Below are 111545 nucleotides of genomic sequence, written 5' to 3'. Positions count from 1 at the left end.
GGTCAGGGTGCCGGAACGGGAAACGATACCGACTTTACCTGGCAAGTGAATGTGACCTGGCATGATGCCGATCTTGCATTCGCCTGGAGTGATCACGCCTGGGCAGTTAGGGCCGATCAGGACTACGCCCAGCTCGTCGCACTTAACTTTAGCGTCCAGCATGTCCAGGGTAGGAATGCCTTCGGTGATGCACACGATCAGCTTGATGCCGCCGAATGCCGCTTCCAGGATCGAGTCCTTGCAGAAAGGAGCTGGAACGTAGATCACGCTGGCGGTGGCGCCAGTGGCAGCTACAGCGTCTTTCACGGTGTTGAACACTGGCAGGCCCAGGTGCTCGGTGCCGCCTTTGCCCGGGGTTACGCCGCCAACCATCTTGGTGCCGTATTCGATGGCTTGCTGGGTGTGGAAACTACCTTGCGAACCGGTAATACCCTGGCAGATAACTTTGGTGTCTTTATTGATCAGGACGCTCATTATTTGCCCTCCGCAGCTTTGACAACTTGTTGAGCAGCGTCGGTCAGGCTGGTAGCCGCGATGATGTTCAAACCGCTTTCTGCCAGTACTTTAGCGCCCAGTTCAGCGTTGTTGCCTTCAAGGCGAACAACAACCGGGATTTTAACGCCGACTTCTTTCACTGCGCCGATGATGCCTTCGGCAATCATGTCGCAACGAACGATGCCGCCGAAGATGTTGACCAGTACTGCAGCGACGTTGGAGTCGGACAGGATGATCTTGAAGGCTTCGGTTACGCGTTCCTTGGTAGCACCACCGCCCACGTCGAGGAAGTTGGCTGGTTTGCCGCCATGCAGGTTGACGATGTCCATGGTACCCATGGCCAGGCCGGCACCGTTGACCATGCAACCGATGTTACCTTCCAGGGCTACGTAGTTCAGTTCGAACTTGGCAGCGTGCGCTTCGCGCGGATCGTCTTGCGACGGATCGTGGAAAGTCTTCAGCTTAGGCTGACGGTACATGGCGTTGGCGTCGATGTTGATCTTGGCGTCGAGGCAGTGCAGATCGCCGTCAGCCTTGATCACCAGCGGGTTCACTTCCAGCAGGGCCAGATCGTGATCCTGGAACAGTTTGGCCAGACCTACGAAGATCTTGGCGAACTGGGCAACTTGCTTGCCTTCCAGGCCCAGCTGGAAAGCCAGCTCGCGACCCTGGAATGGCTGGGCGCCAACCAGTGGGTCGATAGTGGCTTTCAGAATTTTTTCTGGGGTTTCGTGAGCGATCTTCTCGATGTCCACGCCACCTTCGGTGGAAGCCATGAACACGATGCGACGGCTCGAACGGTCAACGACAGCGCCCAGGTACAGCTCTTTAGCGATATCAGTGCACGATTCAACCAGGATCTTGGTGACTGGCTGGCCATTGGCATCAGTCTGGTAAGTCACCAGACGCTTGCCCAGCCACTGCTGTGCGAAGGCCTTGGCGTCTTCTTTGCTGCGAACCAGCTTAACGCCGCCCGCTTTACCGCGACCACCAGCGTGGACCTGGGCTTTGACAACCCACTCGGTGCCGCCGATTTTGTCGCAAGCTTCTGCTGCTGCTTCCGGGGTGTCTACTGCGTAGCCCTTGGAAACTGGCAGGCCGTATTCAGCGAACAGCTGCTTACCCTGATACTCGTGAAGATTCATGCTTTTTACCGTCTTCGTTAGGTACTGCGCATTCGGCGCTGCGCTCATTATGAGTGCCGCGCCACCTGTGACTGCTGCTTGCGCAACTTGCGGGGCTCAAGGCCCGTAAAGCTGCGCAAGACTGCGTCCAGCGGATATTCCGCGGTGAGTCTTGCGCGCAAGGCTCACGACGGGCAACTCCGCCGTGGTTTCTTATTATCTCGCTTAGCGCTTCTTCTTGTTGGCGATGTGGATGGCATGGCCATTCACTGCCAACGCGGCTTCGTGCAGCGCTTCGGACAGGGTCGGATGGGAGAAGACCATCATGCCGATGTCCTCGGCACTGGTGCCGAATTCCATACCGATCGCGCCCTGCTGAACCAGTTCTGCTGCGCCTGGGCCAATCACGTGGACGCCCAATACGCGGTCAGTCTTGGCATCAGCGATGACTTTGACAAAACCACCGGTGTCGTTGGCTGCCATGGCACGGCCAGAAGCGGCGAACGGGAAGGTGCCGACGTTAACTTCAACGCCTTCAGCTTTCAACTGCTGTTCGTTCTTGCCGACCCATGCAATTTCCGGGTGGGTGTAGATAACCGATGGGATCAGGTCGTAGTTCATCTGGGTCTTGTGACCCTTGATGCGCTCGACAACCATGATGCCTTCTTCGGAAGCCTTGTGCGCGAGCATCATGCCGCGAACCACGTCGCCAATGGCGTAGACGCCCGGAACGGTGGTAGCGCAGTGATCGTCAACGTGGATGAAGCCACGCTCGTCGATGTTCACGCCGCTGTCGGAAGCCAGCAGGTCGGTGGTCACTGGACGGCGACCAACGGCCACGATCAGCTTGTCGAAAGTGATGGTCTGTTCGCCATCCTTGTCGGTGTAGGTCACGACGACTTCTTCGCCATTGACCTTAGAGCCGGTCACGCGAGCGCCCAGCTTGATGTCCAGACCTTGTTTGGTCAGGGTTTTCAGCGCTTCCTTGGACACTGCGGTGTCGGCAGCCAGCAGGAACGTGTCCAGGGCTTCCAGCACGGTCACTTCGGAACCCAGGCGGGACCAGACCGAACCCAGTTCCAGGCCGATGACGCCAGCGCCGATCACGCCCAGGCGCTTAGGCACGGCCTGGAATTCCAGGGCGCCGGTCGAATCAACGATCACGTTCTGGTCAACCGGAGCCGGTGGAATGTCGATTGGACGCGAACCTGGGGCCAGGATCACGTTCTCGGCTTCGATGATTTCTACCGAGCCGTCCGGCTTGGTGATTTCAACTTTCTTGCCGGCCAGCAGTTTGCCGTGGCCTTGCAGGGAAGTCACGCCGTTGGCCTTGAACAAGGTCGCAACGCCGGAAGTCAGGCCTTTAACGATGTTGGCTTTACGGCCGACCATTGCTGGCACGTCCATGGTCACGCCGGCATGGTTGATGCCGTGGATCGCGAAGCCGTCCTGGGCTTCGTGGAATTTCCAGGAGCTGTCCAGCAGCGCCTTGGAAGGAATGCAACCGACGTTCAGGCAAGTACCGCCCAGTGCCAGTTTGCCTTCCTTGTCGGTGTATTTTTCAATGCAAGCAGTCGAGAGGCCCAGTTGTGCGGCCTTGATGGCGGCGACGTAGCCGCCAGGACCCGCACCAATCACTACAACGTCAAATTTCTGCGACATGAAAATAGTTCCTCTATTTAGCAGCAAGCTTTCAAGCCGCAAGCCCCAAGCCCAACTGCCTTATCCGGCAATCTGTCACTTGAGACCTGCAGCTGCTTCTATCAGATATCCAGCAGCAGACGAGCCGGGTCTTCCAGCAGGTTCTTGATGGTCACCAGGAAAGTCACGGCTTCTTTACCATCGATCAGGCGGTGATCGTAAGACAGCGCCAGGTACATCATTGGGCGGATCACGACTTGGCCGTTGATGGCCATCGGACGCTGGATGATGTTGTGCATGCCCAGGATCGCGGCTTGTGGCGGGTTAACGATCGGCGTCGACATCATCGAACCGAAGGTACCACCGTTGGTGATGGTGAAGGTACCACCGGTCATCTCGTCGATGGTCAGCTTGCCGTCACGGGCTTTCTTGCCGAAGCCGGCGATGCCGCCTTCGATTTCGGCCAGGCTCATCAGTTCGGCGTTACGCAGGACCGGAACCACCAGGCCACGGTCGCTGGACACGGCAACGCCGACGTCTGCATAACCGTGGTAAACGATGTCGCCGCCGTCGATGGAAGCGTTGACTGCCGGGAAGCGTTTCAGCGCTTCGGTGGCCGCTTTCACGAAGAACGACATGAAGCCCAGGCGTACGCCGTTGTGGGACTTCTCGAACAGATCCTTGTACTTCGAACGCAGGGCCATGACTTCGGTCATGTCGACTTCGTTGAAAGTGGTCAGCATCGCCATGTTCGACTGTGCTTCAACCAGGCGCTTGGCCACGGTGGCACGCACGCGGGTCATCGGTACACGCTTCTCGGTGCGGTCGCCGGCAGCGAACACAGGCGCAGCGGCAGCCGGGGCAGCAGCCTTGGCAGGCGCGGCAGCCGGAGCGTTTTTCTTGGCTTCAACAGCAGCGACCACATCTTCCTTGGTCACACGGCCGTCTTTGCCGGTGCCTTTGATGGAAGCCAGGTTGATGCCGTTTTCTTCGGCCAACTGGCGAGCAGCCGGTGCAGCGATTGGATCTTCGCCACCCGCAGCCGGAGCGGCAGCAGGTGCCGAGGCAGCGGCCGGTGCAGCAGCGGCAGCAGGAGCAGCGGCAGCGCTGCCCTCTTCGATCGAGCCGAGTACCTGGTTCGACAGAACGGTAGCGCCCTCTTCGGCAACGATTGCGCCCAGCACGCCGTCAGCTTCGGCCAACACTTCCAGCACGACTTTGTCGGTCTCGATGTCGACGATCAGGTCGTCACGCTTGACGGCCTCACCTGGTTTCTTGTGCCAGGTGGCAACGGTGCCATCGGCAACCGATTCCGGGAATGACGGGGCTTTGATTTCGATAGCCATTATCTGTGGGTCCTTAAAATTCGGTTTCAGTCAGCGCGAAGGCGTTAAACAGTGAAAGCATCTTGCAGCAGTTTTTCCTGCTGCTCGGCGTGCATCGACGCATAACCACACGCAGGTGCAGCGGAAGCATCACGGCCGGCGTATTCCAGGCCCAGGGCCTTGTTGTGGTTACCGATGCTGCGGCGCAGGTGATGCTGGCTGCTGTACCAAGCGCCCTGGTTCATCGGTTCTTCCTGACACCACACCACATTGGTGAGGTTGGTGTAAGGCGCGATGATCTCCATGAGGTCATCTTCCGGGAACGGGTAAAGCTGCTCGATACGCACGATGGCGATGTCTTCGCGGCCTTCGGCACGGCGTTTTTCCAGCAGGTCGTAGTAGACCTTGCCGCTGCACAGGATCAGGCGAGTGACCTTGGCCGCGTCCAGCGTATCGATCTCTGGAATCACGGTCTGGAACGAACCATCCGCCAGATCTTCCAGGGTCGAGATGGCCAATTTGTGACGCAGCAGCGATTTCGGGGTCAGCACTACCAGCGGCTTGCGCAGCGGGCGGATCACCTGGCGACGCAGCAAGTGGTAGATCTGCGCCGGGGTGGTCGGCACGCACACCTGGATGTTGTGCTCGGCGCACAGCTGCAGGTAACGCTCCAGACGGGCCGAGGAGTGCTCCGGCCCCTGACCTTCATAACCGTGTGGCAGCAGCATGGTCAGACCGCACAGACGGCCCCACTTGTGCTCGCCGCTGGTGATGAACTGGTCGATAACCACCTGGGCACCGTTGGCGAAGTCGCCGAACTGGGCTTCCCAGATCACCAGCGCCTGCGGCGTGGTGGTCGAGTAACCGTATTCGAACGCCAGTACGGCTTCTTCGGACAGGAACGAATCGTACAGGTCGAAACGCGGCTGGCCTTCGTACAGGTTCTGCAACGGGATGTAGGTGCCCGCGTCTTTCTGGTTGTGCAGTACCGCGTGACGGTGCGAGAACGTACCACGGCCGATGTCCTGGCCGGTCATGCGGATCGGGTGACCTTCGAACGCCAGGGTCGCGTACGCCATGGTTTCGGCATAACCCCAGTTGATCGGCAGGCCGCCGGCTTGCATCTTCTGACGGTCTTCGTAGATCTTCGCAACCTGGCGCTGCACCACGAAGCCATCCGGGATTTCCAGCAGCTTGGCGGACAGTTCCTGCAGGGTCTTCAGATCGAACGAGGTGTCGTGACGCGCCGTCCAGGTGTGACCCAGGTACGGACGCCAGTCAACGAACAGCTCTTTGTTCGGCTCCTTGACCAGGCTTTTTACGACATGCAGACCATTGTCCAGCGCGTTGCGGTATTCATCGATCTTCGCCTGAACCCGTTCATCGTCAACGATACCGGCCTTGGTCAGGCTTTCGGCATACAGCTCACGGGTGGTGCGCTGCTTGGTGATCTGCTGGTACATCAACGGCTGGGTGCCGCTTGGCTCGTCGGCTTCGTTGTGACCGCGACGGCGGTAGCAAACCAGGTCGATCACCACGTCACGCTTGAACTGCATGCGGTAGTCGACAGCCAGTTGGGTCACGAACAGCACGGCTTCCGGATCATCGCCATTCACATGGAGGATCGGCGCCTGGATCATCTTGGCAACGTCGGTGGCGTACTCGGTGGAACGCGCATCCAACGGGTTGCTGATGGTGAAGCCAACCTGGTTGTTGATGACGATGTGAACGGTACCGCCGGTCTTGAAGCCGCGGGTCTGCGACATCTGGAACGTTTCCAGGACCACGCCTTGACCGGCGAATGCCGCGTCACCGTGGATGGAAATCGGCAGGACCTTTTCACCGGTAGTGTCGTTACGACGATCCTGGCGAGCACGGACCGAACCCTCGACCACTGGAGAAACGATTTCCAGGTGGGATGGGTTGAACGCCATGGCCAGGTGAACTTCACCGCCGGTGGTCATCACGTTGGACGAGAAGCCCTGGTGGTATTTAACGTCACCGGAACCCAGCTCGACCTTCTTCTTGCCTTCGAACTCGTCGAACAGCTCACGCGGGTTCTTGCCGAAGGTGTTGACCAACACGTTCAGGCGACCACGGTGGGCCATGCCGATCACGATTTCCTTGGTGCCGTAGGAACCGGAACGCTGGATCAGCTCGTCGAGCATCGGAATCAGGCTCTCGCCGCCTTCCAGGCCGAAACGCTTGGTGCCCGGGTATTTGGTACCCAGGTATTTTTCCAGGCCCTCGGCTGCGGTCACGCGCTCAAGCAGGTGGCTGCGCACGTCGGCGGACAATACCGGACGGCCACGCACGCCTTCCAGGCGATGCTGGAACCAGTGGCGTTGCTCGGAATCGGTGATGTGCGTGAACTCGGCGCCGATGGTGCGGCAATATGTCTGCTGCAACGCTTCGTGAATTTCGCGTAGGCTCGCTTCCTCTTTGCCGATGAACAGGTCGCCGGCACGGAAGGTCGTATCAAGATCGGCATTGGTCAAGCCGTAATGATTGATCGACAGGTCTGCAGGTGCAGGACGCTGCCAGAGCCCCAGCGGGTCAAGCTGGGCCGCCTGGTGGCCACGCATCCGGTAGGCCTGGATCAGTCGCAGTACTTCAACTTGCTTCTTCTCGTGCTCACTGCTCACGCTGCCGGCGGAAACCGGCTGGGCGCGGCGCTGGTTCTTTGCCAGCAGCACGAACTGATCGCGAATTGTTGCGTGCGATACATCGGTGGCAGCGTTGCCGTCTGAAGACAACGTCTGAAATTTGGTGCGCCATTCTTCTGGCACAGCGTTAGGGTCGTGCAGGTAGAGCTCATAAAGCTCTTCCACATAGGCAGCGTTACCACCTGAAAGATAGCCGCTGTTCCACATGCGCTGCATCACGCTTTCTTGCATGCTTGGTCACCCTCGATTTGGGGACACCACCGGCGAAAACACCGAGTTTGCTTGCAAAAGGCCAAGTGCAGCGACCAAAACAAGCCACTTAGGATCACGCTGATAGTTCGGGTACCAACCCGAATGCCCCTGCTTGTCTCATTTCTTCAAAATAAGAGCCGCGGCTTTGTAAGTCGCTGCTCAAGTTAAAACTACGGCGCCGGTTGAAGCCTGCGCCGTAGCATTTACGGGCACAACGGTCCTGCCTTGTTACAACGTCAGTTACACGCCGCTTTGCAGCAGCATGTTACGGATGTGACCAATGGCCTTAGTCGGGTTCAGGCCTTTGGGACATACGTTGACGCAGTTCATGATCCCGCGGCAGCGGAATACGCTGAACGGGTCATCCAGCGAAGCCAGGCGCTCGGACGTCTTGGTGTCACGGCTGTCTGCCAGGAAGCGATACGCTTGCAGCAGGGCAGCTGGACCCAGGAACTTGTCCGGGTTCCACCAGAAGGACGGGCACGAGGTCGAGCAGCAGGCGCACAGGATGCACTCGTACAGACCGTCGAGCTTTTCACGCTCTTCTGGGGACTGCAGACGCTCGATGGCCGGAGCCGGCGTGTCGTTCTGCAGGAACGGCTTAACTTTCTCGTATTGCTTGTAGAAGATGCTCATATCGACGACCAGGTCACGGATAACCGGCAAACCTGGCAGAGGACGAACGATCAGCTTGTTGCCTTTGACAACAGCGGACAGCGGCGTGATGCACGCCAGGCCGTTTTTGCCGTTGATGTTCATGCCGTCGGAACCGCAAACACCTTCACGGCAAGAGCGACGATAGGAGAAACCCTCGTCCTGCTCTTTGATCAGTGCCAATACATCCAGCACCATCAGGTCTTTACCACCGGTATCGACCTGGAACTCCTGCATGAACGGCGCAGCGTCCTGATCAGGGTTGTAGCGATAAACACTGACTTTCAACATGGCAGCCACCCTTAGTAAGTCCGAATCTTCGGTTCAAACGTCGGAACCGTCTTCGGCGAGAAGTTCACGGCACGCTTGGTTACGCGCTTGTCACCCGGGAAGTACAGGGTGTGGCACAACCAGTTTTCGTCATCGCGATCTTCAAAGTCTTCACGAGCGTGGGCACCACGGGATTCCTTACGAACCTCGGCGGCGATCGCAGTCGCTTCAGCCACTTCCAGCAGGTTTTGCAGTTCAAGGGCTTCGATACGAGCGGTGTTGAACGCCTGGCTCTTATCGTTGATCTTGACGTTGGCGATGCGCTTGCGCAGATCGGCCAGCTGGGCAATACCCTTCTGCATGTATTCGCCGGTACGGAATACACCGAAGTAGTTCTGCATGCAGCTTTGCAGCTCGCGACGCAGGGTTGCCACGTCTTCGCCATCAGTGCGCTCGTTCAGAGCGTTCAGGCGCGACAGGGCGGCCTCGATGTTGGCGTCGGTGGCGTCATCGTATTCGATGCCGTCGGTCAGGGCTTTTTCCAGGTGCAGGCCAGCCGCGCGGCCGAATACCACCAGGTCGAGCAGCGAGTTGCCGCCCAGACGGTTGGCACCGTGTACCGATACGCAGGCCACTTCGCCTACCGCGAACAGACCGTGGATGATCTCGTCCACGCCTTCGGCGTTCTGGGTGATCGCCTGGCCATGAATGTTGGTCGGAACACCGCCCATCATGTAGTGGCAGGTTGGGACAACCGGAACCGGAGCAACAACCGGGTCAACGTGGGCAAAGGTCTTGGACAGCTCACAGATACCCGGCAGGCGGCTGTGCAGCACTTCTTCACCCAGGTGATCGAGCTTCAGCAGTACGTGGTCGCCATTCGGGCCACAGCCGTTACCGGCGATGATTTCCTTGACCATCGAACGGGCAACGACGTCACGACCCGCCAGGTCTTTCGCGTTCGGAGCATAACGCTCCATGAAACGCTCGCCGTGCTTGTTGATCAGGTAACCACCTTCACCACGGCAACCTTCGGTGACCAGTACACCGGCGCCGGCGATGCCGGTCGGGTGGAACTGCCACATTTCGATGTCCTGCACCGGCACGCCGGCACGCAGTGCCATGCCGACGCCGTCACCGGTGTTGATCAGGGCATTGGTGGTGGAAGCGTAGATACGACCTGCACCGCCGGTCGCCAGAACGGTAGCCTTGGCGCGGATGTAGGTGGTTTCACCGGTTTCGATGCAGATGGCGATCACGCCAACGAATGCACCGTCGGCGTTCTTCACCAGATCCACTGCGTAGTATTCGTTCAGGAACGTGGTGCCGGCTTTCAGGTTGCCCTGATAAAGGGTGTGCAGCAGCGCGTGACCGGTACGGTCGGACGCAGCGCAGGTACGGGCAGCCTGGCCGCCTTTACCGTAGTCCTTCGACTGGCCGCCGAATGGACGCTGGTAGATACGACCTTGTTCGGTACGGGAGAACGGCAGGCCCATGTGGTCCAGCTCGAACACCGCGGCCGGGCCTTCCTGACACATGTATTCGATAGCGTCCTGGTCACCGATGTAGTCGGAACCCTTGACGGTATCGTACATGTGCCAGCGCCAGTCATCGTTCGGGTCGGCGGACGCGATGGCGCAGGTGATGCCACCCTGGGCCGACACGGTGTGGGAGCGCGTCGGGAATACCTTGGTGATCACGGCAGTCTTGTGACCGCCCTGGGCCAGCTGCAGCGCTGCGCGCATGCCGGCACCGCCGCCACCAATGATGATGGCGTCGAAGGAAATAGTTGGAATGTTAGCCATGAATCAGATACCCCAAAGAATCTGCACACCCCAGACGAAGTAAGCGAACATCGCGACGCCGCATACTGCCTGGAAGAGGAAACGGACTGCGGTCGCGGACTTGCCCAGCGCCATCGGCGTCAGGTAGTCGGTCGCGATGGTCCACATGCCGACCCAGGCGTGAGCGCCCAGGGCTACAAGGGCCAGCAGGCTGAAGATTCGCATCGCATTGTGGGAAAACAGCCCGTGCCATTGCTCGTAGCCGATGCCCGGGTTTGCGACGAGGTATCCGATCAGGAAAATGAAATAAGCCGCGAGAACGACCGCAGACACACGCTGCGCCATCCAGTCATAGAGGCCCGAACGCGATAGGTTCGTAACGCTGGTTACCATATCCAAACTCCTGCCAGAACGATCAGCACCACGGAAATGGCGATGATGATTTTCGAGCCCAGGCGGCCGCCTTCCAGCGTCTCACCGATGCCCATGTCCATGATCAAGTGGCGCACACCGGCTACCAGGTGATACAGCAGAGCGGACAGGAGGCCCCATGCTACGAACTTGGCCAGCGGGCTGGTCAAGCATGCCTTCACCTCGGCGTATCCTTCCTCGGAACCCAGGGATTTGCTCAATGCATAAAGCATGATGCCCAAGCCCAGGAACAGGATGATGCCGGAAACACGGTGCAGGAACGACGTAACGCCGGTGATGGGGAGTTTGATGGTCCTTAGGTCTAGGTTTACAGGTCGTTGGCTATTCACGGCTTTTTTTCACACTGAAGAGCCCCTAACAATCAGGGCAAAGTTGTTGGGGAGTGCGACTGGTCAGGTAAGCACCACCCAGGGAGTGCGACCCCCAATGAAAGCAAGCCCAAAAGCCCTTGGCGGTCGGTGGCCGAGTATAGACAGTTAGGTTACTAATGACAACGCGCGCACCTCACCCTAATAGCGGATTGCGCTGGCGGGATAAAAGGCGTAAATGGCGGGCAATTTCGAGGAAAAAGTACGGTTAAAGCCTTCTGGGGCAAGACTTTAGGCAAATTGACATCTGAATTTATCTCACTATAGTGGTGCGGGCCCTGCGTGGGGGGTCTGTCTGATGATTTGAAGCATAAATAGGAGGCCACATGGCTGACAAAAAAGCGCAGTTGATCATCGAGGGCGCAGCCCCCGTCGAGCTGCCCATTTTAACCGGCACCGTTGGTCCCGATGTTATCGACGTACGGGGCCTGACGGCCACGGGCCGTTTCACTTTCGACCCAGGCTTCATGTCGACCGCCTCTTGCGAGTCGAAGATCACCTATATCGACGGCGACAATGGCATCCTGCTGCACCGGGGCTACCCGATCGAGCAACTGGCGGAAAAATCGGACTACCTGGAAACCTGCTACCTGCTGCTAAATGGCGAATTGCCAACAGCCGAGCAAAAAGCCCAGTTCGTCAGCACCGTGAAGAACCACACCATGGTTCACGAGCAGTTGAAGACCTTCTTCAACGGCTTCCGTCGCGACGCCCACCCGATGGCCGTCATGTGCGGCGTGGTCGGCGCCCTGTCGGCCTTCTATCACGACTCCCTCGACATCAATAACCCGCAGCATCGCGAAATTTCCGCGATCCGCCTGGTTGCCAAGATGCCGACCCTGGCCGCAATGGTTTACAAGTACTCCATGGGCCAACCCATGATGTACCCGCGCAACGACCTGACGTACGCGGAAAACTTCCTGCACATGATGTTCAACACCCCGTGCGAGATCAAACCGATCAGCCCGGTGCTGGCCAAGGCAATGGACCGGATCTTCATCCTCCACGCCGACCACGAGCAAAACGCCTCCACCTCCACCGTGCGCCTGGCAGGCTCTTCGGGTGCCAACCCGTTCGCCTGTATCGCCGCCGGCATCGCCGCGCTGTGGGGCCCTGCCCACGGCGGTGCGAACGAAGCCGTATTGACCATGCTCGATGAAATCGGCGATGTGTCCAACATCGACAAGTTCATTGCCAAGGCCAAGGACAAGAACGATCCGTTCAAGTTGATGGGCTTCGGTCACCGGGTCTACAAGAACCGCGACCCACGCGCCACCGTCATGAAGCAGACCTGCGACGAAGTGCTGAAGGAACTGGGCATCAACAACGATCCGCAACTCGAACTGGCCATGCGCCTGGAAGAGATCGCCCTGACCGACCCGTACTTCATCGAACGCTCGCTGTACCCGAACGTCGACTTCTACTCGGGGATCATCCTCAAGGCGATCGGCATTCCAACCAGCATGTTCACCGTGATCTTCGCCCTGGCACGGACCGTGGGCTGGATCTCCCACTGGAAAGAAATGCTCTCCAGCCCGTACAAGATTGGCCGCCCGCGCCAGCTGTACACCGGCTACGAGTCGCGTGACATTACCAAGCTGGAAGATCGCAAGTAAGCACCTTTCAGCAGCACCGAAAACGGCCTCCCTCAGTGGAGGCCGTTTTTATTTGTGTCGACTGATCTACCACCATCGGGGGCTTGCCCCCGATGAGGCCAGTAGCAGCCCCCCATAAACCCCAGGCAAAAAAATACCCCAGCCTTTCGACCGGGGCATTTCTTTATCCAGCTACAACCTTAGTGATTAACCGCCCCACTCGCCCCCAGGCCAGTCTGCGAACGCACAAACTGCGGGAAGTACAGCGCACGCTCTTTCTCTGCCGCCGCCGACTTGTCGGTGATGGAGAAGAACCAGATACCGATGAACGCAATGATCATCGAGAACAGCGCCGGGTATTCGTACGGGAAGATGGCTTTTTCATGATGCAGGATCGAGACCCAGATGGTCGGACCCAGGATCATCAGGCCAACGGCACTGATCAGGCCCAGCCAGCCGCCAATCATCGCGCCACGGGTGGTGAGGTTTTTCCAGTACATGGAAAGCAGCAGTACCGGGAAGTTACAGCTGGCGGCAATCGAGAACGCCAGGCCGACCATGAACGCGATGTTCTGGCTTTCGAACAGGATGCCCAGGCCAATCGCCAGCACTGCCAGGGCGATAGTGGTGATCTTCGATACGCGAATCTCATCCTTTTCGTTGGCCTTGCCTTTCTTGATCACGCTGGCGTACAGGTCATGGGACACCGCCGAAGCACCGGCCAGGGTCAAGCCGGCAACCACTGCCAGGATGGTGGCGAAGGCCACAGCCGAGATGAAGCCCAGGAAGATGCTGCCGCCCACCGCGTTGGCCAGGTGCACCGCCGCCATGTTGTTACCGCCCAGCAAGGCGCCTGCAGCATCCTTGAACGCCGGGTTGGTGCTGACCAGCAGGATCGCGCCGAAGCCGATGATAAAGGTCAGGATATAGAAGTAGCCGATGAAGCCAGTGGCATACAGCACGCTCTTACGCGCTTCCTTGGCGTCACTTACAGTGAAGAAGCGCATCAGGATGTGCGGCAGGCCGGCGGTACCGAACATCAGTGCCAGGCCCAGGGAGAACGCGGAGATCGGGTCTTTCACCAGGCCGCCGGGGCTCATGATCGCTTCACCTTTAGGGTGAACCTTGATCGCCTCGGAGAACAGCATGTTGAAGTCGAAGTTGACGTGCTTCATCACCATCAGCGCCATGAACGAGGCACCGGACAGCAACAGCACCGCCTTGATGATCTGCACCCAAGTGGTCGCCAGCATGCCGCCGAACAGCACGTACAGGCACATCAGGATCCCGACCAGGATGACCGCCACGTGGTAGTCGAGGCCGAACAGTAGCTGGATCAGCTTGCCCGCCCCCACCATTTGCGCGATCAGGTAGAACGCCACCACGACCAGGGAACCACAGGCCGACAGGCTGCGGATCTGGGTTTGCCCGAGGCGATAGGACGCCACGTCGGCAAAGGTGTACTTGCCCAGGTTACGCAGGCGCTCGGCGATCAGGAACAGAATGATCGGCCAGCCCACCAGGAAGCCGATCGAGTAGATCAGGCCGTCGTAGCCGGAGGTGAACACCAGTGCGGAAATACCCAGGAAGGACGCGGCCGACATGTAGTCGCCGGCAATCGCCAGGCCGTTCTGGAAACCGGTGATCTTGCCGCCGGCCGCATAGTAGTCGGCCGCCGACTTGTTGCGCTTGGACGCCCAGTAGGTGATGCACAACGTCGCGCCGACAAAGGCCACGAACATCAGGATCGCTGCGATATTCAGCGGTTGTTTGTGCACTTCACCGGTCAATGCATCCGCCGCCCAAACAGCGGGTGCAAAGACCGAAGCGCCGAATACAGCCAATAGACGACGGATCATTGCGCAGCCTCCTTGAGAATCGCATTGTTCAGGTCGTCGAATTCGCCGTTGGCGCGTCGCACATAGATGCCGGTGAGGACAAAGGCCGAGACAATCAGCCCGACACCGATGGGGATGCCCCAGGTGATGGATGAGCCGGGGCTGAGTTTGGCCCCCAGTATTTGTGGCCCGTAGGCGATCAACAGGATGAAGCCGGAGTACAGCCCTAGCATGATCGCCGAGAGAATCCAGGCGAACCTTTCCCTTTTTCTTACCAGCTCCTTGAAACGCGGGCTGTTTTGAATCGAGAGGTAAATGCTGTCGTTCATTGTTTTTATCCTCGCAGCACAGCTTTTTTATTATTGGTACGTATCCACTGTATGCGGCTACGGAACAGGTTCCAGACGACCTTAGTATTAGACGGAGTGTAGCGAGGGATTGAGAGGGCGCAGAAACATTTGCGGGTGACGAAAATAATGTGGGAGGGGGCTTGCTCTCGATAGCGGTGAACCAGTCAGATCATTGACGACTGACACACCGCAATCGCGAGCAAGCCCCCTCCCACAGGGGTTGTATCAAGGCATTGGGGGGTTATTTACCGGTCCACTCGGCTACGCGCTCAGGGTGCTTGGCCACCCAGTCCTTGGCCGCTGCATCAGGCTTGGCGCCTTCCTGGATAGCGAGCATGACTTCGCCGATCTCATCCTTGGAGGCCCACTGGAATTTCTTCAGGAACGCCGCGACTTCCGGCGCTTTCTTCTCCAGGCCCTTGCTGCCGATGCTGTTGACGGTTTCAGCAGCACCATAAATCCCTTTTGGATCATCCAGGAAACGCAGTTTCCACTTGGCGAACATCCAGTGTGGCACCCAGCCGGTGACCGCAATGGATTCCTGTTTGTCTTCGGCACGGGTCAGCTCGGCGATCATCGCCGCACCCGAACTGGCTTGCAGTTTGTAGTCGAGGCCGTACTGCTTGATGGCTTCGTCGGTCTTGAGCATCACGCCTGAACCGGCGTCGATGCCGACGATCTTGTTCTTGAAGGTGGTGTCGGTCTTGAGGTCTTCGATGGACTTGGCCTTGACGTACTCCGGCACGATCAAGCCGATCTTCGCATCCTTGAAGTTGGGGCCGTAGTCGACCACCTTGTCCTTGTTCTTGGTCCAATACTCGCCATGGGTTACCGGCAGCCAGGCGGAGAGCATGGCATCGAGCTTGCCGGTGGCCACGCCCTGCCACATGATCCCGGTGGCGACCGCTTGCAGTTTGACGTCATAACCGAGCTTTTCCCTGATCACCTCTGCCGCCACATGCGTGGTGGCAACGCTGTCGGACCAACCATCTACATAACCGATGCTCAGGGTTTTGCTGTCGGCGCTGGCCAGTGTGGAGCTCATCGCAACTACCAGAGTGGCAGCTGCGCCCAAGAGTCGTCGCATCTTCATCGTACTTCCCCGAAAGTGCTGCGCCCGACGGATGTCGAGCGACGTCAACCTGTTGTTATGTGGTGCGCCGCGCCCCCTTCACGCGCATCGATCCGGCTGCTGCGACATCAGTGGAGTGCTGACACGTCGATCATCAACCTGCCACAGCCTTCGACCTGCTCTGTCAGCGACCTCATGCAAGCAAGAAACGACATCACATCGCCAGTAGGACTTTTTGTAGGACTTAACCCCACGATCCCGCCTGAACTTTGCATGTCAAAATTATGCAGCCCCACTGGGATAGCGCAAATCCGGGTAAGATGCGCGCCTTTGCTCCCCCAGATAAGCCGACCATGCCCGCCACTGCCCGCTTCCCTGCCCTGCCCTATTGCTTCGCTTTGATCCTCGGCCTGCTGGCCCTTGTCGGCTACTGGTATGGCCTCGGCCGGCCGGTGGTGCTGCCAGATGTGGCCAGTGCCAGTCACAAGCTGCAATGCGCGTCGTACACACCGTTCGACAAGGACCAATCGCCCTTCGACCAACCGTTCACACTGCGCCCCGCGCGCATGGACGCCGACCTGGCCCTGCTGGCCACCCGCTTCGAATGCATCCGCACCTACTCCATGACCGGCCTGGAAGCCTTGCCGGACTTGGCGCGCAAGCATGGGTTAAAGGTGATGGCGGGCGCCTGGGTCAGCAGCGACCCGGTCGCGACCGAAAAAGAAGTCGACCAACTGATCGCCTCGGCTAACGCCAACCCCGATGTGGTCACCTCGGTGATCGTCGGCAACGAAGCGCTGCTGCGCAAGGAAGTCACCGCCAAACAGCTGGTGACGCTGATCCATAAAGTCAAAAGCCAGATCAAGCAGCCGGTCACCTACGCCGACGTCTGGGAGTTTTGGCTGCAGCACCCGGAAATCGCTCCGGCGGTGGACTTCCTGACCATCCACCTGCTGCCCTACTGGGAAGATGACCCCTCCGGCATCGACCAGGCCCTCAAGCATGTGGGCGATGTACGCCAGACCTTTGGCAACAAATTCGCGCCCAAGGACATATTGATCGGCGAGACCGGCTGGCCCAGCGAAGGTCGCCAGCGCGAAACCGCAGTGCCAAGCCGGGTCAATGAAGCCAGGTTCATGCGCGGTTTCGTGGCCATGGCCGAAGCCAATGGCTGGCACTACAACCTGATCGAAGCGTTTGACCAGCCGTGGAAGCGCGCCAGTGAAGGTGCCGTGGGCGGCTACTGGGGCCTGTTCGATGCCGACCGCCAGGACAAGGGCGTCCTCGCCGGACCGGTGACCAACGTGCCGTACTGGCCGCTGTGGCTCGGGGTGGGCGGGATTATCCTGCTGGGCACGCTGGTGCTCGGTGGCCGCGTTCGCAGCACTCGTGCCGCGATGGCCCTGCCGCTGCTGGGTGCAGTGGCGGCCTGTTCCATCGGCACCTGGGCTGAACTGACCCGCGTGACTGCGCGCTTCAACGATGAATGGGCATGGGCCGGTTTGCTCGTGGCGCTGAACGTGCTGGTGCTGGCCCACGCTGCACTGGCCTTGAGTGCCCGTGAAGGCTGGCGCGAACGCCTGTTCAACTGGCTGGAACACCGTGCCGGCTGGCTGGTGGCAATCGCCGGGTTCGCGGGCGCCGTGATGATGCTGGCACTGGTGTTTGACCCACGCTACCGCAGCTTCCCGAGTGCGGCGCTGCTGCTGCCGGCGTTGGTGTACCTGGTTCGTCCGGTGACCGGGCCACGCCGGGAGATTGCCTTGCTGACCTTTATCATCGGGGCCGGCATCGCGCCACAGCTTTACCGTGAAGGTCTGCTGAACCAGCAGGCATGGGGTTGGGCATTGGTAAGCGGGTTGATGGTTGCGGCTTTGTGGCGGTGCTTGCGGATGCGCAAGGCTTAAAAGCGCCATCGGGGGCAAGCCCCCGATTGGCCTTATCAGGCGCGCCGCGACTGCCTGACCAACCGCAACCCCGCAATCACCACCGCAAACACCGCAAACGAGGTGTTGTACAACGCCAGGGCCGGCAGCCCGAACACCAGCCCCAGTACCGCCAAGCCCCATCCCGCACGGCCCGGCACGAAAAACGCCAGCACCGAGGTCACCAGCGCGGCCCAGCCCAGCACTTTGAAGTGAATCATCAAACCCAGGTTCGAACGTACCTGGCATTCCCAGCGGCTGGCCTCGTCGGCACAGATGCCGACCCACTGGCCATCTTCCATAAAGCCGTAACGCGCGCCATAACTGGCAGCCAGCCATAACGGCAGGGCAATAAGCAGCAAAATCAACGGCAAGCGGCGGGACATGGAGCACTCCGATAGGCAAAAACGGCGCTCAGCTTAATGCGCCGGCGGCCGTTAGCAAGGTGCGTACACACAATTAGTGTTCACTAATGCATGGCAAAGTGTATCGTCTCGCTACTATTACCCCGATTCCGACGTTATTTTCCGACTTTTCGTGCCGAGAGCTGGCACTTCGGTGGCAACGCGGTGGTCATAGCCTGCGAACTTCATTAAGCACGTTTCCTCTTAGGGATTAAGTCATGCTCCGTTCCTTGCGCTGTGCTGCCTTACTGGGCAGCCTTTTTTTGAGTGCGTCAGCACTGGCCGTCGATATCGACCAAGCCAGCTATGGCTACCCTTTGACCAATCCGTTCGAAGCGACCATCGCCACCACACCGCCTGACCTTCGGCCTACATTGCCGACCGATGACGAGATCAACCAGTCCGACTACACCCTGAATATGCGCCCCGAGCGCGAGTTCAGCCTGCCGGACAACTTCTGGGCAGTGAAGAAACTCACTTACCGCATCGCCAAGCAGGATCGCGCCGCGCCGCTGATCTTCCTGATCGCAGGCACCGGTGCGCGGTTTGACAGCAGCATCAACGAATACCTGAAAAAACTGTATTACCAGGCCGGCTACCACGTGGTGCAACTGTCGTCGCCCACCAGCTTCGACTTCATCGCCTCTGCGTCGCGCTTCGCCACCCCCGGCATCAGCCAGGAAGATGCCGAAGACATGTACCGCGTGATGCAAGCCGTGCGCGCCCAGAACGCTTCGCTGCCGGTGACCGACTTCTACCTCACCGGCTACAGCCTCGGTGCGCTGGATGCGGCGTTTGTCAGCAAGCTCGACGAGACCCGCCGCAGCTTCAACTTCAAGAAAGTGCTGCTGCTCAACCCGCCGGTCAACCTCTACACCTCGATCACCAACCTCGACAAGCTGGTACAGACCGAGGTCAAGGGCATCAACAACACCACCACCTTCTATGAACTGGTGTTGAACAAGCTGACCCGTTACTTCCAGCAAAAGGGCTACATCGACCTCAACGACGCCCTGCTCTACGACTTCCAGCAATCCAAGCAGCACCTGACCAACGAACAGATGGCCATGCTGATCGGCACCTCGTTCCGCTTCTCGGCGGCCGACATCGCCTTTACTTCGGACCTGATCAACCGCCGTGGCCTGATCATCCCGCCGAAGTACCCGATCAGCGAAGGCACCAGCCTCACGCCGTTTCTCAAGCGTGCACTGCAATGCGACTTCGATTGCTACCTCACCGAACAGGTAATCCCGATGTGGCGCGCCCGCTCCGACGGCGGCAGCCTGTTGCAACTGGTTGACCAGGTCAGCCTGTACGCCCTCAAGGACTACCTGCACGCCAGCCCGAAAATCGCCGTCATGCACAACGCCGACGACGTGATCCTCGGCCCGGGCGACCTCGGCTTCCTGCGCAAGACCTTCGGCGATCGCTTGACCGTCTACCCCTTGGGCGGCCACTGCGGCAACCTCAATTACCGCGTCAACGCCGACGCCATGCTGGAGTTCTTCCGTGGCTAAATATCTTCTGCTGCTCGCCGCCCTGATGTGCGCAGGCGTTGCCAATGCCGACAACAGCAAGGCTCACGCGCCTGTGGTGATGGACTCCGACGGTTTCAAGGAGCCGTTGAGCAAACTCAAGTTCAACCCGGGCCTGGACCAACGCGAATTCGAACGCTCGTCCGTCAACGCCCTCAACGTGTATGACCCGCTCGAATCGTGGAACCGCCGCGTGTACCACTTCAACTACCGCTTTGACCAATGGGTGTTCCTGCCGGTGGTCGACGGTTACCGCTACGTCACGCCAAGCTTCCTGCGCACCGGCGTGAGCAACTTCTTCAACAACCTGGGCGACGTGCCCAACCTGTTGAACAGCCTGCTGCAACTCAAAGGCCACCGCTCCCTGGAAACCACCGGGCGCCTGCTGCTCAACACCACCGTCGGCATCGCCGGCCTGTGGGACCCGGCGACCGCCATGGGCCTGCCGCGCCAGAGCGAAGACTTCGGCCAGACCCTGGGCTTCTACGGCGTGCCCGGCGGTGCCTACCTGGTACTGCCGATCTTCGGTCCGTCGAACCTGCGCGACACCGGCGGCTTGCTGGTGGACTACACCGCCGAGTCCCAGATCAACTTCCTCAACGTCTCCGAAGTCAGCTCCAACCACCCGGAAATCTGGGCCCTGCGTGCGGTGGACAAGCGCTACCAGACCAGCTTCCGCTACGGTCAGATGAACTCGCCGTTCGAGTATGAGAAGGTGCGGTATATCTATACGGAATCACGCAAGTTGCAGATTGCCGAGTAAATAACGCCCGTAAAAAAGGCCATTCGATTGAATGGCCTTTTTTTGTGGCGGCGATTTATGCCCTGAGCGCTTTCCAGCTCTTGCCCACCACGCTGACCACTGCCAATACCACCGCCCCGGCAATAATCCCCGCCACCGCATTCAGTAACGTCGGCATCAACCACGCCAATGCACCTGTGCTCTGGCTCACACCCTCGATCCAGTGATGCACCACCGGCACGCCATGGGTAAGGATGCCACCGCCGACCATGAACATCGCCGCCGTGCCGATCACCGACAGGCTCTTCATCATGTACGGCGCCGCGCGCAGGATGCCGCCACCGATACTGCGAGCCATCTGGCCAGGCTTCTGGGTAAGCCACAGGCCCAGGTCATCCAGCTTGACGATACCGGCCACCAGCCCGTAGACGCCGATGGTCATGACGATGGCGATGCCCGACAGGACAATCACTTGCTGCATCAACGGCGCATCGGCCACGGTGCCGAGGGTGATGGCGATGATTTCCGCAGAGAGGATGAAGTCGGTACGAATAGCGCCTTTGATCTTGTCCTTTTCAAAGGCCACCAGATCAGTAGCCGGGTTAGCCACCGCTTCAACCAACTGCGCATGGTCGGCCTGGACTTCAGCCTTGCTGTGCAGGAATTTATGCGCGAGCTTCTCGAAGCCTTCGAAACACAGGTAGGCGCCGCCGAGCATCAACAACGGTGTGACGGCCCAAGGGGCAAAGGCGCTGATCAACAGCGCAGTGGGCACCAGGATCAACTTGTTGATGAAGGACCCCTTGGCAACGGCCCATACCACCGGGATTTCCCGCTCGGCACGCACGCCGGAAACCTGCTGGGCGTTGAGCGCCAGGTCATCGCCGAGCACTCCGGCGGTTTTTTTTGCCGCTACTTTTGTCATCAGGGCAACGTCATCGAGTACTGCGGCGATGTCGTCGATCAACACCAACAAGCTGCTTCCTGCCATGAATCGGGCTTCCTTAAGAGAGGGATGGGCGGAGCATAACGCGGCGCAGGGCTTTGCGGGCACATTGTTGAGGCCCGCGGATAGCCGGTGCTACCATGCGCAACCGCCTGTCCTGGCAAGGAAACTCCCCGTGCTCAGTTTCATAGATACGTTTCTCTTTTGGCGAGTGGCTGTTGTCGTCAGGCAAGGAGCCGCGACGACTCATCGCTCGCTATGGGGAGGAGCGGCGACGCAGAATGGCGGCAACAGACGCCGTCAAAAAGAAACAGTATCTGTGAGACTGAGCACTTTATGAGCACCATTCGCGAGCGCAACAAAGAAAAGATCCTGCGGGCGGCGAGCGAGGAGTTTGCCGACAAGGGCTTCGCCGCGACCAAAACCAGCGACATCGCCGCCAAGGCCGGGCTGCCCAAGCCCAACGTCTATTACTACTTCAAGTCCAAGGACAACCTCTACCGCGAGGTGCTCGAAAGCATTATCGAGCCGATCCTGGCGGCGTCCACGCCGTTCAACCCCGAGGGCGAGCCTTCAGCGGTGCTGAGCAACTACATCCGCTCGAAAATCCGCATCTCCCGCGACCTGCCCTTCGCCTCCAAGGTGTTCGCCAGCGAAATCATGCATGGCGCACCGCACCTGAGTGCCGAGCAGGTCCAACAACTCAACGCCCAGGCCAAGCACAATATCGACTGCATCCAGAGCTGGGTGGATCGCGGGTTGATTGCAGCTATCGACCCTCATCACCTGATGTTCAGCATCTGGGCGGCGACGCAGACCTATGCGGATTTCGACTGGCAGATTTCCGCGGTGACCGGCAAAGCCAAGCTGGATGAGGCCGATTATGAAGCGGCGGCGCAGACGATTATCCGGTTGGTGCTCAAGGGCTGTGAACCCGACTGACACACTGAGGTGCCCCCGATGAGCATAAGTATCTACACAACTTCAGTAGGATAACGCGTAGCAGCTGTCGAGCCTTGGCGAGGCTGCGTTTGCGGCGCGTCTGACACACCGCCGACGCAGCCTCGCCAAGGCTCGACAGCTGCTACGCAGGGGGCTCGGCTCAAGATGTGTAGATACCTATGCCCCGATGAGGCCCTGATAGTCACTCAATGCTCAAGCTGACACCCCCGCATCCGCCCTCAACCCCAGCCCCTCGATCGCCGTGATCGCACACTGCTCATCAATATCCGACGTGTCCCCGCTGATCCCGATCGCCCCCAGTACCGCCCCCGCCTGATCCCGAATCAACACCCCACCCGGCGCCGGCACCACGCTGCCCTGCCCCAGGCTGTTCAACGCTGCGATAAACGCCGGCCGTTGCTGTGCGTCCAGCGCCAGCAAGCGCGAGCCCTTGCCCAGCGCAATCGCACCCCAGGCCTTGCCGATGGCAATCTGCGGGCGCAGCAGGCTGGCGCCGTCTTCGCGCTGCAGAGTGATCAAGTGGCCGCCGCAGTCGAGGACCGCAACGGTCAGCGGTGCGGCTGAGATCGTGCGCCCTGCGCTGAGGGCCTGGCCGGCCAGTTGGGTGGCAATCTTCAAGGTTAAAGCGCTCATGGTGCCGTCCTTCTTTTGTTATTGGGAAAGCGGTGGAAGTCTGTTCGATCAGATGCTCGACCAAACAAATAGAACACAATGACATTTATTTTTGTATACAATATTTTCAAACAAAGACTCCATACGTCGAAAAAAGCCGTTCCGACGAACGCAAAGACCAATCAATAAAATGGATTGACCTGCGCAGCCCGCCGTGAATACACTTTGGACAGACACCACTTGTATACAATTACAAAACGCAAGAGGCACCAAAATCATGAGCAAAATGAGAGCAATCGAAGCCGCCGTCCTCGTCATGCGCCGTGAAGGCGTGGACACCGCCTTCGGTATCCCAGGCGCTGCGATCAACCCGCTGTACTCAGCCTTGCAGAAGGTGGGTGGCATCGATCACGTCCTTGCTCGCCACGTTGAAGGCGCCTCGCACATGGCCGAGGGTTACACCCGCACCAAGGCCGGCAATATCGGCGTGTGCATCGGCACCTCGGGCCCGGCGGGCACCGACATGGTCACCGGCCTCTACAGCGCCTCGGCCGACTCGATCCCGATCCTGTGCATCACCGGCCAGGCGCCACGGGCCCGCATGCACAAGGAAGACTTCCAGGCCGTGGACATCACCAGCATCGTCAAGCCGGTGACCAAGTGGGCGACCACCGTCCTCGAGCCGGGCCAAGTGCCGTACGCGTTCCAGAAAGCTTTCTATGAAATGCGCTCCGGCCGCCCTGGCCCGGTGCTGATCGACCTGCCGTTCGATGTGCAGATGGCCGAGATCGAATTCGACATCGACGCCTACCAGCCGCTGCCACTGGCCAAGCCACTGGCCACGCGCATCCAGGTCGAAAAGGCCCTGGCCCTGCTGGATCAGGCGGAACGCCCGTTGCTGGTGAGCGGCGGTGGCGTGATCAACGCCGATGCCAGCGAGCTGCTGGTGGAGTTCGCCGAACTGACCGGCATCCCGGTGATCCCGACGCTGATGGGCTGGGGCACCATTCCCGACGATCACCCCCAGATGGTCGGCATGGTCGGCCTGCAGACGTCGCACCGCTACGGCAACGCAACGCTGCTCAAGTCCGACGTGGTGCTGGGGATCGGTAACCGTTGGGCCAACCGCCACACCGGTTCAGTGGAGGTATACACCGAAGGGCGTAAATTCATTCACGTCGACATCGAGCCAACCCAGATTGGTCGCGTATTCACCCCGGACCTGGGCATCGTGTCCGACGCCGGCTCCGCGCTGACGATGTTCATTGAAGTGGCCCGCGAGTGGAAAGCCGCCGGCAAGCTCAAGGACCGCAGTGCCTGGCTGCATGACTGCCAGCAGCGCAAGGCGACCCTGCAGCGCAAGACCCACTTCGACAACGTGCCGGTCAAGCCGCAACGGGTGTACGAAGAGATGAACCAGGTGTTCGGCAAAGACACCTGCTACGTCAGCACCATCGGCCTGTCGCAGATTGCCGGCGCGCAGTTCCTGCATGTGTACAAGCCCCGCCACTGGATCAACTGCGGCCAGGCCGGCCCGTTGGGCTGGACCATTCCGGCGGCGCTGGGCGTGGTCAAGGCCGACCCGAGCCGCAAGGTGGTGGCGCTGTCCGGCGACTATGACTTCCAGTTCATGATCGAAGAGCTGGCGGTGGGCGCACAGTTCAAGCTGCCGTACATCCATGTAGTGGTGAACAACTCCTACCTGGGGCTGATCCGCCAGGCCCAGCGCGGGTTTGAAATGGACTACTGCGTGCAGTTGTCTTTCGACAACCTCAACGCTCCCGAGCTGAACGGCTATGGCGTCGACCACGTCGCAGTTGCCGAAGGCCTGGGTTGCAAGGCCCTGCGCGTGTTCGAACCGGGACAGATCGCGCCGGCGTTGCGCAAGGCCGAACAAATGATCGAGGAGTTCAAGGTACCGGTGATCGTCGAGATCATTCTGGAGCGCGTGACCAATATTTCCATGGGCACCGAAATCAACGCCGTCAACGAATTCGAAGACCTGGCCCTGGTCGGCAACGATGCACCGACTGCCATTTCCCTGCTCGATTAAGGAGAACCCTATGCCGCGCTTTGCCGCCAACCTGTCCATGCTGTTTACCGAGCAGGACTTTCTCGCTCGCTTCAAAGCCGCTGCCGATGCCGGTTTCCAGGGTGTCGAGTACCTGTTCCCCTACGAATTCAGCTCGGCTGACATCAAGGCCCAGCTCGACGCCCACGGCCTGACCCAGGTGCTGTTCAACCTGCCGGCCGGTGACTGGGCCAAGGGCGAACGCGGCCTGGCGTGCCACACGGACCGGGTCGAGGAATTCCGTGCTGGGGTCACGCTGGCCATCGCCTACGCCCAGGTGCTGGGCAATACCCAGATCAACTGCCTGGCGGGGATTCGGCCCCAGGGTGTGGATGATGAAACCGTGGAAAAGACCTTTGTCGCCAACCTCAAGTACGCCGCCGACAAGCTGCAGGCGGCGGGCATCAAGCTGGTGATGGAAGCGATCAACACCCGCGACATTCCGGGTTTCTACCTCAACAACACTGCACAGGCCCTGTCGATTCGCGAACAGGTGGGCAGTGACAACCTGTTCCTGCAGTACGACATCTACCACATGCAAATCATGGAAGGCGACCTGGCCCGGACCATGGCGGCGCACCTGGAGGAGATCAATCACATCCAGCTGGCGGACAACCCTGGGCGCAATGAGCCGGGAACCGGGGAGATCAACTACCGCTTCCTGTTCGAACATCTGGACCGCATCGGGTACGCGGGTTGGGTCGGCTGTGAATACAAGCCGCTGACCACCACCGAAGCGGGTTTGGGCTGGCTTAAAGCCCACAACACCATCTAACCGACACCACACAAAACCTTGTGGGAGGGGGCTTGCTGTGGTGAGGGGGGCTTTACCACTGACCCCATGGGGCTGCTACGCAGCCAGAGCGGGACAAGCCCGCTCACCACAACAAGCCCGCTCACCACAGCAAGCCCAGCGCCCACAGAGAATAAAAAGAGGACTTCATCATGGCTAAAATCGGATTTATCGGCACCGGCATCATGGGCCAGCCCATGGCCGCGAACCTGCAGAAAGCCGGTCATCAACTGTTTCTTTCCGAACACCACGGCAAGGCGCCGGCCGAGCTGATCAGCGCCGGCGCCGTGGCCCTGGCCACCCCGCAGCAAGTGGCCCAGGAAGCCGAGTTCATTATCGTAATGGTCCCCGACACGCCGCAGGTCGACGACGTGCTGTTCCGTGCCGACGGTGTGGCGGCGGGCCTGTCGCCGAACAAGGTGGTGATCGACATGAGTTCGATCTCTCCCACGGCCACCAAGGCGTTTGCGGCGAAGATCAACGAGCACGGCGCGCAGTACCTCGACGCCCCGGTGTCCGGCGGAGAAGTCGGCGCCAAGGCCGGGACCTTGAGCATCATGGTCGGTGGCGAACCACAGGCCTTCGAACGCGCCCTGCCGCTGTTCCAGAGCATGGGCAAGAACATCACCCTGGTGGGCGGCAATGGCGATGGCCAGACCGCCAAAGTGGCCAACCAGATCATCGTCGCGCTGAATATCCAGGCGGTGGCCGAAGCGCTGCTGTTCGCCTCCAGGAACGGCGCCGACCCGGCCAAGGTGCGTGAAGCGCTGATGGGCGGCTTTGCCTCGTCGAAGATCCTCGAAGTGCATGGCGAACGCATGATCAAGGGCACCTTCGATCCGGGTTTCCGCATCAACCTGCACCAGAAGGACCTGAACCTGGCCCTGGCCGGTGCCAGGGAACTGGGGATCAACCTGCCGAACACCGCCGGCACCCAGCAGGTGTTCAGCACCTGCGCGGCGCTTGGTGGCGGGAATTGGGACCACTCGGCGCTGATCAAGGGATTGGAGCATATGGCGAACTTCTCGATTCGCGATAAGTAACCCCCCTTTGAAAGGGCTGCACCTCTAATAACAAAAATCCCCCGGGAGCCCGCTTATGTCGGTCGATCCGCAACACCTGCTTCGCGAGCTGTTTGCCACAGCCATCGACGCCGCCCACCCCCGGCACGTCCTCGAACCCTGCCTGCCCGCCGACCGCAGCGGCCGCGTGATCGTGATCGGCGCCGGCAAGGCGGCCGCCGCCATGGCGCTGGTCGTCGAGAATTGCTGGCAAGGCGAAGTCTCAGGCCTGGTGGTCACCCGCTACGGCCACGGCGCCCCTTGCCAGAAAATCGAAGTGGTCGAAGCCGCCCACCCGGTGCCCGATGCCGCCGGCCTTGCGGTGGCCAAGCGCGTGCTGGAATTGATCAGCAACCTGGGCGAAGACGACCGGGTGATCTTCCTGCTCTCCGGCGGCGGCTCGGCACTCCTGGCACTGCCTGCCGAAGGCATCAGCCTGGCCGACAAGCAGGCCATCAACAAAGCCCTGCTCAAATCCGGCGCCACCATTGGCGAGATGAATTGCGTACGCAAGCACCTCTCGGCAATCAAGGGCGGTCGGCTGGCAAAGGCGGCCTGGCCGGCCACGGTCTACACCTACGCGATTTCCGATGTGCCGGGCGACCAGGCCACGGTCATCGCCTCCGGCCCCACGGTCGGCGACCCCAGCACCTCGCAACAGGCCCTGACGATCCTCAAGCGCTATGGCATCGACGCACCGGCCGCCGTGCGCAGCTGGTTGCAGAATCCAGCCTCGGAAACCGTCAAGCCCGGCGACCCGGTACTCGCCCGCAGCCACTTCCAACTGATCGCGCGCCCGCAACAATCCCTGGAAGCGGTGGCGGTGAAAGCGCGCCAGGCCGGTTTCAGCCCACTGATCCTCGGCGACCTGGAAGGCGAAGCGCGGGACGTGGCCAAAGTGCACGCCGGCATCGCGCGGCAAATCGTGCAGCACGGCCAGCCGCTGGCGGCGCCATGCGTGATCCTTTCCGGCGGTGAAACCACCGTCACCGTGCGCGGCAACGGCCGTGGCGGGCGCAACGCCGAATTCCTGTTGAGCCTTACCGACAGCCTCAAAGGCCTGCCGGGCGTGTACGCCCTGGCCGGCGACACCGACGGCATCGACGGCTCGGAAGACAACGCCGGCGCAATCATGACCCCGTGCAGCTATGCGCGCGCCGAAGCCCTGGGCCTGTCGGCCAGCGACGAGCTGGATAACAACAACGGTTATGGCTACTTCGCCGCCCTCGACGGCTTGATCGTTACCGAGCCGACCCGCACCAATGTCAATGACGTGCGCGCCATCCTGATCCTTGAGACTGCCCGCCATGACGCCTGACAAGAAGGTCAAGATCCTCGCCACCCTGGGCCCGGCCACCGACGGTATCGACGACATCCGCGAGCTGGTGCAAGCCGGGGTGAATATCTTTCGCCTCAACTTCAGCCACGGTGAGCATGCCGATCACGCCCGGCGTTACCACTGGATTCGCCAGGTGGATGAAGTGGTTCCACGGCGCTGGAGATTGCCCAGGCCCAGGGCATGGCGCAGCGCGGGCAGACGGGGTCGACCAACTCCTTGCGTATAGAGACGCTGATCTAGCGCCTGTAGAGGCCCCCCGATGGGCCCAACTCGGTCCCACTGACTCACTAAAAATGCACACCCCAACCTGCCCCGACTGGGCCGAAGCCCTGCTCAACGGCTTCAGCCAGATCTTCCTGCAACGCCATCCGTTGTGCGGCCTGCTGTGCCTGTTGGCGATCCTGATCGGCGCCCCGGCCTTGCTCGGCGGTGCGCTGCTGGGTGGGGTCGCCGGGTTGCTCACGGCCCAGCGTCGCGACTATCCCAAGGCCGAGCGCCAGGCTGGACTCTATAGCTACAACGGCGTGCTGCTTGGTTTGCTGATCAGCCAGCATTTCGCCTGGTCGGCCTTGTTGCCACCGCTGATCCTCGCGTGCGGCGGCTTGAGCGCGATCCTCACGCGGCAGTGGCTGAAACACGCCAGTCGGCCGCACGACCTGCCCGCCTACACCGCGCCCTTTGTCGGCCTGGGCTGGCTGCTGCTGGGCAGCGTCCCACACAGTGCCTTCGCCCTCGGCGAGCCCGATACCCTGGCGGTGCTCGGCGCGCCGTTCACCGGCCTCGCGCAAATCATGCTGCTGGACCAGCCGCTGGCGGGCGCGCTGATTGCCCTCGGCCTGTGGCTGGCGAACCGGCGTGCCGCGGTCTGGGCCGTGATCGGCGCCAGCAGCGGCGTAATGATCGCCTTGCTGCTGGACGACACCAGCGCCGCCCTCCTCGGCCTGCACAGCTACAACCCGGCTCTCGCGGCCCTGGCGCTGAGCCAGGCACGGCGCCAACCCTGGCTGCCGCTGCTCGGCATCCTGCTGGCGATCCTTCTCACACCGGGCTTTGCTGCCCTGCATCTGCCGGCACTCACCGCGCCGTTTGTCCTTGCCTGCTGGCTGGTACTCGCCGGCGCCCGAATACTCAGGAAACCCCGCATGGACAGCCCCTTCGAATCCCCCTAGGCTTGCTCGATATTCGATTCAGGCGGGCTTTATGGACAGCAACAACGACTGGCGTCAGCGGCTCTACGTCATGGTTTTTCAAAGCGACACCGTCGCCGGGCGGCGCTTTGACGGCATCCTGCTGTTGATCATCCTCGCCAGCCTGGTGATCGTGATGCTCGACAGCATCGACCAGGTCCACCAGAACTACGCCGATGTGCTGGCCTACATTGAATGGGGCTTCACCCTGATCTTCCTGATCGAGTACGGGTTGCGCCTGTACTGCTCGCCCAAGCCGTTGCGCTACGCCTTCAGCTTTTACGGGCTGGTGGATCTGCTCGCCATCGTGCCCGGCATCCTTGCGCTGTACTACAGCGACGCGCAGTACCTGCTGATCATCCGCATCATCCGGATGCTGCGGATTTTCCGCGTGCTCAAGCTCAGCCCGTACCTCAAGCAGGCCAACTACCTGATGGCGGCGCTGCGCGGCAGCAAGCAGAAGATCGTGGTGTTCCTGGTGAGCGTGTGCACCCTGGTCACGGTGTTCGGTACCTTGATGTATGTGATCGAAGGCCCGGAGCACGGCTTCACCAGTATCCCCAAGGGCATCTATTGGGCGATCGTGACGCTGACCACCGTGGGCTTTGGCGATATCGTGCCCAAGACGCCGTTGGGCCAGGTTATTTCGTCGCTGGTGATGATCACCGGTTACTCGATCATCGCCGTGCCCACGGGGATTTTTACTGCCGAGCTGGCCAGTGCCATGCGCGGTGAGCAACTGCAACACGACTGCCCGGTGTGCAGGAAAAACAGCCACGAGCCCAACGCGGCGTTCTGTTCGCGCTGCGGCAGCAATCTTTTTAAGAAAGTGGAATAAGCAAAGTTCTTTTTAATCTTTAAGCGACTAAGTGCCCCCGGCTATAGTCGCTGGCAATGTGCCTCCCCTCTTCTCCCGAACAACAAGGAATGAGCAGTGAAAAAACTCGTAAGCGCCTCTCTCCTGGCCGCCGGCCTTGCCCTGGCGGGCGCCGTCCAGGCCGCCCCGGTCACTCTGCTCAACGTCTCCTACGACGTGATGCGCGATTTCTACAAGGACTACAACGCCGCCTTCCAGAAGCACTGGGAGGCCGAGCACCCGAACGACAAGCTGACCCTGCAGATGTCCTTCGGCGGTTCCAGCAAACAAGCGCGCTCGGTGATCGACGGCCTGCCGGCTGACGTGATTACCATGAACATGGCCACCGACATCAACGCTCTGGTCGACAACGGCAAACTGGTGCCGGACGACTGGGTCACCCGCCTGCCGAACAACAGCGCGCCGTTTACCTCGGCCACCGTGTTCATCGTGCGCAAGGGCAACCCGAAAGCCCTGAAAGACTGGCCTGACCTGTTGAAAGAGGGCGTGCAGGTGATCGTGCCCAACCCGAAAACCTCGGGTAACGGCCGCTACACCTACCTGTCGGCCTGGGGTTATGTGCTCAAGAACGGCGGCGATGAAGACAAGGCCAAGGCCTTTGTCGGCAAGCTGTTCAAACAGGCGCCCGTGCTGGACACCGGTGGCCGCGCCGCCACCACCACGTTCATGACCAACCAGATCGGCGACGTGCTGGTGACCTTCGAGAACGAAGCGGAAATGATCGCGCGTGAATTCGGCCGTGACCAGTTCGAAGTGATCTACCCAAGCGTCTCCGCCGAAGCCGAGCCGCCGGTGTCGGTGGTGGATAAAGTGGTCGAGAAGAAAGGCACCCGCGTGGCGGCTGAAGACTACCTGAAGTACCTGTGGTCGCCGCAAGGCCAGGAAATCGCCGCCAACAACTACCTGCGCCCGCGTGACCCGAAGGTGCTGGCCAAGTACACCGACCGCTTCCCGAAAGTCGACTTCCTGTCGGTGGAGAAGACCTTTGGTGACTGGCGCACCGTGCAGAAAACCCACTTCAATGATGGTGGGGTTTTCGACCAGATCTACTCCGGTCAGTAACTGACAAATGTGGGAGGAGGCTCGCCCCTCCCACATTTAGATCTGGGTTTTGCAGCTACATCGGCGGTGTCACGCCATCCTTGCCGGCTGAGATGGCTTGGGCCGTGATTTTCCCATCCGCCCCCTGCGCGGCAAACAACACCACCTTCACCCCCGGCTTGAGCAAGCTGCGGTCCCCCGGTTCCAGGTTGACGATCGGCACATCCTCCGGCACCACGATCTTCTGTTCGCCGCCTTTGTATTTCACGATCAACGTCCGCCCTTTGCTGACCACCAGGTCGCCGACGGTGCCGTTGGTCATGCTGCTGCCTTCCTTCAGGTCAAACGCCCGATGCCCGTCCCCCGTGCCAGCCATGGCTGGCGGGAACACATGCACTTCCAGCGCCGTGAGAGTACCGTCGGCGTTGGGCATGGCGGCCGAGCCGATGTAGCTGCCGGGTTTTATTTCGTCGATCCTGGCCAGGGTAACGGCGCGCACCTGGGTATCCTTGGTCAGGTGCACGGTGACGTCTTCACCGCTGTTGACCTTGACCTGCATCGCATCCCCGTCCATCGCGGTGATTGCCCCGCGTACGCCTACGCGCGGGGCATCGGCGGCATTGGCCAGGCCCAGGGCCATTGCAGCAGCGAGGCTTGAAGCCAGGAGTATCTTGTTGAACGTGATTTTCATGGCGCTGGATTTCCTGTTTCAGCAGTTGTTTCTGAATGTATCATCACCCGGCATAAGTGATATCACCACAAACGGCCTACTCGCCGTTGAGCCTTGTCTTTACTCTCGCTCGCCATCTACCTTCGCTTTTATGAGAACACCATGAATGCTACCCCCCACGCTACGAGCACCATGACCCGCGCAATGGTGATGCTGTTTGCGTTTTGCTGCGGCGCCATCGTCGCCAACATCTACTACGCCCAGCCGATCATCGAACTGATCGCCCCCGACATCGGCCTCACCCCCGCGATGGCCAGCCTGATTGTGTCCCTGACGCAGATCGGCTACGCCCTCGGCCTGTTCTTCCTGGTGCCTTTGGGTGACCTGCTGGAAAACCGCAAGCTGATGATCATCACGACCCTGGTGGCGATTGCCAGCCTGCTGGGTGCGGCCTTTACCGAACAACCGAACCTGTTCCTGCTGGTGTCGTTGCTGATCGGCTTCAGTTCGGTATCGGTACAGATCCTGATCCCCCTGGCCGCACACCTGGCGCCTGCCGAGTCTCGGGGCCGGGTGGTCGGCAGCATCATGGGTGGCCTGCTGCTGGGCATCCTGCTGGCGCGGCCAGTGTCCAGCGTCGTGGCTGACCATTTTGGCTGGCGCGCGATGTTCATGGCCGCCGCCGCGTTAATGGCGTTTATCAGCGTGGTGCTGATGCTGACCATCCCCAAGCGCCAGCCTGACCACAGCGCCAGCTACGGCCAATTGCTACGTTCTTTGGGCACCCTGCTGCGTGAACAACCGCTGCTGCGCCAACGCGCGTTTTACCAAGGTTGCATGTTCGCCACGTTCAGCTTGTTCTGGACCGCCGCCCCGCTGGAGCTGGTGCGCAACCACGGCCTGAGCCAGACCCAGATCGCGCTCTTCGCCCTGGTCGGTGCCATCGGCGCCATTGCCGCCCCCATCGCCGGGCGCCTGGCCGATGCCGGCCACACCCACCGCGCGTCGCTGCTGGCCATGGTCTTTGCGGTGTTGAGCTTCCTGCCGGCCTTCGTGCACCCGCTGTACAGCGTCATCGGCCTGGCGGTGACCGGCGTGGTCCTGGACTTCTGCGTGCAGATGAACATGGTCCTCGGCCAACGCGCCATCTACGCCCTCGACGCCAACAGCCGCAGCCGTTTGAACGCGCTGTACATGACCAGCATCTTCATCGGCGGCGCCTTCGGCTCGGCGATTGCCAGCAGCGTGTACGAACACGCTGGCTGGCTGGGTGTGATGCTGGTGGGCAGTGCGTTCCCGCTGGTGGCGTTGTTGCGGTTCCTCAGTGCGTCGCGGCAAACGGCTGTCGCCACCGCCTAGGAACGCACCAACTTCTCCAAAGCCGCATCCGCCAGAAATGACGAGCGGCTTTTGACCTTGTGCTCGCGCACATACCGGTCGATTCGCTGGATGACATAGCCGGGCAAGGTCACATTGACCTTCTCGGTCTTGCCCAGATACGGCGAGATGTCCAGCTCCAGCATGCCCCAGCCCATCCCGGCGTAGTCTTCGTGGGTGTGATGATCGGCCACCGACGTTGGCATCGGAATCACCCCGCCCTCTGCGGCGATCTCCTGCAGCAGGATGTGCGCGACTTCCACAGCGGCGTTGTAGGCCTCTTCGAAACTGTCCCCGGCGGTGACTGCGCCTGGAATATCGGGGATCTGGATTCCGGTGGCGGTGAAGTCATCGCCCCATTCGATACAGATTGGGTATTGCATGAATGCTCTCCTTAAAACTGAAACAGCCCGGCACGTTTCCTGATGCTTCTGATGGTGCCCAGCGGCAGATCCTTCTTCGGATGCGGCACCGGGATCGTGTACGGGTTATAGCGGTGGGTAAAAATATGATGACTGCCCGTGACCCGATCCAGCACCCAACCCGCCTCTTGCAGCTCCTTGATCAATAGCCTGCTTTGCACACCAGCCTCCTTGGCTCGGCCTAAATAAAAGTAACCCTAGAGTTATCTTTACTCAAGCACAAAATAGGTCAGGCTGACTGATGGTTGTTTTGCGCGATGTTGAAAACCGCCAACCGAGTGACATGCCATGGGCATTCCCCACAGGCTTGTCTGTGCGTTGCAAGGGCCAAGGCCCTGGCGTTTGCCGACCATGGCAGGCGCTGATCAAGGCTTGAGCCTGTCAGCGCCTCGTCATGGCAGTGTTATCTGCGGGCATCCGACGGCTGGACAGTGTTTTGTATCCACTGCAACAAGGCTGAGAACGCCTTGATCATCACCTCGCGTAACGCTGCAAGCGGGTCCGTGCTGCTATCCGGCGGCGGCGCAGGGGCCGGTGTGGGGACAACCTTCGGTGCGGGTTTAACCTCCGGCTTTTGCCCCTGCCACTGCACATCGCCGGGTTTGATCTGGCCAATGCTCTTGACCACCAGGTCGGCGCTGCCGCTCCCCTTCAGATCTATCTCCAGGCTTGAACGCCCGGTGGCCGCGTCGTGCCTGAGCAATGCCTCGCCGGCGCGACCAGAGAATCGATCAGTGAACGTCAGGGCACCGACGCGCGCCTCTTTCAATGCACCCGAGACGTCAATCTTGTCCGTCCCGCTGGTAAAGTCCTCGATCAGGTCAGGCTGCTGCGGTGTGGAGTCGCTGGCCTTGTCGTAGTCAAAAATATCCGCCCCGCCGCCGCCCCGCAGCCTGTCTGCACCCAAGCCGCCCTTGAGCCGATTGTCCGCCTCATTCCCCGTCAAGACATCACGTCCGGCCCCACCGATGGCGTTTTCAACCACGCAGCCCTTGGCGATGGAAACATTGCCCTTCAAGCCGCCCACATCGGAAAACGACTCGGCGTTCAAATTGATGTTCTGGTTCTGGGAAAACCCGGAACAATCCAGGGTGTCGTTACCGCCCCCATCCCATATGCAAAAGATAGCTTTATCCCTGGCACTGGTGAGGGTCATGGCGTCGCGGCCGGTATTTGAATTGAAACCGTAGGTGGTGTCGGTGTTGCGGGTTTTGTGATTGGCCCCATAGAGCCGCTGAACGGCTGCGATGTCATCCATCATCGGGGCAGAGGGATTCGAATACCGAAAATCATGGCCGGCCTGGTTCGTCTCCGACCAGTAGCTCATCACACTGCGTGCCTTTGTATCGCCGGCATACCTGGCACCATTGTTGTAATCAGCACCGCCGCCATTGTAGTCACCCGGATGCTGCAGGCCGATGGCGTGGCCGATTTCATGCACGGTAGTGACTGAAAAGTGACTGCCCTGCGCCGGCGAACTACTTTCTCGCAGTGTGCCGACCGTGGCCGTGGTGGTGGTAATGCCGCGCGAGGGTGAGCTGGCGACGCCACGGTCACCGCGCGGGTTGTTTTTGATGTGGACCGTGCCGTCGGCGCCGGCTGCCCGTTCCTTGAAACTGATGTTGGCCACGTCCTCCCAATATTGCACCGCCTGGCGCACTCGGCGTTGCTGCGCGACGCTGAACGTCGGGTCTACCGTATAGGAGAGGTCGATCCGCTTGTCGCCATTACGGTCGTGGAAATGCAGATTATTGCGGGTGATGTACTTTCCGGCCTGTTCCGTCGTGAAGGTTGGTTTGCGACCGGCGCCCACACCATAGGGGCCAGGATCGGAAGGCGGCAGGTTTTCAAGTGAGAAGTTGAGCCGAGAACGTTCAGAGCAAATCATGGGCAGTGCGCTCCCTATAGTAAGTTAATGAGTCGAGTCAATCAGAATCGACGCAATAAACTCCCATGCAGAAAACGCTCAGGACAGCGCTGATTTAGTTCGTACTGAAACACACTAAGGCGGCGCAACATGCGCTAAGACAGGCACTAAACCACTTGCAATTTAAACAACTGAACACACACTTTCGCGCAAAAAAACTTATTGGATTTTCAGGAAAAAAACATAATCCTACAAAACCGTGCTGATTTGACTACACCAAATCCGGCCTCACCCAGATACATGCACTTAAGGTTTTCCGCCGAATTCGCTGCATGTCAGGATCTCGCCGCTTGACATGCCCCGCACGTCACCGGTGCAGGCAGGGTCAGGCCCATACGCAATGCCCCTGGTTCAGGCAACACAGCAGGCGCTCGACCGTGTGTTCCAGTGGCCCGGAGTTATCCAGCACAAACAACCCCGAGCCATTGCCGGCGATCAGTTCGGCGGTGAACCGTGCATTGCGCGCCAGACGCTCCTCGATATCCGCCTGGGCCTCACGCCCCCGCGCCACCAGGCGCTGGCGCAATACGGCTTGATCCACCGCCAGCAACAGCACCCACACATCCGGGTAGCGCTCGCGGGTCTGCGCCAGGTGCGCGCGAGAACCATTGACCAGCACGTCCTCCCCCGCTGCCAGCCATTCGTCGATGACCTTGGGGATGCCGTAGGACAACCCGTTGGCGTGCCAGCTGAGGGCAAACGCACCCTCGGCCTGCATCACGGCGAATTGCTCCGGGCTGACGCCCTGGGCCGCCTCGCCCACCGCTTCCGCCGAGCGCGTGATCACGCGGCGCACAATCCGGCAACCGCGCTCGGCCAACCGCGGGCGTGCAGCCTCCAGCAGGCTGTCCTTGCCCGAACCCGATGGCCCGATGAGATAGATCAACCTGCCCGCCATCAAAACATCCTCTTCGCTTGTTGCCAGATTGGTTGCACCACGGGTAGCCCTGCGCGACTCCTGGCTTGGACCAGGTCGACGCGCAGGCCAATGGCGATTTTCCCCGCACTGGAAAGTATATCCAGCAATCCCTCGGCAGCGACCACGTTACTGAAGTGCGCGCCGCCTCAATATTTGCTGGGCGTAGTGCTTGCTCACCCCTGACGGGTTGGTGAGTTTTTTGAAAGTCGCCTGTGGCGGTGATTCAGTCCGTTTCAAAGGGCGAGACAGCCGGAAGTATCTTCAATTCAAAATCTTCCAGAGCCAACATCGCCCCATTTGAAGATGATTCAAGCCGCAAGCAGGTGCTAGCGGTGGTACGGATGGTTGAGATTGCGCAGTTGTTAGGGGGTGCGGCACTGGAGCGGGAGTGTACTGTGGCTTGATGGCCGAGGAGATCTCCTGTGGGAGGGGCAAGCCCCCCTCCCACATTTGCCCTCCAGTGTCTGGAAGAATGGGTTTCACAGGCATGAAGAAGGCGACTCGAAGGTCGCCTTTTGTCATTGCGCGTACTGCTTGCTCAATCCCGGCGGCACGCCTTGCACGTCGGTGTCTTCCCATGGCCCGTTGGGGCTGATGGAGCGGCTCCAGCCGTTGCTCCAGCGGTAGTAGGTGCGCTGGCGGTAGAAGGTGTCAGGCTGGTCGTCCAGCACATACACCTGCATCTTGCCGTCCCAGTGGCTGGCGGCGCCCGGTGGCGGGGCGAAGGTGGGGGATTTGGTCGGCAGTGGCTTCGGCGGCGGGGTAACCGGGCCCGAGGGCTTGGTGCTCGGCTGGGTCGAAGGGCCTGACGATGGGATAGTCGGGCCGGTCGGCGCAGGCGGTGGGCGGTGGACCGCACAGGCGCTCAGGCCCACTACCAGGCTGAGCAGGGTGATGCGTGCAAATGCGGTCATGGGCGTTTCCTCGAATTACTTGTCCGGACTGTCGATGGTCAGCTGCTGCAGTGCAGTGGTGGTGCTGGCCAAGGGTTGGCTGCGGCCGATCCACTCGCCGGTGGTCGGTTGACCGGCCCGGGATATGCGCGCAACCAGTTGGACTTCGGGGAAGTTGGACAGTTTCAACTGCGGCATCATCGCGTCGGCATCGCCGAGTTCGACGGTGACAGGCAACTCGGCAACGGTGACGCGCTTGGCCGCCAAGGGTGCCGGCGGGCCGCTGACGGCGCGGGCGAAGATAAATACGCTGTCGGTAGGCAGGGATTTGGCCTTAACATCCGCGGACAAATCCACGCGCACTTTAAGAACCGCCCCAGGCGCCGGGGCGACGGTGCCGCCGCTCTCTTTCAACTTCTCGGCTGCGCGGTCGATGCCACCTTGCAGCGCGACACGAGAATTGTCTTGCGCCGGCAGTTGGGCCAGCAGACGCTTCCAGTAGTCGATTGCCTCTTGATAACGCTGGCCTTCGAACGCGGCGATACCGAGCAGGCCGAGGCTGGTGACTTCCTTCGGGTCAAGCTTCAAGGCTTCGTCGGTCAGCGCCTGGACCTTGGGCGACCACTGTTTGTTGTCGGCAAAGTACTGCGCCTGGGCCCACTGGCCGAGCAGTTCCGGCTGGCGCCCGGCCAGCGCCACGGTACGCTCGAAGACCTTGGCGGCATCGGCGGAACGATCCTGGGCCATATAGGCGCGACCGAGGAAGTACAGGCCTTCCGCCGAGTCCGGTTGGGCGGCGGCGGCGCGTTCCAGGCGCTGGGTCATGTCTTCCATGGACACCGGCGGTTGGGAAAACTCGCGGGTCAGTTCAACCTTGTCGCTGGCACCGAAATGCATATACAGGCCAAGGCCGAGCACCGGCACAAGGATGGCGGCGAGCAACGGCAGCGGCTTGCCCAGGCGCGATTCGCGGGGCTTTTCCACGCCTTCGGTGTCGGCCAGCAGCTCGCGGGCGGCTTCGGCGCGGCCGCTGTCGAGCTGCGCGGCGTCGAGCACACCTTCGTCCTGCTGCACTTGCAGCTCGGCCACACGTTCTTGGTAAAGCGCCACGTTCAGCGCGGTGCGATCCTCTTCACGCTGGGCGCGGCGGCCACGCAACACAGGGATCAACAGGAAACTCAGGGCAATCAGAAGCAGCAAGCCGGCTGCGAGCCAGAAATCAATCATCAGTCTTGGTGTCCAGCAATTGGTCGAGGCGTTTACGCTCTTCGGGGGATAGCGCGTCGGAACCATCGGTAGGCGCGGCGCGGCGACGGCGGACGATCACGGCCATCACCACCACGCCGGCCAGCAGCAGCCCGGCGGGGCCGAACCAGAGCAACGCGGTCTTGCCGGTGAGGGCCGGTTTGTAGCGCACGAAATCACCGTAGCGGTCGACCATGAAGTCGATGATCTGCTGGTTGTCCTTGCCCTCCCCCAGCATGCGGAAGATTTCCTTGCGCAGGTCGGCGGCGATGGGCGCGTTGGAGTCGGCGATGTCCTGGTTCTGGCACTTGGGGCAGCGCAGCTCCTTGGTCAGTTCGCGGAAACGCTCGCGGTCACTGTCCTTGGCGAATTCGTAAGTGTCGATGGCAGCGTGGGCCACCCCGGCCAAGCCCAGCGCCAGCACGGCAGCGGCTAACAGGCGCTTCATGGCTTGGCCTCGTCGACCAGCGCCTGATACTTGGCGGCCAGTTGCTCGCGCCACACCACTTCGTCGATCACGCCGACGTATTTGTCGCGGATCACACCCTTGGCATCGATGAAGAAGGTTTCCGGGGCGCCATACACGCCGAGGTTCAAACCAAGGTTGCCGTCTTCATCACGGATATCCAGCTGGTAGGGATTGTGGAACTCCGCCAGCCACTTCAAGGCCGCCGCGTTGTCGTCCTTGTAGTTGATGCCGTAGATCACGACGCCCTTCTCGGCCAGCTTGTTCAGCACCGGGTGCTCGACGCGGCAGGAGATGCACCAGGTGCCCCACACGTTGACCAGCGCGGGTTTGCCGAGCAGGTCGGCCTGGGTCAGGGTCTTGTCACCCTGCACGGTCGGCAGGCTGAACGCGGGGAACGGCTTGCCGATCATCGCCGAGGGCAGCTCGGCCGGGTCCAGGTACAAGCCGCGATACAGGAATACCGCCACTACCAGAAACAGGGCCAGCGGCACGACCATCAACCAACGCTTCATACCGCCGCTCCTTGCAGGCCCAGCGCTTCACGCACCCGGCTCTTGACCTTGACCCGATACCGGCGATCCAGCGCCGCGAGCAAACCACCAAAGCCGGTGAGCAAGCCGCCGAACCAGATCCAGCGCACGAACGGTTTCACATGCACGCGCACGGCCCAGGCGCCATCGCCCAAGGGTTCACCCAGGGCCACGTAGAGGTCACGGGTGAAACCGGCGTCGATACCGGCTTCGGTCATCATCGAACTCTGCACGGTGTACAGGCGTTTTTCCGGGTGCAGCACGGCGATCTCTTTACCGTTACGCACTACGCGCACGGTGCCTTTGTCTGACGTGAAGTTCGGCCCTTCGAAGTGCTTGGCGCCTTCGAAGATGAACTGGTAACCGGCCAGGTCCATGGACTCGCCCGGCGCCAGGCGCAGGTCGCGCTCGGCGCTGTTCTGGCTGGAGAGCACCACGCCGAGGGCGCACACGGCGATGCCGATGTGGGCGATCTGCATGCCCCAGTAGCTGCGGGTGAGGGTCGGCAGGCCTTTGACCAGGCCTTTGTGGCGGGTCTTGTCGACGATGTCACGCACACCGGCCAGCAGTACCCAGGCGGCGAGCAGGAAGGTGGCGAGCACCGCCCAGTTGAAGTCGCCATAGGCGATACCGGCGACCACGGCCAGGGCCACGCTGCCGAGCAGCACCGGCATCAACATGCCGGCCAGCCATTTGACCGGGGTGTCCTTCCAGCGCACCAGCACACCGACCGCCATCACCCCCATCAACAGGCCCATCAACGGAATAAACAACGCGTTGAAGTACGGCGGGCCGACGGACAGCTTGGCGCCGCTCAGGGCATCCAGCACCAAGGGGTACAAGGTGCCGAGCAGGATCATCGACGCGGCCACCACCAGCACCAGGTTATTGCCCAGCAGCAGGGTTTCCCGCGACCACAGGTTGAAGCCGACCTGGCTCTTGACCACCGGTGCGCGCAGGGCGAACAGGGTGAGGGAGCCGCCGACCACAAACAGCAGGAAGATCAGGATGAACACACCGCGCTCCGGGTCGGAGGCAAACGCATGCACCGAGGTCAACACGCCCGAACGCACGAGGAAGGTGCCGAGCAGGCTGAGGGAAAATGCCGCGATGGCCAGCAACACGGTCCAGCTCTTGAACACGCCGCGTTTTTCGGTGACGGCCAACGAGTGAATCAGTGCAGTGCCGACCAGCCATGGCATGAAGGACGCGTTTTCCACCGGGTCCCAGAACCACCAGCCGCCCCAGCCGAGTTCGTAGTAGGCCCACCACGAACCAAGGGTGATGCCGATGCCGAGGAACGCCCAGGCGACGATGGTCCACGGCCGCGACCAGCGCGCCCAGGCCGCATCAAGGCGCCCGCCGAGCAAGGCGGCGATAGCGAAGGCAAAGGCCACGGAAAAACCCACGTAGCCCATGTAGAGCATCGGCGGGTGCACGATCAGGCCGATGTCCTGCAGCAGCGGGTTGAGGTCGTGACCGTCCGCCGGGATCTGCGGCAGGATGCGGGTGAACGGGTTGGAGGTCATGATCAGGAACAGCAGGAAGCCGATGCTGATCATGCCCATCACCGCCAGCACCCGTGCGAGCATGACTTGCGGCAACTGGCGCGAGAACACCGACACCGCGAAGGTCCAGCCGCCGAGGATCAACGCCCACAGCAGCAGCGAGCCTTCGTGGGCGCCCCACACCGCGCTGAACTTGTAGTACCAGGGCAAGGCGCTGTTGGAGTTATTCGCTACATAGGCGACGGAAAAGTCGTCGGTCATAAAGGCGTAGGTCAGGCAGCCGAACGCGAACACCAGGAACGCACACTGGCCCCAGGCCGCCGGCTGCGCCAGGCTCATCCACAGGCGGTCACCGCGCCAGGCACCGAGCAACGGCACCACCGCCTGGACGATGGCAAAGCACAGGGCGAGGATCATCGCCAACTGGCCCAGTTCCGGAATAAACAATGCAGACGTCATCACTTAGCCCTCCTTGGCGGGGGTGGGTGCGGACTGGCCGCTGTCTTTCAAGGCCTTGGTGACTTCCGGCGGCATGTATTTCTCATCGTGCTTGGCCAGCACTTCATCGGCCACCACCACGCCGTCGGCGTTGAGCTTGCCCAGGGCGACGATGCCCTGGCCTTCGCGGAACAGGTCCGGGAGGATGCCGCGGTAGGTGATGGTCACGGCCTTGTTGAAATCGGTAACCACGAAGGTGACGTCGAGGGAATCGCCGGAACGCTTCAGCGAGCCCTTCTCCACCATGCCGCCGGCACGGATGCGCGTGTCCAGCGGCGCTTCGCCGTTGGCGATCTGGGTCGGGGTGTAGAACAGGTTGATGTTCTCCCGCAGGGCGCTCATCGCCAGGCCCACGGCAATACTGACGCCGGCCAGGATGGCAAGGATGATCAACAGACGCTTTCTACGCAGCGGATTCACTTTTCGGTCTCCCGGCGCAGACGACGCGCCTCTTGTTGCAGGTAACGCTTGCGGGCCAGGATCGGCGCGACGACGTTGAGGGCCAGTACGGCCAGGCAGATGCCATAGGCCGTCCAGACATACAGGCCGTGGTGGCCCATGGCGAGAAAATCACTGAAAGAAGCAAAACTCATCCGCGCGCTCCCAGGCAGCTTTGCACTTCGGCCTTGACCCAGCTGGCGCGGGCTTCACGCTTGAGCACTTCGAGGCGCATGCGCATCAGCAGCACGGCGCCGAAGAAGCAGTAGAACCCCAGCACCATCAGCAGCAACGGTGCCCACATTTCCACGGGCATTGCCGGTTTTTCGGTGAGGGTGAAGGTGGCGCCCTGGTGCAGGGTGTTCCACCACTCCACCGAGTACTTGATGATCGGGATGTTGATCACGCCGACAATCGCCAGCACCGCGCAGGCCTTGGCGGCGCTGTCACGATTGCTGATCGCGTTGCCCAGGGCAATAAGACCGAAGTACAGGAACAGCAGGATCAGCATCGACGTTAGTCGCGCATCCCACACCCACCACGAGCCCCAGGTGGGTTTGCCCCAGATCGCACCGGTGACCAGCGCCACGGCGGTCATCCACGCCCCGATGGGCGCGGCGCATTGCAGGGCGACGTCCGCGAGTTTCATCTTCCACACCAGGCCGACGACGCCGCACACCGCCAGCATAACGTAGCAGGACTGGGCCAGCATCGCGGCAGGCACGTGGATGTAGATGATGCGAAAGCTGTTGCCTTGCTGGTAGTCCGGCGGTGCAAAGGCCAGGCCCCAGACCAGGCCGATGCCGATCAGCAACACGGCGGCGATGCTGAACCAGGGCAGCAGTCTGCCACTGATGCCGTAGAACCATTTGGGCGAGCCGAGCTTGTGAAACCAGGTCCAGTTCATTGCTGTTTCCATCACGGTTGCTTCTTGTCTTGGCAAGAAGCGTAGGGTCTTTACTGACTATGCGTATACCGCCCAGTCAGACCTCATTATTCACCGACGCTGATCTTCAGGCCGGCGGCTATAGCAAAGGGTGTCAGGGTTACCGCCAGGGCGGTCAGGCTGCCAAGCCACAGGAGGTAACCGGTCGCCGGCATGCCCATGAGCGCGGCTTGCAACGCGCCGCTGCCCAGGATCAGTACCGGGATGTACAAAGGCAGAATCAACAGGGCCAGTAACAGGCCACCCCGTTTCAAGCCGACGGTCAACGCGGCACCCACCGCCCCCAACAGGCTGAGTACCGGGGTGCCGAGCAGCAGGCTCAGCAGCAGGATCGGCAGGCATTCGCCGGGCAATCCGAGCATCATCGCCAGCAGTGGCGAGAGCAAGACTAGCGCCAGGCCGGAAAAAGCCCAGTGTGCCAGTACCTTGGCCAGGACCAGAAGTGGCAGGGGGTGCGACGAAAGGACCCACTGCTCGAGGGAACCGTCTTCGAAATCACTGCGAAACAGCCCGTCCAGCGAGAGCAGGACGGACAAAAGCGCCGCGACCCACACCAGTCCCGGCGACAAGGTTTGCAACAGTTTAGTCTCCGGGCCGACCGCCAACGGGAACAATGCGATCACGATGGCAAAGAACACCAGCGGGTTGGCCAGTTCGGCCGGGCGACGGCACAGCAACCGCGCTTCGCGGGCGACCAACAGGGCAAACACACTCATACCGACCACCGCCCCAAGTCGAGGTCGCGGTAACCGACGGGCATGCGCGCCAGGGTGTGGTGGGTGGTGAGCACCACCTGGCCGCCCTGCTCGCAGTGCTGCGCCAGGTGCTGTTCCAATTGGGTGACGCCTTGTTTGTCGAGGGCGGTGAAGGGTTCGTCGAGAATCCACAGCGGCGGGCCAGGCAGGTACAGGCGCGCCAGGGCCACGCGGCGCTGCTGGCCGGCGGACAGGGTGTGGCAGGGCACGTCTTCGAACCCCTTGAGGCCGACGGCGGCCAGGGCCTGCCAGATGGCGTCGCGGGTCGCGGGATGATGCAGGGCGCTGAGCCAGCTGAGGTTTTCTTCGGCGGTGAGCACGTCCTTGATGCCGGCGGCGTGGCCGATCCAGATCAGGTTGCGTGCCAGTTCGGTGCGTTGTTCGTTGAGCGGCCTGCCGTTCAGTCGGACTTCACCGGCCGTGGGCTGCATCAAGCCGGCCAGCAGGCGCAGCAAACTGGTCTTGCCGCTGCCGTTGGGGCCGCTGATCTGCACCATGTCGCCGCCCGCCACCCGCAGGTCGAGGTGCTCGAACAGCAGGCGCAGGTCGCGTTCACAGGAGAGCGCTACGGCTTCAAGAAGAGGGCTGGTCAAGAGATCGCGGGCCTTTACGGTTCAAGTCGGCGGTGCAGCGGCCGTTATAGTAAAGAAGCACAATAACGGCTTTGGCGACCGATTTTAGAGAGCTGGATCAAATAGTTGTGAGGTTTTTACCGCTCTCTTTGCAGACGCGCGGCATTATACATGCGATGCCCTACGCTAAAGAGGGCTATTTCCCCAGAGACGATGCGCACGATGACCGGCGAGATCAACCTTCCTACGCTTCCTCCCACCCCGGCAACCGGGCAAAGCCCTGCGCCTGCGCCCGGGGCGCTGCTGAAACTGCTGGAGCCGCAGATTGGGCTGATCGACCCGGGCAAAACCGTGAATGCCGAGGTGCTCGCCCTGAAACAAGGCGGCGAGGCGTTTCAGCTGTTGCTCAAGCTGACCCTTGAAGGCGGCCGCCAGACGCTGGTGCAAGCCAGCAGCCCACAACCCTTGCCGTTGGGCAGCAATGTGGCTGTGAGCCAGACGCCCGCAGGCAACCTGGCCATCAGCCTGCAACAAGCCCTGAGCGCCAACGTTGCCGCCCTCACCCGTATCGATACGGCCAGGATGCCGGAAGGCACCCTGCTGCAGGCCAAGGTGCTGACCACCCAGGCCCTGCCCCAAGGCACCGCGCAGCCGGCGATCTACCGTTCGTTGGTGACCGTACTCAATAGCGCCCTGGCCGGCGCGACCCTGACACTGGAAAGCCCGCAACCGTTGCGCGTGGGCAGCTTGCTCAGCGCCGTGGTGCAGAACGCGCAAACCCTGAATTTTGTGCCGTTGAGCGGGCTCAAGGATCAACTGGCCGTCACCCAGCAATTGTCGACCCAGCAAAGTCGCCAGGGCTCCCTGGATGCGGTGTTCAAGGCGTTGCAAAATCTGCCCCGCGGCGACAGCACCTCCGCCGACCTGCGCGCCGCCGCCGACCGTTTGCTGGCGGCCTTGCCCGACCTGGCACAGGTGAGCAACCCCAAGGTGCTGGCCCAGGTGATCCAGAACAGCGGCGCCTTTCTTGAAGCCAAGTTACTCGCCGGGCAAAACCCGCAGGTGCCACCGCTGGATATGAAGGGCGCGCTGCTGCGCCTGGTCGCCGACCTGCTGCCTGCCTTGCCCGCCAGCACCAACCTGAATGCCATTCTTGCCGCCAACACCCTGGCCCAGGTGCTGCCCAACTTCGTGCGCAGCCCGTTGGGCACCCTCGGCCAGGTCGGCGCGCGGCAAGCACCGGTCAGCTTCCCACTGCCGGAGCGGCTGATGGCAAAACTGGAGGGCGAAGGCGACCTGGAAAACCTGCTGCGCCTGGCCGCCGGGGCCATTTCCCGCTTGCAGAGCCACCAGCTGTCGAGCCTGGAGCAAACCGGCACCACCGCCGATGGCCGCCTGCAAACCACCTGGCAGTTGGAGATCCCTATGCGCACCCTGCAGGACATCGTGCCGTTGCAGGTCAAGTTCCAGCGCGAAGAGCCGGCGCCGGACAAGGACCAGCCCGAACGCAAGGATTCCAAGGAGCCCAAACAGATGCTCTGGCGCGTCGAACTGGCCTTCGACATGGAGCCCCTGGGGCCGTTGCAGGTCCAGGCGCAGCTGACTCAGGGCAAGCTGTCCAGCCAACTGTGGGCAACCCGACCTTTCACTGCCAGCCTGATCGAAAGCCATTTGGGCAGCCTGCGCGAGCGCCTGGTGTCGTCAGGGCTGAATGTCGGCGACCTGGACTGCCACCTCGGCACCCCGCCACGCGGGCCGAAAACCGGACTTGAACAACGCTGGGTGGATGAAACCGCATGAACAACGCCAACCCGCCGCGCCAGGCGATTGCCCTCAAGTACGACGGCCAGCAAGCGCCGACCCTGACCGCCAAGGGCGACGATGCCCTGGCCGAAGCCATCCTCAAGTTGGCGCGGGAAAATGAAGTGCCGATCTATGAAAATGCCGAGCTGGTGAAACTGCTGGCACGCATGGAACTGGGCGACAGTATTCCGGAGGAGTTGTACCGCACCATCGCCGAGATCATTGCATTTGCCTGGACGTTGAAGGGCAAGTTCCCGGTGGGCTATGACCCGGATGCGCGCCCGGTGGAGCGGGATGTCACGGAGCGTGGCGACGATTACTGAATAGCCACAGGCATATACAGGTTCAAATGTGGGAGGGGGCTTGCCCTAAGGCTTTTTGTAGGAGCGAGCTTGCTCGCGAAAAACTCACAGGCGCCGCGTTCATTCAGGAAGAACGCGTTATCGTTGACGTTTTTCGCGAGCAAGCTCGCTCCTACAGGAGGCGATGTACGCTTAACTGACTGGCATCAGGGCAAGCCCCCTTCCACATTTGGATTGGGGGTCAATTCAAGACTTCACTCAGAGGGATGAAATTGACTCGATCGCCGATGTCCAGCGTCGTCCCTTCCAACACCTCCACAAACCCCTCCGCCCACGCCGCGCTGCGCAGCACGCCGGAGCTCTGGTTGCGGTAGATGATCGCCTTGCCCTGTTCGATGCGCCCGCGCAGATACTCGCGGCGGTTGCCCGGCTTGGGCCAGGTGAACCCCACCGGCACGTCGAAACGCAGCGGTTCCACGTCCGCCACACCCTGGCGGCGCAGCAAGTAGGGGCGCGCCAACAGCGCAAAGGTCACCAGGGTCGAGGCCGGATTGCCCGGCAGGCCGATCACCGGCACGCCACGGAAATGACCAAAAGTCAGGGGTTTGCCCGGCTTGATCGCCAGCTTCCATAACGCCAGCTCACCCTCTTCGCGCAGGGCAATACCCAGGAAATCCGCCTCGCCCACCGACACACCGCCCGTGGACAAAATCAGATCAACCGCCCTCAAGCCTGCCAGTCGCGAACGGGTCTGCTCCAGGTCGTCCGGCAGGATGCCTGCGTCGATGACTTCGCAACCCATGCGCTCAAGCCAGGAACACAACACGCGGCGATTGCTGTTGTAGATCTGGCCCGGACCGAGGGGCAAACCGGGCTCGATCAGTTCATCGCCGGTGGACAACACGGCGACACGCGGGCGGCGGATCACGTCCAGCCGATCACGGCCAAGGGAAGCCGCCAGGCCCAGCTCGATCGGGCCCAGGCGCGTACCGGCCGTGAGCACCCGCTCGCCGACGGTGGTTTCCTGGCCTTGGGGGCGGATGTTCTGGTTGGGCTGCAACGGTTCGCTGAAGCTCACGCGCTCATCGGCGTGGACCACGGCGTTTTCCTGCATTTCCACGCAGTCCGCGCCTTCCGGTACCGGCGCCCCGGTGAAGATGCGCGCACAGGTGCCGGCCGCCAGCGGCTGCGGCGCCTGGCCAGCGAAAATACGCTGGCTGACGGGCAAGGGTTCACCGGTCCAATCCGCCAGGCGCACGGCGTAACCGTCCATGGCGCTGTTGGGCCAGGGCGGCAGGTCGAGGGTGGAGACCAGATCCTGGGCCAATACACGGCCGTCGCACTCGGCCAGGGGCAGCACGTGCTGCTCGCGGATCGGCGCGGCTTCGGCCATCGCCAGCAGCTGTTGCAGGGCGTGTTCTACCGGCATCAGGGCGCCGGTCTTGCCGGGCTTACCCACGGGATTCACAGGGTTCGGCCAGCTTCAGGTGCGGCACGAAGTTGCAGGGGCGATGACGGTTATCCAGTTGTTCGGCGAGGATGCCATCCCAACCGGTGCGCACGGCATTGGTGGAGCCCGGCAGGCAGCACACCAGGGTGCCGTTGGCCAGGCCGGCCAGGGCGCGGGATTGCACGGTGGAGGTGCCGATGTCGGCCACGGAGATCTGGCGGAACAGTTCGCCAAAGCCGTCGACCTGTTTGTCGAGCAGGCAGCCGACCGCTTCGGGGGTGCTGTCGCGGCCGGTGAAGCCGGTGCCGCCGGTGATCAACACCACTTGCACCACGTCTTCGGCAATCCAGTGGGCGACCTGGGCGCGGATCTTGTAGAGGTCGTCCTTGAGCAGCACGCGCTCGGCCAGGTGGTGGCCGGCGGCGGTGAGGCGGTCGACGAAGACCTGGCCCGAGGTGTCGGTGTCCAGGGTGCGGGTGTCGCTGACGGTCAATACCGCGATATTCAGGGGTACGAAGGGTGCATCGGCCTTGGCTTTCATGGCACGGTCCGGTTGTCGAAGGAACGGCCCGATGTTATATCACAGGCCCCTGTTCAGCTGCCTGCGCGGAACCCACATGCCACTCGACTCAATCCCCCTGCCCTGTTCGATCCTGCTGTTGGCCGGTGGCCGCGGCCAGCGCATGGGCGGCCAGGACAAAGGCCTGCTGGACTGGCACGGCCTGCCCTTGATCGCACACGTGCAGCGCCTGGTACGGCCACTGACCGATGACCTGATCATCTCGTGCAACCGCAACCAGGCGCAGTACGCCGCCTATGCCGACCAGTTGGTAAGCGACGACAGCCCGGATTTTCCCGGGCCGCTGGCAGGTATCCGCGCAGGACTGGCCGCCGCGCGCCATGGGCACCTGCTGATCCTGCCGTGCGATGTGCCCCATATCGACGCTCGACTCCTCGCCGACCTGCGTGAAACCGCGCAACGCCATCCCTTGTTGCCGGTGATGGTGCGCCACGGTGAATTCTGGGAACCCTTGATCTGCATCCTCCCCATCGGCCTGCGAACCGAGGTAGAACAGGCCTGGCATGCCGGTGAACGCAGCCCGCGAAAGATCCTCCTGCAATTGGGCGGCGTGGGCGTGGAATGCCCAACCGATGACCCGCGCCTGGCCAACCTGAATACACCAGAGCTGTTGCGCCCAAGGTCTGACGTGTCAGAATGAACCTTCGCACAAGGAACTTTGGCGACGTCTCACACGTCTCAAGGTCAGCAATCAAAAAGTATTCTCTTGGAGACAACACCCATGACTCAACGGACCATCGCCGCTCTCATGCTTGCACTGGGCCTGGCTACCCTCGCCGGTTGCGCCTCGCCGACAGTGATCACCCTGAATGACGGTCGCGAAATCCAGGCCGTCGACACCCCGAAATACAACGAAGATTCGGGTTTCTACGAATTCGAACAGCTTGATGGCAAGCGAACCCGCATCAACAAAGATCAGGTTCGCACCGTTAAAGACCTGTAAGCCTCAGCGCTTGCACACAAGGCCCGCCTCGCGCGGGCCTTGTCGTTTCCGGGGGTTACCAGTCGAGGGTGATGAGGCTTCGAAACCGGCGTTCTTCAGCGGTGACCGGGTCGATAAACCGCACGCCCTGGGCCAGCAGCTTGAGGGGATTGGCGTAATCATCGACCGCATCCTTGATCACGTCCGGATAGAACGGATCGTTGCAGATGCTCGCCCCCAGCGCGGTCATGTGTACACGCAGCTGGTGTTTCTTGCCGGTCACGGGAAACAGGCCGTAGCGCCATAAGTCGCCGTTCTTTTCCCGCACCTCCACCGCTGTTTCGGTGTTGCTGGCACCGGGGCCTTCCTGCATGCGGAAGAAAGGTTCGCCATCCACCAGGCGGCTTTTGTGTACCAACGGGAACGTCAGGCCAGGCAAAGCCGGGGCGATGGCTTCGTAGAATTTATCGATCCGGCGCGTGGGAAACAGCTGCTGATAGGCCGAACGGCTGGCCGGGTTGGCCGAGAACAGCACCAGCCCGGCGGTGTGTCGGTCGATGCGGTGCAGGGGCACCAGCGCCGGGTTGTCCAGGCGGCGAATCAGGCGGCGCAGCAGGGTTTGCTCGACGTACTCGCCGGCCGGGGTCACGGGCAGGAAGTGCGGTTTGTCCGCCACCACCAGGTGCTCATCGGCGTAGAGGATGCTTTCCTGCACCGGGATGACTTTTTCGTTGGGGACTTCACGGAAGTAATAGATGCACAGGCCTTCCCTGTAGGCCAGGTCCAGGGGGATCGGGGTGCCAGTGACATCCAGCACCCGCCCACGGGCGATGCGGTCCAGCCACTGTTCGCGACTGATCGCCGCAAAGTGCTCGCACAGGCACTCCAGCACCGTCGCCCAGGGGCCAGGTGGCAGGTACAGGGTGCTGGCTTGGTGCTGGGACGCGGAAAAAGCGGATGTGGACATGCTCGAAGCCTTGAAAAAACAGGCGGGCATTATCCCGCATCAAGCGGGATGAAACCTAGGGCGGATCTCAGGCCTTGGCCAATTCCGCGCGCAGGATCGGCGAAGCACTCGCCGCCTCGGTGAACTCCTTGAGCCAGCGCAGCACGTCCACCGCTTCCCAGCGGCCGGGATCGTAAAGCGCGTACAACAGGCCCTGGTAACCCACCACATCGAGCTGCTTGTGATAACCGGCGCGCTGGAACAACGCCTCGATCTCGGCAAAGCAGGTATTGAAATGCACTTTGTTAAACGGCGTCTTGCCTTCCGTGACCAGGCCGTCGAGGCGCAGCTCGTTCACCGCGTCGCGCACGACATCGGCAGACATGCGATTGACGCTGCTTTTCAGTTGTTCAACATTCACCACGGGCGTTCCCTCTATTCAATCGCTGTACAAACATACAGTAACGTAATATTCGGAAACCCGCCATCGCATAAACGTCAGCGCAGGAAGGCGACAACCTGATCCGCATCGAAGGGCCAATCCAGTTCAGCCCCCGTGTCCACCCGCCGAAGCACCGGAATCCTTAGGCCATAGGCGTCGGTCAGGTCGTCGGGGTCGGTGATATCAACCAACTCGACCAGCAACCCGCGTTCGACGAGCGGCATGATTTCGGCTTCGGCAATTTCACAAAGATGGCAACCCAGGGTGCCGAACAACTGGCATTCAGGAAGCATGACGAATGGCCCTGATCAGTAAGTAGACAAGCATTCTAATCCTCACAAAAACCTGTGGCGAGCGGGCTTGCCCCGCGTTGGGGCGCGAAGCGGCCCCGGTAGTGCCGCCGCGCTCCTTCAGACAGAAATACGGTGCTTGTTTTGGGGCCGCTTCGCAGCCCAACGCGGGGCAAGCCCGCTCGCCACAGGTACAGCGTTCGCTCCCCGGAAACCTGCCGGCCACAATAAACCCTGACCCAGATCACCATGGCCTATAACTGATTCAGCGATTCTCGCGGCTTTTTGCCCGCTCACCCTGCAACGGAGATGCTTGTGTTCGCCAACCTGCTGATCATTCTGGCCTCATCCCTGGTGGTGATTGCGCTGTTTCGCCGGCTGCAACTACCACCCGTGCTGGGCTACCTGTGCGTGGGCCTGGCCGTAGGGCCGACTGCCCTGGACTGGGTGAATGACAGCGAAGAGCTGCCCGATCTTGCCGAACTGGGCGTGGTGTTCCTGCTGTTTTCCCTGGGCCTGGAGTTTTCCCTGACCAGGATGCTCGCCCTGCGCCGCGTGGTGTTTGGCCTCGGCAGCTTGCAGGTGCTGGGGTGCAGCGTGCTGCTGGGGGGCCTGTTGATGGCCTTCGGTGTGGCACCGGGCATCGCCTTGTTGCTGGGTGCGGGGCTGGCGCTGTCGTCCACGGCGATCGTTAGCAAGGAACTGACCAGCCTCGGCGAAATCTTCAGCAGCCATGGCCAGAACGCGATCGGCGTGTTGCTGTTCCAGGATGTGGTGGCGGTGTTGCTGCTGACGCTGGTGCCGGTGTTCGCCGGCAGCAGCGAACAGGCCTGGTACTGGGCGTTGCCGCTGACGCTGGGCAAAACCGTGGTGTTGTTCGTGGGCCTGTTGCTCGCCAGCCGCTGGTTATTGCCGCGCTTGTTTCATGAGGTCGCAGCTTCCCATTCGGCGGAGCTGTTTGTGCTGCTGGCGCTGGTGATCGTCTTGCTGACCGCCTGGCTCACGCATCTGCTGGGCCTCTCCCCTGCCCTCGGTGCCTTCCTGGCCGGCATGCTGCTGGGCGAAAGCCATTACCGCCATCAGATCGAAGCGGATATCCGGCCCTTCCGCGACATCCTGCTGGGGCTGTTTTTCGTCAGCATCGGCATGCTTATCGACCTGCAGTTGTTCGTCAGCCACAGTCTGTTGATCCTCGGCATGACCCTCGCGCTGATGCTGATCAAAGGCAGTGTGGTGGCTGCGCTGGTCAAGCTGCGCGGCAGCGACAGTGAAACCGCCTGGCGCAGCGGCCTGGCCCTGGCCCAGGGCGGTGAGTTCTGTTTTGCGCTGATGGCGCAGATGCAACAGAGCCGGCTGATACCCGATGAATTCAACGGTCTGCTGCTCGCCGCCACGTTCTGTTCGATGCTGTTGACGCCACTGCTGTTGCGCGCCGCGCCGGCGATTGCCCTGCGCCTGCATCGTAAGCCCAACCAACAGGTACAACTTGAAGAAATTGCCGCCCTCAACGCCCAATTACACGGGCATGCGGTCATCTGCGGCTATGGCCGGGTCGGGCAATCCATCGGGCGCTTTCTGCGCAATGAGCAACAGGCGTTTATCGCCCTGGATGACGACCCGGAACGGGTCCAGGAAGCCGCCACCGAAGACAGCAGCGTGCATTACGGCGACTGTCGCCGTGGCGCCTTGCTCAGTGCCGTGGGCCTGGAACGGGCGCGCCTGGTGGTGATTGCCGTGGACAACAGTGATGTGGCCCTTGCGGTGCTCAAGGAAGCCCGCCATATCAACCCCGACGTGCCGATCCTGGTGCGCACCCGCGATGACAGCCAGTGGGCTGAATTGAAAGCCGCGGGCGCCAGCGAAGTGGTGCCCGAGCTGCTGGAGTCAAGCCTGATGCTCGCCTCCCACGCCTTGATCCTGCTGGGCCTGCCGGACCAACAGGTGCAGGCGCGGGTCGATGAAGTCCGGCATAACCGCTATCGCCTGCTGCACGGTTTCTACACGCACCCGAGCACCGACGAAGAGGCGCCTATCAATCCTGACTGACCGCACCGATCTTGTGGATCGACAGATCTGCGCCGTAATACTCCTCCTCCTGGCTCAGGCGCAGCCCGTGTACGCGCTTGATCACGCCATACACCAGCAGGCCGCCGCCGAACGCGACGACCACACCGAGTCCCGTACCGATCAATTGGCTGATCAGACTCACGCCGCCCAATCCCCCCAGCGCCTTTTGCCCAAAGATGCCGCAGGCAATCCCGCCCCATACACCGCACAGGCCATGCAGTGGCCACACCCCCAGCACATCGTCGATCTTCCAGCGGTCCTGGGCGGCGATAAAGCACCACACAAACAGCCCGCCCGCAACCACACCGGTGACCAGCGCGCCCACCGGATGCATCAGGTCGGAACCCGCGCAGATCGCCACCAGCCCGGCCAACGGACCGTTATGCAGGAAGCCTGGGTCGTTGCGGCCGATCACCAGGGCGGCGACGGTGCCGCCGACCATGGCCATCAGCGAGTTCACCGCCACCAGGCCGCTGACGCCGTCCAGGGTCTGCGCGCTCATCACGTTAAAGCCGAACCAGCCGACAATCAGGATCCACGAGCCCAACGCCAGGAACGGAATGCTCGACGGCGCAAACGCCACCAGGCGCCCTTCCCGGTAGCGCCCATTGCGCGGGCCCAGCAGCAGCACCGCCGCGAGCGCCAGCCAGCCGCCCATGGCATGCACCACCACCGAGCCGGCAAAGTCATGGAAGCTGGCGCCGAACGTCTTGAGCAACCAGGCCTGCAAACCGAAATTGCCGTTCCACACCATGCCTTCGAAAAACGGATAGATAAACGCCACGATCAACGCGGTGGCGCACAACTGCGGAGCGAACTTTGCACGCTCCGCAATACCGCCGGAGATGATCGCCGGGATCGCTGCCGCAAACGTCAGCAGGAAGAAGAACTTCACCAGGCCATAACCATGGTCGGCGCTGATCACGGCCGCCGGTTGCATGAAGCTCACCCCGTAGGAGATCCAATAGCCTATAAAGAAATAGGCCAGGGTGGAGATGGCGAAGTCGCTGAGGATCTTCGACAGGGCGTTGACCTGGTTTTTCTGGCGCACCGTCCCGACTTCCAGAAACGCGAAGCCGGCGTGCATGGCCAGGACCATGACCGCACCGATCAGGATAAACAGGGTATTGGAGCTGTGGACCAGAGTGTCCACCGCACTTTGCAGATTTTCCATTGAAGTTGGCAGGCCTGTGTAAGGCAAAAAGCACCAAAGCGGTTCAAGCCAGGGGTTGCGCGCACTAAATTGGCACCTCCGGCACCGCCCCTCTTCAGAGGGCGTGAACCGCTTTAGCGCAGCGTTCAACACAACCGGCCGTTGCCGACAGGGTTTTTCCGCGAGTTTGAGTTATTTAGGGTAAGGTTTTTCGAGACCTGAGCCCCGACCGCCCGGATTCAGCGCAAGCCACGGGGCGTGCGCACCAAGGCAAAGCAAAAGCTGTACCAGACAATTGCACTGAACCTTCACCGATACCGGTGACTCGAAACCACACGTACCGATCAGCCAATCACGGAGATAACCATGGCCAGAAGAACTGCAAAGACTGCTCAAGAAATACTGATGGCGGATTTTCAAACTCTGGTGACTGACACCGAAAGGTTGCTGGACGACACCAAGGTGCTTGCGGGCGACCAGGCCGATGAGCTGCGCGCCAAGATTCATGACACGCTGTTGCAGGCCCGCGAAACCCTCAAGCAAACCGAAGACTCCCTGCGCGAACGCGGCCAGGCGGCGGTCACCGCGACCGAAGATTACGTGCAGGCCAACCCTTGGCAGTCGGTAGGCATTGCCGCCGGCGTGGGCTTTCTGATCGGCCTGCTGGCCACAAGGCGCTAATCATGTCTATCGGCGAAACTGGCTCGTCCACGGGTACCACCTCACGACGCCTGGGCGCGGCCGTTCTTGGCTTGCTGCACAGCCACGTCGAACTGTTTGGCATCGAATTGCAGGAGCAGAAGGCCCGTACCGTCAGCCTGCTGCTGTTTGCCGGCCTGGCGCTGGTATTTGCCCTGTTGTTGCTGGTGGGGTTGTCGACACTGGTGATGATCCTGGTATGGGACACCGGCTACCGCCTGACCGGGATCATCTGCCTCTGCGTGTTCTACAGCCTGGCCGCTGCCTTCTGCGGAGTGCGCTTGAAAGCGGCGGTGTTCGATGAGTCCACGCCGTTCCACGCCACCCTTGAAGAGCTGGCCAATGATCGGGAGCGCCTGCTGCCATGAGCTCGAATGAAATCCAGCAAACCTCCCGCCGGGAAATGCGCAAGGCCTTGATCCGCCTGCGCATGGAGATGCACCGCCAGGAGATACGCCACGAATCCCAGCAATTGATGGCGCCGCTGAACAAGGTGCGCAACCTGGGCCAAAACTTTCAGGGCGGCCTGGGCATCAAGCACGCGCCGCTGTGGGGCGTGGCCGCTGTAACCCTGATCGGTTTCTTCACCGGCAAGGGCGCCAAGGGCGGCGGTATCAGCAGTGTGACGCGCCTGGTGCGCCTCGGTGCCGGCCTGATCCCGCTGATCAAACTGGCCATGCAGGGCAATTCACGCAAAGGTTGAGCCTGCTGGCTGCATTCTTGCTAACAGAATGGCCCGGTCCTCGTTTCGAGGGCCGGGTCTTTTTTCGCCAGTGTTTTTAAGGAGGCCCCGTGATCGACGGGCAACCGCTCGCCTGCTTCCAACCGTTTATCGATACCGCCACCGGGCGCATTGCCGGCGTCGAGGCCTTGGGGCGTCTACGCCAGGCTGATGGCCGCCTGCAGTCCGTTGGCCCGCTGTTCGCCGACCCACGCACGCCAGGCGCGAGCTTGCGCCGTCTCGACCGGCAGATTCGCGACAACGCGTTAAGCCGCCTGCATGAAGCCCCCGAAGACTGGTTCCTCAGCCTGAATATCTCGCCGCGCTGGATCAACCAATTGCGTCCGGGCCAGGCGCTGCCGAGCCTCAAACAGATCCACAGCCATGGCGTCGACCCGCAGCGCATCGTGTTCGAGATCACCGAACTGGGCGGCGACATCCAGCGCCTGGCCGAGGTGGTGGCACGTTATCGCGAGGCCGGTGCGCGCATCGCCATCGATGATTTCGGCGCCGGCTATTCCCAGCTTGACCGGGTATTGGCGCTGCAGCCGGACATCCTCAAGCTGGACATGCGCCTGTTCCAGCAAGCCGCCAGGGGCGGACCGAGCAGTGACGTCGTGCGGGCGCTGGCGCAGATGGCGGAAAAGACCGGCTGCTGGATCATTGCCGAAGGCGTGGAAACCGAGGCGCAGCTGAGCTTCGCCCTGGAATGCGGTTCGCGCTACGTGCAGGGCTATCTGTTTGCCCAGGCGCAATTGGACTGGTTCGCCACCGACGCCTTCGTGCCGCGCTTTGACCAACTGCGCGCGGCGTATGTTCAGCAGAAGCTGGCCGAACGCGGGCGCATCATGCAACTGCGCCAGCAATTGACCGAACTGATGAAGATCCTGCAATCCTGGGCACAGGCCCAAGCCCCGCTGGATCACTTGCCCCAACTGCCGGCCTTCCCCTGGCTGCTGCGTTTTTACCAATGCGACCGGCATGGCACCCAGTTGACCCCCAACTTCGAATGGCGCCAGGACGCCTGGCAGGCCGACAGCCGCTACCTGGGCCACAACTGGTCATGGCGCCCGTACTTCTATCACCTGCTGGCCGAAGGTTGGGAGGAGCGTCGCCTGACGCTGTCCTCGACCTACCGCGATGCAACCACCAACCAGTACTGCCTCACCGCCGGACAATTCTTCGATAACGGTCAGCGCTTGCTGTTAATCGATATCGACGCGGCCGGCCTGTAGATTTTCGCTTGCCCCGCCAAGGCGGAACCGGGAAGCTGGGCGGGTCATTCACCGTACGGAGAGTACCCGCCTTGGATTGGCCCACCCTGCTTACCCGCGAACGCCTTGGAAAACCCCTGCACAGCCCGGAAGAACTAGGCCGCAGCCCGTTTCACAAAGACCATGACCGCATTATCTTCTCCGGCGCGTTTCGCCGCCTGGGCCGCAAGACCCAAGTGCACCCGGTGTCCAGCAACGACCATATCCACACACGCCTGACCCACTCCCTGGAAGTCAGTTGCGTAGGCCGCTCCCTCGGCATGCGCGTGGGCGAAACCCTGCGCAGCGCCCTGCCCGACTGGTGTGACCCGAGCGACCTGGGCATGGTGGTGCAATCGGCCTGCCTGGCCCATGACATCGGCAACCCGCCGTTCGGGCATTCAGGCGAAGACGCCATCCGCCACTGGTTCCAACAGGCAGCGGGGCGCGGCTGGCTGGACGACATGAGCAGCGCCGAGCGCAATGACTTCCTCAACTTCGAAGGCAATGCCCAAGGCTTCCGGGTACTGACCCAACTGGAATACCACCAGTTCGACGGCGGCACGCGCCTGACCTACGCGACCTTGGGCACGTACCTCAAGTACCCCTGGACCGCCCGCCACGCCGATTCCCTGGGTTACAAGAAACACAAGTTCGGCTGCTACCAGAGCGAACTGCCGATCCTCGAACAGATCGCCAGCAAGCTCGGCCTGCCGCAACTCGAGGAACAACGCTGGGCTCGCCACCCACTGGTCTATCTGATGGAGGCGGCAGACGACATCTGCTACGCCTTGATCGACCTGGAGGACGGCCTGGAAATGGACCTGCTGGAGTACACCGAAGTCGAGTCACTGCTGCTCGACCTGGTGGGCGACGACCTGCCGCAGACCTACCGGCAACTGGGCGCCCAGGACTCGCGCCGACGCAAGCTGGCGATCCTGCGCGGCAAGGCCATCGAGCACTTGACCAACGCCGCGGCGCGCGCCTTCGTCGAACAACAGGAGGCCTTGCTTGCCGGCACCCTGCCCGGCGACCTGGTGGAGCACATGCACGGCCCCGCCAAACGCTGCGTGCTGGATGCCAAGGACATGGCGCGCAAGAAAATCTTCCAGGACAAGCGCAAGACCCTCCACGAGATCGGCGCCTACACCACCCTGGAAATCCTGTTGAACGCCTTCTGCGGCGCGGCCCTGGAGCAGCACGGCGGACGCACGCCGTCGTTCAAGAACCGGCGCATTCTCGACCTGTTGGGCAACAACGCGCCGGACCCTGCATGGCCGCTGCACAGGTCGTTCCTGCGGATGATCGACTTCATCGCCGGCATGACCGACAGCTACGCCACCGAGATGGCACGGGAGATGACCGGGCGCTCCAGCCCTCAATAACCTGGCTGATCACGCCGCCTGTTCACTGAACAGAATCTGCCTACGATGGGAACAGAGCGGCCTGATCGAATTCGCACAAGCGCCCGAAGAATAATCGCGCACGCTCCGGGCAGGTCTGGCGAACAGTTCCTACGTGCCCCCTATCGACGCTTGACTCACCGTGTGCCTTCTATGCCCCACTACCCCTTTCGGATCCTGTTGGTGGAGGACCATCCCTTTCAGCTCCTCGCCACCCAATGCCTGCTGAGAAGCTTCGGCTTCGAGCACCTGGCCCCGGCCGAAAACGCCGAGCAGGCAATCCGTTTGATGACCCAGGCCGAGGCGCCCTTCGACATCATCCTCTGTGACCAGTGCCTGCCCGACCTGCCCGGTCTTGAGTTGATTGAAATCGCCAGTCGCCAATGCTTTATCAAGGCCGCCATCTTGCTCAGCGGACTTCCCGAGGCAGAACTTTCAGCGTTGCAAACCCAAGCCCTCAAACGTGGCCTGCCATTGCTCGGTTACTTGCCAAAGCCGTTGAATAAAGATGAGCTTGCACGTTTGACCCATACATTACTCACGTTATAAATGTAGGACTTTAAACAGATCGACCGGTCGGAAAAATCGCGCATAACCACTGTAAAGTCCTTGCCATGTTCCTTCGGCCCATGCCCCTGCGGAACCTTGGCCTCTTGCGTTACAGCTCCTTAGAGACAGGTAGGCTTTTACCTTTTTTAATGTAGGAACTTTCCTGTTTTATACCTGCCACCCCCCAAGTTCATGCTTATCCATCGGCTTCTGAGCTAATGTGCCCGCTTTATTTGTACTTGCATGGAATATGATCATGAATACAGTTTTTATTATTGACGACCATCCGGTTATAAGACTTGCCATACGAATGTTGTTGGAGCACGAAGAAAATTTCAAAGTAGTCGGCGAAACGGATAACGGATGCGACGCCATCCAAATGGTCCGCGAATGCATGCCGGACCTGATCATCCTCGACATCAGCATTCCAAAACTCGACGGGCTGGAAGTGCTTTGCCGATTCAACGCCATGAACGCGTCGATGAAAACCCTGGTGCTGACGGCTCAATCCCCCACCCTGTTTGCCACGCGTTGCATGCGTTCGGGAGCCGATGGCTACGTGTGCAAGGAAGGTGACCTGAGCGAGCTGATGAGCGCCATCCGCGCTGTACTGTCCGGTTATAACTACTTCCCCAGCCAAGCCTTGAACACCAACGATGAGGCCTGCAAGGAACTTGAACTGTTCAAGGCGGTTAACGATCGGGAGTTGATGGTATTACAACTTTTCGCACAAGGTCGCACCAACAAGGAAATAGCAAAAGGTATGTTCTTGAGCAACAAAACAGTAAGCACTTATAAAAAGAGGCTGATGCAGAAACTTCAAGCCAAGTCCTTGGTAGAACTTATCGAGATGGCAAAACGGAACGCGCTAGTGTGAGAAACAGGATGCCCAGGCGTATAAAGGACTATTTGATTATATTGAGTGCCGGTTTGTGCTTCAGCACCGCCGTGCCTGCCACCCCTCCAGCGAGCCCGGAGCATTTCAACCTTTTGAGTCGTGCGAGCTCCGTGCAGCTGGAACCCTACCTGAACAAGGCCCAGCGCCAATGGCTCCAGAACAAACGCGAACTGGTACTGGGCGCGGCGTTTCCTGACTACCCGCCTTTTGACCTCACCTCCAGCGGGCGTGACTATGAGGGACTCACCGCCGACTACGCCGGCTTGCTGGCAATGGCGCTGGACGTGCCGGTAAAAGTGTTGCGCTACCCCTCCCGAGAGGCCGCCATTCATGCCCTCGAAGCGGGTGAAATCGATTTACTGGGTTCCTCCAACAGCTTTGAAGCGGCAAATCCCAACCTGACCCTGTCGGAGCCGTACGCCGTGGACCGGCCAGTGCTGGTGACCCGCGAAGGCGAAACCCGCAGCCTGGCTGATGGGCTGGCCGGCATGCGCCTGGCACTGGTCTATCACTATCTGCCACTGCACGAAGTGGAAAGGCTCTACCCCAAGGCAATCATCCGTGCCTACCCTTCTTATCAAAACGCCTTGAATGCAGTGGCCTTCGACCAGGCAGACGTCTTTCTCGGCGATACCATTTCCACCCACTACATGATCAACAAGGGTTACCTGAAAAACATTCGCATGGCGAACTTCGGCAAACATGAAGCCTATGGATTCAGCTTTGCCATGCCCCAGGAACAGCAGACGCTGTTGAGCATCGTCGACGCCGTCCTGAGGGCCGTGCCCGCTGCCGAACGGGAAACCATTGCCAAACGCTGGAGTGCCGGCAGCGACATCCTCCTGACCGACCAAAAGCTGCAACTGACCCTTCGCGAAGAACGTTGGCTGAGGGAGAACCCGGTCGTCAAAGTGATCGTGAACCCTACCTTTGCGCCGCTGACCTTCTTCGACGCCGATGGCAATTTTCGCGGCATTACCGCCGACCTGCTGGAACTGATTCGCCTACGCACCGGGCTGCGCTTCGAGATCCAGCGCGGGCGTGATGTGAACACCATGATCGAGCATGTAGAGAGCGGCAAAGCGGACATCGTCGGCGCAATCATCCCCAGCGTCGAGCGAGAAGCCCAACTGAACTTCAGTCGTCCCTACCTGGAAAACTCCTACGTGATGCTGACACGCAAGAACGGCCAGGCCCCTACGGGCCTGGAGGAAATGGAGGGCAAGCGTCTGGCGATCACGCAGGGCAGTCCGCTGAAAAAATTCCTGCGTGAGCACTTCCCAAAGATTCAGCTGGTAGATACCGGCGACACGTTCAAGTCAGCCGAACTGCTGGTACAAGGCCATGTAGAGGGCGCGGTGAATACCCTGGTGGTCGCCAATTACTTCCTGTCCTCGCAGATACTCCAGGACAAGATCCAAATCAGCTTCAGCATTGGCACGATGCCGGCCACCTTCGGGCTGGCGACATCCCGCAGCGCCACCGAACTCAGCTCGATTCTCGACAAGGCGTTGCTCAGCATCGCCCCGGACGAACTCGGCGTGATCAACAGTCGTTGGCGCGGTTATACCGCGGCCTCGGACAGTTACTGGCGCGACTATCACCAACTGATTGCGCGCATCGTCATCGGGACCGGCCTGCTGCTGCTGATTTCCCTGAGCTGGAACGCGTACATGCGCCGCCAGATCAAGCACCGCAAAATGGCCGAGCGCGCCCTCAATGATCAGTTCGAGTTCATGCGCGCCCTGGTCAATGAAACCCCACACCCGATCTACGTGCGTGACAACAAGGGGCTGCTGCAGACCTGCAACGACAGTTACCTGCAGGCGTTCGACGTCAAGCGCGAGGACGTGATAGGTAAAAGCGCGGTCCAGATCAGCACAGCCCTCGCAGTCGAGGCGGCGCAATACCATGCCGACTATCAGCGCGTGGTGGCCGAGGGCAACCCGTTGATCCTGGACCGCACCCTGCATATTCGCGGAAAAAAACTGACGATCTACCACTGGATCCTGCCGTACCGCGACTCCGTCGGTGAAGTCCAGGGCATCATCGGTGGCTGGATCGATATCAGTGAGCGACGCCAGTTGTTCGACGAACTCCGCACCGCCAAGGAGCGAGCCGACGAAGCCAATCGGGCCAAGAGCACGTTCCTCGCCACCATGAGCCACGAAATCCGCACACCGATGAACGCGGTGATCGGCATGCTCGAGCTGACCCTCAAGCGGGCGGACCAGGGCCACCTCGACCGCCCGGCCATCGAAGTCGCCTACAACTCGGCCAAGGATCTGCTGGAGCTTATCGGCGACATCCTGGACATCGCGCGGATTGAATCCGGTCGCCTCAGCCTGGCACCGGAACGCGTCAACCTGAGGGAGGTGATCGAGTCGGTGGTGCGTGTCTTCGACGGCCTGGCACGCCAGAAGACCCTTAGCCTGTTGCTGGAGTTCACGCCTGATCTGGAACACACCGAAGTGCTGATCGACCCGCTGCGCTTCAAGCAGGTGCTGTCCAACCTGATCAGCAACGCCATCAAGTTCACCGAACGTGGCCAGGTAAAGATCAAGGTGGAAGTATCGGCCACCGAACTGCCGCAGCAGGTCGAGATGAAACTGGTGGTGGAGGACACCGGCATCGGTATCAGCCGGGACGACCAGATGCGCCTGTTCGAACCCTTTGCCCAGGCGGACAACTCAGGACAGCTGGCCAGGAGCGGTGCGGGCCTCGGGCTGGTGATCTGTCGCAGCCTGTGCGCGATGATGGGCGGGCAACTGAGCCTGAGCAGCGTGCCCATGGTGGGCACCCAGGTGCATGTGAGCCTGAAGATGAATCGCCTGCAGGCGCTGCAGGTGGCCGAAGAACCCAAGCCCGCCGAGACCTCGAACGTGCCGGTGCTCAATGTGCTGGTGGTGGACGATCATCCGGCGAATCGCCTGTTGATGTGCCAGCAGCTCGGCTACCTGGGCCATCAGTACACCGCCGCCCGGAACGGCGCCTCCGGCTTCCAGGCCTGGCGCCAGGAGCACTTTGACCTGGTGATCGCCGATTGCAACATGCCGATCATGAATGGCTACGAACTGAGTCGTTCGATCCGCGAATACGAGGAGCGCGAACAACTGACGCCTTGCGTGGTACTGGGTTTTACCGCCAATGCCCAGCCCGAAGAGAAACAACGTTGTGCGCAGGCGGGCATGAATGACTGCCTGTTCAAACCCATCAACCTTACGGCGCTGGAGCTGCAACTGGCGAAGATCAGTCCTCAACCCAGCGGCATGACCCTGGACATCGGCAACTTCGAGGCCCTTACCGGTGGCGATCCACACATGAGCCGTCTCTTGCTGGAGGAGTTGCTGAGCAGCAGTCGCCAGGATCGCCAGGAGTTGGTTGCACTGATCGCTGCGCAGGCCTTGCCCGAAGAGATCATCGAACAGGCTCACAAGATCAAGGGGGCCGCGCGCATCGTTCAAGCCTCTGCGCTGGCCTCGCAATGCGAAGCCGTCGAACAGGCCTGTGCCCGGGGCGATGATCGGCCCCTGATCGAAGCGGGGGTGAAATCCCTGGAGAAGCTGATGCTGGAGTTGGAGAGGATGCTGCAAGTGCGGCTTGACGAACTGGATGGCCGATAAGGGGCGGGGCTGCGCCCCTATTTCGATCAGCAGTCGGTCAAACGCAGGAAAATCGCCGCCAGCTGTTCGATACCGGCCTGATCCTGGGGGGTAAAGCGGGCCAACGACGGGCTATCGAGGTCAAGGACACCAATCAATGTGCCGTCCTTGACCAGTGGCACCACCAGTTCGCTGTTGGACGCGCTGTCACAGGCGATATGCCCGGGGAACGCGTGCACATCGTCTACTCGCTGGGTTTGCCGCGAGGCCGCGGCCGCGCCGCACACCCCACGGCCGAACGGAATACGCACACAGGCGATCTGCCCCTGGAACGGGCCGAGCACCAGCTCTTCATTGCGGTTGAGGTAAAAGCCCGCCCAGTTCAGGTCATCCAGCTGGCTGAACAGGAAAGCCGAAAACTGGGCGCTGTTGGCGATGAAATCACGCTCATCGGCCAGCAGCGACTCCAGCTGGGCACTCAGCAAGGCATAGCCACCGAGGCCGGTGCCGGCCTGTTGTAAATCGATCATGGTTGACGCTCCAGCAATTTGAGACCCACCCAGTAACGGGCGAATTGATACGCGCAACGACCGTTGCGGTTGCCGCGCCCGGTGGCCCAGCGCACGGCGAGAATGTCGAGGTCCTCATCACGCTGCCACTGCAAACCCGCCTTGTTCGCCAGCTCGCCGATCCAGTGCTCGACCACGTCCAGGAAATGTTCCTGGGTGAACGGGTAGAACGACAGCCACAAGCCAAAGCGGTCGGACAAGGCAATCTTGTCTTCCACCGCCTCGCTCGGGTGCAACTCACCGTCCACGCGCTTCCAGTTATCGTTGTCGCTCTGGTTTTCCGGCACCAGGTGGCGGCGGTTGGACGTGGCATACAGCAGCACGTTTTCAGGGGCCTGTTCCAGGGAGCCATCCAGCACGCTCTTGAGCACCCGATAGTCGCCTTCGCCGGCTTCGAACGACAAGTCGTCGCAGAACAGGATGAAACGTTGCGGCAACTTGAGCAGTTGCTCGACCACCCGCGGCAGGTCGGCCAAGTGGTCACGCTCGATTTCGATCAGGCGCAGACCGGCCTTGGCGTGTTGAGCGAGCAAAGCGCGCACCATGGACGATTTACCGGTGCCCCGCGACCCCCACAGCAACGCATGGTTGGCAGGCAGGCCATCCAGGAACTGCTGGGTGTTGCGCGCCAGGGTTTCACGTTGCTTGTCCACGCCGATCAGGTCGGACAAGCGCATGTCCAGGCTCACGTCCAGCGGCAACAGGAAGCCACTGCGGCCCTCACGCTGCCAGCGGGCGGCCAGGCACTGGTTCCAGTCGATGGTTTGGCGCGGCGCGGGCAACAAGGGTTCCAGGCGGGCGAGCACGGCATCGGCTCGCTCCAGAAAGGCACTCAATCGAGAATCCACGATTATTCCTCTGGCAAGTTCTTGCAAAAGATGGCGTATTGGCAACCCTGCGACAGACCGCTTGGGGCTGCGTAAAAAACGTTTCATGCCGGGCAGGCCTGGGCGTGTGGATGTTCAGCTATGCTTGCCGGGCGAAGGGAAACGTGAAGTGGTTCAACACTCAATGGATATCAAGTTCGCCCACCGCTTGTCTTATAAACAAGCCAGATTGACGGTGCTGGTCGGTTTCGTCTTGGGAACCTTGCTCAGCCTGATCCAAATCGGCATTGATTATGCCAGCGAAGACGCATCCATCAACCGCGAAATACGTTCGCTGATCGAAATCAGCCATAACCCCGCGTCACGTATCGCCTACAACATCGATGCCGAACTGGCCCAGGAACTGACCCTGGGCCTGCTGCACTCCCCCGCCATCATTCGCGCGCAGTTGATCGACAACAACGGCGTGGTGCTGGCCGATGTCGACCGGCCACGCAAGGAAAGCACCTACCGGCCTATCAGTGACTTCATGTTTGGCGCCAACCGCCAGTTCGAAGACCAACTGTTCCTGAGCCACATGCCCAACGAGTCACTTGGCGTACTGCGCCTGGACGTCGACACCTACGCCTTTGGCAGCCGGTTCCTGCGCCGCGCCGAGATCACCCTGCTCAACGGGTTCGCGCGTAGCCTGCTGCTGACCGGGATTCTGCTGGGCCTGTTCTACGTCATGCTGACCCAACCGCTGGTGCGCATTATTCGTGAGCTGAGTACCCGCAAGCAGGCACGCCTGGACTGCCCGCCAGGGCATGAGCACGATGAAATCGGCGTGCTGGTGGACGTCGCCAACCAGCAATTCGAAAACATGGAAACCGAAATCCAGCAGCGCCGCCACGCCGAGGATCGGCTGACCGAATACCTGGGGCAACTGGAACATATCGTGTCCGCGCGCACCCTTGAACTCAAGGCCAGCAACCAGCGGCTGACCCAGTCCAACGATGAGCTGGAAGCCGCCAAGATGCATGCATTGGGCATGGCCCAGGCCCGGGCGGCCTTCCTGGCGAACATGAGCCACGAAATCCGCACCCCGCTCAACGGCCTGCTGGGCATGATCGCACTGTCGCTGGACAGCCCGTTGAACGCCGAACAACGCCAGCAACTGTCTATCGCCCATGACTCCGGCAAAGTGCTGGTGGAACTGCTCAACGATATTCTCGACCTGTCCAAGTTCGACGCCGGCCAGTTGGAGCTGGAGCGCATCCCCTTCGACCTCGGCGCGCTGGTGGAAGACACCGCCAACCTGTTATCGCAGAACGCCGCACCGAGCGTGGAGCTGAGCTGCCTGATCGACTCGCAGTTCCCGGCCCAGGTGCTCGGTGACCCGACCCGTGTGCGGCAGATTGTCAGCAACTTGCTCTCCAACGCCTTGAAGTTCACCCGCTTTGGTCGGGTTGATGTGCGCCTGGGTACCCACGACGGCGGCGTACGCATTGAAGTCTGCGATACCGGCATCGGTATTGCGCAGGAAGCGCAGGTGAAAATCTTCCAACCGTTCACCCAGGCCGGCGCCGGCATCACTCGCCAGTATGGCGGGACGGGCCTGGGCCTGGCACTGACGCACAACCTGTGCGAAGCGATGAAGGGGCGCTTGAGTATCAGCTCGGAAGTGGGCTTTGGCAGCCAGTTCTGCGCAGACCTGCCACTGCCCGCCCATTTGCCCGCAGTGCAGCCAGCGCCTCTCAAAGGCGAGGTCATCGCCATCACCAACGCCGGCAGCGGCCTGACAGAGTTGCTCACGACCCTGCTGCCCTGCTGGGGACTTTCCCTGCGTTGTTTCACCATGGATGACGATTTGAGCGGGCAAACCCCCGACCTGCTGATTACCGACTGCCCGGAATGCCTGTTCCGCATACGGCCGGGCATTACCGCGCCCATCCTGCTGGTGACCGCCTATGGCAACTTCATGCCCAGCGAAGAAGTGGCGGCACTGGCGCCGTTGCACCAACAGGCACGCCCCTTGAGCCGCAACGCGCTGTACCAGATCCTGCAACGCAACTTACGCACCGACGCGCACCTGGTGCTTGACCCCGTCCAAGTGGATGCCGCACCGCTCGCACATCGGGCGCGCATCCTGCTGGTGGAGGACAACCCGGTCAACCAACTGGTGGCCAAGGGCATGCTCAGCAAACTGGGCTGCGAAGTGATCGTGGCCGCCCACGGTGGCGAAGCGCTCAAGTTTCTTGAAGAACAGCGCTTCGATATGGTGCTGATGGACTGCAACATGCCGGTGATGGATGGCTATGAGGCCAGCCGGCAGATTCGGCGCAGCGGACGCTGGCCGGACCTGCCGATTGTCGCGTTGACCGCCAATGCCCTGTCCGAAGAGCGCGAGCGCTGCCGTGCGGCGGGGATGAATGATTACCTGGCCAAGCCGTTCCGCCGCGAAGAACTCAATGCCCTGCTGGACTTGTGGGTGCCTGGGACGACAAGTCTTTAAGTTGCACAAGCAACTGGTCGAGACCATCGCGCAAGGCATCGGCTTGATTCAGGTCGATGCCGCGATCACACAACAGGCGGGTCTTCAGGCCATGGGCCTGGTCCCGCAGTTGCACACCGGCCTCGGTCAGGCTCAAGTGCACTTCACGCTCATCCCTGGCACTGCGCCGACGCGTCACTAACTCAAGCTGTTCAAGGCGCTTGAGCAGCGGCGTCAGCGTGCCTGAGTCGAGCATCAGGCGCTCCCCCAGGGCCTTGACCGTCGGCTGCAGCGCAGGCGTGGCGTGCCACTCCCACAACACCAGCATCACCACATATTGCGGGTAGGTCAGACCCAACTGGTCGAGCATCGGCTTATAGGCACGGGTGACAGCGCGTGACGCAGCGTAGAGCTTGAAACACAGCTGGTTGTCCAGGGCCAGGGACACACTGGGCAAGTCGGTCATTTGAGCAAGGCTTCGATCTCTTGGGTCAAGTCCTGCGGCTTGGTGGCAGGACCGAAGCGCTTGACCACCTGGCCGTCGCGGCCGATGAGGAACTTGGTGAAGTTCCACTTGATGCCCTTGGACCCCAGCAGCCCCGGCGCCTGTTTTTTCAGTTGCACGAACAGTGGATGGGCATCGCTGCCATTGACGTCGATCTTCTTGAACAACGGGAAGCTGACACCGAAGTTCAGCTCGCAGAATTCGGAAATCGCACCTTCATCACCGGGCTCCTGCTTGCCGAACTGGTTGCAAGGAAAGCCCAATACCACCAGGCCCTGGTCCTTGTACTGCTGCCAGAGTTGCTCCAGGCCCTTGTACTGCGGGGTGAAGCCGCATTTGCTGGCGGTGTTGACCACGAGGACGGCCTTGCCGGCGAAATCGGCCAAGGTCTTTTGCTCACCCTTGATGGTGGTGCAAGGGATGCTCAGCAGGTTGTTGCTCATGGCAGTGCCTCGATAAGGAAGAAAGAGGATGAAACATAGTAGGCAATTCAATTGCGTGCAATTTAATTGACCACACTGATGACACCTCATCAACACTCTGTAGGAGCGAGCTTGCTCGCGAAAAACTCAAGGACACCGGGCTGAACCAGAATGCCCGTGTAATCGTTGACGACTTTCGCGAGCAAGCTCGCTCCTACAGGCGCCCGCCGTCAGTCGAGTTAACGGGGTACAAGCTCCAGGCACACCGAGTTGATGCAATACCGCAGCCCCGTCGGCGGCGGACCGTCCGGGAACACATGGCCCAGATGCGCATCGCATTTGGCGCAGGTGACTTCGGTGCGGATCATGCCGTGGCTGACGTCACGGATCTCGATCATTGCACTGTCGGCGATCGGCGCGTAGAAACTCGGCCAGCCGCAGCCGGAGTCAAACTTGGTGGTCGAATCGAACAGTGGCGCATTGCAGCAGATACAGTGATACACGCCATCGGTCCGGGTCTCATTGTACTTACCGCTGAAAGGACGCTCGGTGCCTTTGAGGCGGCACACGTTGTACTGCTCCGGATCGAGCATTGCCTTCCATTCTTCAACGGTTTTCTGCAACTTTTCCATCGGTACACCTCGGCAACTGAAAAAGCCTGATCTGTATCTTTTCCACGGATCAGGCGGCACGTATGATTGCGCCTCTTCAAAACGCCAGTCTGGCACCCGCGCTACCGGCATTCAAACGTATTTATGGGTGCGGGCCTTGCAGCATTCACAGTACGGTAGTGCCCACACCGTCTGGATCGTTCATTTTCAGGATCACATCGCCATGCAGGTCAGCAAATCGAACAAGCTCGCCAACGTCTGCTACGACATTCGCGGCCCGGTGCTCAAGCACGCCAAGCGCCTGGAAGAGGAAGGCCATCGCATCCTCAAGCTGAACATCGGCAACCCGGCGCCCTTTGGTTTCGAAGCGCCGGATGAAATCCTCCAGGATGTGATCCGCAACCTGCCCACCGCCCAGGGCTACAGCGACTCCAAGGGCCTGTTCAGCGCGCGCAAGGCCGTGATGCAGTACTACCAGCAGAAGCAGGTCGAAGGCGTCGGCATCGAAGACATCTACCTGGGTAATGGTGTGTCCGAGCTGATCGTGATGTCCATGCAGGCCCTGCTCAACAACGGCGACGAAGTGCTGGTGCCAGCACCGGACTACCCACTGTGGACCGCCGCCGTGACACTGGCCGGCGGCCACCCGGTGCATTACCTGTGCGACGAGGGCGCCGACTGGTTCCCGGACCTGGCCGACATCAAGGCCAAGATCACGCCGAACACCAAGGCCCTGGTGATCATCAACCCGAACAACCCCACCGGTGCGGTGTACTCCAGGGAAGTGCTGCTGGGCATGCTCGAGCTGGCACGCCAGCACAACCTGGTGGTGTTCTCCGACGAGATCTACGACAAGATCCTCTACGACGATGCGGTGCATATCTGCACCGGTTCCCTGGCGCCGGACCTGCTGTGCCTGACCTTCAACGGCCTCTCCAAGTCCTACCGCGTGGCGGGCTTCCGCTCCGGCTGGATCGCGATTTCCGGGCCCAAGCACAATGCCCAGAGCTACATCGAAGGCATCGACATGCTGGCCAACATGCGCCTGTGCGCCAACGTGCCGAGCCAGCACGCAATCCAGACCGCCCTCGGCGGCTACCAGAGCATCAATGACCTGATCCTGCCCCAGGGCCGCCTGCTGGAACAGCGCAACCGTACCTGGGAGCTGCTCAATGCAATCCCGGGCGTGAGCTGCGTCAAGCCCATGGGCGCGCTGTACGCCTTCCCGAGGATCGACCCGAAGGTCTGCCCGATCCTCAACGACGAGAAATTCGTGCTCGACCTGCTGCTCTCGGAAAAGCTGCTGGTGGTCCAGGGCACGGCGTTCAACTGGCCGTGGCCGGATCACTTCCGAGTGGTGACCCTGCCCCGCGTGGATGACCTGGACATGGCCATTGGCCGTATCGGCAATTTCCTCAAGTCCTATCGCCAGTAACCGACGTGGCGCTGTACGACCGGCATTCGGTCGTACAGCGATTATCTGGCAACACTTCTCTGGCTGTGCACTTTCCCCGTACTGCATTTGCGTTTCTACATCCACAAGCCCCTGTGGTTACGGGGCCGCAAGGCAAAAAATAGCTTTTCACGGATAACATTCGTCATCGGAAAATCCCTTCAAGGCTCTACATTCAGGCTGTAGGACACAGTTTGAAATAGTCGCTCGGTTGAATCACCCCAAGCCGCACCTTATATACCCCGCAGTACGCGACATATTAAGCATGAGGAGAACTCTACAACCATGATGCGCATCCTGCTGTTCTTGGCCACCAACCTGGCGGTCGTGCTGATTGCCAGCATCACCCTGAGCCTTTTCGGCTTCAACGGGTTCATGGCGGCCAACGGGGTTGATCTGAACCTCAATCAGCTGCTGATTTTCTGTGCGGTCTTTGGTTTTGCCGGTTCGCTGTTCTCGCTGTTCATCTCCAAGTGGATGGCGAAGATGAGCACCAGCACCCAGATCATCACTCAACCACGCACCCGCCATGAACAATGGCTGATGCAGACCGTGGAGCAGTTGTCTCAAGAAGCAGGTATAAAAATGCCCGAGGTCGGGATTTTCCCTGCTTACGAGGCCAACGCCTTTGCGACGGGCTGGAACAAGAACGACGCCCTCGTGGCGGTCAGCCAAGGGCTGCTCGAGCGCTTTTCACCCGATGAGGTGAAGGCGGTCCTCGCGCACGAGATCGGCCACGTAGCCAACGGCGACATGATTACCCTTGCGCTGGTGCAGGGCGTGGTGAACACCTTCGTGATGTTCTTTGCGCGGATCATCGGCAACTTTGTCGACAAGGTGATCTTCAAGAACGAAGGCGGCCGCGGAATCGCCTACTTCGTAGCGACCATCTTTGCCGAAGTGGTACTGGGCTTCCTGGCCAGCGCGATTGTGATGTGGTTCTCGCGCAAACGAGAGTTCCGTGCAGACGAAGCCGGCGCGCGCCTGGCTGGCACCAGTGCAATGATCAGTGCGCTGCAGCGCCTGCGCTCCGAACAGGGCCTGCCGGTGCATATGCCCGACAGCCTGACCGCCTTTGGCATCAACGGTGGTGTCAAGCAGGGCCTGGCTCGCATGTTCATGAGCCACCCGCCGCTGGAAGAGCGTATCGACGCGCTGCGTCGTCGGGGCTGATACCCGGTAATGCAAAAGGGGCGATTGGATCGCCCCTTTTTTGCGCGCGGGTTTTACCCCTTGGTGAGCCGATAAACGCGCTCTTCAAGACACGTGACACCGTCCTGCACGAACTTCCAGCTCTCACCCAGGATATCCTGGGCTTCGAGCACCTCCAGGCTCCACTGCAAACCCAGCAGCACCTTCACCTCATCATCCGGCACCGCAAAGGGCGGGCCGGCTTTTTGCGTCTGGTCGTAGTCCAGGGTGATCAGTATTCCCTGGCAGCCTGGCCGCAACAGGCTGTTCAACTGCTCGGCGTACTGCGCGCGCATCAGCGGCGGCAGGGCGATCAGTGCGGCACGGTCGTAGAGCGCAGTGCAGTCAGCCAGTGCCCCGGCGTCCAAGGCAAAGAAATCGCCGCACCATATTTCGATCAAATCAGCCTGGTACACCTTGAACACGCCGTGCCGAGTGATGCGCGGCGTCAGGTTCTGCTCGCTGAAAAAGGCTTCTACCGCCTGCTCCGACAGTTCAACGCCGAATACGTGATAGCCGTTGCTGGCCAGCCACATCAGGTCCAGGCTTTTACCACACAGCGGCACCAGCACCTTGGCGCCCTGGGCAAGGCCCAGCGCAGGCCAATACCGCAGCAGGTAAGGATTGACCTCGGGCAGGTGAAAGCCAATCTGATTGCGCGCCCAGCGCTCCTGCCAGAATTTGGGCTCCATGGAATCACCTCCGAAAATTCGATCAAAAAGCGCTAAAACTTATATTAGATTTAGATCAATGATCTGATTGAAGATGGGCCCATGTTAAACCTCAGGACCTTCCTTATGTTGCCCAGCCTGTTTATCTCCCACGGATCGCCCATGCTTGCCCTGCAACCCGGCGCCAGCGGCCCCGCCCTGCAGCGCCTGGCCGCTGAACTGCCGCGGCCGAAGGCAATTGTGGTGGTGTCGGCACATTGGGAAAGTCAGGAACTGCTGGTCAGCGGCAGTGCTGCGCCCGAGACCTGGCACGACTTCGGCGGTTTCCCCCGGGAGCTGTTCGCCGTGCAGTACCCGGCACCGGGCGACTTGCAATTGGCCAACGAAATTGTCGAACTGCTTCATGCCGACGGCTTGAATGCGCGGATCGATGAGCGCCGCCCTTTTGACCATGGCACCTGGGTGCCGCTCTCGCTGATGTACCCGGCAGCGGATATTCCAGTGGTGCAAGTCTCCTTGCCAAGTCACATGGGCCCTGCCCTGCAAACCCGCGTCGGGCATGCCTTGGCCAGCTTGCGCGAACAGGGCGTACTGTTGATCGGCTCCGGCAGCATCACCCATAACCTGGGCGAGCTGAACTGGCAGGCCGGACCTGAGAGTATCGAGCCTTGGGCACGCGACTTCCGTGACTGGATGGTGGAGACACTCGCCGCCAACGACGAGGCGGCCTTGCATGATTACCGTCGCCAGGCGCCCCACGCCGTGCGCAATCATCCCAGCGATGAACATTTGTTGCCGCTGTACTTTGCGCGGGGCGCAGGGGGTGACTTCAGCGTTGCACACCAGGGGTTCACCATGGGCGCGCTGGGTATGGACATCTACCGCTTCGGTTAACAGCGGACAAAAAAAATCCCCGAACCAGTCGGGGATTTTTTATGTGCGATCAATCAGCCCAAGGGCGGATCAATCTTCGCGGTAGCGACGCAGCTTCAATTGCTTGCCGGCAACGCGGGTGTCTTTCAGCTTGGTCAGCAGTTTTTCCAGACCGTCTTCCGGCAGCTCCACCAGGGAGAAGCTGTCACGGACCTGGATGCGACCGATGGCTTCACGTGCCAGGCCACCCTCGTTGAGGATAGCGCCCAGCAGGTTCTTGGCAGCGATACCATCACGTGCGCCCAGCGCGGTACGGCAACGAGCACGGCCTTCAGCCAATGGAACCGGAGCGCGACGCTCGCGATCACCACGGTCCGGACGGTCGCCGGTACGCTCTGGACGATCACCGCGTGGCGCGTTGTTCGGCACCAGTGGGCGCTCTTTCTCGATGGCTGCCAGGGTCAGGGCCTGACCGTTGGTAGCCTTGCGCAGCAGGGCTGCAGCCAGGGCACGCGGGGTGCAACCGATATCGGCGGTCAGGCGGTCCAGCAGGTCGCCGTGGGTCGATTCAGCGTCAGCCACCAGCGGCGACAGGCTGTTGGTCAGTTTCTTGATGCGGGCATCGAGAACAGCCTGGGCATCCGGCAGGCGGACTTCGGCGACTTTCTGACCGGTTACACGCTCGATCACTTGCAGCATGCGGCGCTCACGTGGCGTCACCAGCAGCAGTGCACGACCTTCGCGACCGGCACGGCCGGTACGGCCGATACGGTGAACGTAGGATTCCGGATCGTAAGGCATGTCAACGTTGAACACGTGGGTGATACGCGGCACGTCGAGACCACGAGCCGCTACGTCGGTCGCCACAACGATGTCCAGGCGGCCATCCTTGAGGGAGTCGATCACGCGCTCACGTTGGTTCTGGGCGATGTCACCGTTCAGCGCAGCGGCTTTGTAGCCTTTGGCTTCCAGGGCACTGGCCAGGTCCAGGGTCGCTTGCTTGGTACGCACGAACATGATCAGGGCGTCGAAGTCTTCGACTTCCAGCAGGCTCAATACAGCCGAGGTCTTCTGGTCAGCGTGAACCAACAGGTGAGCCTGTTCGATCGCGGTAACGGTCTGAGTCTTGGTCTGGATCTTCACGTGTTGCGGATCGCGCAGATGGCGTTCGGCAATGGCACGGATCGACTGTGGCAGGGTAGCCGAGAACAGGACGGTCTGACGGGTCGGAGGCAGTGCCTTGAAGATGACTTCCAGGTCATCCATGAAGCCCAGCTTCAACATTTCGTCAGCTTCGTCCAGAACCAGGTGGTTCACGGTCGACAGGACTTTCTCGTCGCGACGCAGGTGGTCGCACAGACGGCCCGGGGTGGCAACAACAATCTGAGCGCCATTACGGATGGCTTTCAGTTGCGGGCCCATCGGCGCGCCGCCATAGACGGCAACAACGGTAACGCCTGGCATTTGCTTGGCGTAGGTTTCGAAAGCGGTTGCTACTTGCAGCGCCAACTCACGCGTTGGCGCCAGGATCAGGGCTTGCGGTTCGCGCTTGGCAGGATCGATGCAGTGTAGGATAGGCAGGGCGAACGCGGCGGTTTTACCGGTACCGGTTTGCGCCTGGCCAATCATGTCCTGGCCGGCCATGATGATCGGGATCGATTGCTGCTGAATCGCCGAAGGTTCTTCGTAGCCGGTCGCGATGACGGCAGCGAGAATGTTCGGGTTAAGATTAAAAGCGGCGAAGCCGCCGGTTTCCTGGGTCATGGGTCTGCCTCTAAGTGCATCCGCAAAGACCCATGCTCCAAAGCTGCGCATGCCGTGTTGAGACTCAAGAGTCGCCCTGGCTGCTTTGTCGGCGGGGATTTGCGAAAACGAATGAATGAAAAAGATTCGTCAAGGGAGAGTCCGCTGTGCGGACGTGCAGCCGAAGCTGACTTCGGGGAATTGCGCTACCTAAACGCGGCCCGGTTAAAGGCCGGCGCGCACTATACCGGAAATACCTGAAAAAGGGAGCTTTTTTTATCGCCAGGCGCCGATAAACCGCGCTGCATCACAGTCTTTGCAGATAAGCGCGGCAGGGTCTATTTTTCAAAGGCCCGGCCCTGCTGGTCATAACGCTTAAACGGTTCACCTTGCATCGAGACCCTTTGGTCTGAAACCCTTCATTGCGCCCGAGGGAACACCCGATGAATCAAGCCAGCAGCAGCCGCGTCAGCCGTGAACTCCAGGGCCATGTCCTGCTGTTGGGCCTGGATCGGGTCGCCAAGCGCAACGCCTTTGACCTGGACTTGCTCAATGAACTGAGCCTGGCTTATGGCGAATTTGATCGAAATGACGAAGCACGGGTGGCCGTAGTATTTGCCCACGGCGACCACTTCACCGCGGGCCTGGACCTGGCCAATGTCAGCGCTGTGATGGCTGGAGGCTGGCAACCGCCCCTGGGCGGTTGCGATCCCTGGGGCGTTTTCGCCGGCCCCAGGGTCAGCAAGCCGGTGATCGTCGCGGCCCAGGGCTATTGCCTGACCATCGGTATCGAGTTGATGCTCGCGGCGGATATCAACCTGTGCGCGAGCAATACCCGCTTTGCGCAGATGGAAGTGCAACGTGGGATTTTTCCGTTTGGAGGCGCGACATTGCGCTTTCATCAGATCGCCGGCTGGGGCAACGCCATGCGCTGGCTGCTCACCGGCGATGAATTCGACGCCCATGAAGCCCTGCGCCTGGGCCTGGTGCAGGAAGTCATGGCCAGTGAAGACCTGCTGCCCCGCGCCATCGAACTCGCCAGCCGCATCGCGCGCCAGGCCCCGCTTGGCGTCCAGGCCACCTTGATGTCGGCCCGCCTGGCACACATGGAAGGCGAAACCGTTGCCGCCGCCGCGCTGCCGCCGATGGTGGATAAATTGCTGAACAGCGAGGATGCCAAGGAAGGCGTGCGGGCGATGGTCGAGAAGCGGCCGGGGGTGTTCAAGGGCATCTAGCTTATGTAGCAGGACGAATCGCCTTGATCAACGGCTGCAACGAATAACCCAGACGCGGCGCCAACAACTCAGCCCGAGTAGAAAGCGCATCCAGATCCAGCGCCTGGTCCAGCTCCGAAGGCACCAACAGGATCACATTGCCCTCCTTCACCGGCAGTTCCCAATAATGCCGGTGGTACAAACCACGCAGCAACGCCGCGCCCAAAGGTTTGCCATCATCGGTCGCCCACTGGTTGATCACCAGCCAACCGCCGGGGTTGAGTTTCTTCTGGCAGTTTTCCAGGAAGGTCCAGGCCAGGTGTCCGACGCCGGGACCGACATCCGTGTAGAGGTCGACGAAAATCAGGTCCGCCGATTCAGCGCTCTCCAACAATTCCAAGGCGTCGCCGATGCGGATATACAGGCGCGGATCATCATCCAGCCCCAGGTATTCGATGGCCAGGCGCGGCACATCGGGGCGCAGCTCGATGGCTTCGACATCCTCCAGCGGCAGGAACTTGAGGCACGCCTGGGTCAAGGTGCCAGCTCCCAGGCCGAGGAACAGTGCGCTCTCCGGCTGCTCATGGCACAACGCGCCGATCAGCATCGCGCGGGTGTAGTCGTATTCCAGCCAGCTCGGGTCAGCGGTGAACACGCAGCTTTGCTCGATGGCGTCGCCAAACTCGAGAAACCGGTAATCGGCCACCTCGAGTACACGAATCATGCCGAAATCATCATGGACTTCGGCCAGCAGGCGCTCGACACGCTCCTCGCTCATCACTACTCCTAAAGGGTCTACCCCACGGCAAAGGCGCGATTGTCGGCCAACCGGCGGCAACAGGTCACGCACTAATTGCTGATAACATTGGCGCCCGACCGTCAACCACCCAATCGAGTTCATGATGAGCCAACCCTGGAGCCCCGACAGCTGGCGCGCCCTGCCAATCCAGCAACAACCCCAGTACCCGGACGCTGCGCACTTGTTGCAAGTGGAGCAGAGCCTGGCCAGCTATCCGCCGCTGGTGTTTGCCGGGGAAGCCCGCGAGTTGCGCCGTCAGTTTGCCGAGGTGACCCAGGGTCGCGCGTTCCTGCTGCAAGGTGGCGACTGCGCCGAGAGCTTTGCCGAGTTCTCCGCCGCAAAAATCCGCGACACCTTCAAGGTGTTGCTGCAGATGGCCATCGTGATGACCTTCGCCGCCGGCTGCCCGGTGGTGAAAGTCGGGCGCATGGCCGGCCAGTTCGCCAAGCCGCGCTCGGCCAACGATGAGACCCTCGACGGCATCACCCTGCCCGCCTACCGTGGCGACATCGTCAACGGCATTGGTTTCGACGAAAAAAGCCGCGTGCCGGACCCGGACCGCCTGCTGCAGTCCTACCACCAGTCCACCGCCACCCTCAACCTGCTGCGCGCCTTTGCCCAGGGCGGTTTTGCCGACCTGCACCAGGTGCACAAGTGGAACCTGGACTTTATCGCCAACTCCGCCCTGGCGGAAAAATACAGCCAGTTGGCCGACCGCATCGACGAAACCCTGGCCTTCATGCGCGCCTGCGGCATGGACAGCTCGCCGCAGTTGCGCGAAACCAGCTTCTTCACCGCCCATGAAGCGCTGCTGCTCAACTACGAACAAGCCTTCGTGCGCCGCGACAGCCTGACCAACGACTACTACGACTGCTCGGCCCACATGCTGTGGATCGGCGACCGCACCCGTCAGTTGGATGGCGCCCATGTCGAATTCCTGCGCGGGGTGAACAACCCGATCGGCGTGAAGGTCGGCCCGAGCATGAACCCGGACGACCTGATCCGCCTGATCGACATCCTCAACCCCGACAACGACCCCGGCCGCCTCAACCTGATCGCGCGCATGGGTGCAGGCAAAGTCGGCGACCACCTGCCCAAGCTGATTCGCGCGGTGCAGCGCGAAGGCAAGCAGGTGCTGTGGAGCTCCGACCCGATGCACGGCAACACCATCAAGGCCAGCAGCGGCTACAAGACCCGCGACTTTGCGCAGATCCTCGGCGAGGTCAAGGAGTTCTTCCAGGTGCACCAGGCCGAGGGCACCTATGCCGGCGGGATTCATATCGAAATGACCGGGCAGAACGTCACCGAGTGCATCGGCGGCGCACGGCCGATCACCGAAGATGGCTTGTCGGACCGCTATCACACCCATTGCGACCCGCGGATGAACGCTGATCAGTCGCTGGAGTTGGCATTCCTGATTGCCGAGACATTGAAGCAGGTCAAACGCTGATCATCGCAGCCCGCAACCGGTCGGCACTCGGCCGCTGGCAATTGAGCTGGATATGTTCCAGCCCCAGCCAGTCGGCCATTTGCCGCAGGTTCAGGGCCAGCGCCTGCATCCCCTCATCATCCAGCCCCGACTCCTCTTCGTGCACCCCATGCACGGCCAGGCGCCCGTTGGCGCGTTCGGCCCGCAGGTCGATACGTGCAGCGATCCGCTCGTTGTGCAAAAACGGCAGCACGTAGTAGCCGTACACCCGCTTGTGTTGCGGGGTGTAGATCTCCAGGCGGTAGCGGAAATCGAACAGGCGCTCGGTGCGGCTGCGCTCCCAGACCAGCGAGTCGAAGGGCGACAGCAGTGCGCTGGCCGACACCTTGCGTGGCATTTTGGGCTCGGGCAGGCAGTAGGCTGCCTGCTTCCAGCCTTGCACCTGGCACACCTGCAATTGCCCGTCCTCGACCAATTCCGCCAGGCGACTGCGACTGTCGGCGGGGTCAAGACGGAAGTAGTCGCGCAGGTCTTTTTCGGTGCCTACACCTAAGGCGGTGGCGCTGTGCAGCAACAGGCCACGCTGGGCCTCGGCCTCGGTCAACGGCGCCTGCTGGAGGATATCGCCAGGGATGACGCGCTCGGGCAAGTCATAGAGCCGCTCGAAGCCACGCCTGCCGGCAACGGTAACCAGGCCGGCGGCGAACAGCCATTCAAGCGCATGCTTTTCATCGCTCCAGTCCCACCAGGGTCCGGCTCGCTCTTCGCGGGTCGACAAACTGCCCGCGCCCAGCGCGCCCTGCTGTTCGACAGTCTGCAAAACGCGCTGGATCGTGGCCTGTTGTTCACGACCGAAGCGCGCCATCTGCGAATAGATTCCCCGTCCCTGCCGCGCCCGCTCCATACGCCAACGCATCAAGGGATACAACGCCATCGGCAGCAACGAGGCCTCGTGCCCCCAGTACTCAAACAGCGAACGCCGCCGGCCCTGGCTCCAGGCCGCCTGTTCAAGCATCAACGGCGAGTAACCGCCCAGGCGGGAAAACAGCGGCAAGTAATGAGAGCGCACCAGCGCATTGACCGAGTCAATCTGCAACACGCCCAAGCGCTCGATCACGCGGTTGATGTGAGCAGCTTTTATCAGTACGGGCGCCTGGCGCCCGGAAAATCCCTGGGCCGCCAGCGCCATGCGCCGAGCTTGCTTGAGGGAAAAAGACAGGTCGGCGGCCATGAGGTTCTCCATGTGGGCTCGCCAACCACCCTACTGCATCCGGCGTCATTTTCGCAGCGGGTCTTGCCAGAAATGCAGATGGCGATCCTGCTCAACGTCGCCGCGATTGAGCCCGATGTCCTTGAGCGCATCATCGCTCAAGCTGGCCAGGACCTGACGCTCCCCATGCAGCGCCTGCCAACGGGCAATCCTGTGAAACAGCCCGGAAAACGGACGTTTTGCCATCAACACAAAGCCTCTTTGACCTTTCATCTTCTCGCCCTCCAATGGGGATGACGCGAGTGTGTGCCTGGCCTTAAGATCAATCCAACGAATGTTTCTTATGCAATACATCTCGGAGATTGATCAATTGTCCGGCTACCCGAGCATCGACACTGAGGTACTGCGCACTTTCGTCGCCATCGCCGACCAAGGCGGTTTCACCCGCGCCGGTGAACGGGTCAACCGCACCCAATCGGCGGTGAGCATGCAGATGAAGCGCCTGGAAGAAGACGTGCTGCAGCGCAAACTGTTCGAGCGCGATGGCCGGCAAGTGCGGCTTACCCCCGAGGGCCAAGTGCTGCTGGGCTATGCGCGGCGTATCTTGAAATTGCACAGCGAAGTCTTCAACACCCTGCGCGAGCCGCATATGGTGGGGCTGGTACGCATCGGTACACCGGATGACTACGTGATGCGCTTCCTGCCGGGGATTCTCCAGCGGTTTTCCAAGGCATACCCGCTGATCCAGATTGAGATGCACTGCGAGGCGTCCACGGTGCTGATGCAGCGCCGGGACCTGGCCCTGACCGTGATCAGCCGAGAGCCCGGGAATGATGTCGGGGAGCTGTTGCGTTCCGAACGCATGGTATGGGCCGCAGCACCGTGCTTTTGCGTAGACGAGCACGACGCCCTGCCCCTGGCGATTTCCGGTGCTGACTGCCTTTATACCCAGTGGGCCCTTGGGGCACTGGATTCGGTCGAGCGCAGTTATCGCCTTGCCTATCACAGCACCAATGGGGCGGCGATCCAGGCAGTCGTCAGCGCGGGCTTGGCGGCCATGGTCAGCATGGAAAGCCTGGTGACTGCAGACCTGCGCATACTCGGCAGCGAGGAAGGGTTACCGCCCTTGCCGTCAATGAACCTGCGTTTGCTGCGTAACCCCCTGATGGCCTCACCGATCACCGATTGCCTGGCCGAGTACATTCTCGAAGGCTTCAGACTTTAAAGGTCAGCATTACCGCACACAGCACCAGGAAGCCGCAGAACAGGCCGCGCAACAGCCTTTCCGGCAGGGCGTGGGCGACTTTCACGCCCCAACTGATACTGAGCAGGCCACCGACGGCCAGGGGGATGCCGATCAGCCAGTCCACTTCGTGGTGCCAGGCATAGGTGACCAGGGTCACCCCGGTACTGGGCAGGGCCAAGGCCAGGGACAAGCCCTGGGCGACCACCTGGGTGGTGCCGAACACACTGGTCAGTACCGGCGTGGCCACCACCGCGCCGCCCACCCCAAACAAACCGCCCATGGAACCGGACGCCGCGCCCAACACGCCAAGCCAGGGCCAGGAATAACGCATGTGTGCCGTCGGCGGTGCATTTCGCGTGAACATGCGCAGCAGGTTGTAAGCCGAAAGCGTCAGCAGGAACACGATAAAGCCGATGCGCATGGCGCCTGCGTCCAGCCCCACGGCCCAGATCGAGCCGAGCCAGGCAAAGCTGAAGCCCATGATGCCCAACGGCAGGGCGTGGCGCAGTTCGATGCGATTGCGCTGGTGGTAACGCCACAGGGCGAGCATCACGTTGGGCACCACCATCACCAGCGCCGTGCCTTGGGCAAGTTGTTGGTCCAGGCCGAACCATACGCCGAGGACCGGGATCGCAATCAGCCCACCGCCAATACCAAACAGGCCACCGACCGTGCCGAGGGCCACGCCCAATACCAGGTAAACCGCTAAATCCAACACCGCTCGCTACTCCACATTCCCAGGCCCTGCATGCTACGCAGTCGACCCTGGCGCGGAAACGCACAGCAACGCACAATGGCTGTGCCAATCTCGCATAAGCGCGCATCGATGAATCCCAACACGCTGACCGATCAACTGAGCCTGTTTCTCGATGTACTGGAAACCGGCAGCTTTTCTGCCGCAGCCCGTCGCCATCCGCTGACCCCTTCGGCGGTGGCGCGGCGCATCGACAGCCTGGAAAGCTCCGTGGGCAGCCGCCTGTTCCAGCGCAGCACTCACGCGGTGGTGCCGACCCCGGCGGGCCTGGCCTTCGCCGAGCGGGCACGACGGATTGTCAGCGAGCTGCAACTGGCGCGGGCGGAAGCGGTCTCCTTGAGCCATGCCCCCGAAGGCTTGATCCGCGTGGACGCACCGGCAGCGTTTGGTCGACGGCATCTGGCACCCGTGATCGCCGACTTTCTGAATGTGTACCCGGGGCTGGATGTGCACCTGCATCTGATCGACAGCTTTGTCGATATGCAGGGCGCGCATCTGGGCAAGGTCGACCTGGTGCTGCGCGCCGGGCATATCGTCGATACACGGCTGATCGCCACGCCCCTGGCCAGTATCGTGCGCATCGCCTGCGCCAGTCCGGCCTACCTGAAAAGCCGTGGCACCCCGGCCCACCCTCGCGAATTGAGCGAGCATGACGGCCTGGACTGGGACGGCCTGGCGCCGATGTTCGCGTGGCGCTTCGAGTTGGACGGGCGACGTGCAACGCATCGCCCGCGGCGCATCCGCATGAGCGCCAACAACGCTGAAGCGTTGTTATCGGGCGCCCTCGCCGGGCTGGGGATCGCCCACCTCCCCACCTGGCTGGCCAGTGAGTACCTGGTGCGCGGCGAGTTACTGCCGCTGTTTTGCCAAGACGGCCTGCCCAACCCGGAGACCACCGGGATCTATGCACTGCGCCTGGAACAGCAGCCCAATGCGCGCAGCCGGTTGCTGCTGGAATACCTCAAGTCCCGATTCAGCCCCGTGCCGCCTTGGGATCTGGCCCTGCAAAGCGGACTGGTCTGACCACCCGCACAAAATTATCTGGCGCATTAAAGATTTGCCCGCTAGATTCCAGGCAGACACGCTTTTTTGAGGCACCACCATGAGCAAAAATCCCGCCCCGTGCGAATCCCTGTTGCTGGACAACCAACTGTGTTTCGCCCTGCACTCCACGTCGCTGCTGATGACCAAGGTCTACAAACCGCTGCTGCAAGCCCTCGGCCTGACCTACCCGCAGTATCTGGCCATGATGGTGCTGTGGGAAGAAGATGGTTTGACCGTCGGAGAAATCAGCAGCCGCCTGCTGACCGACCCGGGCTCCCTGACACCACTGCTCAAGCGCCTGGAAGCCGAAGGCCTGCTCAGCCGCACCCGCAGCCGTGAAGATGAGCGCGTGGTGGTGGTGGAACTGACCGGCGCCGGGCGCGCCTTGCAGGAAAAGGCCATGGGTATTCCACAGTGCATTCTCGGCGCCAGCGGTTTGGAGCTGGACCAATTGCGCAAGCTGCAGGCTGACTTGCTTGCGTTGCGGGGCAACCTGCAGAACGCGATCTGAACACGGCAAAACACTCAACCTGTGGGAGGAGGCTTGCTCCCGATGACGGTTTATCAGTCGACGAATCTTTTGACTGAAACACCGCTATCGGGAGCGAGCCCCCTCCCACATTGGTTTGCAGCGACTGAAAAATATTTATACATTTATCTTGCGCACTAAACATTAGCGCTATACATTTACCTCACCAACTACTTAGCGCGCAAAACTTTAGCGCTAAAAACCAAGAGGACGACACCATGCAAACGCTCTATACCGCAGTAGCCACCGCCACCGGCGGCCGTGATGGTCGCGCTGTTTCCAGCGACAATATCCTCGACGTCAAACTCTCCACCCCCAAGGAATTGGGCGGCGCCGGCGGCCAGGCCACCAACCCGGAACAACTGTTTGCCGCCGGTTACTCGGCCTGCTTTATCGGCGCCCTGAAATTCGTCGCCAGCCAGACCAAACGCAAAATCCCGGATGATGCCTCGATCACTGCCCACGTCGGCATCGGCCAGATCCCTGGCGGTTTCGGCCTGGATATCGACCTGCACGTCAGCCTGCCAGGCCTGGCCGAGGACGATGCGCAAAGCCTGGTCGACGCTGCGCACCAAGTCTGCCCGTACTCCAACGCCACCCGTGGCAACGTCGATGTGCGCCTGCACGTAACCGTCTAACCACTGCCGCTGTCACTGGAGAAGAACATGAACACATTTGCCAACGTGCTGACCGGCAGCCTGCTCGCCCTGTCCGTCACTCACGCGTTTGCCGCCAATGGCGACGTTGAACACAGTACCCAGGCCTTCCTGGATGTGTTGAACGCCGGCACTGGCAAACCGATGGAACAACTGACACCCACGCAAGCCCGTGCCGTACTGACGGGTGCCCAGGCCGGTGTGAAGTTGACCCTGCCCAAGGCGGACGTGAGCCAGAAGACCATTCAGGTCGATGGCCAGCCGCTGGACCTGACCATCGTGCGGCCAGCCGGGGTCAAGGGCACATTGCCGGTGTTCATGTTCTTCCACGGCGGCGGCTGGGTGTTGGGGGATTACCCGACTCACGAGCGCCTGGTGCGCGATCTGGTGGTGGGTTCGGGGGCCGTGGCGGTCTTCGTCAACTACACGCCTTCACCGGAAGCCCGCTATCCGGTGGCGATCAACCAAGCCTACGGCGCAACCAAGTGGGTCGCCGAGCATGGCAAGGACATCAACGTCGACGGCAAACGCCTGGCGGTCGCGGGTAATAGTGTCGGCGGCAATATGGCAGCCGTCGTCAGCCTGATGGCCAAGGACAAGGGCACACCTGCGATCAAGTTCCAACTGCTGTTATGGCCGGTGACCGATGCCAATTTCGAGACGGCGTCCTACAACCAGTACGCCGAAGGGCACTTCCTCACCAGGAACATGATGAAGTGGTTCTGGGACAACTACACCACCGACGCCAATCAGCGCGCCGAGATCTACGCCTCGCCGCTGCGGGCGACCGCGGATCAGCTCAAGGGCTTGCCGCCCGCGCTGATTCAGACCGCCGGTGCCGACGTGTTGCGTGACGAAGGCGAAGCCTATGCGCGCAAGCTGGACCAGGCCGGGGTTCCAGTGACGGCCGTGCGCTACAACGGCATGATCCACGACTACGGCTTGCTCAATGTGGTCAGCCAGGTACCAGCGGTGCGTTCGGCCTTGCTGCAGGCATCCGACGAGCTCAAGCAACACCTGAAGTAAAAAAGCAGCGCCCACGAAAAAGCCCGACGCTAGGTCGGGCTTTTTTCGTATCGGCGGGGCCAGAATTACTTCTTGGCGCGACCTTTGTACGAACCACCTTCGCGGGTGTCGATCTCGATCAGGTCGTCAATTTCGATGAAATCGGCTACTTGCAGTTCGGTACCGTTGCTCAGCTTGGCAGGCTTCATTACTTTGCCCGAAGTGTCACCGCGAGCGGAACCTTCGGTGTAGGCAACCTTACGCACGATAGTGGTCGGCAGCTCTACGGAAACCAGGCGCTCTTCGAAGAAAATAGCTTCGCAGACGTCTTCCATGCCTTCTTCGATGAACGGCAGAACAGCTTCGATATCTTCAGCGTTCAGCTCGTACATGGTGTAGTCGGTGGTGTCCATGAACGTGTAGGTATCGCCGCTGATGAAGGACAGGGTCGCTTCCTTGCGGTCGAGGATCACGTCGTCCAGTTTGTCATCGGCGCTGTAGACGATCTCGGTCTTGTAACCGGTCAGCAGGTTCTTCAGCTTGGTCTTCATGATTGCGCTGTTACGACCAGACTTGGTGAACTCAGCTTTCTGAACCAGCCAAGGGTCGTTTTCGAGACGGATCACTGTACCGGGTTTCAGTTCTTTACCAGTTTTCATTGCGTATATCCGAAATTTGGATGGGATTACAAAAATCAAGGTCGCGTATCATATCCAACTTTCATAAAACTGTACCAGCGCCGTCGCAAGATCGGCCTGCAAGCCTTGTTCCAGACACCACGTCTGCGCGTGCTGGCTTAACTCAGGCCAGTGCGCCAGCAGCATTTTCCACGCTTGTGCCATATCGCCATCAGTGTTCCAGGCTTGCCAGAGCTCGACCAGGGCAGCCTTTGCGGCCGGTGACAGCGCGGCGGTGTACAGGTCCAGGAAGGCGTCGAGCTTGTCCAGGTGGATGTCTTCGTCCTGGCGATAGATGTGCCACAGCAGCGGCCGCCCGGCCCATTGGGCGCGCACGAACGAGTCTTCGCCGCGCACGGCGTTGAAGTCGCAACACCACAGCAGGCGGTCATATTGCTCCTGGCGCACAAACGGCAGCACCTGCACGGTCAGGGCGTTGCGTTGATGGACGTCCCCCACCGCCAGGCCTTCGACACCGAGCCAATGCTGTACATCACCGAGGATGCGCCCTTCCGGCACCAAGAGATGAGTGGTGTGCCCGTCGGTCGAAAGTGCATCCAGCCAACTGGCCAGCCCGGCGTTTTCGTAGGCGAACAACGAGATCAGCCGCGCACCAGCTGCCGGAAACACACCCAAGGCTTGCAGGAATTGCCGCTGCGCAGCGGCATCCTGCTGAAACGCCTGACGCTGCTCCAGCAACCCTGCCTCGCGTAACAGCCCCCCGGTGCCGGGTCGGAAACCCGGAAAAAAGAAGTACTTCTGCACACCCTTGAACTTCACCGACGGCAACCGATGGCACCCCACTACCCAGTCTTCGGCACTGAGGTAATCCAGGTTCATCCACAACGGCGTGCGTTCACGCGCGGCCATGGCTTCCATGTAGTCAGGCGGCAACTGGCAGGCGAAGGCGGCGATCACCACATCGGCTGCCGGTGCGCTCGACCACACGGCCGGCCAATGGCGCACATCGACACCCTCTTGCCATTGCTGGTCCAGGCGCACATCAATCTCCGGACACATACGCTCGAAGGCGCGCAGGTCGTCGACCCACAAGCGCACCTCGCAGCCCTGCTCCGCCACCAATTGCCGGGCCAGGCGCCAGGTCACGCCGATGTCGCCATAGTTATCGACGACGCTGCAAAAAATATCCCAGCGGGCTTTCATTCCGCGCTCCAACGCTCAAAGGCTCGATTGTCCGCATAAATGCGCCAATGCAGAAGGCTTGATCGCGATTATTCTGCACAGTGGCTGTGCGACAATCGCCATCAACACCCCCGGATTTGCGTGGGGTGGATAAGACGGTACCTACGTTGTCCTTCAAGGAGCTCATCATGTCCTCTAGCGCGCCTATGTCGCTGCCCAAGCTCACGCTCGCCGTTGCCCTGGGGCTGTGGCTGGGATTTATCGCCATTGCGCTGACCAGTTGGCTGGCGTCGCGCTATCTGTTCCCGCAGAGCCTGGCGCCTGTAGCCCAGGCCGTTCAGCAACTGGGCAAACCTGCAGCGGTTGCGCCGGAGCCGCCGAACCGTATGTTCGAGCAGTACCAACAGAACCTGCAGAAGCAGGAACAACAGCAGGCCCTGGACCAGGCCCGCAATAACGCACGCAACCTGTCCAACCCAAAATGCCAGTTCTGGCTGCAGCAGGACCAGAACGCACCGAATGAAAAGACCCGGGCCAATGTCCTGCAATTCTGCGATTGATGACCATGAATAAACACGCCGTTCACCAGCTGATCCTGGAAAAACTCACGGTCGACCTCGACATCGCCCAGCGCGCCGCGCAGACCGCCTACGAAACCGCGACCCACGAAGAAAATATCGCCGAAAACAAATACGACACCCTCGGGCTGGAGGCGTCTTACCTGGCAGCCGGGCAAGCCAGGCGCGTCGAGGAAATCAAGCAGGCGCTGGCGCTGTGCCAGAACCTGCCACTGCGTGCGTACGATGATCAACGTGGCATAGAAGTCGGCACATTGCTGGGCCTGGAAGACGAGAACGGCCGCCAGCAGTGGCTGTTCCTGGCACCGGATGCGGCGGGTTTGAAGGTGGACGTGGTCGGGCAACCGGTGACCGTCATCACCCCGCGTTCACCCTTGGGCAAAAGCCTGCTGGGCAAGTACGAAGGTGATGAGGTGGATATTCTGGTGGCAGGCGCCCGGCAACACTTTACGGTTACCGAGGCCAAATAACCCCCTTAATGGACGGGCAATTCCACGCCGTCGAACAGCTCTTCCAGTTCCTGCTTGTTGTGGCACTGGATCGCCTTGGCCATGACTTCGCGGGTCAGGTGCGGGGCGAACTTCTCGATAAAGTCGCACATGAAGCCCCGCAGGAAGGTGCCACGGCGGAAGCCGATCTTGGTCACACTGGACTCAAACAGCTCGCTGGCATCCAGCACCACCAGGTCTTTATCGAGGTTGGTATCGACGGCCATCTTGGCGACGATGCCCACGCCCAGGCCCAGGCGCACATAGGTCTTGATGACGTCGGCGTCGGCGGCGGTGAACACCACTTTCGGCGTGAGGCCACGATGGCTGAAGGCTTCGTCGAGCTTGGAGCGGCCGGTGAAACCGAAGACGTAGGTGACGATCGGGTATTCGGCCAGGGCTTCCAGGGTCAGCTTCGGCAACTTTGCCAATGGGTGGCCCTGGGGCACGACGACGCAACGGTTCCAGCGGTAGCACGGCATCATCACCAGGTCACCGAACAGCTCCAGGGCTTCGGTGGCGATGGCAAAGTCGACGGTGCCGTCGGCGGCCATCTCGGCGATCTGCATCGGCGAGCCTTGATGCATGTGCAGCGCCACGTCCGGGTATTGCTTGATGAAATCGCGGATCACCGGCGGCAATGCGTAACGCGCCTGGGTGTGGGTCGTGGCAATCGACAAGGTGCCTTTCTTCTCGTTGGAGAATTCCTGGGCGATCTGCTTGATGCTCTCGACTTTGCGCAGGATCTCGCCGGCGGTAGTGATGATGCGTTCACCGGCCGGGGTGACACGGGTGAGGTGCTTGCCGCTGCGCGCGAACACTTCGACGCCCAGCTCGTCTTCGAGCAGGCGGATCTGCTTGCTGATACCGGGTTGGGAGGTGTAAAGGCTTTGAGCGGTAGCGGAAACGTTGAGGTCGTGGTGCGCCACTTCCCAGATGTAGCGCAGTTGTTGAAGCTTCATATGTGTCCCTCAAAGCAGATAGACGCCACGGGTATCAGCGACGGTATATAACTATATTAAAGGTTTGACGGATAAATCTAGAACTTTTTATCGTTTTTTACCCATCACATGTCATCACTGCGTCGACGCTGTAACGCAGGCACCAGGTAAACCGGCACGCTAGACAACTGCAGCACCCGTGCGGCGGTACGCCCAAGCGGTGTGGCGGCCGCCGTGGCATGGCTGTGGCTGCCGACCACCAACAGGTCTACGGACAGTTTGCGCAACTGCTCGAGTATCACTTCGCACGGGTCGCCCTGGATCACCCGTACCGAGCGAATCAGTTCCAGGTCTTGCCCCCCGTCCCCCAACTCTTCGCGAAAACTGTCCAGCACCCGCTGCTCGATGGTCGCCATGACAGTGCTCAGCCCCTGGCTCTGCCACTCACTCAAGGCCTTCTCATCAAGGTAGCTCTGCAACACCGATTCGGCGAACAACCCGATGGGCTCGACCACATGAATCACATCCAGGTCAGCCTTGAACGTCCGCGCCAGCGCCAGTGCATGTTGCATCACATACGGCGCGTACAGACCAAGGTCCGTGGCGTACAGCATCGAACGAATCATAAAACCTCCCGGACGGCCAGGATGGAGGAGATTGAATGAGCTTAGCAGCGCCCCTAAGTCTCGGCCTGAATCCTCACCTCGTTACTGATGCCATGGGGCACATGCCCGGTGGCCACCACCTCCCTGGCTTTCTCGCAGTGACCGGCCTGGTCATCGAAAAACACATCCGCGGCAAACGCCTCCAGGAATGCGGACTTTTCCAGGCCGCCGAGAAACAGTGACTCATCCAGGCGGATGTCCCACTCACGCAAGGTCCGGATCACCCGCTCGTGGGAAGGCGCCGAACGGGCGGTGACCAAGGCTGTGCGGATCGGGCAGGCCTCGTCTGGAAACTCACGCTGCAACAAGTTGAGTGCCGCCAGGAAACCCTTGAAGGGGCCACCGTGCAAAGGCTGGCGTGCCGACTCGCGCTCGCTGGCCTGGAACGCCTCCAGCCCGCCGGCCTGGTACACGCGCTCCGATTCATCGGAGAACAGCACCGCGTCACCGTCAAAGGCAATCCGCAGCTCTTCGCTGGACGCCCGGCGCGGACCGCCCGACAGAATCGTCGCGGCGGCAAAGCCGGCATCGAGGGCACTGCGTACATCTTCAGCATGGGTGGAAAGAAACAGGTGACAGCCAAACGCCGCCAAATAGGGATAAGGACTACGCCCACCGACAAAGGCTGCGCGGGAAATATCCAGGCCGTAATGCTGGATGGAGTTGAACACGCGCAAGCCGGTGTCGGCACTGTTGCGCGATACCAGTACCACCTCGACCCGAGCACGGCCCAGGCTGGCATTGAGGCTCAGCAGCTTCTTGACCAGCGGAAAGGCGTCACCGGGCTCGAGGATCTCTTCCTCGTGTTCGATCTGGTATTTACGGTAGGCCTCCACCCCTTGGGCCAGGTAGACCTTGTGGCTGTCGCTCAGGTCGAACAGTGCCCGCGAGGAAATCGCCAGCACCAGTTTGTCGCCCAATCCCTTTGCCATGGTACGTCCCCCGAATCAGCGGTTATGCCGATCAATAAAGCTCAAGGCCTGGTACAGCGCCTGCATTCGTGGCAATTCGCAACCCGCGGCCTTGGCGGCAGCAAGCGGTCGCCCATAGATCGCCGCCAGTTCCAGCGGGCGTTTGTGTATATGGTCGTGGTACATGCTGGGCAGGTAATCGTCCATGGTTTCCGTCATGGCGAACATCTGCTCGGCATAACTGCCGGGGATTTCATGGCCGCAGGCATGGGCGCCCTGCACCACTTCGGCCATCAGCGCCTGGATCAGCTCGCGGCTGGATTCGTCCGCCATCATTGCCGTGGTACCCGTGCCCAGCAACACCGAGAGGCCGTTGTAGGGCACGTTCCACACCAGCTTGTGCCAGCGGGCCTGATGCACATTGGCCATGGCCTGGGACTCGATGCCGGCCTTATGAAACAACGCGGCACCGGCTTCGACAATAGCCTTCTGGCGGGCCTCATCGTTGGCGGCCGTGCCGCTGTGGTAGCCCAGGTTGACCCGGCCCAACGCCTGATGCTCGACGACGCCAGGCGCGGAGCGGTGTACGCCGATGTAGCACAGCCCGCCCAGTAGATGCAGGGATGGCGGCAGGTGTTCACGCAGACTGTCTTCGACATCCAGGCCGTTTTGCAGCAACACCACCTTGGCGTCCGGCGCCGCGACCTGGGCGAGGGTCGGGGCCAGCTCGACATTGCCGGTGGACTTGGTGCCCACCAGCAACCAATCGCACGGCGGCATGTCCGCGGCATGGGCGTAGGCCTGCACCGGGCGCAGTTGCAGGTTGCCATGCACACTGCTATTGACGCGCAGGCCGTGCTCGCTGACCGCCGCGTATTCGCTGCGCAGCAGGAAGTGCACGTCGAAGCCCGCGCGTGCCAGCATCACGCCATAGAAGCCACCGATGGCGCCGGTGCCGATAATACCGATACGTGGCGACTGTACTGTCATGGCAGTTCCTCCGGAGTGCGGCTAAGTGCTTGGTCAATGGTTTCGGTCAGGTCAGAAAGCGTAAGACGTGTCTGTATTTGCCCGAGGAACTGACCCTCGCACACCACGAACAACGCCGGCAAATGAAAGATCTGGTAGCGTTCGACCGCACCGCCATTGTGCCCGGCATCCACCCAGCACACGCGGTCCACCGGCAAACGCCAGCCCGGCAACTGCTGGCGTGCCCAACGGCAACTGGAACACCCCACGCTGGTGAACACCACCAGCGAAATACCTGGCAATCCCAGCAATTGCTGGTCAATATCCAGGTCGGTCAATTCCAGTTCCTTCACTATACTGCTGCCACCGCCGTCAACTGGACGGTGCTCGGAGTCCGTGTACATGGGTCGTTTTTTACCTCACCCTGATGATGTCGCTGTCGAGTTAATCCAACGCCCCTCTCCCGCCATCCCCCGCCAACGCCTGCACACTATCGGCCTGGGCGGCGTTGCCTGCAATTGGCCCCGCGCATGGCGCCAGGGCACGGCCGTTGACCTGCACATTCCCTCCCTGGGCGCCACGGCCCGATATCCGGGGTATGTGGCGTGGTGTCGCAAGGTGGAAAACGGCTACCGCGTGGGCATTTCGTTTACCGATGAACATGCGTTGTTCGGTGCGCGAATGGGTGAGCAAGCATGCCGGATAGAGCGCTACTGCCGCCAGCACGAAGATGCCGAGCCGACCCCGCAGCAACTCGAAGCCCTGGCCCGTGAGTGGGTGGCGCGCCATGCCGGCGAGTTCGCCCATGAGACGTTTGTGCGGCCAGCGCTGGATTAAAGCGGGCTTTGCCCATTGTCGCGGGCCCGTGTTACGCGCTAAGGTTCCTCCCCCCTGCATTCAAATCATGCTGTGCCCGCCGCACGGGGATGGCTGGCGGCCGGCACCCGTGACCCTGGCGAGTAACACGATGGCTGATTTACCGATCAATGACCTAAACGTCGAATCCAACGAGACCCTGATCACACCCGATCAGCTCAAGCGCGAAATCCCTCTGAGCGACGCTGCCCTGCAGACCGTCACCAAAGGCCGCGAAGTCATCCGTGACATTCTCGATGGCACCGACCACCGCCTCTTCGTCGTGATCGGGCCTTGCTCGATCCACGACCTCAAGGCTGCCCACGAATACGCCGAGCGCCTCAAAGTGCTGGCGGCAGAAGTGTCCGACACCTTGTACCTGGTGATGCGCGTGTATTTCGAGAAGCCGCGTACCACCGTGGGCTGGAAAGGCTTGATCAACGACCCGTACCTGGACGACTCGTTCAAGATCCAGGACGGTTTGCACATCGGTCGTAAATTGCTGCTGGACCTGGCCGAAATGGGCCTGCCCACCGCCACCGAAGCCCTCGACCCGATCTCCCCGCAGTACCTGCAGGACCTGATCAGCTGGTCGGCCATCGGCGCGCGCACCACCGAGTCGCAGACCCACCGCGAAATGGCATCCGGCCTGTCTTCGGCCGTAGGCTTCAAGAACGGCACCGACGGCGGCCTGACCGTGGCGATCAACGCGCTGCAATCGGTCTCCAGTCCTCACCGTTTCCTGGGTATCAACCAGGAAGGCGGCGTCTCCATCGTCACCACCAAGGGCAATGCCTACGGTCACGTGGTGTTGCGCGGCGGCAATGGCAAGCCCAACTATGACTCGGTCAGCGTTGCGCTCTGCGAGCAGGCGCTGAACAAGGCCAGGATCAAGCCGAACATCATGGTCGACTGCAGCCACGCCAACTCCAACAAGGACCCGGCGCTGCAGCCGCTGGTGATGGAAAACGTCGCCAACCAGATCCTCGAAGGCAACCAGTCGATTATCGGCCTGATGGTCGAGAGCCACCTGAACTGGGGCTGCCAGGCGATTCCAAAGGACCTGGCCGACTTGCAGTACGGCGTGTCGATCACCGATGCCTGCATCGACTGGTCCGCCACCGAGAACACCCTGCGCAGCATGCACGCCAAGCTCAAGGACGTATTGCCGAAACGCAAACGCAGCTGAACCTGTATTTGAAAGATGCGCACACAAAAACGCCGGGCTGAGCCCGGCGTTTTTCATGCTGCGTTTTATGTTGTGCGTTATAGCTTCGCGGCATGGCGCTGGTGGCGCTCCATGTAGCGTTCGACATAGGAGCATGACGGGATCACCGTGTAGCCTTGCTCTTCGGCAAACTTCAACGCTTCCTCGGTCAACGCAGCTGCAATGCCACGGCCGCGCAGTGCGTTGGGCACGAAGGTCCGATAGATGTCCAGGGTCTGCTTCCCGAGGTCCATATAGGTCAGATAGGCACGATGACCGTCCACATTGGTCTCGAACTGATGACCAGCCTGGTCATGGTGGATGGACAACGCCTCGCTCATCACTACTCCTCGCGGGTCTTGGATTCTGACCCCTACCTTACCGATGTTTTTCCGGCGAAGGAACATCTACGCCACCCCGTGCCGGTTTCGACAACGAGAAAACCTTGAGCGCTCACAACCAGCACGTAGGGAATAGTAGGCACCAATCCTGTAATTGCTCAAGGCGCGCCCGTCATCCCTGCCGCTGGCGGATATAGAAAGGGCCTCGATCAACCGGTGATCGAAGGCCTGAACATTGCCGGCAGTTGAACCTTGAGACGAACAGACGCTCTTAAAGTCACCTCTACATGCACAAAAGATGCGGGGCGTGGTAAAGGCCAGCCAAACGAAAGTGTCAGCCTCGATATATAAAATTTCATCTATTTACAAGGCTTAACACATGCGGGCCGGCCTTCTCAGCCTGGATCCAATCTCCATCAGACTGCAAAAAACTGTACGGTTTTTATACGAATGTCCAAAAGATTAGCCAAAATAGATTCGGCACAAGAATTTTTTTTGCTTCTTGCGCTACGTCAGTTTACTTACTACAAGTAATGGGTAGTATGTACGCCGGCTATTAGCTCACTCTGAGAAAGTAGCCATTTAATAGAAAGTCCTTGAAGGGGAACACGATGAACAACGTTCTGAAATTCTCTGCTCTGGCTCTGGCCGCAGTTCTGGCTACCGGTTGCAGCAGCGTCTCCAAAGAAACCGAAGCTCGTCTGACTGCAACTGAAGACGCAGCAGCTCGCTCCCAGGCCCGTGCAGACGAAGCCTACCGTAAAGCCGATGAAGCTCTGGCTGCTGCCCAAAAAGCACAACAGACTGCTGACGAAGCTAACGAGCGCGCTCTGCGTATGCTTGAGAAAGCTAGCCGCAAGTAATAATCCCTCGGGATTGTTATCAAGCCGATCCATTCTTGGATCGGCTTTTTATTGCCTGCGATTCGGCCCAGAACCCCGCGCAATAAAAAGCCCGCCACAGCGCAAGGCCGTGGCGGGCTCAGCAGCGGACCGGACGCTTATTGCTGCAGGTCGATCGGCGCGCTGGAAGCTATCGGTGCACCACCTGGCACACCGATCTCGGTGGGCAGGCCATCTTCGGCCGCGACGACATCACGCACCTGATCCCAGTTCACCCGCAGGTTATTGGCCAGGTCTTCACGCTTGAGCAAGGCATTGATCACCGCTGTGTGCTTATCGACCACCGACGGCGTGCCATCGTCGTTCAAGGGCGTATGCGCCTCGAGATAGACCTTGCCGCCGCTGCTGCCGAACTTGTAGGCATCGTTGATGATGCGCACCGACGTCCCCACCGGGACCATGCCGGCCATTTCCAGTACGTTGTTGTTGAACATGCGGAAGCAACCGTGGCTGGTACGGGTACCGATGCCGAACTTCATGTTGGAACCGTGGATGAGGTAACCCGGCGTCCCCAGGGTGAACTTGAACGGCCCCAGGGGATTGTCCGGGCCGGCCGGCACCACATTGGGCAACGGGTCGCCGTTGGCGGCGTGCTCGGCCTTGATCGAGGCCGGCGGCGTCCAGGTCGGATTCGGCGTCTTGGCGATGATGCTGGTGTGCGCAATGGGCGAGCCCCAGCCTTCACGGCCAATCCCAAGCGGGAAGGTGTAGACCACATCCTGCCCCTTGGGGAAGTAGTAGAGCCGGTATTCCGCCAGGTTGATCACGATGCCCTCACGGGGGCCCGGCGGCAGGATGAAGCGTGTCGGCAGGACGATCTCGGTCCCCGCCCCCGGCAACCAGGCATCGACGCCCGGATTGGCCGCGACCATTTCCGAATAGCCCAGGTCGTAGGTGGTACCCAGGTCGGCAAAGGTGTCTTCGTACTTGGCCTTGATCACCTGGACCTGCCCGACGATGTCTTCGCCGGGTGGCGGCAGGGGCAACTGCAAGGCGGCGGCAGGACCGGCCGCACACAAGGCAGCAAGAGACAGGCAGCAGGTGACGACGGAAAGGCGCGACAACATCCGGAAAATCCTTCGCAGAACGACGGGTAGGTAAAAATCGATTGTATACGTGAAGCGGACTTCTAGCTGCCCCCTACAACTCGAAACGCAACTCGGGCCAGATTGGCGGCGTGCCACGCTTCTGCGACTCCAGGATCGCCCGGCACAAAGGGCACAGGCGCTGGTCCTGGAAAATCGAACGGTCGACCAGGGACCAACGCGGCTGCGCCGGCAATAACGTACCGCACAGGGTGCGATCGATGGAGCCGCCCAGTTCCAATTGACGCGTCACCAGATGCACCCGCACTTCCTGACAGGCGAACAGATCCAGCTGCTCGTCCGGCTCGATCAGTTGGTAGTTAAACAGGGACCAGGCAGGACGCGACATCGGGGGCTCCAGATCGAGGGGGCGCCACCTTAGCCGAAAGCCTGCCGGTAGAAAAGCGTCATAGCAGCGGTTTTAGCGTCGGCCAGACATTTTCCAGCAATTTGCCCTGGGCGCCGACAGCCGGGTGCAGTCCATCAGCCTGCATCAACGCCGGGTTGCCACCGATACCCTCCAGGAAAAATGGCACCAACGGCACCTTTTTAGCCGTTGCGACGTCATTGAATACCTTGGCGAATGCATCGACATAGCGCTTCCCGTAATTGGGCGGAATCTGCATGCCCAGCAACAGTACCTTCGCACCGCTGGCCTGGGACTGCTCGATCATCGACGCAAGATTTTGTTGCAATTGCGCCGGCGGCTGCCCGCGCAAGCCGTCGTTACCACCCAATTCGATCACCACCACGTCCGGCTTATGCGCTGCGAGCGCCGCCGGCAGGCGCGCGAGGCCTCCGGCACTGGTGTCGCCGCTGATGGAGGCATTGACCACTTTATCGTCGAAACCTTCCTTCTTGAGCCGTTGCTGCAGCAATGCGACCCACCCTTTGCTGGTATCCAGGCCGAAACCGGCACTGATACTATCGCCAACGATCAGGACTGTACCCGCCGCTGCGTTCTGGGCCATGCACATCAAGGCCAGGCCAGCACTCAAAAACCACATTCGCATCGGATTCTCCATGGGCGCAAGCATTCTCACCGCGCGGAACCTCAGCAAAGTGGTTCCCAGCGCGGAAGGTGAACTGACTATCCTGCACGAACTGAGCCTGGAACTGAACAAGGGCGATAGCCTGGCTATCGTCGGCAGCTCCGGTTCCGGTAAATCCACCCTCCTCGGTCTGCTCGCCGGCCTCGACCTGCCCAGCAGCGGTGAAGTCACCCTCGCCGGCCAGGCGCTCAGCACCCTCGACGAAGACCAGCGCGCGCGCATCCGTGCCGAACACGTGGGCTTTGTGTTCCAGTCGTTCCAACTGCTCGACAGCCTCAATGCGCTGGAGAACGTCATGCTGCCGCTGGAGCTGGATGGCCGCAAGGACGCCCGCGAACGCGCCAGACACCTGCTGGAGCGCGTGGGCCTCGGCCAGCGCCTGACCCACTCCCCACGCCAGCTTTCCGGGGGCGAACAGCAACGGGTAGCGATTGCCCGCGCCTTTGCCGCCGAACCGGACGTGCTGTTTGCCGATGAGCCCACCGGCAACCTCGACAGCCACACCGGCGAGCGCATCAGCGACCTGCTGTTCGAGCTCAATAAAGAAAGCGGCACGACCCTGGTGCTGGTTACCCATGACGAGCGCCTGGCTCATCGTTGCCGACGCCTGATCCGCCTTGAAGCCGGCCTGATGGTCGCCCCCCTGGAGCCTTGATGGCACGTTTGCCGCTGTTGCGCCTGTTCAGCCTTGCCCTGCGCCAATTACTGCGTGATGCCCGCGCCGGCGAATTGCGTGTGTTGTTCTTCGCCCTGTTGGTGGCCGTGGCCGCCAGCACCGCCATCGGTTATTTCGGCGCCCGCCTCAACGGCGCCATGCTGTTGCGCGCCACGGAGTTCCTCGGCGCCGACCTGGTACTCGAAGGCAGCTCACCAGCACGCCCCGAACAAATCAGATCCGGGACCGAACTGGGCCTGGATCACGCCCGTGTGGTTGAGTTTTCCAGCGTCATTGCCACCGATAATGGTATCCAGCTCTCCAGCATCAAGGCGGTCAATGAGCAGTATCCGCTACGCGGTCAACTCAAGAGCGCAGCAGCCCCCTTTGGGGACGAAACCCCGGGCGGCGGGCCGAAACCCGGTGAAGCCTGGGTCGAGTCGCGGCTGCTGACGGCACTGGACCTGAACGTCGGCGACACTATCGATGTGGGTATGAAGACCTTGCGCCTGGCACGCGTACTGACCTACGAGCCGGATCGCGCCGGCAACTTCTATAGCCTGACGCCCAGGGTGATGATCAACCTGGCGGACCTGGACGCCACCGGCGTAGTCCAGCCAGGCAGTCGCGTCAGCTACCGCGAGTTGTGGCGTGGCCCGCAGGCCAGCACCGCGCTGCAAACCTATCGTGACCTGATCAAGCCGGGGCTCGCTGCCAACCAGCGTCTTCAGGATTCACGGGACGGCAACCAGCAGATCGGCGGCGCCCTGGGCAAAGCCGAGCGCTACCTGAACATGGCCAGCCTGGTGGCCGTGCTGTTGGCCGGCGTCGCCGTGGCCCTGTCGGCCAACCGCTTTGCCACCCGCCGTTTCGACGCCAGTGCGTTGCTACGTTGCCTTGGGTTATCGCGACTCGAGGCCATGTTGCTGTTCAGCCTGCAATTGAGCGTACTGGGGTTGCTGGCGAGCCTGGCCGGCGCCCTGCTCGGTTGGCTGGCACAGTTTGGCCTGTTCTATTTCCTGCACGACCTGTTGCCGGCGGATGTTCCGCCTGGTGGACTGTTGCCGGCCATTGCCGGGATCGGCACCGGGCTGGTTGCTCTCGCGGGATTCGCGCTGCCACCGTTGGCCGCCCTCGGTCGCGTACCGCCGCTGCGAGTGCTGAGGCGCGACCTGCTGCCTATCCCGTCCAGCACCTGGATGGTCTACGGCGCCGCGTTGTTCGCCCTGGGCCTGATCATGTGGCGCCTGAGCCTCGACCTGGTGCTGACCTTCGCCCTGCTGGGCGGCGGCGTGGTCGCCGCGCTGGTTCTGGGGGGCTTGCTTCTGCTGCTGTTGCAAAGCCTGCGACGTCTGTTGGCCCGGGCGTCCCTGCCGTGGCGCCTGGGCCTGGGCCAATTGCTGCGCCACCCGCTGGCGGCGGCGGGCCAGTCCCTGGCGTTCGGCCTGATCCTGTTGTCCATGGGCTTGATCGCCCTGCTGCGTGGCGAATTGCTGGACACCTGGCAAAACCAGCTGCCCAAGGACGCCCCCAACTATTTCGCCCTGAATATCCTGCCGGCCGATAAGGACGCCTTTGGTGCCCGCCTGCTGGAAGTGCAGGCGCAATCCGCGCCGCTGTACCCGGTCGTGCCAGGTCGGTTGATCAGTATCAATGGCGAGCCGGTACAGGAAATAGTCAGCAAGGACTCCAGCGGTGACCGCGCCGTACAACGCGACTTGAGCCTGACCTGGGCCGCCGACCTGCCGCCGGGCAATACCCTGACCGAAGGCTCATGGTGGTCGCAACAACCCCCCGATGGAATGCCCGGAGTCTCGGTAGAAGCCAAGGTCGCGCAGAGCCTCAAGCTCAAGTTGAACGATCACCTGGTGTTCACCATCGCCGGGGAAAACCGTGAGGCGCGGGTTGCCAGCCTGCGAACCATCAACTGGGATAACTTCCAGCCGAACTTCTTCATGATTTTCCAACCGGGAACCTTGACGGACCTGCCGGCCACCTACCTGACCAGCTTCTACCTCGCGCCAGGGCATGATCAGCAGATCGTTGATCTGTCCCGCGCCTTCCCGGCGGTGACCATCCTGCAGGTCGAGGCGCTGCTGGAGCAACTGCGCAGCATCCTCGCCCAAGTGACACTGGCGGTGGAGTACGTGTTGTTGTTTGTGCTGGCCGCTGGGATGGCGGTGCTGTTCTCCGGCCTGCAAGCCACCTTGGATGAGCGTATTCGCCAAGGTGCACTGCTCCGGGCACTGGGCGCGGAGCGCAAGCTGCTGGTCAAGGCGCGGCGCATCGAGTTTGGCTTGCTGGGCGCAGTCAGCGGCTTGCTGGCGGCACTGGGTACCGAGTTGGTGACGTGGGTGCTGTACCGCTATGCCTTCGACCTGGCCTGGCAACCGCACCCCTGGCTGTTGCTGCTGCCTGTGATCGGCGCCGCATTGATCGGCGGTGCCGGGGTGTTCGGCACGCGCCGTGCGCTGAATGCCAGCCCGCTGACGGTTTTGCGCGAGGGCTGAGCGGTCCATGACCCGCCTGCCTCACGGGGGGCGGGTCAATGTCGCTTACTTCACGTACTCGATAGCGGTGATCCACCAGCACACCTCACCTCCCGGGGTCTGCACAATGGCCTCATCGTCGACTTCCTTGCGCAGCAGCGCACGGGCCATTGGTGAATCGATGGAAATATAGTCCATCCGATCATAAATCTCGTCATAGCCGACGATACGAAAACGCTTGGTCTCGCCCTGTTCGTTTTCAATCTCGACCCAGGCGCCGAAAAACACCTTCCCTTCCTGCTCGGGCATGTACTCCACCACACGCATGTCTTCCAGGCGCTTGCGCAAGTAACGCACCCGCCGGTCGATTTCGCGCAGCAGCTTCTTGTTGTACTGGTAGTCGGCGTTCTCGCTGCGATCCCCCAGGGAAGCAGCCCATGTCACCTTGCGCGTGGTATCCGGGCGCTTTTCGCGCCACAGGTAATCCAACTCTTTCTTCAGCGCTTCATGACCTTCTTTGGTTATCAGCTTGGTACTCAAACGCATGCATCCCCAGGCAATGTCCATAGGTACCGATAAGGCAGGAAATCACATCCAGGCGTCGGTTCGCTGGCGCTGATGATAAATGAACCCAGGAAAGTAGCCAGGCCTGTCTAGCTATCCAACGTCTGATCCAGTTCAAGCAGCACGCCCCGCAAGCTCTGGCGTAAACTCGAGACTTGCGAGGTCATCACCTTCAGGGCTTCGGTCCGCTGACTGACTGCCAGGGACTGGTCATGCAGTTGAGCGGTGCGCTGCTCCAGATCCCGGACCCTTTCATCCAACTGGGTTTGCTCCTGCTGCAAGCGGGCCTGCCATTGATCAAGCGCGGTTTCCCTCTCCGACGCAGCGAGTTTCTGTTGGGCCAGCTCCTGAGCAACACGAGCCAGGTTGGTCAGCGTACTGCCTACTTCAAACAAGTGGTCGTCGTCCGCGGGCGCCGAAAGCTTCGGCTGCGCCGGGGCGCTTGGCTCATTCAGGACAACAGGTACATCCTGGACAATGGCCACAGGCGCGTCGACCAACATCTGCCGGGGCTCTTCTACGACAGGTTCAGGTACGGGAAGCGGAGTAGGCTCGGGTGGATTCGCCCCCCTGACAGATGAACTCATTTTCGATGAGAAACGAATGGAAGGCACAATTAATGAAGCACTTTCGATTGCCGGCAGCACCGGCGCAGACATTCCCAGGGAGATCACTTTCATCACCAGGGCCTTCTTGATGATCACCGAATGATGCTCTTCGGGCCTCGCAGGCGGCAGCTTGCAGCCTTTTAAATCGATAAAATGATAAGGCACCTGAGTTTCGGTAACACCCGCTTTAGTGCCTGCCGCCGCCGAGGTGAGAATTTGCTTGAAAACATGCATTGCCACATGCAGGTCCTCCTTGGACTCCACTCCCCCCAGAAAATACCGATCAAGTTTTTTGCGCAAGGCTGCGACATACACCCTGGAACTCGCCGGCTCAACCTCTTCATCCAAGCTATAAACAAGAAAGTTGGAGGCAATCTGGCCTACAGCAAACCCACAGAGCAATGCACCGTTAACCGGAGCATCTTGACCATCGCGTTCAAGAACAAGGGTACGTAGAAGCATCATGGTGATCGGGCCTCATTACAAAATTCGAAAAGTCTCTATAACCTTCAGACCATCACTCAATAATTAAAGGTTAAAAACACAAAACAATTGTTTCAGCGACGTGCCTAGCGCGCACGTAGGACTTTTCCTATTAATGCTGAGCGGCGTTCCCAAAAACAGATATTGCTCGTACCCTTTTCAAACTCTCCCTCCACGACCACACCACGCTAAATGATCGAAATCATCAACCTGACAAAACATTTAAACAATAAGAAAATAATCAGCGATTTTTCATTCAGCGCAAACAAACAGGAATGCCTGGGACTATTCGGAGAAAATCCTACAGTTAAAACGGCCCTTCTCGACGTAATATCGGGCTCGACCACGCCTTCCAGCGGGCATATAAACATCCAAGGCTTCAATACTAAAGCCCATCCATTAAGAGCAAAAAAACTTATCGGCTACCAACTTCACAGATGCGTCAGTCATCCTACGATGTCGGTTAAAGAATTCCTTGACTACATCGCGGCCATTCGCGGACTGCGCGGCACCGAAAAACGCGCACAGGTGGACTATGCCGCTACGCAACTGGAGTTATTGCCGGTGCTCAACGCTCCCCTCGAGGCTCTCTCCATCGGTTTGAAGCGCAAAGTCACCATTGCCCAGGCCATCCTGCACACCCCTGCCTTGCTATTACTGGATGAACCGACCGAGGGGCTGGCACCTGATCAGAAATACAAATTCAGGAGCCTCATCCAGTCATTGACGCAAGACATGACCGTGATCGTCGCTTCCCGACACTGCGATGAATTATCCGAACTCTGTACGCGCGCCCTGGTTATCGCAGGTGATCGCCTGGTGGCCGATACCCCCATGCCAGATCTGCAACGCGACTCTCGCCATTTCCAGGCGGTCACCCTCGCCGCAGATGCCCCCTTGGACCTGCTGGCTCTCGCCGTACTGCCGGGGGTGGCAGGCATCGAAGAACATCGGCATGCACCCGGCACGGTGACCGTCCTGGCCATGCCGGGGCACACCATCTACCCCCATATCAATACGCTCATTGCCAATCGTCGCTGGAAAATCAACTCACTGAGCCTGGAGCCTGGTCGCCTCAGCGACGTAGTTCATTATCTGAGCCGAGAGACCCCCCTTTGAAACTGCTGCCCGTCATATTCAAGCGTCAACTCGTCCACTATGCCGGTACACCCGGCACCTATCTGAGCATTGCCATTTTTTCAGTACTGTCCGTGGCATTGGGGTTGCACATGAGCGCCTGGCCAGAACAGGACAGCAGTCACTTGCAGGTTTTCTTCCAGCTACACCCCTGGCTCTATTTATTGCTGATTCCAGTACTGGCGGCACAACTCTGGTCGGACGAGTCCAATGCCGGTTTTCTCGACCTGATGAAAACATTACCCATCACCACGTTTGAATGGGTTATCGGCAAATTTCTAGCAGCCTGGGTCGTGGCGGCCACAGCCCTGATATTGACCTTCCCTCTCGTGATCATTGCCAACTACCTGGGAGTGGCGGACAACAGCGTTATTGCCTCGCAATTTATATCGAGCTGGCTGCTGGCGGGCAGTTATCTAGCCGTCGGCTGTTTTATTTTCACACTGGTGCGGCAACGCACTGCCCTTTTCATACTGACTGTGGGCTTTATGCTTATCGTCAGCGCATTCTCTTATTTACTCGATGCACTTGAACATCAAGCCCCCACCTGGGCGGTGGACAGTCTGGTCTCCCTCAGCCCTTTTTCGAGGTACAGCGCTATCGACAATGGAAAGTTCACGCTTCGTGACATGCTTTACTTCATCAGCATGATCTTGGCCTTTCTCGCAGCGACGACCGTCACTCTCAACTATAGACACAGCTGAGAAGGAAAGCCCTCCATGCGACCTACTCTGCGCACCGGCATGACACTCACTGTTATCCTGTTACTATTCCTGGCGTTTAACTTAGTTTGGGTAGGAAAAATTCCAAATATCCGATGGGACTTCTCACAAGGAAAAACGCATACCCTATCGCCTCAAGTACGACAGTTACTCGCGTCATTGGAAAACCCTGTGGATTTGTATTATTTCAATGCCCATGACAGCCCTGGACGAAGCTACACCTTGAAACGCTATGGCAAGCGCATCGAAGACCGGTTGATGGAGTACGAAAAAGCAGCAAAAGGCATGATCAACCTGCACCTTATTGATCCCATACCTTTTTCAGAGGACGCCTACAAAGCCAGATTGTTTGGCCTCGACGACAATGCGGGATTCATGGGCCTGATCGGCACCCGAGCCGGCTATGGAGCGCAACGCATCGAATCATTCAGCCTGGATCGTGAGCCATTGCTCGAATATGAAATCAGTCATTTGATCTACAAGTTGCAGCATCCGGAGCGCCCCGCTATCGGACTGCTGTCAGGGCTGGCGATGGGAGAATCCGCGGACCGATTGTTGAAGGAACTGCAGCGACATTTCAATCTGGTCAATCTGGGAGCAACCACCGAGCGCGTGCCGGAACAGGTCAAGACGCTCATGGTCGTGCATCCACAGGCGCTGCCTGAGCAATCGTTATATGCGGTTGAACAATTTGTCTTAAAGGGCGGTAAATTGATGGCATTTATCGACCCGTTTAGCGAGCAAAGCTCGAACACCCCATCCGCCAATACCCGACTGACTGATTTGCTTGCCGCTTGGGGAATACAGATGCCGGCGAACAAGTTTCTGCTCGATCACCGCTACGCGGCGTCGCACACACCAGTGAAAGGGAAGTTCACAGTGCAGCATCCGGGCAGGTTGATCCTGCCCCGGCAGGCAATGAACACAGGCGATCCGAGCACCTGGAAATTGAATAACGTGACGGTATCAAGCAGCGGCGTGCTGTTTCGCCGCCAGAAAGGCCGCACGACCCTGACCCCTCTCCTGCAAAGCTCCCTGCAATCCGAGTTGCAGGAAACCGACCGGCTTGCCTCAGCAACCGAGCTTGATTCAACGGCCGATGAGGCCTCCAGCCAAACACAACGCCATGTGATTGCAGCCCGTATAGAGGGGCCTGCCTATTCAGCATTCCTCGATGGCGTGGAAGGACAGCCGGCAGCTGTGCAAAAAGCGGCGCAGATCCATGTGGTGCTAGTCGCCGACACTGATTTGCTCACGGATCAAGTCAATAGCCCAGCGCCCGACAGCAACACATTGTTTATCTTGAATACGCTGGATAACTTGTCCGCCGGTGATGTACTGACCAATATTCGCCCGCACGCGTCGGCGCAAAGATCGCCAAACAGGCTGGAACGGATGCGCGACAGCGCCGTACACGCCTACACGCAGAAGGCGACTGAATTGGAACAACGCCTGCTACGGACAGAACATGAATGGCAAATGCTGCGCCCAACGGAGGTGCAGCTCGGCTCCCAGACCGTGGACACCACCACCCAATTGGTTGCACTCAACAAGGAGCGACTGCGCTTGCCAATGGAATTACATGCCTTGAAAGCCGAGGCATACGCGCAGGTACATCGCCTGGAGTTCGCCATAAAAATGCTCGTGGCACTGGCGATACCCCTGATGCTATGCCTGGTTGCCTGGGTGGTTTTTCTGTGCAATCGACGGCGTCGACTACAGGCGGGCGTCGCGCTCTACTGAGTTCAACGCCTGGCAATCAGCCCCTGCCGGGCAATGCGGGTCAATTGTCGGATGACTTCCTGCGCGTCGCTCGCGCTGGGGGCCTGGATAACCGCAAGATCGAAGCTGTTATTCGCAAACCGGGCAAGAGAATCGCCATCTTCCACAAACTGAATCAAGAATGCCGATGGCCGCCCGCTGCGACGTGGCCACCCGTCCAGATAACGTAAGAGCGTAGGCTGATGCTTGCCGCCCAGGAGGATTTTTGGATTGCGTTGGGTGAGGTCCGCGGTGATCGGGGCCAGGCGTATCAGGGGGCGTAGTGCATTCATCGTGTCGTGTCTCTGCCTCAAAAGTCTGCGGGCAGGTGAGAGGCAACACCGAACCAGCGCTTTAGCGGTATTTCGAAGTTGCCTCCCCAGGGGAGAACAGGCTTCTGTCGGGCCCTATTGATGAGACCCAGTGGCGCCCCGCAATTAGCTGTTTAAATCGGCGCATGGGCAGCATCCTAGAGAAGCCGGTGGGGCGGTGTCAAGAATCCCGAGCAACGAAAAGGCCCACACAGTGGTGGGCCTTTTCAGAGTTTTGTGCCGGTGTCAGTTGGCGATGGCGCGGTCGGCAGACAGTTTGCCAGCACCTTCCAGCAGCACCGCCAGGGAGCCGCCCAGCAGGGCCAGTGCGAACTCATAACCGTTGTTGGCCATGAACAAGCCGTTATGGATATGCACCGAGAAGATCGCCACCAGCGACAGAATGGTCAGGCCCAATGCCGCCGGGCGTACCAGCAAACCGATGATCAGTGCCAGGCCGGCAAAGAACTCGGTTCCGCCCGACAGCAGCGCCATCAGGGTACCCGGCGCCAGGCCAATGCTTTCCATCCACTGGGCGGTGCCCGCCAGGCCATAGCCGCCAAACCAACCGAAGAGTTTTTGCGAACCATGGGCGGCAAAGATGATGCCGACGACGATGCGCAGGATGGTCAGGCCGTAGCCGGCACGAGTGGACAGTACGCTTTTGATCATTGGGCTCATGGGGGTGGATCCTTTTCGAAGTAGGGGTTGGTTGGCCGCTATATTAATCAGCTTAAGTAATGATAAAAGCCGAAAAAATGCCTGATTAACATCGAAAAAATAGATTATTTCGAGGCGATTTTCGGCGCCGGCGGTTCCAGGGACTCTCGCTCCCGATCAAACGCCAAGTAGTACTTGTTGACGCTATTAACATAGCTGACGCCCCCCATCCCCACCTGCTCCATGGCGATGCGTTCCACCTGGAAGAACCATTGGTTTGGATTCAGGCCCCGGCGCCTGGCCTCGGTGCGCATGCCCTGCACCCGCTCCGGCCCCATGTTGTATGCAGCCAATACGAAGGCCATGCGCTCGCGCTCGTTGAGCTTGGGGCTGGCGAAGAATTTACGACGGATCAACGCCAGGTAACGCGCGCCGGCCTGCACATTGCTGTCGAGACTTTCGATGTTGTTGACGCCCACCCGCTGCGCTGCCGAAGGGGTGATCTGCATCAGGCCCGTAGGGCCGCCGCTGTTGCGCGCACCCGGGTCAAAAGCCGACTCCTTGAACGCCAGCGCCGCGAGGTTCAGCCAGTCCATGCCTTGCTCACGGGCGTGCTTTTGCAATACCGGGCGCAGCTTTTCGAGGCGCTGGCGGTCGACACGGGCCAGTGGGTTGCGCACCTGGTAGAGGCGCCGATAGATGCGTTGGAATGCCACATCCTGGTCGGACGGCGTGCGATAGGTCTTGAGAAATCGATCAATACTGGCCCGCAGCATCGAGGCGTCCTGGCGCACAAACCAGTACTCGTCGCCCGGTTCGCTGATTGCCACCTGCTTGTCGAAGCGCAACTTGGGCAGGATCTTCGACCAGCGCTCAGCAATCGGCTTCTCGACAATAGTCAGGTGAAAAATACCCGCCTGGACCATCTCCAGCACATCCTCCACCGCCAGGGTCGGGTCCACCCATTCCACCTTGACCGGCGGCTGTTTGTGCAAGGCCAGTTTCTGGTTGACCTGGCTGATGGCATCCGCCGCCGCGCTGCCGGTGGTCAGCGCCAGGGTGCGCCCGGATAGCTGCTCCAGCTTGGTAAACCGCCGCTCACCCTTCACCCCCACCAGCCATAACGGCACACCGCTGGCGATCGGATCGCTGGTGCTGATCTTGTGTGCGGCCTTCACATCCAGCAATTCACCGGGGGCCACCAGGTCACCTTCGCCACGGGCGAGTGCGCCGAGCAGTTGGTCCTTGGCCTTGGGAATGATCTTGAGGTTGATTTCCTGGCCATCACGGGCGTGGCCATTGAGGTATTGCTCGAACGCACGCAGACGATGGTATTCGACACCGATGGCCTGGCCCTGGACCTCGCCGGAACTGTTACGGCTCTGGTTGACCAATACACGCAGGGTACGACTCGAGCGAATCTCCGCCAAGTCGCGCACCTTGCCGGGCCTGGTCACTTCCAGCGGCCCGTCCAGACGCGCGAGCGCCGCCGCGGGCAGCAGCAGCGTCAGGCACAACATAAGCAACACCGAGGGTCGGATCATCCGCTCTCCGGAAAGAATACTGGCCAACACCCTCGCGAAAAACGAGGCGTTGGGGGTCAGATACAGAGCGCTTTAAGCGCTGGCAAGACGCGCAACGGTGGCACAGTGCAAGGCGTGCAGCCAACCACGATGTCACTTGCGACGTTCAAAGACAGCTATAACTCGTTGTAGTTCTTCGTTTTTCTTATAAATCTACAGCTCTGATATGCTTTCCGGCCGCAGGCGGAGATAGCACCATGCAACTCATTGATATCGGCGTCAACCTGACCAACCCCAGTTTCGACGAGAAGCACCAGGCCGTTCTCGACCGCGCCTATGCCGCCGGAGTGCAACAATTGGTGCTCACCGGCACCAGCGTCGACGGCAGCGAACAGGCCTTGGAACTGTGCGTCAACCTCGATGACAGCGGCCAACGCCTGTTCAGCACGGCCGGCATCCACCCCCACTCCGCCAGCGATTGGAACGGCGATAGCGCCAGGCGCCTGCGCGGTTTACTCAGCGAAAGCCGCGTACGTGCGGTGGGCGAATGCGGGCTGGATTTCAATCGGGATTTCTCTCCGCGCCCGCAACAGGAAAAAGTCCTCGAAGAGCACTTGGCTCTGGCGGTTGAGCTCAAACTGCCGGTGTTTCTCCACGAGCGCGACGCCAACCAGCGTCTGCTGGAGATCCTCAAGGACTACCGCGACCACCTGAGCGCCGCCGTGGTGCATTGCTTCACCGGCGAACAACCGGCGCTGTTCAGCTACCTCGATCTCGATTTGCACATTGGCATTACCGGCTGGATCTGTGATGAACGCCGTGGGACGCACCTGCATCCGTTGGTCAGGGAAATTCCCCGTGGTCGTCTGATGCTGGAGAGCGATGCGCCCTACCTGCTGCCGCGCACCCTGCGTCCAAAGCCGAAAAACGGCCGTAACGAACCCGCCTACCTACCGGAAGTGCTGCGCGAAGTCGCCCTGCACCGCAACGAAACGGCCGAGGACCTGGCTCAGCACAGCACCGCCTGTGCCCGCGCGTTTTTTGGGCTGCCTGCCGTGGATTGATGCGGTGCATTGACCCATGTCAAAACCGCTTTGCTGAGTAGCGGCACAATAATGGCACCTTGCCAATGCTGTTTCCGCTATCAGAGAAAACCTTCCATGGGTGCCTGGCTTAGCAATATCTCGCTGAAATACAAATTCTGGGCCGTCAACGCGGTCGCCTTTATCACGACCCTGCTCCTGGTGCTGTACGCCGTGCATCTCGAACAGCAATCGCGCAGCCATGCGTCCCAGGCCTCGGCACAGGCCCAGGCGCAATTGCTCGGAGCCTGGCCGGCCGACAAGGCCCTGCCCAAGAGCGAGCACTGGCTGACGTTTGCCCGCGGCCAAGTCCCACAGCTGGCCGATCAGAATCTGTCAGCCCTGAGCAGCAACACGGGTTGGGTCGAACTCAACCCCATGCCGCTGTTCGGCGAAAACACGCTGATGGGCGCCGAAGTGATCGCCCGCCCTGATGGGCAATACATCGCCGTGCTCGCCCACGCCCCCAGCCTGAGCCAGGTATTCAGTGAACGCTTCGCTAACTATGCCGTGGCGGTGCTGATCCTGATGCTGGCGATGCTCTGCGCCTCGCAATTGCTGATCCGCTTCCTGCTCAGCCAACTCAACACCCTCAAGGACGTGATGCTGCACGTGGAGAAAACCGGCGACCTGTCGGCCCGCGTGCCATTGGCCTGCAAGGATGAAGTCGGCCAGATGGCCAGCGCCTTCAATGCCATGCAAGCCGGTTATCAGCGCGTGGTCAGCACCGTGGCGCGCACCGCCAAGCTTCTGGACGAGGGTGCCGCTCGATTGGCCAGCAGCATGAACGAGGTACAACACGGCATGCTTGGCCAGCAAAGCGAGACCGACCAGGCCGCCACCGCCATCAACGAAATGACCGCCACCGTCTACCATATCGCTCAACATGCCGGTGCCACCCGCGACTTGTCCCAGGCCGCCGACACCCTCGCTGGCAGCGGTCAGGACGTGGTCACCCGCGTACAGCACTCAATCGCCGGCCTGTCTTCCGGCGTGCAACAGACCGCCGAAATGATCCAGAAACTGGCCGAGGACAGCCAGAAAATCAACAGCGTGGTCAGTGTGATCCACAGCATCGCCGAACAGACCAACCTGCTCGCCCTCAACGCCGCCATCGAAGCGGCTCGCGCCGGGGAAATGGGCCGTGGGTTTGCCGTGGTCGCCGACGAAGTGCGCAACCTGGCCAAGCGCGTGCAAAGCTCCACCGACGAAATCACCCGCATGGTCTCGGCTCTGCAGGCCGGCACCCGCGACGCGGTGGACTTCATGCAGGAAAGCTCGTTCAAGGCCGACGACTGCGTACAACAAGCCCTGGAAGCCGGCACAGCGCTCGCCGAAATCACCACCGCCGTGGCGCAAATGCGTGAAAGCAACACCCAGATCGCCGTCGCCGCCGAACAGCAAAGCCACGTGGCCGAAGAGATGAACCGCGCAGTGGTGAGCATTCGTGATGTGACCGAGAACACCGTGCAACAGACTGTGGATTCGGCGACCACCAGCAATGAGCTGGCAACGTTGGCTGGTGAGTTGAGCAAGGCGATTGGGCAACTGAAGCTGTAGGGCTTCTCCACCTGTAATCCGACTCCTACGATCGACTCTGCGTTTACCCGAAGTCTTGGCGAACCCTCCTAGCCGTCCTGGCGAATAGCGCCGACTTCTTTACCTGACGAACCTCTCCAAAGTCTCTCGCCTGATCATTCAGTGCGAGGGACCGCCGATGCACCTACCCGTTAATGCCCTGGTTGTCGGGGCTGCCTCTTGATTCCCGTCATTGCCAGCTTTGTCCTGGCCCCCATGGATGCCAAGGCGCCGGACGTTGAGCGCGTCTTTCGTGACTTTCGCGGTTGCCTGAATACCTTTGATGAGTGGGCCGAGGGGTTCTTGAGCGCTTCGGCACTGGAAGTGGATCAGGTGTTCAAAGTTGGGGAAGAGGTGGCGCTGGTGGCGCCGGCTTCCTCCAAAACCCCCAGTAACACCGTCGCCAGGTGCGATGCCCAGGGATCGCTGACCCTGGTGCATATGTTCGAAAGCACTCGGTTTGTACCGATCGGCAATACGCCGGTGATGCTGCAAGCCATTGCCCAGGACGGCAGCCCGCTCGGCGCACCACTCCATCGGACCATCGGTCCCAGCGGCATCCTCGAAATCACCGAGTGTGATCGCAACCAGCCGTACCGAATCAGTTTCTACCCCAACGTTTCCAGGGATCACGTCAAGGCGCTGTATGGGTCTTATCAATCGGTGATCGCGGGGTTGGAAAGTCGCCTGCGTGACGAATGGACCAAGACCTTCCAGCCCCAATGGGACGACTTCGCCAACGCCACGCCGCCCGAACGTAGCACGATGCAAGGTTTGGCGTTTTCAAGCGGGATGGCCAAGGCGCTCTACAACCTGTGGGACAACGTTACGCAGCTGTATGACTTGCTGGCGGACCTCAAGGCCAACAGCCAGAAGTTGTTGGCCTACATCTCCCAGACTGAACTCGATGAACTGCTGAGGCTGGGCAACGACGCCATCGCAAAGGGGCTGTTGGTGCTCAGCGATGAGCCGCTGCTGTTTATCTACATGTCAGCCATGGTCAGTTGGCTACGCCTGCTACCGCCGCCCGAGATGTATGAAGTGCTGGGCGAGATCACCGGTGAGGTACTGATCAATCTATTTCTGATCTGGGCGACCCGTGGCATGGGCGTGCAGATTCGCCTGGGCGCTCAGGTGCTGGGACATATCAAATCCGGACGAGCGCACAAGTGGCTGGAGAGGCTGGCTGATCAGTTGGTGGGGCCGACGTTGGACGCGCATGTCGAGGCGGTGAAGCCTTTGCTGCTCGGTGGCCCCGCGACAGCGATCAAGACTGTACCGGTTGCGCCGTTGAAGGTTGGGGAGCATGTGGTTTCGAACCCG

General features: G+C 60.7%; 112 protein-coding genes and 2 pseudogenes (2 of these 114 cut by a window edge). 51 read left to right on the top strand and 63 right to left on the bottom strand.

The features are described from left to right. From sucD to sdhC, 9 genes are all read right to left on the bottom strand, one after another. Nucleotides 1–474: the 5' portion of a succinate--CoA ligase subunit alpha gene (gene sucD, locus F6S08_RS04970; RefSeq protein WP_003172813.1), read on the bottom strand. 408 nt of this gene lie to the left of the window's left edge; only the first 474 of its 882 coding nucleotides appear in the window; the start codon lies at nt 472–474; its stop codon lies beyond the left edge, outside the window. Then, nucleotides 474–1640 (bottom strand): ADP-forming succinate--CoA ligase subunit beta, encoded by a 1167-nt coding sequence (gene sucC / locus F6S08_RS04965; RefSeq protein WP_003233235.1) that lies wholly within the window; start codon nt 1638–1640, stop codon nt 474–476. Before sucC ends, sucD begins: the two co-directional genes overlap by 1 nt. 204 nt (nt 1641–1844) lie before the next feature. Continuing rightward, nucleotides 1845–3281, bottom strand: coding sequence for a dihydrolipoyl dehydrogenase (gene lpdA, locus F6S08_RS04960; RefSeq protein ID WP_065924490.1), 1437 nt, complete (start codon nt 3279–3281; stop codon nt 1845–1847). Nucleotides 3282–3382: 101 nt separating this feature from the next. Continuing rightward, nucleotides 3383–4606, bottom strand: a complete 1224-nt coding sequence (gene odhB, locus F6S08_RS04955; protein ID WP_065924489.1) for a 2-oxoglutarate dehydrogenase complex dihydrolipoyllysine-residue succinyltransferase — start codon at nt 4604–4606, stop codon at nt 3383–3385. A 44-nt stretch (nt 4607–4650) separates the two neighbouring features. Next, on the bottom strand, nt 4651–7482 hold the full coding sequence (locus F6S08_RS04950) for a 2-oxoglutarate dehydrogenase E1 component (protein WP_065924488.1): 2832 nt from the start codon (nt 7480–7482) through the stop codon (nt 4651–4653). 261 nt (nt 7483–7743) lie between these two features. Further along, a complete protein-coding gene (locus F6S08_RS04945) occupies nt 7744–8448 on the bottom strand; it encodes a succinate dehydrogenase iron-sulfur subunit (protein ID WP_003172807.1) in 705 nt (234 codons plus the stop codon). 11 nt (nt 8449–8459) lie between these two features. Then, entirely contained in the window at nt 8460–10232 is a 1773-nt protein-coding gene (gene sdhA, locus F6S08_RS04940; RefSeq protein ID WP_065924487.1) for a succinate dehydrogenase flavoprotein subunit, read from the bottom strand. 3 nt (nt 10233–10235) lie between these two features. Then, nucleotides 10236–10604: a succinate dehydrogenase, hydrophobic membrane anchor protein gene (gene sdhD, locus F6S08_RS04935; RefSeq protein WP_003172805.1), complete on the bottom strand. Its 369-nt coding sequence runs from the start codon at nt 10602–10604 to the stop codon at nt 10236–10238. Next, on the bottom strand, nt 10598–10972 hold the full coding sequence (gene sdhC / locus F6S08_RS04930) for a succinate dehydrogenase, cytochrome b556 subunit (protein ID WP_003172804.1): 375 nt from the start codon (nt 10970–10972) through the stop codon (nt 10598–10600). The genes sdhD and sdhC overlap by 7 nt, the downstream gene beginning before the upstream one ends. Nucleotides 10973–11337: 365 nt before the next feature. Between sdhC and gltA the strand changes: the two genes are divergently transcribed. After that, complete coding sequence (gltA, locus tag F6S08_RS04925; protein WP_003222994.1) at nt 11338–12627, top strand: citrate synthase; 1290 nt, start codon at nt 11338–11340, stop codon at nt 12625–12627. Nucleotides 12628–12806: 179 nt separating this feature from the next. Here gltA and F6S08_RS04920 read toward each other — a convergent pair whose 3' ends face one another. From F6S08_RS04920 to F6S08_RS04910, 3 genes are all read right to left on the bottom strand, one after another. After that, nucleotides 12807–14465, bottom strand: a complete 1659-nt coding sequence (locus tag F6S08_RS04920; protein ID WP_057014104.1) for a cation acetate symporter — start codon at nt 14463–14465, stop codon at nt 12807–12809. Then, a complete protein-coding gene (locus F6S08_RS04915; protein WP_024074297.1) occupies nt 14462–14773 on the bottom strand; it encodes a DUF485 domain-containing protein in 312 nt (103 codons plus the stop codon). The genes F6S08_RS04920 and F6S08_RS04915 overlap by 4 nt, the downstream gene beginning before the upstream one ends. 262 nt (nt 14774–15035) lie before the next feature. Further along, nucleotides 15036–15887: a glycine betaine ABC transporter substrate-binding protein gene (locus F6S08_RS04910; protein WP_027607053.1), complete on the bottom strand. Its 852-nt coding sequence runs from the start codon at nt 15885–15887 to the stop codon at nt 15036–15038. Nucleotides 15888–16219: 332 nt separating this feature from the next. On the opposite strand from F6S08_RS04910, the gene F6S08_RS04905 reads away from it, so the two are divergent. Beyond that, the gene (locus F6S08_RS04905; protein ID WP_315871344.1) at nt 16220–17773 is read left to right on the top strand and encodes a glycosyl hydrolase family 17 protein; all 1554 of its coding nucleotides are present in this window, start codon (nt 16220–16222) and stop codon (nt 17771–17773) included. A 35-nt stretch (nt 17774–17808) separates the two neighbouring features. On the opposite strand, the gene F6S08_RS04900 is transcribed toward F6S08_RS04905, so the two are convergent. Then, the gene (locus tag F6S08_RS04900; protein ID WP_065924484.1) at nt 17809–18177 is read right to left on the bottom strand and encodes a hypothetical protein; all 369 of its coding nucleotides are present in this window, start codon (nt 18175–18177) and stop codon (nt 17809–17811) included. Between the two features lie 236 nt (nt 18178–18413). Between F6S08_RS04900 and F6S08_RS04895 the strand changes: the two genes are divergently transcribed. Continuing rightward, nucleotides 18414–19712, top strand: a complete 1299-nt coding sequence (locus F6S08_RS04895) for a serine/threonine protein kinase (protein WP_027607050.1) — start codon at nt 18414–18416, stop codon at nt 19710–19712. After that, nucleotides 19705–20493, top strand: coding sequence for a VacJ family lipoprotein (locus F6S08_RS04890; RefSeq protein ID WP_027607049.1), 789 nt, complete (start codon nt 19705–19707; stop codon nt 20491–20493). Before F6S08_RS04895 ends, F6S08_RS04890 begins: the two co-directional genes overlap by 8 nt. Nucleotides 20494–20548: 55 nt before the next feature. On the opposite strand, the gene F6S08_RS04885 is transcribed toward F6S08_RS04890, so the two are convergent. Next, entirely contained in the window at nt 20549–21463 is a 915-nt protein-coding gene (locus F6S08_RS04885; RefSeq protein WP_065924482.1) for a DUF808 domain-containing protein, read from the bottom strand. 291 nt (nt 21464–21754) lie between these two features. Between F6S08_RS04885 and F6S08_RS04880 the strand changes: the two genes are divergently transcribed. Then, the gene (locus tag F6S08_RS04880) at nt 21755–22360 is read left to right on the top strand and encodes a TetR/AcrR family transcriptional regulator (RefSeq protein ID WP_065924481.1); all 606 of its coding nucleotides are present in this window, start codon (nt 21755–21757) and stop codon (nt 22358–22360) included. A 213-nt stretch (nt 22361–22573) separates the two neighbouring features. Here F6S08_RS04880 and F6S08_RS04875 read toward each other — a convergent pair whose 3' ends face one another. Continuing rightward, complete coding sequence (locus F6S08_RS04875) at nt 22574–23014, bottom strand: GlcG/HbpS family heme-binding protein (protein ID WP_065924480.1); 441 nt, start codon at nt 23012–23014, stop codon at nt 22574–22576. 256 nt (nt 23015–23270) lie between these two features. Here F6S08_RS04875 and gcl point away from each other — a divergent pair, with 256 nt between their 5' ends. The 8 genes and pseudogenes from gcl to F6S08_RS04835 all read left to right on the top strand — a co-directional run bounded on the left by gcl (nt 23271) and on the right by F6S08_RS04835 (nt 31383). Then, nucleotides 23271–25046 (top strand): glyoxylate carboligase, encoded by a 1776-nt coding sequence (gene gcl / locus F6S08_RS04870; protein WP_065924479.1) that lies wholly within the window; start codon nt 23271–23273, stop codon nt 25044–25046. 10 nt (nt 25047–25056) lie between these two features. Beyond that, nucleotides 25057–25839 (top strand): hydroxypyruvate isomerase, encoded by a 783-nt coding sequence (hyi, locus tag F6S08_RS04865; protein WP_315871343.1) that lies wholly within the window; start codon nt 25057–25059, stop codon nt 25837–25839. Nucleotides 25840–26009: 170 nt separating this feature from the next. Continuing rightward, complete coding sequence (locus F6S08_RS04860; protein ID WP_074844696.1) at nt 26010–26900, top strand: 2-hydroxy-3-oxopropionate reductase; 891 nt, start codon at nt 26010–26012, stop codon at nt 26898–26900. Nucleotides 26901–26955: 55 nt separating this feature from the next. After that, nucleotides 26956–28236, top strand: a complete 1281-nt coding sequence (locus F6S08_RS04855) for a glycerate kinase (RefSeq protein WP_315871342.1) — start codon at nt 26956–26958, stop codon at nt 28234–28236. Next, nucleotides 28226–28396, top strand: a pseudogene (locus F6S08_RS04850) (pyruvate kinase); the annotation flags it as partial. The gene F6S08_RS04855 and the pseudogene F6S08_RS04850, both read left to right, overlap by 11 nt. A 154-nt stretch (nt 28397–28550) precedes the next feature. Beyond that, nucleotides 28551–29426 (top strand): urea transporter, encoded by an 876-nt coding sequence (locus F6S08_RS04845; protein ID WP_065924474.1) that lies wholly within the window; start codon nt 28551–28553, stop codon nt 29424–29426. Between the two features lie 31 nt (nt 29427–29457). Continuing rightward, on the top strand, nt 29458–30282 hold the full coding sequence (locus F6S08_RS04840; protein WP_065924473.1) for an ion transporter: 825 nt from the start codon (nt 29458–29460) through the stop codon (nt 30280–30282). Nucleotides 30283–30378: 96 nt separating this feature from the next. Further along, nucleotides 30379–31383, top strand: coding sequence for a sulfate ABC transporter substrate-binding protein (locus F6S08_RS04835; RefSeq protein ID WP_065924472.1), 1005 nt, complete (start codon nt 30379–30381; stop codon nt 31381–31383). Between the two features lie 55 nt (nt 31384–31438). Here the strand turns inward: F6S08_RS04835 and F6S08_RS04830 are convergent, their stop codons facing one another. Continuing rightward, nucleotides 31439–32053, bottom strand: a complete 615-nt coding sequence (locus F6S08_RS04830; protein ID WP_315871341.1) for a DUF5666 domain-containing protein — start codon at nt 32051–32053, stop codon at nt 31439–31441. Between the two features lie 141 nt (nt 32054–32194). Here F6S08_RS04830 and F6S08_RS04825 point away from each other — a divergent pair, with 141 nt between their 5' ends. Continuing rightward, nucleotides 32195–33391: an MFS transporter gene (locus F6S08_RS04825; RefSeq protein WP_315871340.1), complete on the top strand. Its 1197-nt coding sequence runs from the start codon at nt 32195–32197 to the stop codon at nt 33389–33391. On the opposite strand, the gene F6S08_RS04820 is transcribed toward F6S08_RS04825, so the two are convergent. The 14 genes from F6S08_RS04820 to ccmA all read right to left on the bottom strand — a co-directional run bounded on the left by F6S08_RS04820 (nt 33388) and on the right by ccmA (nt 44552). After that, the gene (locus F6S08_RS04820; protein WP_065924469.1) at nt 33388–33792 is read right to left on the bottom strand and encodes a type II toxin-antitoxin system HicB family antitoxin; all 405 of its coding nucleotides are present in this window, start codon (nt 33790–33792) and stop codon (nt 33388–33390) included. The genes F6S08_RS04825 and F6S08_RS04820 overlap by 4 nt on opposite strands. Nucleotides 33793–33803: 11 nt before the next feature. Beyond that, nucleotides 33804–33992, bottom strand: coding sequence for a type II toxin-antitoxin system HicA family toxin (locus tag F6S08_RS04815; protein WP_065947262.1), 189 nt, complete (start codon nt 33990–33992; stop codon nt 33804–33806). 242 nt (nt 33993–34234) lie between these two features. Further along, the gene (locus F6S08_RS04810; protein ID WP_315871339.1) at nt 34235–35719 is read right to left on the bottom strand and encodes a M10 family metallopeptidase C-terminal domain-containing protein; all 1485 of its coding nucleotides are present in this window, start codon (nt 35717–35719) and stop codon (nt 34235–34237) included. Nucleotides 35720–36083: 364 nt separating this feature from the next. Then, nucleotides 36084–36656 (bottom strand): phosphonate metabolism protein/1,5-bisphosphokinase (PRPP-forming) PhnN, encoded by a 573-nt coding sequence (phnN, locus tag F6S08_RS04805; protein WP_065924466.1) that lies wholly within the window; start codon nt 36654–36656, stop codon nt 36084–36086. 539 nt (nt 36657–37195) lie between these two features. Next, nucleotides 37196–37591, bottom strand: a complete 396-nt coding sequence (locus tag F6S08_RS04795; protein ID WP_065924465.1) for a hypothetical protein — start codon at nt 37589–37591, stop codon at nt 37196–37198. Between the two features lie 15 nt (nt 37592–37606). Continuing rightward, nucleotides 37607–38797 carry a c-type cytochrome biogenesis protein CcmI gene (gene ccmI / locus F6S08_RS04790; RefSeq protein WP_074844684.1) on the bottom strand — a complete coding sequence of 397 codons (1191 nt, stop codon included), beginning with the start codon at nt 38795–38797 and terminating at the stop codon, nt 37607–37609. After that, complete coding sequence (locus F6S08_RS04785) at nt 38790–39263, bottom strand: cytochrome c-type biogenesis protein (protein ID WP_065924463.1); 474 nt, start codon at nt 39261–39263, stop codon at nt 38790–38792. Before F6S08_RS04785 ends, ccmI begins: the two co-directional genes overlap by 8 nt. After that, on the bottom strand, nt 39260–39796 hold the full coding sequence (locus tag F6S08_RS04780; RefSeq protein WP_010211784.1) for a DsbE family thiol:disulfide interchange protein: 537 nt from the start codon (nt 39794–39796) through the stop codon (nt 39260–39262). The genes F6S08_RS04785 and F6S08_RS04780 overlap by 4 nt, the downstream gene beginning before the upstream one ends. Further along, nucleotides 39793–41781 (bottom strand): heme lyase CcmF/NrfE family subunit, encoded by a 1989-nt coding sequence (locus F6S08_RS04775; protein WP_065947259.1) that lies wholly within the window; start codon nt 41779–41781, stop codon nt 39793–39795. Before F6S08_RS04775 ends, F6S08_RS04780 begins: the two co-directional genes overlap by 4 nt. A 3-nt stretch (nt 41782–41784) precedes the next feature. After that, entirely contained in the window at nt 41785–42240 is a 456-nt protein-coding gene (gene ccmE / locus F6S08_RS04770) for a cytochrome c maturation protein CcmE (RefSeq protein ID WP_027607026.1), read from the bottom strand. Beyond that, nucleotides 42237–42413 carry a heme exporter protein CcmD gene (gene ccmD / locus F6S08_RS04765; protein WP_065924460.1) on the bottom strand — a complete coding sequence of 59 codons (177 nt, stop codon included), beginning with the start codon at nt 42411–42413 and terminating at the stop codon, nt 42237–42239. Before ccmD ends, ccmE begins: the two co-directional genes overlap by 4 nt. Further along, on the bottom strand, nt 42410–43165 hold the full coding sequence (locus F6S08_RS04760) for a heme ABC transporter permease (protein ID WP_065924459.1): 756 nt from the start codon (nt 43163–43165) through the stop codon (nt 42410–42412). Before F6S08_RS04760 ends, ccmD begins: the two co-directional genes overlap by 4 nt. Before the next feature lie 86 nt (nt 43166–43251). Further along, nucleotides 43252–43920, bottom strand: coding sequence for a heme exporter protein CcmB (gene ccmB, locus F6S08_RS04755; protein ID WP_065924458.1), 669 nt, complete (start codon nt 43918–43920; stop codon nt 43252–43254). After that, on the bottom strand, nt 43917–44552 hold the full coding sequence (gene ccmA, locus F6S08_RS04750; protein WP_065947258.1) for a cytochrome c biogenesis heme-transporting ATPase CcmA: 636 nt from the start codon (nt 44550–44552) through the stop codon (nt 43917–43919). Before ccmA ends, ccmB begins: the two co-directional genes overlap by 4 nt. Before the next feature lie 201 nt (nt 44553–44753). Between ccmA and F6S08_RS04745 the strand changes: the two genes are divergently transcribed. Together F6S08_RS04745 and F6S08_RS04740 are read left to right on the top strand one after the other, a co-directional pair. After that, nucleotides 44754–46331, top strand: a complete 1578-nt coding sequence (locus tag F6S08_RS04745) for a flagellar hook-length control protein FliK (RefSeq protein WP_074845171.1) — start codon at nt 44754–44756, stop codon at nt 46329–46331. Beyond that, on the top strand, nt 46328–46657 hold the full coding sequence (locus F6S08_RS04740; RefSeq protein WP_027607021.1) for an EscU/YscU/HrcU family type III secretion system export apparatus switch protein: 330 nt from the start codon (nt 46328–46330) through the stop codon (nt 46655–46657). The genes F6S08_RS04745 and F6S08_RS04740 overlap by 4 nt, the downstream gene beginning before the upstream one ends. A 220-nt stretch (nt 46658–46877) precedes the next feature. Here F6S08_RS04740 and glp read toward each other — a convergent pair whose 3' ends face one another. Both glp and moaB read right to left on the bottom strand, forming a co-directional pair. Next, nucleotides 46878–48104 carry a gephyrin-like molybdotransferase Glp gene (gene glp / locus F6S08_RS04735; RefSeq protein WP_137212963.1) on the bottom strand — a complete coding sequence of 409 codons (1227 nt, stop codon included), beginning with the start codon at nt 48102–48104 and terminating at the stop codon, nt 46878–46880. Next, nucleotides 48088–48627, bottom strand: a complete 540-nt coding sequence (gene moaB, locus F6S08_RS04730) for a molybdenum cofactor biosynthesis protein B (protein ID WP_027607019.1) — start codon at nt 48625–48627, stop codon at nt 48088–48090. Before moaB ends, glp begins: the two co-directional genes overlap by 17 nt. A 76-nt stretch (nt 48628–48703) precedes the next feature. On the opposite strand from moaB, the gene mobA reads away from it, so the two are divergent. Next, entirely contained in the window at nt 48704–49306 is a 603-nt protein-coding gene (mobA, locus tag F6S08_RS04725) for a molybdenum cofactor guanylyltransferase MobA (RefSeq protein ID WP_137212964.1), read from the top strand. Between the two features lie 81 nt (nt 49307–49387). Further along, entirely contained in the window at nt 49388–49609 is a 222-nt protein-coding gene (locus tag F6S08_RS04720) for a YgdI/YgdR family lipoprotein (protein ID WP_010211805.1), read from the top strand. Between the two features lie 55 nt (nt 49610–49664). Here the strand turns inward: F6S08_RS04720 and F6S08_RS04715 are convergent, their stop codons facing one another. From F6S08_RS04715 to F6S08_RS04705, 3 genes are all read right to left on the bottom strand, one after another. Continuing rightward, nucleotides 49665–50555: a pseudouridine synthase gene (locus F6S08_RS04715; RefSeq protein ID WP_065924549.1), complete on the bottom strand. Its 891-nt coding sequence runs from the start codon at nt 50553–50555 to the stop codon at nt 49665–49667. 67 nt (nt 50556–50622) lie between these two features. After that, a complete protein-coding gene (locus F6S08_RS04710; protein ID WP_010565034.1) occupies nt 50623–50958 on the bottom strand; it encodes a hypothetical protein in 336 nt (111 codons plus the stop codon). 74 nt (nt 50959–51032) lie between these two features. Beyond that, the gene (locus tag F6S08_RS04705; protein ID WP_027607016.1) at nt 51033–51269 is read right to left on the bottom strand and encodes a glutaredoxin family protein; all 237 of its coding nucleotides are present in this window, start codon (nt 51267–51269) and stop codon (nt 51033–51035) included. Between the two features lie 306 nt (nt 51270–51575). Here F6S08_RS04705 and F6S08_RS04700 point away from each other — a divergent pair, with 306 nt between their 5' ends. Next, nucleotides 51576–53312 carry a cation:proton antiporter gene (locus F6S08_RS04700; protein ID WP_137212966.1) on the top strand — a complete coding sequence of 579 codons (1737 nt, stop codon included), beginning with the start codon at nt 51576–51578 and terminating at the stop codon, nt 53310–53312. On the opposite strand, the gene F6S08_RS04695 is transcribed toward F6S08_RS04700, so the two are convergent. Then, the gene (locus F6S08_RS04695) at nt 53299–54507 is read right to left on the bottom strand and encodes an ammonium transporter (protein ID WP_065924455.1); all 1209 of its coding nucleotides are present in this window, start codon (nt 54505–54507) and stop codon (nt 53299–53301) included. The two genes, F6S08_RS04700 and F6S08_RS04695, sit on opposite strands and share 14 nt — an antisense overlap. Before the next feature lie 345 nt (nt 54508–54852). Between F6S08_RS04695 and F6S08_RS04690 the strand changes: the two genes are divergently transcribed. The 8 genes from F6S08_RS04690 to F6S08_RS04655 all read left to right on the top strand — a co-directional run bounded on the left by F6S08_RS04690 (nt 54853) and on the right by F6S08_RS04655 (nt 63632). Beyond that, on the top strand, nt 54853–55167 hold the full coding sequence (locus F6S08_RS04690; protein WP_012723021.1) for a YqjD family protein: 315 nt from the start codon (nt 54853–54855) through the stop codon (nt 55165–55167). A 2-nt stretch (nt 55168–55169) separates the two neighbouring features. Further along, nucleotides 55170–55553: a phage holin family protein gene (locus F6S08_RS04685; protein ID WP_012723020.1), complete on the top strand. Its 384-nt coding sequence runs from the start codon at nt 55170–55172 to the stop codon at nt 55551–55553. Continuing rightward, a complete protein-coding gene (locus F6S08_RS04680) occupies nt 55550–55888 on the top strand; it encodes a hypothetical protein (protein ID WP_027607013.1) in 339 nt (112 codons plus the stop codon). Before F6S08_RS04685 ends, F6S08_RS04680 begins: the two co-directional genes overlap by 4 nt. An 89-nt stretch (nt 55889–55977) precedes the next feature. After that, complete coding sequence (locus tag F6S08_RS04675; RefSeq protein WP_027607012.1) at nt 55978–57141, top strand: EAL domain-containing protein; 1164 nt, start codon at nt 55978–55980, stop codon at nt 57139–57141. A 71-nt stretch (nt 57142–57212) separates the two neighbouring features. Continuing rightward, complete coding sequence (locus F6S08_RS04670) at nt 57213–58544, top strand: deoxyguanosinetriphosphate triphosphohydrolase (protein WP_065924453.1); 1332 nt, start codon at nt 57213–57215, stop codon at nt 58542–58544. 171 nt (nt 58545–58715) lie between these two features. Beyond that, nucleotides 58716–59111: a response regulator gene (locus tag F6S08_RS04665; RefSeq protein ID WP_065924452.1), complete on the top strand. Its 396-nt coding sequence runs from the start codon at nt 58716–58718 to the stop codon at nt 59109–59111. A 256-nt stretch (nt 59112–59367) separates the two neighbouring features. Further along, nucleotides 59368–59988 (top strand): response regulator transcription factor, encoded by a 621-nt coding sequence (locus F6S08_RS04660; RefSeq protein ID WP_065924451.1) that lies wholly within the window; start codon nt 59368–59370, stop codon nt 59986–59988. 8 nt (nt 59989–59996) lie between these two features. Continuing rightward, the gene (locus F6S08_RS04655) at nt 59997–63632 is read left to right on the top strand and encodes a transporter substrate-binding domain-containing protein (protein ID WP_315871338.1); all 3636 of its coding nucleotides are present in this window, start codon (nt 59997–59999) and stop codon (nt 63630–63632) included. Nucleotides 63633–63658: 26 nt separating this feature from the next. On the opposite strand, the gene F6S08_RS04650 is transcribed toward F6S08_RS04655, so the two are convergent. After that, the gene (locus F6S08_RS04650; RefSeq protein ID WP_065924449.1) at nt 63659–64141 is read right to left on the bottom strand and encodes a GAF domain-containing protein; all 483 of its coding nucleotides are present in this window, start codon (nt 64139–64141) and stop codon (nt 63659–63661) included. Continuing rightward, complete coding sequence (locus F6S08_RS04645) at nt 64138–65028, bottom strand: ATP-binding protein (RefSeq protein WP_027607006.1); 891 nt, start codon at nt 65026–65028, stop codon at nt 64138–64140. The genes F6S08_RS04650 and F6S08_RS04645 overlap by 4 nt, the downstream gene beginning before the upstream one ends. Before the next feature lie 163 nt (nt 65029–65191). Here F6S08_RS04645 and F6S08_RS04640 point away from each other — a divergent pair, with 163 nt between their 5' ends. Next, nucleotides 65192–67501 carry a response regulator gene (locus F6S08_RS04640; protein WP_315871337.1) on the top strand — a complete coding sequence of 770 codons (2310 nt, stop codon included), beginning with the start codon at nt 65192–65194 and terminating at the stop codon, nt 67499–67501. Here the strand turns inward: F6S08_RS04640 and F6S08_RS04635 are convergent. The 3 genes from F6S08_RS04635 to msrB all read right to left on the bottom strand — a co-directional run bounded on the left by F6S08_RS04635 (nt 67455) and on the right by msrB (nt 69039). After that, on the bottom strand, nt 67455–67946 hold the full coding sequence (locus tag F6S08_RS04635) for a MarR family winged helix-turn-helix transcriptional regulator (protein ID WP_065947252.1): 492 nt from the start codon (nt 67944–67946) through the stop codon (nt 67455–67457). The genes F6S08_RS04640 and F6S08_RS04635 overlap by 47 nt on opposite strands. Further along, nucleotides 67943–68428 carry a glutathione peroxidase gene (locus tag F6S08_RS04630; RefSeq protein ID WP_027607003.1) on the bottom strand — a complete coding sequence of 162 codons (486 nt, stop codon included), beginning with the start codon at nt 68426–68428 and terminating at the stop codon, nt 67943–67945. Before F6S08_RS04630 ends, F6S08_RS04635 begins: the two co-directional genes overlap by 4 nt. A 218-nt stretch (nt 68429–68646) precedes the next feature. Next, nucleotides 68647–69039, bottom strand: a complete 393-nt coding sequence (gene msrB / locus F6S08_RS04625; protein WP_065924446.1) for a peptide-methionine (R)-S-oxide reductase MsrB — start codon at nt 69037–69039, stop codon at nt 68647–68649. A 202-nt stretch (nt 69040–69241) separates the two neighbouring features. On the opposite strand from msrB, the gene F6S08_RS04620 reads away from it, so the two are divergent. Next, the gene (locus F6S08_RS04620) at nt 69242–70453 is read left to right on the top strand and encodes a pyridoxal phosphate-dependent aminotransferase (protein WP_065924445.1); all 1212 of its coding nucleotides are present in this window, start codon (nt 69242–69244) and stop codon (nt 70451–70453) included. A 303-nt stretch (nt 70454–70756) separates the two neighbouring features. Further along, the gene (htpX, locus tag F6S08_RS04615; protein WP_027607000.1) at nt 70757–71644 is read left to right on the top strand and encodes a protease HtpX; all 888 of its coding nucleotides are present in this window, start codon (nt 70757–70759) and stop codon (nt 71642–71644) included. Nucleotides 71645–71697: 53 nt separating this feature from the next. On the opposite strand, the gene F6S08_RS04610 is transcribed toward htpX, so the two are convergent. Continuing rightward, complete coding sequence (locus F6S08_RS04610; RefSeq protein ID WP_065924444.1) at nt 71698–72354, bottom strand: thiopurine S-methyltransferase; 657 nt, start codon at nt 72352–72354, stop codon at nt 71698–71700. Nucleotides 72355–72459: 105 nt separating this feature from the next. Here F6S08_RS04610 and F6S08_RS04605 point away from each other — a divergent pair, with 105 nt between their 5' ends. Then, on the top strand, nt 72460–73227 hold the full coding sequence (locus tag F6S08_RS04605; RefSeq protein ID WP_065924443.1) for a DODA-type extradiol aromatic ring-opening family dioxygenase: 768 nt from the start codon (nt 72460–72462) through the stop codon (nt 73225–73227). A gap of 69 nt (nt 73228–73296) precedes the next feature. Here the strand turns inward: F6S08_RS04605 and F6S08_RS04600 are convergent, their stop codons facing one another. Next, the gene (locus F6S08_RS04600) at nt 73297–74970 is read right to left on the bottom strand and encodes a DEAD/DEAH box helicase (protein ID WP_027606997.1); all 1674 of its coding nucleotides are present in this window, start codon (nt 74968–74970) and stop codon (nt 73297–73299) included. Between the two features lie 422 nt (nt 74971–75392). On the opposite strand from F6S08_RS04600, the gene F6S08_RS04595 reads away from it, so the two are divergent. Beyond that, on the top strand, nt 75393–76184 hold the full coding sequence (locus tag F6S08_RS04595) for a crotonase/enoyl-CoA hydratase family protein (RefSeq protein WP_065924442.1): 792 nt from the start codon (nt 75393–75395) through the stop codon (nt 76182–76184). Between the two features lies 1 nt (nt 76185). Here the strand turns inward: F6S08_RS04595 and F6S08_RS04590 are convergent, their stop codons facing one another. Beyond that, complete coding sequence (locus F6S08_RS04590) at nt 76186–76941, bottom strand: spermidine synthase (RefSeq protein ID WP_065939972.1); 756 nt, start codon at nt 76939–76941, stop codon at nt 76186–76188. Between the two features lie 124 nt (nt 76942–77065). Between F6S08_RS04590 and F6S08_RS04585 the strand changes: the two genes are divergently transcribed. Continuing rightward, nucleotides 77066–78412 carry a class II 3-deoxy-7-phosphoheptulonate synthase gene (locus F6S08_RS04585; protein WP_027606994.1) on the top strand — a complete coding sequence of 449 codons (1347 nt, stop codon included), beginning with the start codon at nt 77066–77068 and terminating at the stop codon, nt 78410–78412. Here F6S08_RS04585 and F6S08_RS04580 read toward each other — a convergent pair. Both F6S08_RS04580 and F6S08_RS04575 read right to left on the bottom strand, forming a co-directional pair. Continuing rightward, nucleotides 78402–79622, bottom strand: a complete 1221-nt coding sequence (locus F6S08_RS04580) for a winged helix-turn-helix domain-containing protein (RefSeq protein WP_315871336.1) — start codon at nt 79620–79622, stop codon at nt 78402–78404. The two genes, F6S08_RS04585 and F6S08_RS04580, sit on opposite strands and share 11 nt — an antisense overlap. Nucleotides 79623–79667: 45 nt before the next feature. Next, nucleotides 79668–79874, bottom strand: coding sequence for a DUF1127 domain-containing protein (locus F6S08_RS04575; RefSeq protein ID WP_065924439.1), 207 nt, complete (start codon nt 79872–79874; stop codon nt 79668–79670). Nucleotides 79875–79944: 70 nt separating this feature from the next. Here F6S08_RS04575 and F6S08_RS04570 point away from each other — a divergent pair, with 70 nt between their 5' ends. Further along, a complete protein-coding gene (locus F6S08_RS04570; RefSeq protein ID WP_065924438.1) occupies nt 79945–80826 on the top strand; it encodes a LysR family transcriptional regulator in 882 nt (293 codons plus the stop codon). Here F6S08_RS04570 and F6S08_RS04565 read toward each other — a convergent pair. Beyond that, nucleotides 80816–81565 (bottom strand): sulfite exporter TauE/SafE family protein, encoded by a 750-nt coding sequence (locus F6S08_RS04565; RefSeq protein WP_027606990.1) that lies wholly within the window; start codon nt 81563–81565, stop codon nt 80816–80818. The two genes, F6S08_RS04570 and F6S08_RS04565, sit on opposite strands and share 11 nt — an antisense overlap. Nucleotides 81566–81673: 108 nt before the next feature. Between F6S08_RS04565 and F6S08_RS04560 the strand changes: the two genes are divergently transcribed. From F6S08_RS04560 to F6S08_RS04545, 4 genes are all read left to right on the top strand, one after another. Next, the gene (locus F6S08_RS04560) at nt 81674–82624 is read left to right on the top strand and encodes a LysR family transcriptional regulator (RefSeq protein ID WP_065924436.1); all 951 of its coding nucleotides are present in this window, start codon (nt 81674–81676) and stop codon (nt 82622–82624) included. Between the two features lie 79 nt (nt 82625–82703). Continuing rightward, nucleotides 82704–83156 (top strand): MarR family winged helix-turn-helix transcriptional regulator, encoded by a 453-nt coding sequence (locus tag F6S08_RS04555; protein WP_027606988.1) that lies wholly within the window; start codon nt 82704–82706, stop codon nt 83154–83156. Between the two features lie 236 nt (nt 83157–83392). Next, on the top strand, nt 83393–83812 hold the full coding sequence (locus tag F6S08_RS04550; RefSeq protein ID WP_027606987.1) for an organic hydroperoxide resistance protein: 420 nt from the start codon (nt 83393–83395) through the stop codon (nt 83810–83812). 27 nt (nt 83813–83839) lie between these two features. Beyond that, the gene (locus F6S08_RS04545) at nt 83840–84856 is read left to right on the top strand and encodes an alpha/beta hydrolase (protein WP_074844657.1); all 1017 of its coding nucleotides are present in this window, start codon (nt 83840–83842) and stop codon (nt 84854–84856) included. A gap of 65 nt (nt 84857–84921) precedes the next feature. Here F6S08_RS04545 and F6S08_RS04540 read toward each other — a convergent pair whose 3' ends face one another. Together F6S08_RS04540 and earP are read right to left on the bottom strand one after the other, a co-directional pair. Further along, entirely contained in the window at nt 84922–85494 is a 573-nt protein-coding gene (locus tag F6S08_RS04540) for an elongation factor P (RefSeq protein ID WP_003172723.1), read from the bottom strand. 48 nt (nt 85495–85542) lie between these two features. After that, nucleotides 85543–86676, bottom strand: a complete 1134-nt coding sequence (gene earP / locus F6S08_RS04535; protein WP_065924433.1) for an elongation factor P maturation arginine rhamnosyltransferase EarP — start codon at nt 86674–86676, stop codon at nt 85543–85545. Between the two features lie 167 nt (nt 86677–86843). Between earP and F6S08_RS04530 the strand changes: the two genes are divergently transcribed. Continuing rightward, on the top strand, nt 86844–87215 hold the full coding sequence (locus tag F6S08_RS04530) for a hypothetical protein (RefSeq protein WP_065947246.1): 372 nt from the start codon (nt 86844–86846) through the stop codon (nt 87213–87215). A 5-nt stretch (nt 87216–87220) separates the two neighbouring features. Beyond that, nucleotides 87221–87703, top strand: coding sequence for a transcription elongation factor GreAB (locus F6S08_RS04525; protein WP_315871335.1), 483 nt, complete (start codon nt 87221–87223; stop codon nt 87701–87703). 5 nt (nt 87704–87708) lie between these two features. On the opposite strand, the gene cysB is transcribed toward F6S08_RS04525, so the two are convergent. From cysB to F6S08_RS04500, 5 genes are all read right to left on the bottom strand, one after another. Then, nucleotides 87709–88683: an HTH-type transcriptional regulator CysB gene (cysB, locus tag F6S08_RS04520; protein ID WP_003189876.1), complete on the bottom strand. Its 975-nt coding sequence runs from the start codon at nt 88681–88683 to the stop codon at nt 87709–87711. A 104-nt stretch (nt 88684–88787) separates the two neighbouring features. Further along, entirely contained in the window at nt 88788–89288 is a 501-nt protein-coding gene (locus tag F6S08_RS04515; RefSeq protein WP_315871334.1) for a universal stress protein, read from the bottom strand. Between the two features lie 53 nt (nt 89289–89341). Next, entirely contained in the window at nt 89342–90259 is a 918-nt protein-coding gene (locus F6S08_RS04510; RefSeq protein ID WP_027606981.1) for a 5'-nucleotidase, read from the bottom strand. Nucleotides 90260–90274: 15 nt separating this feature from the next. Then, nucleotides 90275–91228 (bottom strand): putative 2-dehydropantoate 2-reductase, encoded by a 954-nt coding sequence (locus tag F6S08_RS04505; protein WP_315871333.1) that lies wholly within the window; start codon nt 91226–91228, stop codon nt 90275–90277. After that, nucleotides 91225–91611, bottom strand: coding sequence for a thioredoxin family protein (locus F6S08_RS04500; protein ID WP_027606979.1), 387 nt, complete (start codon nt 91609–91611; stop codon nt 91225–91227). The genes F6S08_RS04505 and F6S08_RS04500 overlap by 4 nt, the downstream gene beginning before the upstream one ends. On the opposite strand from F6S08_RS04500, the gene F6S08_RS04495 reads away from it, so the two are divergent. Continuing rightward, nucleotides 91610–92044: a PilZ domain-containing protein gene (locus F6S08_RS04495; protein WP_065924429.1), complete on the top strand. Its 435-nt coding sequence runs from the start codon at nt 91610–91612 to the stop codon at nt 92042–92044. The genes F6S08_RS04500 and F6S08_RS04495 overlap by 2 nt on opposite strands. A 130-nt stretch (nt 92045–92174) precedes the next feature. Beyond that, on the top strand, nt 92175–93251 hold the full coding sequence (locus F6S08_RS04490; RefSeq protein ID WP_027606977.1) for a 3-deoxy-7-phosphoheptulonate synthase: 1077 nt from the start codon (nt 92175–92177) through the stop codon (nt 93249–93251). A 77-nt stretch (nt 93252–93328) separates the two neighbouring features. Here the strand turns inward: F6S08_RS04490 and F6S08_RS04485 are convergent, their stop codons facing one another. Then, a complete protein-coding gene (locus tag F6S08_RS04485; protein WP_027606976.1) occupies nt 93329–93610 on the bottom strand; it encodes a GNAT family N-acetyltransferase in 282 nt (93 codons plus the stop codon). 611 nt (nt 93611–94221) lie between these two features. Between F6S08_RS04485 and oprI the strand changes: the two genes are divergently transcribed. Continuing rightward, the gene (gene oprI, locus F6S08_RS04480) at nt 94222–94473 is read left to right on the top strand and encodes an outer membrane lipoprotei OprI (protein WP_003172710.1); all 252 of its coding nucleotides are present in this window, start codon (nt 94222–94224) and stop codon (nt 94471–94473) included. 137 nt (nt 94474–94610) lie between these two features. On the opposite strand, the gene F6S08_RS04475 is transcribed toward oprI, so the two are convergent. The 3 genes from F6S08_RS04475 to F6S08_RS04465 form a co-directional block, all read right to left on the bottom strand. Next, nucleotides 94611–95579 (bottom strand): L,D-transpeptidase family protein, encoded by a 969-nt coding sequence (locus F6S08_RS04475; protein ID WP_065924428.1) that lies wholly within the window; start codon nt 95577–95579, stop codon nt 94611–94613. A 73-nt stretch (nt 95580–95652) separates the two neighbouring features. Beyond that, nucleotides 95653–95946 (bottom strand): hypothetical protein, encoded by a 294-nt coding sequence (locus F6S08_RS04470; protein WP_003172705.1) that lies wholly within the window; start codon nt 95944–95946, stop codon nt 95653–95655. 58 nt (nt 95947–96004) lie between these two features. Further along, the gene (locus F6S08_RS04465; protein WP_027606974.1) at nt 96005–96610 is read right to left on the bottom strand and encodes an arylesterase; all 606 of its coding nucleotides are present in this window, start codon (nt 96608–96610) and stop codon (nt 96005–96007) included. A gap of 10 nt (nt 96611–96620) precedes the next feature. On the opposite strand from F6S08_RS04465, the gene F6S08_RS04460 reads away from it, so the two are divergent. Then, the gene (locus F6S08_RS04460) at nt 96621–97304 is read left to right on the top strand and encodes an ABC transporter ATP-binding protein (protein ID WP_005786391.1); all 684 of its coding nucleotides are present in this window, start codon (nt 96621–96623) and stop codon (nt 97302–97304) included. Beyond that, on the top strand, nt 97304–99814 hold the full coding sequence (locus F6S08_RS04455) for an ABC transporter permease (protein WP_065924427.1): 2511 nt from the start codon (nt 97304–97306) through the stop codon (nt 99812–99814). Before F6S08_RS04460 ends, F6S08_RS04455 begins: the two co-directional genes overlap by 1 nt. 45 nt (nt 99815–99859) lie before the next feature. Here the strand turns inward: F6S08_RS04455 and greB are convergent, their stop codons facing one another. Both greB and F6S08_RS04445 read right to left on the bottom strand, forming a co-directional pair. Beyond that, entirely contained in the window at nt 99860–100333 is a 474-nt protein-coding gene (greB, locus tag F6S08_RS04450) for a transcription elongation factor GreB (RefSeq protein WP_027606972.1), read from the bottom strand. A gap of 113 nt (nt 100334–100446) precedes the next feature. Continuing rightward, nucleotides 100447–101430, bottom strand: a complete 984-nt coding sequence (locus tag F6S08_RS04445; RefSeq protein ID WP_027606971.1) for a hypothetical protein — start codon at nt 101428–101430, stop codon at nt 100447–100449. 210 nt (nt 101431–101640) lie between these two features. Here F6S08_RS04445 and F6S08_RS04440 point away from each other — a divergent pair, with 210 nt between their 5' ends. The 3 genes from F6S08_RS04440 to F6S08_RS04430 are packed head-to-tail and all read left to right on the top strand — an operon-like array spanning nt 101641 to nt 105050. Further along, nucleotides 101641–102567, top strand: a complete 927-nt coding sequence (locus F6S08_RS04440; RefSeq protein ID WP_065947242.1) for an ABC transporter ATP-binding protein — start codon at nt 101641–101643, stop codon at nt 102565–102567. Further along, on the top strand, nt 102564–103289 hold the full coding sequence (locus tag F6S08_RS04435) for an ABC transporter permease (protein WP_074844636.1): 726 nt from the start codon (nt 102564–102566) through the stop codon (nt 103287–103289). The genes F6S08_RS04440 and F6S08_RS04435 overlap by 4 nt, the downstream gene beginning before the upstream one ends. A gap of 15 nt (nt 103290–103304) precedes the next feature. After that, the gene (locus F6S08_RS04430) at nt 103305–105050 is read left to right on the top strand and encodes a Gldg family protein (protein WP_315871332.1); all 1746 of its coding nucleotides are present in this window, start codon (nt 103305–103307) and stop codon (nt 105048–105050) included. A gap of 2 nt (nt 105051–105052) precedes the next feature. Here F6S08_RS04430 and F6S08_RS04425 read toward each other — a convergent pair whose 3' ends face one another. From F6S08_RS04425 to F6S08_RS04415, 3 genes are all read right to left on the bottom strand, one after another. Further along, nucleotides 105053–105361 (bottom strand): hypothetical protein, encoded by a 309-nt coding sequence (locus F6S08_RS04425; protein ID WP_065924423.1) that lies wholly within the window; start codon nt 105359–105361, stop codon nt 105053–105055. A gap of 264 nt (nt 105362–105625) precedes the next feature. Next, complete coding sequence (locus F6S08_RS04420; RefSeq protein WP_027606966.1) at nt 105626–106060, bottom strand: DoxX family protein; 435 nt, start codon at nt 106058–106060, stop codon at nt 105626–105628. A gap of 104 nt (nt 106061–106164) precedes the next feature. Beyond that, nucleotides 106165–107583: a transglycosylase SLT domain-containing protein gene (locus tag F6S08_RS04415; protein WP_315871331.1), complete on the bottom strand. Its 1419-nt coding sequence runs from the start codon at nt 107581–107583 to the stop codon at nt 106165–106167. A 236-nt stretch (nt 107584–107819) separates the two neighbouring features. Between F6S08_RS04415 and F6S08_RS04410 the strand changes: the two genes are divergently transcribed. The 3 genes and pseudogenes from F6S08_RS04410 to F6S08_RS31335 form a co-directional block, all read left to right on the top strand. Beyond that, nucleotides 107820–108626: a TatD family hydrolase gene (locus F6S08_RS04410; protein WP_065947238.1), complete on the top strand. Its 807-nt coding sequence runs from the start codon at nt 107820–107822 to the stop codon at nt 108624–108626. Nucleotides 108627–108722: 96 nt separating this feature from the next. Further along, complete coding sequence (locus F6S08_RS04405) at nt 108723–110204, top strand: methyl-accepting chemotaxis protein (RefSeq protein ID WP_315871330.1); 1482 nt, start codon at nt 108723–108725, stop codon at nt 110202–110204. A gap of 198 nt (nt 110205–110402) precedes the next feature. Then, nucleotides 110403–111545: pseudogene (locus F6S08_RS31335) on the top strand (RHS repeat-associated core domain-containing protein) (it continues 3404 nt past the right edge of the window).

The sequence above is a fragment of the Pseudomonas sp. JV449 genome (assembly GCF_032424295.1).
In the GTDB taxonomy this organism is placed as follows: domain Bacteria; phylum Pseudomonadota; class Gammaproteobacteria; order Pseudomonadales; family Pseudomonadaceae; genus Aquipseudomonas; species Aquipseudomonas marginalis.
This window is presented reverse-complemented; position numbering and strand designations above follow the sequence as displayed.

What these genes read in the sequence shown, in the direction of transcription:
- F6S08_RS04650 (WP_065924449.1), bottom strand. Translation starts at nt 64,141, where the DNA reads ATGATCGATTTACAACAGGCCGGCACCGGCCTCGGTGGCTATGCCTTG.
- F6S08_RS04410 (WP_065947238.1), top strand. Translation starts at nt 107,820, where the DNA reads ATGCAACTCATTGATATCGGCGTCAACCTGACCAACCCCAGTTTCGAC.
- F6S08_RS04610 (WP_065924444.1), bottom strand. Translation starts at nt 72,354, where the DNA reads ATGGAGCCCAAATTCTGGCAGGAGCGCTGGGCGCGCAATCAGATTGGC.
- F6S08_RS04655 (WP_315871338.1), top strand. Translation starts at nt 59,997, where the DNA reads ATGCCCAGGCGTATAAAGGACTATTTGATTATATTGAGTGCCGGTTTG.
- F6S08_RS04915 (WP_024074297.1), bottom strand. Translation starts at nt 14,773, where the DNA reads ATGAACGACAGCATTTACCTCTCGATTCAAAACAGCCCGCGTTTCAAG.
- F6S08_RS04795 (WP_065924465.1), bottom strand. Translation starts at nt 37,591, where the DNA reads ATGACCGCATTTGCACGCATCACCCTGCTCAGCCTGGTAGTGGGCCTG.
- cysB (WP_003189876.1), bottom strand. Translation starts at nt 88,683, where the DNA reads ATGAAGCTTCAACAACTGCGCTACATCTGGGAAGTGGCGCACCACGAC.
- F6S08_RS04570 (WP_065924438.1), top strand. Translation starts at nt 79,945, where the DNA reads ATGCAATACATCTCGGAGATTGATCAATTGTCCGGCTACCCGAGCATC.
- F6S08_RS04490 (WP_027606977.1), top strand. Translation starts at nt 92,175, where the DNA reads ATGGCTGATTTACCGATCAATGACCTAAACGTCGAATCCAACGAGACC.
- msrB (WP_065924446.1), bottom strand. Translation starts at nt 69,039, where the DNA reads ATGGAAAAGTTGCAGAAAACCGTTGAAGAATGGAAGGCAATGCTCGAT.
- F6S08_RS04545 (WP_074844657.1), top strand. Translation starts at nt 83,840, where the DNA reads ATGAACACATTTGCCAACGTGCTGACCGGCAGCCTGCTCGCCCTGTCC.
- F6S08_RS04895 (WP_027607050.1), top strand. Translation starts at nt 18,414, where the DNA reads ATGCTCCGTTCCTTGCGCTGTGCTGCCTTACTGGGCAGCCTTTTTTTG.
- F6S08_RS04430 (WP_315871332.1), top strand. Translation starts at nt 103,305, where the DNA reads ATGCGACCTACTCTGCGCACCGGCATGACACTCACTGTTATCCTGTTA.
- F6S08_RS04900 (WP_065924484.1), bottom strand. Translation starts at nt 18,177, where the DNA reads ATGTCCCGCCGCTTGCCGTTGATTTTGCTGCTTATTGCCCTGCCGTTA.
- F6S08_RS04470 (WP_003172705.1), bottom strand. Translation starts at nt 95,946, where the DNA reads ATGTCGCGTCCTGCCTGGTCCCTGTTTAACTACCAACTGATCGAGCCG.
- F6S08_RS04780 (WP_010211784.1), bottom strand. Translation starts at nt 39,796, where the DNA reads ATGAAGCGTTGGTTGATGGTCGTGCCGCTGGCCCTGTTTCTGGTAGTG.
- F6S08_RS04825 (WP_315871340.1), top strand. Translation starts at nt 32,195, where the DNA reads ATGAATGCTACCCCCCACGCTACGAGCACCATGACCCGCGCAATGGTG.
- F6S08_RS04950 (WP_065924488.1), bottom strand. Translation starts at nt 7,482, where the DNA reads ATGCAAGAAAGCGTGATGCAGCGCATGTGGAACAGCGGCTATCTTTCA.
- F6S08_RS04860 (WP_074844696.1), top strand. Translation starts at nt 26,010, where the DNA reads ATGGCTAAAATCGGATTTATCGGCACCGGCATCATGGGCCAGCCCATG.
- ccmI (WP_074844684.1), bottom strand. Translation starts at nt 38,797, where the DNA reads ATGATTGATTTCTGGCTCGCAGCCGGCTTGCTGCTTCTGATTGCCCTG.
- F6S08_RS04485 (WP_027606976.1), bottom strand. Translation starts at nt 93,610, where the DNA reads ATGAGCGAGGCGTTGTCCATCCACCATGACCAGGCTGGTCATCAGTTC.
- F6S08_RS04510 (WP_027606981.1), bottom strand. Translation starts at nt 90,259, where the DNA reads ATGGCAAAGGGATTGGGCGACAAACTGGTGCTGGCGATTTCCTCGCGG.
- F6S08_RS04550 (WP_027606987.1), top strand. Translation starts at nt 83,393, where the DNA reads ATGCAAACGCTCTATACCGCAGTAGCCACCGCCACCGGCGGCCGTGAT.
- F6S08_RS04440 (WP_065947242.1), top strand. Translation starts at nt 101,641, where the DNA reads ATGATCGAAATCATCAACCTGACAAAACATTTAAACAATAAGAAAATA.
- F6S08_RS04605 (WP_065924443.1), top strand. Translation starts at nt 72,460, where the DNA reads ATGTTGCCCAGCCTGTTTATCTCCCACGGATCGCCCATGCTTGCCCTG.
- lpdA (WP_065924490.1), bottom strand. Translation starts at nt 3,281, where the DNA reads ATGTCGCAGAAATTTGACGTTGTAGTGATTGGTGCGGGTCCTGGCGGC.
- F6S08_RS04500 (WP_027606979.1), bottom strand. Translation starts at nt 91,611, where the DNA reads ATGTACACGGACTCCGAGCACCGTCCAGTTGACGGCGGTGGCAGCAGT.
- F6S08_RS04540 (WP_003172723.1), bottom strand. Translation starts at nt 85,494, where the DNA reads ATGAAAACTGGTAAAGAACTGAAACCCGGTACAGTGATCCGTCTCGAA.
- F6S08_RS04880 (WP_065924481.1), top strand. Translation starts at nt 21,755, where the DNA reads ATGAGCACCATTCGCGAGCGCAACAAAGAAAAGATCCTGCGGGCGGCG.
- sdhD (WP_003172805.1), bottom strand. Translation starts at nt 10,604, where the DNA reads ATGGTAACCAGCGTTACGAACCTATCGCGTTCGGGCCTCTATGACTGG.
- F6S08_RS04475 (WP_065924428.1), bottom strand. Translation starts at nt 95,579, where the DNA reads ATGTTGTCGCGCCTTTCCGTCGTCACCTGCTGCCTGTCTCTTGCTGCC.
- F6S08_RS04595 (WP_065924442.1), top strand. Translation starts at nt 75,393, where the DNA reads ATGAATCAAGCCAGCAGCAGCCGCGTCAGCCGTGAACTCCAGGGCCAT.
- F6S08_RS04455 (WP_065924427.1), top strand. Translation starts at nt 97,304, where the DNA reads ATGGCACGTTTGCCGCTGTTGCGCCTGTTCAGCCTTGCCCTGCGCCAA.
- F6S08_RS04910 (WP_027607053.1), bottom strand. Translation starts at nt 15,887, where the DNA reads ATGAAGATGCGACGACTCTTGGGCGCAGCTGCCACTCTGGTAGTTGCG.
- F6S08_RS04530 (WP_065947246.1), top strand. Translation starts at nt 86,844, where the DNA reads ATGTCCTCTAGCGCGCCTATGTCGCTGCCCAAGCTCACGCTCGCCGTT.
- F6S08_RS04745 (WP_074845171.1), top strand. Translation starts at nt 44,754, where the DNA reads ATGACCGGCGAGATCAACCTTCCTACGCTTCCTCCCACCCCGGCAACC.
- F6S08_RS04820 (WP_065924469.1), bottom strand. Translation starts at nt 33,792, where the DNA reads ATGCAATACCCAATCTGTATCGAATGGGGCGATGACTTCACCGCCACC.
- F6S08_RS04560 (WP_065924436.1), top strand. Translation starts at nt 81,674, where the DNA reads ATGAATCCCAACACGCTGACCGATCAACTGAGCCTGTTTCTCGATGTA.
- ccmD (WP_065924460.1), bottom strand. Translation starts at nt 42,413, where the DNA reads ATGAGTTTTGCTTCTTTCAGTGATTTTCTCGCCATGGGCCACCACGGC.
- F6S08_RS04405 (WP_315871330.1), top strand. Translation starts at nt 108,723, where the DNA reads ATGGGTGCCTGGCTTAGCAATATCTCGCTGAAATACAAATTCTGGGCC.
- F6S08_RS04580 (WP_315871336.1), bottom strand. Translation starts at nt 79,622, where the DNA reads ATGGCCGCCGACCTGTCTTTTTCCCTCAAGCAAGCTCGGCGCATGGCG.
- F6S08_RS04875 (WP_065924480.1), bottom strand. Translation starts at nt 23,014, where the DNA reads ATGAGCGCTTTAACCTTGAAGATTGCCACCCAACTGGCCGGCCAGGCC.
- F6S08_RS04690 (WP_012723021.1), top strand. Translation starts at nt 54,853, where the DNA reads ATGGCCAGAAGAACTGCAAAGACTGCTCAAGAAATACTGATGGCGGAT.
- F6S08_RS04415 (WP_315871331.1), bottom strand. Translation starts at nt 107,583, where the DNA reads ATGATCCGACCCTCGGTGTTGCTTATGTTGTGCCTGACGCTGCTGCTG.
- F6S08_RS04460 (WP_005786391.1), top strand. Translation starts at nt 96,621, where the DNA reads ATGGGCGCAAGCATTCTCACCGCGCGGAACCTCAGCAAAGTGGTTCCC.
- F6S08_RS04620 (WP_065924445.1), top strand. Translation starts at nt 69,242, where the DNA reads ATGCAGGTCAGCAAATCGAACAAGCTCGCCAACGTCTGCTACGACATT.
- F6S08_RS04685 (WP_012723020.1), top strand. Translation starts at nt 55,170, where the DNA reads ATGTCTATCGGCGAAACTGGCTCGTCCACGGGTACCACCTCACGACGC.
- F6S08_RS04640 (WP_315871337.1), top strand. Translation starts at nt 65,192, where the DNA reads ATGGATATCAAGTTCGCCCACCGCTTGTCTTATAAACAAGCCAGATTG.
- F6S08_RS04585 (WP_027606994.1), top strand. Translation starts at nt 77,066, where the DNA reads ATGAGCCAACCCTGGAGCCCCGACAGCTGGCGCGCCCTGCCAATCCAG.
- F6S08_RS04515 (WP_315871334.1), bottom strand. Translation starts at nt 89,288, where the DNA reads ATGATTCGTTCGATGCTGTACGCCACGGACCTTGGTCTGTACGCGCCG.
- ccmB (WP_065924458.1), bottom strand. Translation starts at nt 43,920, where the DNA reads ATGAGTGTGTTTGCCCTGTTGGTCGCCCGCGAAGCGCGGTTGCTGTGC.
- F6S08_RS04945 (WP_003172807.1), bottom strand. Translation starts at nt 8,448, where the DNA reads ATGTTGAAAGTCAGTGTTTATCGCTACAACCCTGATCAGGACGCTGCG.
- F6S08_RS04680 (WP_027607013.1), top strand. Translation starts at nt 55,550, where the DNA reads ATGAGCTCGAATGAAATCCAGCAAACCTCCCGCCGGGAAATGCGCAAG.
- F6S08_RS04715 (WP_065924549.1), bottom strand. Translation starts at nt 50,555, where the DNA reads ATGTCCACATCCGCTTTTTCCGCGTCCCAGCACCAAGCCAGCACCCTG.
- F6S08_RS04600 (WP_027606997.1), bottom strand. Translation starts at nt 74,970, where the DNA reads ATGACCCAGGAAACCGGCGGCTTCGCCGCTTTTAATCTTAACCCGAAC.
- F6S08_RS04740 (WP_027607021.1), top strand. Translation starts at nt 46,328, where the DNA reads ATGAACAACGCCAACCCGCCGCGCCAGGCGATTGCCCTCAAGTACGAC.
- F6S08_RS04720 (WP_010211805.1), top strand. Translation starts at nt 49,388, where the DNA reads ATGACTCAACGGACCATCGCCGCTCTCATGCTTGCACTGGGCCTGGCT.
- htpX (WP_027607000.1), top strand. Translation starts at nt 70,757, where the DNA reads ATGATGCGCATCCTGCTGTTCTTGGCCACCAACCTGGCGGTCGTGCTG.
- gltA (WP_003222994.1), top strand. Translation starts at nt 11,338, where the DNA reads ATGGCTGACAAAAAAGCGCAGTTGATCATCGAGGGCGCAGCCCCCGTC.
- sdhA (WP_065924487.1), bottom strand. Translation starts at nt 10,232, where the DNA reads ATGGCTAACATTCCAACTATTTCCTTCGACGCCATCATCATTGGTGGC.
- F6S08_RS04855 (WP_315871342.1), top strand. Translation starts at nt 26,956, where the DNA reads ATGTCGGTCGATCCGCAACACCTGCTTCGCGAGCTGTTTGCCACAGCC.
- F6S08_RS04830 (WP_315871341.1), bottom strand. Translation starts at nt 32,053, where the DNA reads ATGAAAATCACGTTCAACAAGATACTCCTGGCTTCAAGCCTCGCTGCT.
- F6S08_RS04840 (WP_065924473.1), top strand. Translation starts at nt 29,458, where the DNA reads ATGGACAGCAACAACGACTGGCGTCAGCGGCTCTACGTCATGGTTTTT.
- moaB (WP_027607019.1), bottom strand. Translation starts at nt 48,627, where the DNA reads ATGAAAGCCAAGGCCGATGCACCCTTCGTACCCCTGAATATCGCGGTA.
- F6S08_RS04845 (WP_065924474.1), top strand. Translation starts at nt 28,551, where the DNA reads ATGCACACCCCAACCTGCCCCGACTGGGCCGAAGCCCTGCTCAACGGC.
- hyi (WP_315871343.1), top strand. Translation starts at nt 25,057, where the DNA reads ATGCCGCGCTTTGCCGCCAACCTGTCCATGCTGTTTACCGAGCAGGAC.
- F6S08_RS04635 (WP_065947252.1), bottom strand. Translation starts at nt 67,946, where the DNA reads ATGACCGACTTGCCCAGTGTGTCCCTGGCCCTGGACAACCAGCTGTGT.
- F6S08_RS04885 (WP_065924482.1), bottom strand. Translation starts at nt 21,463, where the DNA reads ATGGCAGGAAGCAGCTTGTTGGTGTTGATCGACGACATCGCCGCAGTA.
- F6S08_RS04495 (WP_065924429.1), top strand. Translation starts at nt 91,610, where the DNA reads ATGGGTCGTTTTTTACCTCACCCTGATGATGTCGCTGTCGAGTTAATC.
- F6S08_RS04775 (WP_065947259.1), bottom strand. Translation starts at nt 41,781, where the DNA reads ATGACGTCTGCATTGTTTATTCCGGAACTGGGCCAGTTGGCGATGATC.
- F6S08_RS04920 (WP_057014104.1), bottom strand. Translation starts at nt 14,465, where the DNA reads ATGATCCGTCGTCTATTGGCTGTATTCGGCGCTTCGGTCTTTGCACCC.
- F6S08_RS04660 (WP_065924451.1), top strand. Translation starts at nt 59,368, where the DNA reads ATGAATACAGTTTTTATTATTGACGACCATCCGGTTATAAGACTTGCC.
- F6S08_RS04785 (WP_065924463.1), bottom strand. Translation starts at nt 39,263, where the DNA reads ATGAAGCGCCTGTTAGCCGCTGCCGTGCTGGCGCTGGGCTTGGCCGGG.
- F6S08_RS04575 (WP_065924439.1), bottom strand. Translation starts at nt 79,874, where the DNA reads ATGAAAGGTCAAAGAGGCTTTGTGTTGATGGCAAAACGTCCGTTTTCC.
- earP (WP_065924433.1), bottom strand. Translation starts at nt 86,676, where the DNA reads ATGAAAGCCCGCTGGGATATTTTTTGCAGCGTCGTCGATAACTATGGC.
- sucC (WP_003233235.1), bottom strand. Translation starts at nt 1,640, where the DNA reads ATGAATCTTCACGAGTATCAGGGTAAGCAGCTGTTCGCTGAATACGGC.
- F6S08_RS04445 (WP_027606971.1), bottom strand. Translation starts at nt 101,430, where the DNA reads ATGATGCTTCTACGTACCCTTGTTCTTGAACGCGATGGTCAAGATGCT.
- F6S08_RS04420 (WP_027606966.1), bottom strand. Translation starts at nt 106,060, where the DNA reads ATGAGCCCAATGATCAAAAGCGTACTGTCCACTCGTGCCGGCTACGGC.
- oprI (WP_003172710.1), top strand. Translation starts at nt 94,222, where the DNA reads ATGAACAACGTTCTGAAATTCTCTGCTCTGGCTCTGGCCGCAGTTCTG.
- mobA (WP_137212964.1), top strand. Translation starts at nt 48,704, where the DNA reads ATGCCACTCGACTCAATCCCCCTGCCCTGTTCGATCCTGCTGTTGGCC.
- gcl (WP_065924479.1), top strand. Translation starts at nt 23,271, where the DNA reads ATGAGCAAAATGAGAGCAATCGAAGCCGCCGTCCTCGTCATGCGCCGT.
- F6S08_RS04905 (WP_315871344.1), top strand. Translation starts at nt 16,220, where the DNA reads ATGCCCGCCACTGCCCGCTTCCCTGCCCTGCCCTATTGCTTCGCTTTG.
- F6S08_RS04465 (WP_027606974.1), bottom strand. Translation starts at nt 96,610, where the DNA reads ATGCGAATGTGGTTTTTGAGTGCTGGCCTGGCCTTGATGTGCATGGCC.
- F6S08_RS04695 (WP_065924455.1), bottom strand. Translation starts at nt 54,507, where the DNA reads ATGGAAAATCTGCAAAGTGCGGTGGACACTCTGGTCCACAGCTCCAAT.
- F6S08_RS04425 (WP_065924423.1), bottom strand. Translation starts at nt 105,361, where the DNA reads ATGAATGCACTACGCCCCCTGATACGCCTGGCCCCGATCACCGCGGAC.
- F6S08_RS04525 (WP_315871335.1), top strand. Translation starts at nt 87,221, where the DNA reads ATGAATAAACACGCCGTTCACCAGCTGATCCTGGAAAAACTCACGGTC.
- F6S08_RS04700 (WP_137212966.1), top strand. Translation starts at nt 51,576, where the DNA reads ATGCTTGTGTTCGCCAACCTGCTGATCATTCTGGCCTCATCCCTGGTG.
- odhB (WP_065924489.1), bottom strand. Translation starts at nt 4,606, where the DNA reads ATGGCTATCGAAATCAAAGCCCCGTCATTCCCGGAATCGGTTGCCGAT.
- F6S08_RS04705 (WP_027607016.1), bottom strand. Translation starts at nt 51,269, where the DNA reads ATGCTTCCTGAATGCCAGTTGTTCGGCACCCTGGGTTGCCATCTTTGT.
- F6S08_RS04590 (WP_065939972.1), bottom strand. Translation starts at nt 76,941, where the DNA reads ATGAGCGAGGAGCGTGTCGAGCGCCTGCTGGCCGAAGTCCATGATGAT.
- F6S08_RS04630 (WP_027607003.1), bottom strand. Translation starts at nt 68,428, where the DNA reads ATGAGCAACAACCTGCTGAGCATCCCTTGCACCACCATCAAGGGTGAG.
- F6S08_RS04505 (WP_315871333.1), bottom strand. Translation starts at nt 91,228, where the DNA reads ATGACAGTACAGTCGCCACGTATCGGTATTATCGGCACCGGCGCCATC.
- F6S08_RS04665 (WP_065924452.1), top strand. Translation starts at nt 58,716, where the DNA reads ATGCCCCACTACCCCTTTCGGATCCTGTTGGTGGAGGACCATCCCTTT.
- F6S08_RS04555 (WP_027606988.1), top strand. Translation starts at nt 82,704, where the DNA reads ATGAGCAAAAATCCCGCCCCGTGCGAATCCCTGTTGCTGGACAACCAA.
- phnN (WP_065924466.1), bottom strand. Translation starts at nt 36,656, where the DNA reads ATGGCGGGCAGGTTGATCTATCTCATCGGGCCATCGGGTTCGGGCAAG.
- F6S08_RS04810 (WP_315871339.1), bottom strand. Translation starts at nt 35,719, where the DNA reads ATGATTTGCTCTGAACGTTCTCGGCTCAACTTCTCACTTGAAAACCTG.
- F6S08_RS04760 (WP_065924459.1), bottom strand. Translation starts at nt 43,165, where the DNA reads ATGAACTGGACCTGGTTTCACAAGCTCGGCTCGCCCAAATGGTTCTAC.